The sequence below is a fragment of the Streptomyces liliiviolaceus genome (genome assembly GCF_018070025.1).
Lineage (GTDB): Bacteria > Actinomycetota > Actinomycetes > Streptomycetales > Streptomycetaceae > Streptomyces > Streptomyces liliiviolaceus.
Genome location: NZ_JAGPYQ010000001.1, coordinates 1,942,485 through 2,057,431 on the forward strand (window position 1 = coordinate 1,942,485; position 114,947 = coordinate 2,057,431).

At 70.7% G+C, this 114,947-nt stretch carries 99 protein-coding genes and 3 rRNA genes (2 of these 102 cut by a window edge); 65 read left to right on the forward strand and 37 right to left on the reverse strand.

The annotated features are described in order from the left end of the window. Positions 1-1,442: the 3' portion of a carboxylesterase/lipase family protein gene (locus J8N05_RS08540; protein WP_247706203.1), read on the forward strand. Its footprint begins 142 nt before the window's first position; the window shows 1,442 of its 1,584 coding nt (coding positions 143-1,584); its start codon lies off the left edge, out of view; the stop codon is at positions 1,440-1,442. Between the two features lie 434 nt (positions 1,443-1,876). Beyond that, a complete protein-coding gene (locus J8N05_RS08545) occupies positions 1,877-2,578 on the forward strand; it encodes a M23 family metallopeptidase (RefSeq protein ID WP_210881828.1) in 702 nt (233 codons plus the stop codon). A 39-nt stretch (positions 2,579-2,617) separates the two neighbouring features. Here J8N05_RS08545 and J8N05_RS08550 read toward each other — a convergent pair whose 3' ends face one another. Beyond that, a complete protein-coding gene (locus J8N05_RS08550; protein ID WP_210881829.1) occupies positions 2,618-3,202 on the reverse strand; it encodes a TetR/AcrR family transcriptional regulator in 585 nt (194 codons plus the stop codon). A gap of 306 nt (positions 3,203-3,508) precedes the next feature. Between J8N05_RS08550 and J8N05_RS08555 the strand changes: the two genes are divergently transcribed. Next, complete coding sequence (locus J8N05_RS08555; protein ID WP_210881830.1) at positions 3,509-5,173, forward strand: MDR family MFS transporter; 1,665 nt, start codon at positions 3,509-3,511, stop codon at positions 5,171-5,173. Between the two features lie 818 nt (positions 5,174-5,991). On the opposite strand, the gene cseC is transcribed toward J8N05_RS08555, so the two are convergent. The 5 genes from cseC to J8N05_RS08580 form a co-directional block, all read right to left on the reverse strand. Continuing rightward, on the reverse strand, positions 5,992-7,290 hold the full coding sequence (cseC, locus tag J8N05_RS08560; RefSeq protein ID WP_247706688.1) for a two-component system sensor histidine kinase CseC: 1,299 nt from the start codon (positions 7,288-7,290) through the stop codon (positions 5,992-5,994). A gap of 183 nt (positions 7,291-7,473) precedes the next feature. Beyond that, entirely contained in the window at positions 7,474-8,205 is a 732-nt protein-coding gene (gene cseB, locus J8N05_RS08565) for a two-component system response regulator CseB (RefSeq protein WP_210881832.1), read from the reverse strand. Between the two features lie 164 nt (positions 8,206-8,369). Next, positions 8,370-9,038 (reverse strand): hypothetical protein, encoded by a 669-nt coding sequence (locus J8N05_RS08570; protein WP_210881833.1) that lies wholly within the window; start codon positions 9,036-9,038, stop codon positions 8,370-8,372. Then, positions 9,026-9,625, reverse strand: a complete 600-nt coding sequence (locus J8N05_RS08575) for a SigE family RNA polymerase sigma factor (RefSeq protein WP_247706205.1) — start codon at positions 9,623-9,625, stop codon at positions 9,026-9,028. Before J8N05_RS08575 ends, J8N05_RS08570 begins: the two co-directional genes overlap by 13 nt. 257 nt (positions 9,626-9,882) lie before the next feature. After that, a complete protein-coding gene (locus J8N05_RS08580) occupies positions 9,883-10,827 on the reverse strand; it encodes an A/G-specific adenine glycosylase (RefSeq protein ID WP_210881834.1) in 945 nt (314 codons plus the stop codon). A 237-nt stretch (positions 10,828-11,064) separates the two neighbouring features. On the opposite strand from J8N05_RS08580, the gene J8N05_RS08585 reads away from it, so the two are divergent. Continuing rightward, positions 11,065-11,886, forward strand: coding sequence for a hypothetical protein (locus J8N05_RS08585; RefSeq protein ID WP_210881835.1), 822 nt, complete (start codon positions 11,065-11,067; stop codon positions 11,884-11,886). A gap of 559 nt (positions 11,887-12,445) precedes the next feature. On the opposite strand, the gene disA is transcribed toward J8N05_RS08585, so the two are convergent. Next, positions 12,446-13,570 carry a DNA integrity scanning diadenylate cyclase DisA gene (gene disA, locus J8N05_RS08590; protein WP_107022362.1) on the reverse strand — a complete coding sequence of 375 codons (1,125 nt, stop codon included), beginning with the start codon at positions 13,568-13,570 and terminating at the stop codon, positions 12,446-12,448. Between the two features lie 71 nt (positions 13,571-13,641). Next, the gene (radA, locus tag J8N05_RS08595) at positions 13,642-15,051 is read right to left on the reverse strand and encodes a DNA repair protein RadA (protein WP_210881836.1); all 1,410 of its coding nucleotides are present in this window, start codon (positions 15,049-15,051) and stop codon (positions 13,642-13,644) included. 233 nt (positions 15,052-15,284) lie between these two features. Here radA and J8N05_RS08600 point away from each other — a divergent pair, with 233 nt between their 5' ends. Beyond that, the gene (locus J8N05_RS08600) at positions 15,285-17,207 is read left to right on the forward strand and encodes a BACON domain-containing protein (protein WP_210881837.1); all 1,923 of its coding nucleotides are present in this window, start codon (positions 15,285-15,287) and stop codon (positions 17,205-17,207) included. A 157-nt stretch (positions 17,208-17,364) separates the two neighbouring features. Here J8N05_RS08600 and J8N05_RS08605 read toward each other — a convergent pair whose 3' ends face one another. Continuing rightward, positions 17,365-18,240, reverse strand: coding sequence for a hypothetical protein (locus tag J8N05_RS08605; protein WP_210881838.1), 876 nt, complete (start codon positions 18,238-18,240; stop codon positions 17,365-17,367). A 71-nt stretch (positions 18,241-18,311) separates the two neighbouring features. Between J8N05_RS08605 and J8N05_RS08610 the strand changes: the two genes are divergently transcribed. The 4 genes from J8N05_RS08610 to ilvD all read left to right on the forward strand — a co-directional run bounded on the left by J8N05_RS08610 (position 18,312) and on the right by ilvD (position 23,097). Then, positions 18,312-19,244, forward strand: coding sequence for a Ppx/GppA phosphatase family protein (locus J8N05_RS08610; protein ID WP_210881839.1), 933 nt, complete (start codon positions 18,312-18,314; stop codon positions 19,242-19,244). Positions 19,245-19,593: 349 nt separating this feature from the next. Then, positions 19,594-20,418 carry a sugar phosphate isomerase/epimerase family protein gene (locus tag J8N05_RS08615; protein WP_210881840.1) on the forward strand — a complete coding sequence of 275 codons (825 nt, stop codon included), beginning with the start codon at positions 19,594-19,596 and terminating at the stop codon, positions 20,416-20,418. Further along, positions 20,415-21,029 carry a TetR/AcrR family transcriptional regulator gene (locus J8N05_RS08620; RefSeq protein ID WP_210881841.1) on the forward strand — a complete coding sequence of 205 codons (615 nt, stop codon included), beginning with the start codon at positions 20,415-20,417 and terminating at the stop codon, positions 21,027-21,029. Before J8N05_RS08615 ends, J8N05_RS08620 begins: the two co-directional genes overlap by 4 nt. 214 nt (positions 21,030-21,243) lie before the next feature. Next, positions 21,244-23,097 carry a dihydroxy-acid dehydratase gene (gene ilvD, locus J8N05_RS08625; RefSeq protein ID WP_210881842.1) on the forward strand — a complete coding sequence of 618 codons (1,854 nt, stop codon included), beginning with the start codon at positions 21,244-21,246 and terminating at the stop codon, positions 23,095-23,097. A 103-nt stretch (positions 23,098-23,200) separates the two neighbouring features. Here ilvD and J8N05_RS08630 read toward each other — a convergent pair whose 3' ends face one another. Further along, positions 23,201-25,549, reverse strand: coding sequence for a serine/threonine-protein kinase (locus J8N05_RS08630; protein ID WP_210881843.1), 2,349 nt, complete (start codon positions 25,547-25,549; stop codon positions 23,201-23,203). A gap of 167 nt (positions 25,550-25,716) precedes the next feature. Here J8N05_RS08630 and J8N05_RS08635 point away from each other — a divergent pair, with 167 nt between their 5' ends. The 5 genes from J8N05_RS08635 (at position 25,717) to proC (ending at position 29,409) form a co-directional block, all read left to right on the forward strand. Next, complete coding sequence (locus tag J8N05_RS08635) at positions 25,717-26,043, forward strand: SH3 domain-containing protein (RefSeq protein ID WP_210881844.1); 327 nt, start codon at positions 25,717-25,719, stop codon at positions 26,041-26,043. 64 nt (positions 26,044-26,107) lie between these two features. Beyond that, positions 26,108-26,557 (forward strand): EamA/RhaT family transporter, encoded by a 450-nt coding sequence (locus tag J8N05_RS08640; protein WP_210881845.1) that lies wholly within the window; start codon positions 26,108-26,110, stop codon positions 26,555-26,557. 317 nt (positions 26,558-26,874) lie between these two features. Then, positions 26,875-27,717 carry an ABC transporter ATP-binding protein gene (locus J8N05_RS08645; RefSeq protein ID WP_210881846.1) on the forward strand — a complete coding sequence of 281 codons (843 nt, stop codon included), beginning with the start codon at positions 26,875-26,877 and terminating at the stop codon, positions 27,715-27,717. Further along, positions 27,714-28,508: an ABC transporter permease gene (locus J8N05_RS08650; RefSeq protein WP_210881847.1), complete on the forward strand. Its 795-nt coding sequence runs from the start codon at positions 27,714-27,716 to the stop codon at positions 28,506-28,508. Before J8N05_RS08645 ends, J8N05_RS08650 begins: the two co-directional genes overlap by 4 nt. A gap of 91 nt (positions 28,509-28,599) precedes the next feature. Further along, a complete protein-coding gene (gene proC, locus J8N05_RS08655) occupies positions 28,600-29,409 on the forward strand; it encodes a pyrroline-5-carboxylate reductase (RefSeq protein ID WP_210881848.1) in 810 nt (269 codons plus the stop codon). Positions 29,410-29,474: 65 nt separating this feature from the next. On the opposite strand, the gene trpS is transcribed toward proC, so the two are convergent. Further along, entirely contained in the window at positions 29,475-30,473 is a 999-nt protein-coding gene (trpS, locus tag J8N05_RS08660) for a tryptophan--tRNA ligase (protein ID WP_210881849.1), read from the reverse strand. A gap of 872 nt (positions 30,474-31,345) precedes the next feature. On the opposite strand from trpS, the gene J8N05_RS08665 reads away from it, so the two are divergent. The 11 genes from J8N05_RS08665 to J8N05_RS08715 all read left to right on the forward strand — a co-directional run bounded on the left by J8N05_RS08665 (position 31,346) and on the right by J8N05_RS08715 (position 43,828). Then, positions 31,346-32,871, forward strand: a 16S ribosomal RNA gene (locus J8N05_RS08665). A gap of 313 nt (positions 32,872-33,184) precedes the next feature. Beyond that, a 23S ribosomal RNA gene (locus tag J8N05_RS08670) occupies positions 33,185-36,308 on the forward strand. 88 nt (positions 36,309-36,396) lie between these two features. Then, positions 36,397-36,513 (forward strand): 5S ribosomal RNA (gene rrf / locus J8N05_RS08675). Together the 16S, 23S and 5S rRNA genes form the textbook arrangement of a ribosomal RNA operon. Positions 36,514-36,607: 94 nt before the next feature. Then, positions 36,608-37,255: an HAD family hydrolase gene (locus J8N05_RS08680; RefSeq protein WP_210881850.1), complete on the forward strand. Its 648-nt coding sequence runs from the start codon at positions 36,608-36,610 to the stop codon at positions 37,253-37,255. A gap of 78 nt (positions 37,256-37,333) precedes the next feature. Then, positions 37,334-38,572, forward strand: coding sequence for an MFS transporter (locus J8N05_RS08685; protein ID WP_210881851.1), 1,239 nt, complete (start codon positions 37,334-37,336; stop codon positions 38,570-38,572). Further along, positions 38,523-39,695: an acetoin utilization protein AcuC gene (locus J8N05_RS08690; RefSeq protein WP_210881852.1), complete on the forward strand. Its 1,173-nt coding sequence runs from the start codon at positions 38,523-38,525 to the stop codon at positions 39,693-39,695. Before J8N05_RS08685 ends, J8N05_RS08690 begins: the two co-directional genes overlap by 50 nt. A gap of 202 nt (positions 39,696-39,897) precedes the next feature. Beyond that, positions 39,898-40,713 carry a phosphatase gene (locus tag J8N05_RS08695; RefSeq protein ID WP_210881853.1) on the forward strand — a complete coding sequence of 272 codons (816 nt, stop codon included), beginning with the start codon at positions 39,898-39,900 and terminating at the stop codon, positions 40,711-40,713. Between the two features lie 129 nt (positions 40,714-40,842). Then, positions 40,843-41,052, forward strand: coding sequence for a helix-turn-helix domain-containing protein (locus J8N05_RS08700; protein ID WP_093781815.1), 210 nt, complete (start codon positions 40,843-40,845; stop codon positions 41,050-41,052). 165 nt (positions 41,053-41,217) lie between these two features. Continuing rightward, the gene (locus J8N05_RS08705; RefSeq protein WP_003948845.1) at positions 41,218-41,316 is read left to right on the forward strand and encodes a 30S ribosomal protein bS22; all 99 of its coding nucleotides are present in this window, start codon (positions 41,218-41,220) and stop codon (positions 41,314-41,316) included. Between the two features lie 339 nt (positions 41,317-41,655). After that, positions 41,656-42,717 (forward strand): NAD-dependent epimerase/dehydratase family protein, encoded by a 1,062-nt coding sequence (locus J8N05_RS08710; RefSeq protein WP_210881854.1) that lies wholly within the window; start codon positions 41,656-41,658, stop codon positions 42,715-42,717. A gap of 25 nt (positions 42,718-42,742) precedes the next feature. Then, positions 42,743-43,828, forward strand: a complete 1,086-nt coding sequence (locus tag J8N05_RS08715; RefSeq protein WP_210881855.1) for a lysophospholipid acyltransferase family protein — start codon at positions 42,743-42,745, stop codon at positions 43,826-43,828. Positions 43,829-43,918: 90 nt separating this feature from the next. Here the strand turns inward: J8N05_RS08715 and J8N05_RS08720 are convergent, their stop codons facing one another. The 3 genes from J8N05_RS08720 to J8N05_RS08730 all read right to left on the reverse strand — a co-directional run bounded on the left by J8N05_RS08720 (position 43,919) and on the right by J8N05_RS08730 (position 47,507). Then, positions 43,919-45,154, reverse strand: a complete 1,236-nt coding sequence (locus tag J8N05_RS08720; protein WP_210881856.1) for a DUF5667 domain-containing protein — start codon at positions 45,152-45,154, stop codon at positions 43,919-43,921. Between the two features lie 315 nt (positions 45,155-45,469). Then, entirely contained in the window at positions 45,470-46,246 is a 777-nt protein-coding gene (locus J8N05_RS08725; RefSeq protein ID WP_107020822.1) for an ECF subfamily RNA polymerase sigma factor, BldN family, read from the reverse strand. Positions 46,247-46,574: 328 nt separating this feature from the next. Further along, positions 46,575-47,507, reverse strand: coding sequence for an HAD family hydrolase (locus tag J8N05_RS08730; protein ID WP_210881857.1), 933 nt, complete (start codon positions 47,505-47,507; stop codon positions 46,575-46,577). Between the two features lie 350 nt (positions 47,508-47,857). On the opposite strand from J8N05_RS08730, the gene J8N05_RS08735 reads away from it, so the two are divergent. From J8N05_RS08735 to hemB, 6 genes are all read left to right on the forward strand, one after another. Next, a complete protein-coding gene (locus tag J8N05_RS08735; protein ID WP_210881858.1) occupies positions 47,858-48,124 on the forward strand; it encodes a glutaredoxin family protein in 267 nt (88 codons plus the stop codon). A gap of 331 nt (positions 48,125-48,455) precedes the next feature. Further along, complete coding sequence (locus J8N05_RS08740) at positions 48,456-49,223, forward strand: redox-sensing transcriptional repressor Rex (RefSeq protein WP_210881859.1); 768 nt, start codon at positions 48,456-48,458, stop codon at positions 49,221-49,223. Continuing rightward, on the forward strand, positions 49,220-51,124 hold the full coding sequence (locus tag J8N05_RS08745; RefSeq protein ID WP_210881860.1) for a glutamyl-tRNA reductase: 1,905 nt from the start codon (positions 49,220-49,222) through the stop codon (positions 51,122-51,124). The genes J8N05_RS08740 and J8N05_RS08745 overlap by 4 nt, the downstream gene beginning before the upstream one ends. Further along, positions 51,121-52,080 (forward strand): hydroxymethylbilane synthase, encoded by a 960-nt coding sequence (gene hemC / locus J8N05_RS08750; protein ID WP_210881861.1) that lies wholly within the window; start codon positions 51,121-51,123, stop codon positions 52,078-52,080. Before J8N05_RS08745 ends, hemC begins: the two co-directional genes overlap by 4 nt. Then, positions 52,077-53,765: a bifunctional uroporphyrinogen-III C-methyltransferase/uroporphyrinogen-III synthase gene (locus J8N05_RS08755; RefSeq protein WP_210881862.1), complete on the forward strand. Its 1,689-nt coding sequence runs from the start codon at positions 52,077-52,079 to the stop codon at positions 53,763-53,765. Before hemC ends, J8N05_RS08755 begins: the two co-directional genes overlap by 4 nt. 258 nt (positions 53,766-54,023) lie before the next feature. Next, the gene (gene hemB, locus J8N05_RS08760) at positions 54,024-55,016 is read left to right on the forward strand and encodes a porphobilinogen synthase (RefSeq protein WP_210881863.1); all 993 of its coding nucleotides are present in this window, start codon (positions 54,024-54,026) and stop codon (positions 55,014-55,016) included. Here hemB and J8N05_RS08765 read toward each other — a convergent pair. Then, on the reverse strand, positions 54,976-55,158 hold the full coding sequence (locus J8N05_RS08765) for a hypothetical protein (RefSeq protein WP_210890602.1): 183 nt from the start codon (positions 55,156-55,158) through the stop codon (positions 54,976-54,978). The two genes, hemB and J8N05_RS08765, sit on opposite strands and share 41 nt — an antisense overlap. Before the next feature lie 216 nt (positions 55,159-55,374). On the opposite strand from J8N05_RS08765, the gene J8N05_RS08770 reads away from it, so the two are divergent. Beyond that, positions 55,375-56,670: a helix-turn-helix domain-containing protein gene (locus J8N05_RS08770; protein ID WP_210881864.1), complete on the forward strand. Its 1,296-nt coding sequence runs from the start codon at positions 55,375-55,377 to the stop codon at positions 56,668-56,670. Between the two features lie 71 nt (positions 56,671-56,741). Further along, the gene (locus J8N05_RS08775) at positions 56,742-57,644 is read left to right on the forward strand and encodes an SAM-dependent methyltransferase (protein ID WP_210881865.1); all 903 of its coding nucleotides are present in this window, start codon (positions 56,742-56,744) and stop codon (positions 57,642-57,644) included. A gap of 12 nt (positions 57,645-57,656) precedes the next feature. Here J8N05_RS08775 and J8N05_RS08780 read toward each other — a convergent pair whose 3' ends face one another. The 3 genes from J8N05_RS08780 to argS all read right to left on the reverse strand — a co-directional run bounded on the left by J8N05_RS08780 (position 57,657) and on the right by argS (position 61,585). After that, positions 57,657-58,454 (reverse strand): DUF4253 domain-containing protein, encoded by a 798-nt coding sequence (locus J8N05_RS08780; RefSeq protein WP_210881866.1) that lies wholly within the window; start codon positions 58,452-58,454, stop codon positions 57,657-57,659. A 114-nt stretch (positions 58,455-58,568) separates the two neighbouring features. Next, a complete protein-coding gene (locus tag J8N05_RS08785) occupies positions 58,569-59,495 on the reverse strand; it encodes a phosphotransferase family protein (RefSeq protein ID WP_210881867.1) in 927 nt (308 codons plus the stop codon). Positions 59,496-59,809: 314 nt separating this feature from the next. Then, a complete protein-coding gene (gene argS / locus J8N05_RS08790; RefSeq protein ID WP_210881868.1) occupies positions 59,810-61,585 on the reverse strand; it encodes an arginine--tRNA ligase in 1,776 nt (591 codons plus the stop codon). Between the two features lie 334 nt (positions 61,586-61,919). Here argS and lysS point away from each other — a divergent pair, with 334 nt between their 5' ends. After that, the gene (gene lysS / locus J8N05_RS08795; RefSeq protein WP_210881869.1) at positions 61,920-63,662 is read left to right on the forward strand and encodes a lysine--tRNA ligase; all 1,743 of its coding nucleotides are present in this window, start codon (positions 61,920-61,922) and stop codon (positions 63,660-63,662) included. A gap of 74 nt (positions 63,663-63,736) precedes the next feature. Here the strand turns inward: lysS and J8N05_RS08800 are convergent, their stop codons facing one another. The 3 genes from J8N05_RS08800 to J8N05_RS08810 all read right to left on the reverse strand — a co-directional run bounded on the left by J8N05_RS08800 (position 63,737) and on the right by J8N05_RS08810 (position 67,219). After that, positions 63,737-65,137, reverse strand: coding sequence for a DUF2637 domain-containing protein (locus J8N05_RS08800; protein ID WP_210890084.1), 1,401 nt, complete (start codon positions 65,135-65,137; stop codon positions 63,737-63,739). 196 nt (positions 65,138-65,333) lie between these two features. Continuing rightward, the gene (locus J8N05_RS08805; RefSeq protein ID WP_210881870.1) at positions 65,334-66,221 is read right to left on the reverse strand and encodes a DUF3558 family protein; all 888 of its coding nucleotides are present in this window, start codon (positions 66,219-66,221) and stop codon (positions 65,334-65,336) included. Between the two features lie 149 nt (positions 66,222-66,370). After that, entirely contained in the window at positions 66,371-67,219 is an 849-nt protein-coding gene (locus J8N05_RS08810) for a DUF3558 domain-containing protein (RefSeq protein WP_210890085.1), read from the reverse strand. Positions 67,220-67,425: 206 nt separating this feature from the next. Here J8N05_RS08810 and J8N05_RS08815 point away from each other — a divergent pair, with 206 nt between their 5' ends. Continuing rightward, on the forward strand, positions 67,426-68,619 hold the full coding sequence (locus J8N05_RS08815; protein WP_210881871.1) for an RtcB family protein: 1,194 nt from the start codon (positions 67,426-67,428) through the stop codon (positions 68,617-68,619). Positions 68,620-68,754: 135 nt separating this feature from the next. Here the strand turns inward: J8N05_RS08815 and J8N05_RS08820 are convergent, their stop codons facing one another. Together J8N05_RS08820 and J8N05_RS08825 are read right to left on the reverse strand one after the other, a co-directional pair. Further along, positions 68,755-68,922 (reverse strand): hypothetical protein, encoded by a 168-nt coding sequence (locus J8N05_RS08820; protein WP_210881872.1) that lies wholly within the window; start codon positions 68,920-68,922, stop codon positions 68,755-68,757. Further along, positions 68,922-69,707, reverse strand: coding sequence for an SDR family NAD(P)-dependent oxidoreductase (locus J8N05_RS08825; protein WP_210881873.1), 786 nt, complete (start codon positions 69,705-69,707; stop codon positions 68,922-68,924). Before J8N05_RS08825 ends, J8N05_RS08820 begins: the two co-directional genes overlap by 1 nt. 237 nt (positions 69,708-69,944) lie before the next feature. On the opposite strand from J8N05_RS08825, the gene J8N05_RS08830 reads away from it, so the two are divergent. The 3 genes from J8N05_RS08830 to J8N05_RS08840 all read left to right on the forward strand — a co-directional run bounded on the left by J8N05_RS08830 (position 69,945) and on the right by J8N05_RS08840 (position 72,599). After that, a complete protein-coding gene (locus J8N05_RS08830) occupies positions 69,945-70,427 on the forward strand; it encodes a hypothetical protein (RefSeq protein WP_247706689.1) in 483 nt (160 codons plus the stop codon). 469 nt (positions 70,428-70,896) lie between these two features. Then, positions 70,897-72,003, forward strand: coding sequence for an LLM class flavin-dependent oxidoreductase (locus J8N05_RS08835; RefSeq protein ID WP_210881875.1), 1,107 nt, complete (start codon positions 70,897-70,899; stop codon positions 72,001-72,003). Continuing rightward, positions 72,000-72,599 carry a CE1759 family FMN reductase gene (locus J8N05_RS08840; protein WP_210881876.1) on the forward strand — a complete coding sequence of 200 codons (600 nt, stop codon included), beginning with the start codon at positions 72,000-72,002 and terminating at the stop codon, positions 72,597-72,599. The genes J8N05_RS08835 and J8N05_RS08840 overlap by 4 nt, the downstream gene beginning before the upstream one ends. A gap of 530 nt (positions 72,600-73,129) precedes the next feature. Here the strand turns inward: J8N05_RS08840 and J8N05_RS08845 are convergent. Further along, a complete protein-coding gene (locus J8N05_RS08845) occupies positions 73,130-74,428 on the reverse strand; it encodes a glycosyltransferase family 4 protein (RefSeq protein WP_210881877.1) in 1,299 nt (432 codons plus the stop codon). Between the two features lie 237 nt (positions 74,429-74,665). Between J8N05_RS08845 and J8N05_RS08850 the strand changes: the two genes are divergently transcribed. Together J8N05_RS08850 and J8N05_RS08855 are read left to right on the forward strand one after the other, a co-directional pair. After that, the gene (locus J8N05_RS08850; protein ID WP_210881878.1) at positions 74,666-75,403 is read left to right on the forward strand and encodes a response regulator transcription factor; all 738 of its coding nucleotides are present in this window, start codon (positions 74,666-74,668) and stop codon (positions 75,401-75,403) included. 15 nt (positions 75,404-75,418) lie between these two features. Further along, positions 75,419-76,858, forward strand: coding sequence for a sensor histidine kinase (locus J8N05_RS08855; RefSeq protein ID WP_384272520.1), 1,440 nt, complete (start codon positions 75,419-75,421; stop codon positions 76,856-76,858). Between the two features lie 171 nt (positions 76,859-77,029). On the opposite strand, the gene ppk2 is transcribed toward J8N05_RS08855, so the two are convergent. Continuing rightward, a complete protein-coding gene (gene ppk2 / locus J8N05_RS08860) occupies positions 77,030-77,923 on the reverse strand; it encodes a polyphosphate kinase 2 (RefSeq protein ID WP_210881879.1) in 894 nt (297 codons plus the stop codon). Positions 77,924-78,242: 319 nt separating this feature from the next. On the opposite strand from ppk2, the gene J8N05_RS08865 reads away from it, so the two are divergent. Beyond that, a complete protein-coding gene (locus J8N05_RS08865; RefSeq protein WP_383944710.1) occupies positions 78,243-79,055 on the forward strand; it encodes an ABC transporter ATP-binding protein in 813 nt (270 codons plus the stop codon). A gap of 14 nt (positions 79,056-79,069) precedes the next feature. Beyond that, positions 79,070-80,383 (forward strand): FtsX-like permease family protein, encoded by a 1,314-nt coding sequence (locus tag J8N05_RS08870; RefSeq protein ID WP_210890088.1) that lies wholly within the window; start codon positions 79,070-79,072, stop codon positions 80,381-80,383. A 121-nt stretch (positions 80,384-80,504) separates the two neighbouring features. On the opposite strand, the gene J8N05_RS08875 is transcribed toward J8N05_RS08870, so the two are convergent. The 3 genes from J8N05_RS08875 to J8N05_RS08885 all read right to left on the reverse strand — a co-directional run bounded on the left by J8N05_RS08875 (position 80,505) and on the right by J8N05_RS08885 (position 84,434). Then, a complete protein-coding gene (locus J8N05_RS08875) occupies positions 80,505-82,184 on the reverse strand; it encodes a methyltransferase (RefSeq protein ID WP_210881880.1) in 1,680 nt (559 codons plus the stop codon). Positions 82,185-82,307: 123 nt separating this feature from the next. Next, positions 82,308-83,519, reverse strand: coding sequence for a 4-hydroxybenzoate 3-monooxygenase (locus J8N05_RS08880; RefSeq protein ID WP_210881881.1), 1,212 nt, complete (start codon positions 83,517-83,519; stop codon positions 82,308-82,310). 252 nt (positions 83,520-83,771) lie between these two features. Then, entirely contained in the window at positions 83,772-84,434 is a 663-nt protein-coding gene (locus J8N05_RS08885) for a hypothetical protein (RefSeq protein ID WP_210881882.1), read from the reverse strand. Between the two features lie 139 nt (positions 84,435-84,573). On the opposite strand from J8N05_RS08885, the gene hemL reads away from it, so the two are divergent. From hemL to ccsB, 7 genes are all read left to right on the forward strand, one after another. After that, complete coding sequence (gene hemL / locus J8N05_RS08890) at positions 84,574-85,893, forward strand: glutamate-1-semialdehyde 2,1-aminomutase (RefSeq protein WP_210881883.1); 1,320 nt, start codon at positions 84,574-84,576, stop codon at positions 85,891-85,893. After that, entirely contained in the window at positions 85,890-86,564 is a 675-nt protein-coding gene (locus J8N05_RS08895; protein WP_210881884.1) for a histidine phosphatase family protein, read from the forward strand. Before hemL ends, J8N05_RS08895 begins: the two co-directional genes overlap by 4 nt. 582 nt (positions 86,565-87,146) lie before the next feature. Continuing rightward, on the forward strand, positions 87,147-88,397 hold the full coding sequence (locus J8N05_RS08900) for a hypothetical protein (protein WP_247706206.1): 1,251 nt from the start codon (positions 87,147-87,149) through the stop codon (positions 88,395-88,397). A gap of 54 nt (positions 88,398-88,451) precedes the next feature. After that, positions 88,452-89,075: a TlpA family protein disulfide reductase gene (locus J8N05_RS08905; protein WP_210881885.1), complete on the forward strand. Its 624-nt coding sequence runs from the start codon at positions 88,452-88,454 to the stop codon at positions 89,073-89,075. Between the two features lie 6 nt (positions 89,076-89,081). Continuing rightward, entirely contained in the window at positions 89,082-89,849 is a 768-nt protein-coding gene (locus J8N05_RS08910; protein WP_210881886.1) for a cytochrome c biogenesis CcdA family protein, read from the forward strand. 3 nt (positions 89,850-89,852) lie between these two features. Beyond that, positions 89,853-91,733 carry a cytochrome c biogenesis protein ResB gene (resB, locus tag J8N05_RS08915; protein WP_210881887.1) on the forward strand — a complete coding sequence of 627 codons (1,881 nt, stop codon included), beginning with the start codon at positions 89,853-89,855 and terminating at the stop codon, positions 91,731-91,733. After that, positions 91,730-92,842: a c-type cytochrome biogenesis protein CcsB gene (gene ccsB, locus J8N05_RS08920; protein WP_210881888.1), complete on the forward strand. Its 1,113-nt coding sequence runs from the start codon at positions 91,730-91,732 to the stop codon at positions 92,840-92,842. Before resB ends, ccsB begins: the two co-directional genes overlap by 4 nt. Here ccsB and J8N05_RS08925 read toward each other — a convergent pair. The 5 genes from J8N05_RS08925 to J8N05_RS08945 form a co-directional block, all read right to left on the reverse strand. Further along, positions 92,827-95,031, reverse strand: coding sequence for a hypothetical protein (locus J8N05_RS08925; protein ID WP_210881889.1), 2,205 nt, complete (start codon positions 95,029-95,031; stop codon positions 92,827-92,829). The two genes, ccsB and J8N05_RS08925, sit on opposite strands and share 16 nt — an antisense overlap. Positions 95,032-95,186: 155 nt before the next feature. Next, positions 95,187-96,200 (reverse strand): isopenicillin N synthase family dioxygenase, encoded by a 1,014-nt coding sequence (locus J8N05_RS08930; protein ID WP_247706207.1) that lies wholly within the window; start codon positions 96,198-96,200, stop codon positions 95,187-95,189. Then, a complete protein-coding gene (locus J8N05_RS08935) occupies positions 96,193-96,672 on the reverse strand; it encodes a nucleoside deaminase (protein WP_210881890.1) in 480 nt (159 codons plus the stop codon). Before J8N05_RS08935 ends, J8N05_RS08930 begins: the two co-directional genes overlap by 8 nt. 30 nt (positions 96,673-96,702) lie before the next feature. Then, a complete protein-coding gene (locus J8N05_RS08940) occupies positions 96,703-97,251 on the reverse strand; it encodes a GNAT family N-acetyltransferase (RefSeq protein WP_210881891.1) in 549 nt (182 codons plus the stop codon). A 115-nt stretch (positions 97,252-97,366) separates the two neighbouring features. Beyond that, positions 97,367-98,455, reverse strand: a complete 1,089-nt coding sequence (locus tag J8N05_RS08945) for a sensor histidine kinase (RefSeq protein WP_210890091.1) — start codon at positions 98,453-98,455, stop codon at positions 97,367-97,369. Positions 98,456-98,751: 296 nt separating this feature from the next. Between J8N05_RS08945 and J8N05_RS08950 the strand changes: the two genes are divergently transcribed. From J8N05_RS08950 to J8N05_RS08970, 5 genes are all read left to right on the forward strand, one after another. Beyond that, positions 98,752-99,135: a Tat pathway signal sequence domain protein gene (locus tag J8N05_RS08950; protein WP_210881892.1), complete on the forward strand. Its 384-nt coding sequence runs from the start codon at positions 98,752-98,754 to the stop codon at positions 99,133-99,135. Next, positions 99,132-99,749, forward strand: a complete 618-nt coding sequence (locus tag J8N05_RS08955; protein ID WP_210881893.1) for a class F sortase — start codon at positions 99,132-99,134, stop codon at positions 99,747-99,749. Before J8N05_RS08950 ends, J8N05_RS08955 begins: the two co-directional genes overlap by 4 nt. Positions 99,750-99,923: 174 nt before the next feature. Then, positions 99,924-100,415 carry an RNA polymerase sigma factor gene (locus J8N05_RS08960; RefSeq protein WP_210881894.1) on the forward strand — a complete coding sequence of 164 codons (492 nt, stop codon included), beginning with the start codon at positions 99,924-99,926 and terminating at the stop codon, positions 100,413-100,415. Next, on the forward strand, positions 100,399-100,911 hold the full coding sequence (locus tag J8N05_RS08965; RefSeq protein ID WP_210881895.1) for a hypothetical protein: 513 nt from the start codon (positions 100,399-100,401) through the stop codon (positions 100,909-100,911). Before J8N05_RS08960 ends, J8N05_RS08965 begins: the two co-directional genes overlap by 17 nt. Positions 100,912-101,115: 204 nt before the next feature. After that, a complete protein-coding gene (locus tag J8N05_RS08970) occupies positions 101,116-101,340 on the forward strand; it encodes a hypothetical protein (protein ID WP_247706208.1) in 225 nt (74 codons plus the stop codon). Between the two features lie 34 nt (positions 101,341-101,374). On the opposite strand, the gene J8N05_RS08975 is transcribed toward J8N05_RS08970, so the two are convergent. Next, the gene (locus J8N05_RS08975; RefSeq protein ID WP_210881896.1) at positions 101,375-101,767 is read right to left on the reverse strand and encodes a PLD nuclease N-terminal domain-containing protein; all 393 of its coding nucleotides are present in this window, start codon (positions 101,765-101,767) and stop codon (positions 101,375-101,377) included. Positions 101,768-101,891: 124 nt separating this feature from the next. Between J8N05_RS08975 and J8N05_RS08980 the strand changes: the two genes are divergently transcribed. From J8N05_RS08980 to mqnE, 5 genes are all read left to right on the forward strand, one after another. Beyond that, a complete protein-coding gene (locus J8N05_RS08980) occupies positions 101,892-103,352 on the forward strand; it encodes a menaquinone biosynthesis decarboxylase (RefSeq protein WP_210881897.1) in 1,461 nt (486 codons plus the stop codon). Next, positions 103,349-104,251 (forward strand): menaquinone biosynthesis prenyltransferase MqnP, encoded by a 903-nt coding sequence (gene mqnP / locus J8N05_RS08985; protein WP_210881898.1) that lies wholly within the window; start codon positions 103,349-103,351, stop codon positions 104,249-104,251. Before J8N05_RS08980 ends, mqnP begins: the two co-directional genes overlap by 4 nt. A 154-nt stretch (positions 104,252-104,405) precedes the next feature. Next, positions 104,406-105,080: a UbiX family flavin prenyltransferase gene (locus J8N05_RS08990; protein WP_107020869.1), complete on the forward strand. Its 675-nt coding sequence runs from the start codon at positions 104,406-104,408 to the stop codon at positions 105,078-105,080. An 82-nt stretch (positions 105,081-105,162) separates the two neighbouring features. Continuing rightward, positions 105,163-105,621, forward strand: a complete 459-nt coding sequence (locus J8N05_RS08995) for an Lrp/AsnC family transcriptional regulator (protein ID WP_210881899.1) — start codon at positions 105,163-105,165, stop codon at positions 105,619-105,621. Positions 105,622-105,685: 64 nt separating this feature from the next. Beyond that, positions 105,686-106,849 carry an aminofutalosine synthase MqnE gene (gene mqnE / locus J8N05_RS09000; RefSeq protein ID WP_210881900.1) on the forward strand — a complete coding sequence of 388 codons (1,164 nt, stop codon included), beginning with the start codon at positions 105,686-105,688 and terminating at the stop codon, positions 106,847-106,849. 228 nt (positions 106,850-107,077) lie between these two features. Here the strand turns inward: mqnE and J8N05_RS09005 are convergent, their stop codons facing one another. Further along, the gene (locus tag J8N05_RS09005; RefSeq protein ID WP_210881901.1) at positions 107,078-107,668 is read right to left on the reverse strand and encodes a TetR/AcrR family transcriptional regulator; all 591 of its coding nucleotides are present in this window, start codon (positions 107,666-107,668) and stop codon (positions 107,078-107,080) included. A 128-nt stretch (positions 107,669-107,796) separates the two neighbouring features. On the opposite strand from J8N05_RS09005, the gene J8N05_RS09010 reads away from it, so the two are divergent. The 4 genes from J8N05_RS09010 to J8N05_RS09025 all read left to right on the forward strand — a co-directional run bounded on the left by J8N05_RS09010 (position 107,797) and on the right by J8N05_RS09025 (position 110,245). After that, a complete protein-coding gene (locus J8N05_RS09010; RefSeq protein WP_210881902.1) occupies positions 107,797-108,381 on the forward strand; it encodes a hypothetical protein in 585 nt (194 codons plus the stop codon). A gap of 117 nt (positions 108,382-108,498) precedes the next feature. Beyond that, entirely contained in the window at positions 108,499-109,032 is a 534-nt protein-coding gene (locus J8N05_RS09015) for a GNAT family N-acetyltransferase (RefSeq protein ID WP_210881903.1), read from the forward strand. A 92-nt stretch (positions 109,033-109,124) separates the two neighbouring features. Further along, positions 109,125-109,487 (forward strand): DUF4229 domain-containing protein, encoded by a 363-nt coding sequence (locus J8N05_RS09020; RefSeq protein WP_210881904.1) that lies wholly within the window; start codon positions 109,125-109,127, stop codon positions 109,485-109,487. 83 nt (positions 109,488-109,570) lie between these two features. Further along, on the forward strand, positions 109,571-110,245 hold the full coding sequence (locus J8N05_RS09025; RefSeq protein ID WP_210881905.1) for a TetR/AcrR family transcriptional regulator: 675 nt from the start codon (positions 109,571-109,573) through the stop codon (positions 110,243-110,245). Here the strand turns inward: J8N05_RS09025 and J8N05_RS09030 are convergent, their stop codons facing one another. Both J8N05_RS09030 and J8N05_RS09035 read right to left on the reverse strand, forming a co-directional pair. Continuing rightward, complete coding sequence (locus J8N05_RS09030; RefSeq protein ID WP_210881906.1) at positions 110,246-111,142, reverse strand: MaoC/PaaZ C-terminal domain-containing protein; 897 nt, start codon at positions 111,140-111,142, stop codon at positions 110,246-110,248. It lies immediately after the preceding gene. Between the two features lie 375 nt (positions 111,143-111,517). Beyond that, positions 111,518-112,858, reverse strand: coding sequence for a 3-oxoacyl-ACP reductase (locus J8N05_RS09035; RefSeq protein WP_210881907.1), 1,341 nt, complete (start codon positions 112,856-112,858; stop codon positions 111,518-111,520). A gap of 267 nt (positions 112,859-113,125) precedes the next feature. Between J8N05_RS09035 and J8N05_RS09040 the strand changes: the two genes are divergently transcribed. Beyond that, on the forward strand, positions 113,126-114,397 hold the full coding sequence (locus tag J8N05_RS09040) for an acetyl-CoA C-acetyltransferase (RefSeq protein ID WP_210890093.1): 1,272 nt from the start codon (positions 113,126-113,128) through the stop codon (positions 114,395-114,397). Between the two features lie 223 nt (positions 114,398-114,620). After that, positions 114,621-114,947 carry the beginning of an AMP-dependent synthetase/ligase gene (locus J8N05_RS09045; protein ID WP_210881908.1) on the forward strand. It continues 1,590 nt past the right edge of the window, so 327 of the gene's 1,917 nt are visible here — the first part of the coding sequence; it begins with the start codon at positions 114,621-114,623; its stop codon lies off the right edge, out of view.

Here is a 114,947-nt window from a genome sequence, read left to right on the forward strand (position 1 = left end):
CGCGGGGCTGGGACGGCGTACGGGAGGCGACCGCGTTCGGGACTCCGCCCCCGCAGTCCGCGGTGTTCGGCATGGACGCGTTGGCGCCCCCGGACGTCGACGACGGCGACTGGCTGACCCTGAACGTGTGGACGCCCGATCCCGCGCCCGGCGCCGGACTGCCGGTGATGGTGTGGCTGTTCGGGGGCGCGTACGTCATCGGGATGTCGGGCCAGCCCGAGTACGACGGCGGGCGGCTGGCGGCGGAGGGTGTCGTGCTGGTGACGCTCAACTACCGCCTCGGCATCGAGGGGTTCGCGCACATCGAGGGCGCGCCCGCCAACCGCGGACTGCTCGACCAGGTCGCCGCGCTCGCCTGGGTGCGGGACAACATCCGTGCCTTCGGCGGCGACCCGGACCGCGTCACGGTCTTCGGCGAGTCGGCGGGCGCGGGATCGCTCGCCGCGCTGCTGGCGATGCCGCGCGCGGCCGGGCTCTTCCGGCGGGCCGTCACCCAGAGCGTCCCCGGCCCGTTCCTGTCGGCCCCGCTCGCCGCGGACATCGCCGGGGAGTTCGCGGCGGAGCTGGGACTGCGGCCGACCGCGGCCGAGCTGGCCACGGTCGGGCCGGGGCTGCTGCCCGCGGCGGCCGACGCGGTCGGGGCGCGGATGGAGGAGTACGCGCACCGGTGGGGGGTGCTGGCGCACACGGCGATCCCGCTGGCGCCCGTGGTGGACGGAGACGTGCTGCCCCGCGCGCCCTGGGAGGCGCTCGCGGCCGGGGCCGCGCGGGACGTCGAGCTGGTGGCCGGCCATACGCGGGACGAGTTCCGGCTCTTCATGGCACTCGACGGAACGCTCGGCGAGGAGCTGACGGAGGACCGGGTGACGGCGGCGCTGCGGACGTTCTCACCCGGAACGGGCGGAACGGGTGGCTCAGGCGGCCTGGGCGGCGCGGATGGCTCGGGCGGCTCGCGTGGCGAGGAGGCGTACCGGAAGGCCGTCCCGGGGCTCGATGCCGCGGGGCTGTACGAGCTGGTGCGCTCCGACTGGCTCTTCCGGATGCCGTCCCTGCATCTGGCCGAGGCCCAGATCGCGGGCGGCGGCCGTGCCCACGTCTACGAGCTGGTCTGGGAGGCGCCGGGCATGGGCGGGCTGCTCGGGGCCTGCCACGGGCTCGATGTGCCGCTGGTCTTCGGCAACCTGCGCGGAGGGCTGCCCGCGCTGCTGTTCGGGGAGGCGCCGCCCGCCGAGGTGGAGGAGCTGTCGGCGCTGTTCCGGGCCGCGTGGACGGGCTTCGCGGCGGGGGAGGGGCCCGGATGGCCGCCGTACGACGTCGATCGGCGGCCGGTACGGCTCTTCGACACGCGGCCGACCGTGACGGCGTACCCGGAGGAGGTCTCCCGGGAGCTGTGGCGGGAGCACGTCTTCGGGGCGTTGCCGCTCCTCGGACCGGGGGTCTGACGGGGGCGGGGCTGTAGTCGCCGTCACATCCGGAGGCCGCCGCGCGGGGCCGCCCGGTGACATGACGCACAGGCGTTTCGCGCCCTACTAGGGGCGGTAGTGGCGAACGCGAGGCGGACAAAAAGGACCTTTGGCCCTGGGGGTGGGTCCGAGGTCCTTCGGGCTGGGCGGCGCGGTGGGCGAGGCGGGGTCCGGGCCGCGAGAGGCCGGTCTGAAGTGGGCGTAAACCAGACTTCTGACAGAAAACCGGGAGGTTTTCGTATTCGATGGTGGTTCTGTCAAGGAGTCGGAAGTTTCGGGGTCAAGTACGACTTGAGGTCGTAGAAGAGGGTTTTGGGGGATGGCGGGAGTACGGGTTACCAAGGGATGACCCCCGCCCGGCGCACCGACAGCGCGCCGGGCGTGTCGTTGCCCGTCCCCCGGAGGTAGTCCCCATGTCGCAGCGCACCACGTCCCGCATACCCGGCACGTCCCGGCTCCGTACCCGGGCGGCCGTCCTGGCCCTCGGCCTGGGAGTCTCGACCGCCGTCGGAGCCGGGGTCGCGGTCGCCGCGGACGCCAAGCCGAGCGCGGTCTCCCTGTCGAGCGCGGCCGCCGCCTCCGTGCAGGAGCAGGCCACCGCCCAGGCGAAGGCCGCCCAGGCCAAGAGCAAGGCCGCCGCCAAGAAGGCGCAGGCCAAGAAGGCCGCGGCCAAGCCGGCCGCCGCGAAGACGGCCTCCTCCTGGGTCGACCCCGTCAAGAAGTACAAGCTCTCCGCGAGCTTCGCGCAGGCCGGCAACCTGTGGTCGTCCACCCACTCCGGCCAGGACTTCGCCGTCGCCTCCGGCACCCAGGTCGTCGCCGCCCACGGCGGTACCGTCGTGAAGACCGGCGGCAACGGCGCCGGCGACGGGCCCGCGTACGGCAACGCCGTCGTGATCAAGCACGGCAACGGTACGTACTCGCAGTACGCGCACCTGTCCCGTGTCGACGTGAAGCCCGGCCAGGTCGTCAAGACCGGCCAGCGGATCGCGCTGTCCGGCAACACCGGCAACTCCAGCGGGCCGCACCTGCACTTCGAGATCCGTACGACGGCCAACTACGGCTCGGCGGTCGACCCGGTCGCCTTCCTGCGCTCCAAGGGGCTCAGCCTCTGACGGTCCTCGGGGTCCGTCAGGACTCGTGTCCGACGGGCCTCAGGACTCGTGCGGGCCCGCGTGTGCCCGGGTGACCAGTTCGATGGCGACCTCCAGGACGGCTTTCCGCTTGTCCTCGGGGTCGCCTTCCATGTCCTTGAGGGCGAACATCCCGGCGTGCATGGTGAACAGCGCGCTGACGCAGCGGACCTGGTCGGTCAGCGGGGCCTCGGGCTCCCTGATGATGTCCAGCAACTTGACCATGCGGTCCTTGAACGACTCGCCGATGCTCAGCTCACGGACCGTCGCCTGGTTCTCCTGCATGAAGCGGAAGAGGGGGGCCGCGTCGGTGAGGGCCTGGCTGTACCGGCGCAGGAGCTCCTGCTTGGTGTCGAGCGAGCGCGGCCGGCCCTTGCCCCACTCGATCAGCTCGTCCATCGGCCTCGTCAGATCCTCGAAGAGGCTGATGAGGATGTCTTCCTTGGTCTTGAAGTGGTAGTAGAGCGCGGCCTTGGTGACGTCCAGCCGCTCGGCGATCTCGCGCAGGGACGTCTTCTCGTAGCCCTGCTCGGCGAACAGTTCGACAGCCACGTCCTGGATGCGCTGGCGGGTGTCTCCGCGCCGCCGCTGCCTGCTGCCGCCCATCGTGGCCGCCCCTCGTCCTGGTCGCACGCCGCAGCGTGGGTAAAGAAAAACTTACTTGACGCCCGGCTAGTTACGGGTCTACTTTCCCCAGTGTAGTCAACTTGCCGGTCGGCAAGTAAGTGGCAATGAAGTGCGGTACCCAGGGGAGTGGGCAGAGTGGCGGACACCAGGACGGCCGGAGCGGCCGGAGCAGCGGATGAGGCGGAGCCGGCGGACGCGGTGCCGGGGTCGGCCTCGGCTCCGGCCTCCGCTTCGGCTTCGAACGGGTCGGAGGGGGCGCGGAGGCCGCGCAGGCCGATCAAACCGATGAAGTCGGCGAAGTCGGCGAAGTCGGCGCAGTCGGTCACTTCGGCTAAGCCGGCCCGGCCGGGGGACGCGGCGGCGTCCCAGGCGTCGGCGGCGGCAGTGGCGGCCGACCCCGTGGGTGCCGTGGGCGCCGCGGAGGAGGGCAAGCAGCCCAGGAGCGTACGTGTCGTCCTGATGGCGCTGATGATCGCGATGATGCTCGCGATGCTCGACAACATGATCATCGGCACCGCGATGCCGACCATCGTAGGCGAACTGGGCGGTCTGGAACACCTGTCCTGGGTCGTCACCGCCTACACGCTCGCGACCGCCGCCTCCACCCCCATCTGGGGCAAGCTCGGCGACATGTACGGGCGCAAGGGCGTCTTCATGACGTCGATCGTGCTCTTCCTGATCGGATCGGCGCTCAGCGGAATGGCCCAGGACATGGGCCAGCTCATCGGGTTCCGCGCGATCCAGGGACTCGGCGCGGGCGGACTGATGGTCGGCGTCATGGCGATCATCGGCGACCTGATCCCGCCGTGTGAGCGGGGCAAGTACCAGGGCATGATGGCCGGTGTGATGGCCCTCGCCATGATCGGCGGCCCGCTGATCGGCGGGACCATCACCGACAACTGGGGCTGGCGCTGGTCCTTCTACATCAACCTGCCGCTCGGTGTCATAGCCCTGATCGCCATCAGTGCCGTACTGCACCTGCCCAGGAAGCGGGTGGACGCGCGGATCGACTATCTGGGCGCCGCGCTGCTCACCGTGGGCATCACCTCGATCGTGCTCGTCACCACCTGGGGCGGGACCGAGTACGCCTGGGGCTCCGCCCGGATCATGGAACTGATCGGCATCGGGGTCGCCGCGCTCATCGGCTTCCTGTTCGTGCAGACCAAGGCCGCCGCGCCGATCATGCCGCTGCACATCTTCCGCAGCCGCAACTTCACGCTGATGTCCGTCGTCGGGTTCGTCGCCGGGTTCGTGATGTTCGGTGCCGTGCTGTTCCTGCCGCTGTACCAGCAGTCGGTGCAGGGCGCGTCCGCGACCAACTCCGGGCTGCTGCTCCTGCCGATGCTCGGCGCGATGCTCGTGACGTCGATGGTCGCCGGGCGCGTCACCACCAGCACCGGGCGGTACAAGGCCTTCCCGATCGTCGGCAGTGCGCTGATGGTCGTCGGGCTCTACCTGCTGTCGCTCATGGACACCGACACGTCGCGGCTGACGTCCGGTGTGTACATGGCCGTGGTCGGTGCGGGCATGGGCTGTCTGATGCAGATCACCATGCTCGTCTCGCAGAACAGCGTCGAGATGAAGGACATGGGCGTCGCGTCGTCCAGCACCACGCTGTTCCGTACGCTCGGCTCGTCCTTCGGTGTCGCCATCATGGGCGCGCTGTTCAACCACCGCGTGCAGGACGTCATGGCCGAGCGGGCCGGGGCGCTGGGGGCCAAGGTGACCGAGCAGTCCGCGCAGCTCGACGCGGCGAGCCTGGCGAAGCTGCCGGTGGCTGCGCGGGAGGCGTACCAGCACGCTGTCGCGTCCGGGACGCATTCCGCGTTCCTGCTGGGGGCGGTTGTCGCGGTCGTGGCGCTGGTGGGGGCCGTGTTCGTGAAGGAGGTTCCGCTTCGGGGGGCCGGTGCGGGCGCCTCCGGCGAGGAGAAGTCGCCGGAGACGGTCTGAGCCAGATCCTCCCCTACGGCCCCTGGCCCCGGACGACATCCGGGACCGGGGGCCTTTCCCTCGCCCCCGCCGCCCCTACCCGTTCCCGTCCCTGCCTCAGGGGCTCCGCCCCCGAACCCCCACTCCTCAAACGCCGGAGGGGCTGAGAGGCGGGCATGCACCTCGGGGGCCGGCCCCCGGACCTCGGCTCCTCAGACGCCGGAGGGGCTGGGTGGGGGTGCCGGAGGAGCTGGATGTGCGGGTGCTTCGGGGGCCAGCCCCCGGACCCCCGCTCCTCAAACGCCGGAGGGGCTAGGTGGGGGGCGCCGGATGGGATGGATGTGCGGGGCCGAGAGGCCGGATGGCTTTGCGCCGCAGGGCTGGGTGGGCGGCGGCTGAATGGCAAGGCACGCGACCGACCTGAAAATCGGGGCGCAGCCCCATTTTCAGGGGCGCGGGGAACTGCGCGATCAGCCCCCACCGGCCGGCAGCCGAAGCCGGGCGCCCCTGAGCCCGTCGGGCGTGCGAGGTGGTTTAGGGGCGCGGGGAACTGCGCGATCAGCCCCCACCGGCCGGCAGTCGAAGCCGGGCGCCCCTGTGCCCGTCGGGCGTGCGAGGTGGTTTTAGGGGCGCGGGGAACTGCGCGGCCAGCCCCCACCGGCCGGCAGTCGAAGCTGCACGCCCCTGAGCCCGTGCGAGGCAGGGCGGTTTCAGGGGCGCGGGGAACTGCGCGATCAGCCCCCACCGGCCCGCAGCCGAAGCCCGACCCCGTCCCACTCCATCCCCAGCCCGTCCGGCGATTGAGGACAAGGGGGGCCGGGGCAGCCCCCGGGGGCAGGTCATTCCGGCAGCATCGGGTAACTGCCCGTGTTCGTCGGGGCATGTTCCGGCAGCCACAGGACCGCCACCGCCCCCTCCGAGGGCACCCCCTCAGCCGCCCCCACCGCCCGCACGTTGCGAAACGTGAGCCGCGCCCCCAACACCCGCGCCTGCCCCGCCGCGATCGTGAGCCCCAGCCCGTGCCCGTGCCCGGCCCGGTCACTGCTGCCGGTGCGGAAGCGGCTGGGCCCGTCGGCCAGGAGCGCGTCGGGGAAGCCGGGCCCGTGGTCGCGGACCCGGATGACCCGGCCCTCGACGGTCACCTCGATGGGCGGCTTGCCGTGCTTGGCGGCGTTGACCAGCAGGTTGATCAGAACCCGTTCCAGACGGCGCGGGTCCGTCGTGACCGCCGACTCGTGGACCACCCGGACCACGATCCCCGGGTCCCGCGCGATCACCCGCCGGGTCACGAACTCGCCCAGCAGGATGTCCTGCAACTCGGCCCGCTCGGACGCGCTGTCCAGCCGGGCCACCTCCAGCACGTCCTCGACCAGCTGCCGCATGGCCTGCGCCCGGTCCCGTACGAGCTCCGTGGGGCGCCCCGGCGGCAGCAGCTCCGCCGCGGTGAGCAGCCCGGTCACCGGGGTGCGCAGCTCGTGCGCGATGTCCGCGGTCACCCGCCGCTCCGCCTCGATGCGCTGCTGCAACGCGTCCGCCATCGCGTCCACGGCCCGCGCGAGATCGTCGGTCTCGTCGCGCACGACCCCGCCGATGGAGTCCCGTACGCGCACGTCCGGTTCGCCCTGCGCGACCCGCCGCGCCGCCGTGGCCGCCTTGCGCAGCCGCCGGGAGAGCTGCCCGCCGATGAGCACGCCGAGCGCGCAGCCGCCGAAGACGACCGCGATCGACCCGATGAGCAGCGCCTCGTCGAGGTCCTTCAGAACGGTCGTGCTGCGGTCGGTGAAGTTCGTGTGCAGCGACAGGATGCGGCCGTCCTTGAGCGGTACGGCCGCCCAGATGTCGGGCACGCCGTCGGAGTGCTCGGTCACATAGGTCGCCCGCCGTCCGGCCGTGGCCTTCGCCAGCAGGTCCTTCGGCAGGGCGGGGTCGTCGATCCTGACGCCGGGGAAGTTCGGCCGCCCGGACGCCTCGTAGTTGCGCTGCGCGATCTGGACGCGTTCGTCGGCGAGGTCGCGCGCGTTGTCGAGCATCGAGACCCGGGCGGCGTTGTGCACGACCAGGCTCAGCGCGACGGCGACCAGCGCCCCGACGGCCGCGATGGCGGCGCTCAGCTTCCATCTGATCCCCGTACGCGGCATCAGGCGTCCGAGTCTCTCGCGCCGCCCGGCCGCACCGGCCCGCCCCTGTCCCACGACGGTCACGCCCGGCGCGCTCTGCCCGTTCCTGGGCCCGTTCCCGTTGCCGTGTCCGTTCACGTCGTCGCCGAACTCGCCCTGCCCGCCGGCCGTGTTGCCGTTCGTCCCCCGCATCGTCCGCTCCGCTCAGGCCTTCAACTTGTAGCCGAAGCCGCGGACCGTCTCGATCCGGTCCTGGCCGATCTTCGTACGCAGCCGCTGCACATGGACGTCGACGACCCGGGTGTCACCGCCCCAGCCGTAGTCCCACACCCGCTCCAGCAGCTTGTCGCGCGACAGGACCGTACCGGGTGAGGACGAGAACTCCAGGAGCAGCCGCATCTCCGTGGGCGTCAGGGACACCGGGGCGCCGCCCCTGCGCACCTCCATGCCCTCCGTGTCGATCTCCAGCTCGCCGGAACCGGAGCCCGCGCCGAAGGTCAGCACACCGCCGCCGTGCTCGTCCGACGCACCGTCGCCCCCGTCGGCGGCGCGCGGCCCGCTCGCGTGTCCGAAGCGCCGCAGCACGGCCCGGATACGCGCGACCAGCACGGCCCCGTCGAAGGGCTTGGTCACGTAGTCGTCGGCGCCCGCCTCCAGCCCGAGGACGACGTCGATGGAGTCGGCGCGGGCCGACAGCATGATCACGGGGACGGTCGACTCGTCGCGGATCCGGCGGCACAGCGACACCCCGTCGAGGCCCGGCACCATCACGTCGAGGAGCGCGATGTCGGGCCGGTCGGCCCGGAACGCCTCAAGACCCGACAGCCCGTCGGGCATGGCGGTGACCACGAAGCCGTCGCGTTCCAGCGCGAGTTGCGTGGCCTCGCGGATGACGTCGTCGTCCTCGACGAACAGGACATGGGTGTGCTCTGCCATCCGGGTGCTCTCGTCTTCTCGGTCTGTCGGGCCATTGCGACTTGCTGGTGCGGTGGTGCGGTGGTGCGGTGGTGCGGTGGTGCGGTGGTGCGGTGGTGCTGTGGTGCAGCGGTGTGGTGGTGCGGTTGCACGGTTGTGTGGTTGTGCGATCGCTCGGTGCGGGGCTACTGATCGGCGGGGGCCGCGGACTCGCCGCCCACCACCTTGCTGTAGTCGTTGTGCGTCCTGGCCCGCTCGGTGAAGCGGGTCGCCGTCCAGCGGTACGTGATCACTTCCTCGCCGGACGGATACGTCACCGAGTCGTCCTTCTCGTACACCTGCTGGGTGATCACCAGGTCGCCCCGGTCGATCTCCGCGTACACCGGAGGCTCCTCGGCGCGGAAGACGTTCTTGTACGCGCCGCGTTCCTCGCGGTACACGTACGAACCGACGCCGACCGCGTCCCCGCAGGTCATCACGTTGATCACGACGTCCGCGGCGGAACCGCCGGTGAGGTTGCCGTACGACACGTCGACCGGGTACTCGTCGCCGACGCACGGCTTCAGATCGCGCTTGACCGCCGTACTGACCCCGGGGTCGGCCCTGACCATACGGACCGCGTCCACCCGGTCGGGTGTGGCCGGGGCAGGGGCCGGGACCGAGGAGGAGGGGGCCGCGTCCCGGGCGCTTCCGGCGGCCGAGTCGGAGAGGGCCGGGCCCTCGTCCCGGGCGCCGGTGCCGCCCGTACCGCAGGCGGACACGGAAAGGCCGAGGGCGGCGAGCACGGCCGCTGCCGTGATCACCGCCTTCCGGACCCCACGGGCCCGCGGAGCCTCAGGATCTAGGCCGCGCAACGCTCCCGCTCCTCACGCCCCGGCACGCGTACGCCGAGCTTGCCGTTCCGGTCGTCGTTCCCGTCGCTGTCCACGCCGTCCACGTCGTTCTCGTCACGGGCCCGGCGCTCCAGCTCCTCGCGGAGCCGGGCGAGCGCCCGGTGCAGTGTGCTCTTGACCGTGCCGGCCGACATGCCGAGGGCGGCGGCCGTCTCCTCCGTGGACATCTGCTCCCAGTGTCGCAGCACGACGACGCTGCGCTGCTTGGGAGCCAGCACCTTCATGATGTCCATCAGGAGCGCGCGGTCCGCGTGCTGCTCGGTGGAGTCGTCCACGCTCGCGTCCGGCAGCTGCTCGGTGGGGACCTCCTCCAGCTTGCGGGCCCGCCACCACTCCGTACGTGTGTTGATCATGACGCGGCGCAGATAGGCGTCGGCGAGGCGCTTGTCGGCGATGCCGTCCCAGCGGCCGTACGTCCGCACCAGCGCGGTCTGCAGGAGGTCCTGGGCGTCGACGGGGTCGGGGACCAGACGGCGTGCGCTGCGCAGCAGCGCGTCCTGCCGAGTGCGTACGTACTCCTCGAACCCAAGCACCTCGCCGTGCGCCATTCCAACCGCCTCCGTCCCCGTTCCGGCCTGGGTGCTGCCGGCTGTCCGTTGCCTGCCGTACCGCCGGTCCGCGGTACGGCACTGAAGTTACGGAGCTGTTGTCACGGGGTTGTCCGAGCGAGCATGCGACGAGCGCTCGGCTGTCCATAGGTTGTGTAACGGAAGTAGGGCCTGGGTAAAACGAGGTGCCGACTGGGGCGGGTACGGGGCGTTTTGCCCGCCGCGGCTCTGTCACCTGGCTCGGTGACACCTGTGGGTCAGCTCTGCGGGAGCCGGTACAGACCGCCGGCGAGCGGTTCGACCAGTCCGTCGGAGACCAGGCCGTCCAGGGCGCGGGCCCGTTGCACCGGCTCCTCCCAGACACGGTCCAGGGCCGACTGGGGGACGGGCGTGACCGCCTCGCGCAGTACGGCGAGCAGCCGGCCGCGCACCTGCCGGTCCGTGCCCGCGTAGGTCTGGCCGCGCCGCGGCGGTCCGTCGTGCGCGGGCTTCCCGGCCAGCCGCCAGGTGCACAGGGCGGCGATCGGGCAGCGTACGCACGTCTCGTTCTTCGCCGTGCAGACGAGCGCGCCGAGCTCCATGGACGCGGCGGCCCAGAGCGCGGCCGTGCGCTCGTCGTCGGGCAGCAGCGTGCGGGCGAGCCTGCGCTCGGCGGCGGTCGTGGCGTTCGGCGGGTACTGGACGCCGGTGACGGCCCGCGCGAACACCCGCCGCACGTTCGTGTCGAGGACGGCGTGCCGCTGCCCGTACGCGAACGAGGCCACCGCCGCCGCCGTGTACTCGCCGATGCCGGGCAGCGCGAGCAGCTGCGCGTGCTCCGTGGGTACGTCGCCGTCGTGCCGCTCCGTTATGGCGACCGCGGCGCCGTGCAGGCGCAGGGCGCGGCGGGGGTAGCCGAGGCGGCCCCAGGCGCGGACGGCCTCGCCCGGCGCGTCCTCGGCGAGATCGGCGGGGCGCGGCCAGCGGGCCATCCACTGCTCGTACACCGGGAGCACGCGGCTCACCGGGGTCTGCTGCAGCATGAACTCGCTGACCATCACGCCCCACGGGCCCGCGTCGGGGCGTCGCCACGGGAGGTCGCGTGCGTTCTCCTCGAACCAGTCGATGACGGGGGCGTGGAGGTCGGCGCCGGCGGTTTCGTCGCCGACGGGCCCGCGGCTGTCGGCCTGGGCGGGGGGCGTGGGTTTCGTGGGCGCAGTCATGGCACGGCGATTCTTCCATGCGGGGGATCCTCCGGAGGGTTGGCGCCGGAGTGCGTCGTGTGTCGGCTGCGCGGCGGTGGGGGCTCGTCGCGCGGTTCCCCGCGCCCCTGAAGGCTGCCCCGGGGGGCAGCCCCAGGCGGCCTCGAAGCCGCCCCCGGGCTGATGATCGGAAAAAGTTGGGGGGTTGAGCGGCGGGTGAGGCCGGTGAACTCCCCGATCTCTCGTACAGTTTGCGCCGTGGGATCTCTGCGCAATCCGGTCGGGCCGCTTCCCTCCTCCATCTACTGGCGACGGAGGGCCATTCTGGCGTCCATGTTCGCCGTGATGGCCCTGTTGGTCACCTGGGTGGTGACCTCCGACGGCGGGGGCGGCGGAAAGAACGACGCCGACGGGTCCAACGGCAAGAACCCCACCGCGTCGATCACGCCCGGCCCCTCGGACTCGGAGTCCGCGATCAGCCAGGCGCCGGGCGGGCGCGACGAGTCGAGCGACGGCGGCTCCGAAGGTTCGGGCGGCTCCGGGGGCTCCGGCGGGTCGGGCGATTCCGGTGCGGGCGGGACCGGTTCGGGCTCCGGTTCCGGTTCCGGGGGTGGCGGCGCGGACGACGGTGAGGGCGGCGGTGGCTCGGGCGACACGGTTCCGGCCGGGTCCAGCGTCCCCGACTGCACGCCCGGGTCGGTGAAGTTCACGCTGCGCAGTGTCCACAACTCGTACGCGCCCGACGAGAAGCCCACCTTCGAACTGATCGCCAAGAACTCCTCCGGCAGCGACTGCAAGCTCGATCTCGGGCCGAAGAGCGCGGTACTGACGATCACTCAGGCGAAGGGTGACGACGAGATCTGGTCCTCGGCGGACTGCCCGACGGGTGCGGCGAGCGTGCTGTTCCGCATTCCGGCGAACGATCAGGTCATCCGGACGGTCGAATGGAACCGCAAGGCGAGTGCTCCGCAGTGTGCGACGCCGCCGGCGCTTTCGGCTACGCCGGGGACGTACTTGGTCGAAGCGAAGCCGGCAGGCCTTCCGAAGTCCCAGACATCCTTCGTCCTCAAGAAGGACTAGCTAAGGGCTGGCTGAACTCGACTCCCGGGTGCGGGCCGGTGGGGGCGAGCCGCGCAATTCCCCGCGCCCCTGAAAGCGGGGGGCTGGGCTCGGCCACTGGGTGCGGGCCGGTGGGGGCTGGTCGCGCAGTTCCCCGCGCCCCTTGGGCAGTGGGGGTGAGGGTGCTGGGAGGGTGCGGGTTCGTTGGAGCGAGCCGCGCAGTTCCCCGCGCCCCCAAGAAACGTCCGTGCGCCGACCCCCTGCCTGAGGGGCGCGGGAGCGATGACATCGAAACGCCGGCCCCCACCGTTTTAGGGGCGCGGGGAACTGCGCGAACGGCCCCCACCGGGCCGCCCCCGACGCACTACCGTCTGCTCCGTCCGCGCCGGGCGCGGGTTGGCCGGTGGCGCCTTCGGGGGCGCGGGGAACGGCGCGGCACGCCCCCACCGGCCCGCACCCAGCAGCCGAGCCCAGCCCGGCCCCCGCTTTCAGGGGCGCGGGAAACTGCGCACCCAGCCCCCACCGGCCCGCGCCCGAAAGCCGGACCCAGCCCAGAGGGCCACGCCGAACCGCCGGACGGCTACACGTAGCGTTCGAGGATCGACGACTCCGCCAACCGCGAAAGCCCCTCCCGTACGCTCCGCGCCCGCGCCTCCCCGACCCCGTCCACGGTCTGCAGGTCGTCCACGCTCGCGGCGAGCAGCTTCTGCAGCCCGCCGAAGTGCTCGACCAGCCGGTCGATGATCGCGCCGGGCAGCCGCGGCACCTTCGCCAGCAGCCGGAACCCGCGGGGCGACACCGCGGAGTCGAGCGCCTCGGGCGACCCGGTGTACCCCAACGCCCGCGCCACGGTGGGCATTTCGAGCAGCTCCGCATGGCTGAGCGCGTTCAGCTCGAACAGCGCCTCATCGACCGTGCGGGACCGCTTGGCCGTCGGCTCGGGCACATAGTCCCGTACGACGAGCTCCCGCTCGGGCTCGACCCCGGCGATCAGCTCGTCCAGCTGGAGGGAGAGCAGCCGCCCGTCCGTGCCCAGCTCCACCACGTACTCGGCGATCTCCGTGGCGATCCGGCGCACCATCTCCAGGCGCTGGGCCACCGCCGACACGTCCCGGACGGTGACCAGGTCCTCGATCTCCAGCGCGGACAGCGTGCCCGCGACCTCGTCGAGCCGCAGCTTGTACCGCTCCAGCGTGGCCAGCGCCTGGTTCGCGCGGGAGAGGATCGCGGCCGAGTCCTCCAGGACCCGCCGCTGCCCGTCCACGTACAGCGCGATCAGGCGCATGGACTGGGAGACGGAGACGACGGGGAAGCCGACCTGCTTGCTCACCCGGTCCGCCGTGCGGTGCCGCGTGCCCGTCTCCTCGGTGGGGATGGTCGGGTCGGGGACCAGCTGCACGCCGGCCCGCAGGATTTTGGTGATGTCTTTGTCCAGCACGATGCCGCCGTCGAGCTTGCACAGCTCGCGCAGCCGCGTCGCCGTGAACTCGACGTCCAGCACGAATCCGCCGCTGCACATCGCCTCGACGGTCTTGTCCCAGCCGAGCACGATGAGCCCGCCGGTGTTGCCGCGGAGGATGCGCTCCAGGCCGTCACGCAGTCCTGTGCCGGGTGCCACAGCGCTGAGAGCCGTGCGCATCAGGCCATCGGTGCCGGAACTCCCGCCGGACTTGCCGGGAACCGCTGCCCGGTCGTTGGCTGCCACTGCACTCCTCCGGTCGCAGGCTTTTTGAGGGCGCCCTCGGTTCGTACGGACGGGCGAGACCTGGGCAAAGTCTACCGGCGCTCTTCCTCGTCCCGTGGGGCGTCTCGCCGACGCGACCTAGGGAGGACCCGGAGCGCGTCCCCCATGTCGGCGACTTCCAGGACCTTCATACCGGGCGGGATCTTGCCCGGGTCGCTCGGAACGAGGGCGTGGGTGAAGCCCAGACGGTGCGCTTCGGCGAGTCTGCGCTGGACCCCCGTGACCCGTCTGACCTCGCCCGCGAGCCCCACTTCGCCGATCGCGACGAGGTTCTGCGGGAGCGGGGTGTCGCTCGCCGCGCTGGCCAGCGCGAGCGCGATCGCGAGGTCCGCGGCGGGTTCGGACAGTTTCACGCCACCGACCGTCGCGGTGTAGATGTCCCGCTTCCCGAGGGCGCTGATCCGGCCGCGCTGCTCCAGGACGGCGAGCATCATCTGGACACGGGAGGTCTCCAGACCGGACGTCGTACGCCGCGGAGTGGGGATCTGGGTGTCCACCGTGAGCGCCTGAACCTCGGCCACCAGCGGGCGGCGGCCTTCGAGGGTGACGGTCAGACACGTGCCGGGGACGGGCTCGGCCCGGCGGGTGAGGAAGAGACCGGAGGGGTCGGCGAGCCCGGTGATCCCCTCGTCGTGCAGCTCGAAGCAGCCGACCTCGTCCGTGGTGCCGTACCTGTTCTTGACGCCTCGTACGAGACGCAGGCGTGCGTGCCGGTCGCCCTCGAAGCTCAGGACGACGTCCACCAGGTGCTCCAGGAGACGTGGTCCCGCGATGGCGCCGTCCTTGGTGACATGGCCGACCAGGAGGGTGGCCATGCCGCGCTCCTTGGAGGCGCGGATCAGGGCCCCGGCCACCTCGCGGACCTGGGACATGCCTCCGGGCGCGCCGTCGATCTCCGGAGAGGCCACCGTCTGTACGGAGTCGACGATGAGCAGGGACGGCTTCACCGCGTCCAGATGGCCGAGGACCGCCGACAGATCGGTCTCCGCCGCCAGATAGAGGTGGTCGTCGATCGCCTTGATGCGGTCGGCGCGCAGCCGGACCTGGCTCGCCGACTCCTCACCCGTGATGTAGAGCGTGCGGTGCTCGTCGCTCGCCGCCTTGGCCGCCACGTCCAGCAGCAGCGTGGACTTGCCGACGCCCGGCTCGCCCGCCACGAGCACCACCGCGCCCGGTACGAGTCCGCCGCCGAGCACGCGGTCCAGCTCGGGCACACCGGTCGAGCGGGCGGTCGCCTGCCGGCCGTCGACCTGGCCGATGGGCAGCGCGCTCGTGGTGACGCGGCCGGGAGCCGTCGTACGCACCGCGGGCGCGCCGTACTCCTCGACCGTCCCCCAGGCCTGGCACTCGGAGCAGCGGCCGAGCCACTTGGCCGTCTGCCAGCCGCACTCGGTGCAGCGGTAGGACGGCCGGTCCTTCGCGGTCTTCGTACGGGCAGCCATGACACGAACCGTAACCGCCGCCACTGACAGAGCCGTGACGGCCTGTTCGACAGCCGTTGTCGATAACGGGGCACCCTGCGCAAACCGACCGCTTTTCCGGGCGGATACGACAGGGACACGACATGGAATACCGGTCCCCTGCCCTCATTTGAGGGATCGTTTCACCCGTATGGATTAAATGTGCTCAAGCAGGGAGAAGGGCCCACCACAAGGCACCTACGGTCGCACGGGTGATGAGCAGCAGTCCCGAGACCTCGACCCGCACCACCGGCGCACACCGGGCGCACCGCGAGGCGCGCGACCGGGCCGCGGCGCGCACGGTGGCACACCGCCCGCCGACCCGTTACGAGCCGTACCTGGACGGCCTGTTCACCTACTGTCTGTCCGTCCTGTGCGACCACGACACGGCGACCGCCGCCCTGGGGGACGTCCTCGCCCTCGCCGAGCGCCGCGGCCATCGCGGTCGCGAGACGCCCGACGACCGCAGGGCCTGGCTGTACGCGCTCGCCCGCTGGTCCTGTCTGCGCAAGCTCGCCGAGGCCCGGCAGCGGCGTCATGGCGCGGGCGCCCACGCGTCGGGCCGGTCCGAGGGCGCCGCCGGCGGTCCTCACGCGCAGGCCCGCTCGGAGACCGCCCGTGCCGCCGCCCGCGGCACCTCCTCCGCGGGCCCGGGGCGGACCGGTGAACGCGCCGGTGAACGTATGGGCGAGCGCGCCGGCGAGCGAGGCGGTGCTCATGCCGGTGACCGGGGTGCCGACCGGACCGCCGATCCTCTCGCCGCCGCCGAGAAGGACCGGCGCCGTCGCGAACTCGCCCTGCTGGCCTGGCCGGAGGCCGCCGGTACGACACCCGAGCAGCGCGAGGCGCTCGAACTCGCCGTGCGCCACCAGCTCGCCGCGCACGAGGTCGCCGCCGTCCTCGGCACCGACCCGGTGGCCGCCCGGGAACTCCTCGCGGCGGGCGCCTGCGAGGTCGAGCGCACACGCGCGGCCCTGGCCGTCGTCGAGACCGGTACCTGCCCCGGCGTGACCCGGCTCACCGGCGACAAGCACCTCGTCCTCAGCGCGGCCCTGCGCCGCGAACTGGTCCGGCACGTCGACGACTGCCCGCGCTGCCGCCGTACCGCCGAGCGCGCCGGCCCCGGCTCCTGGCCCGGCACCAGCGTCACGCCCGCCGCGCTGCCCGTGCTCGAAGCCCCGCGCGCGGCCCTCCACAAGGCGATGACGTGCTTCCCGCGCGCGCGGGGCGCCGGTCCGCGCTTCGACCGGCGCGGTTTCCCGATGGACCCCAAGGACCACGCGGCCCGCCGTGACCGGCTGCGCGCGCGTGCCGTCACGACCACGGTCGTCGCCACCGTGGTGGCGGCTCCCGTGCTCGCCCTGTGGGCGGCCTACCGGGGTGCGCCCCTCATCGGCGAGGGCGCCGACGGCCGGCCGGTCACCGCGAACGAGGCGCAGGGCTCCGAGGAACTCGGCGGTGAGGCATCCGGCTACGAGAACGCGGGCAACGCCCGTACGCGGCCCGGCTCCCGCTTCACCCCGCGCAGCGGCTCGTCCGACGTCTCCGTGGAGGTCGTCAGCGTGGCCCCGGGACAGCAGAGCGGGCTCTCCGTGGCGGCCCGCTCCAGCGGGGACACGACACTGATCACCCTCACGGCGACCGGCGATTCGGCGGTCCGCTGGTCGGCGCGGACCGGGGCGTCCTGGCTCTACCTCAGCCAGTCGTCCGGGACGCTGGAACCGGGGGAGTCGCTGACGATCAAGGTGTACGTCGATCATCTGCGGGAGCCGAACGGGGCGTGGAGCGCGCGGGTGGCGGTCGGGCCGGCGGGGGCGGTGGTCACGATCGGCGGGTACGGGACGGCGGGGCCGGGGCCCCGGCCGGATTCGCCTTCGCCTAGTGAGCCCGGGCCATCGGATCCCGGGCCTGGGCCCGGACCTGGCCCCGGGCCCTCGGATCCCGGGCCCGAGCCGACGCCGTCCGGGCCTTCGCCGTCCGATCCGGGGCCGTCCGATCCCGGGCCGGAGCCTTCGCCGTCCGGGCCGGGGCCGTCGGATCCGGAGCCGGAGCCTCCGCCGGGCTCCCCCGGGGAGGGTGAGCCGACGTCCGGCGGGCCCGGTGACGGCAGTGGTGAACCGAGTCCGTCGGGGAGTTGAGCGCTCCCGCGGGTCCGGAGGTCGGCCGCGGGAGCGTCGTGGCCGGTCGCGCAGTTCCCCGCGCCCCTCAGGGGGCCGGCCTCGACTTCCGGGCGCGCCCCGGTGGGGGCCCGGTCGCGCAGTTCCCCGCGCCCCTTAGGGGGCCGGGGGGCGGCCCCTATCCGCGGTGGGGTGGGTCCGCCGGGTGGGGGGCCAGGACGGGGAGCTGGGAGGCCAGGCGTTCCTCGCAGAGGTCCACCAGGCGGTCGTAACCCGACTTGCCCATCAGTTCGATCAGTTCCGGGCGGTACGAGACGTAGACCGGGTCGCCCGCGCCGTGGGCGGACGTCGCCGACGTGCACCACCAGTGCAGGTCGTGCCCGCCAGGACCCCACCCGCGGCGGTCGTACTCGCCGATCGAGACCTGCAGCACCCGCGTGTCGTCGGGCCGGTCGATCCACTCGTACGTCCGCCGGACCGGGAGCTGCCAGCAGACGTCCGGCTTGGTCTCCAGGGGCTCGCGGCCCTCCTTGACGGCCAGGATGTGCAGCGAACAGCCCATGCCACCGGCGAAACCGGGGCGGTTCTGGAAGATGCAGGACCCCTGGTACGGGCGCGTCTGCCGGTCCCCGTCCTCGTCCTGCGAGACCCAGCCGGTCGTGGTCCCCACGTCGTGGTGCTGCCAGATGTCCGGCGTGAGCCTCGCCACGTGCCCGGCCACGCGCTTCTCGTCGTCCTCGTCCGAGAAGTGGGCACCCAGCGTGCAGCATCCGTCGTCCGCCCGGCCCGCCTGGATCCCCTGGCAGCCGCTTCCGAAGATGCAGTTCCAGCGAGAGGTCAGCCATGTCAGATCGCAGCGGAAGACCTGCTCGTCGTCGGCCGGATCCGGGAACTCCACCCACGCACGCGCGAAGTCGAGCCCCTTCTCGTCGCCCTTCGGTGCCTTCGGAAGCTTTCCGGGCTTGGACGGCTTCACCCGAAGCTCGTCCTTCGCGGGCCCTGCGGCGGAATCCTTGGCCGATTTGTCGCTCTTCGCCTTTTTCGTCTTTGGCACCCGTCCAGAGTAAGTCGCTCACGACCACTCTGGGGACGGCCGAGGGGCCCGGGCGCAGTAGCGTGCCGTACATGAGACTCGGTGTCCTGGACGTGGGTTCGAACACGGTGCACCTGCTGGTGGTGGATGCACACCCCGGCGCGCGCCCGCTGCCCGCGCATTCGCACAAGGCGGAGCTACGGCTCGCCCAACTTCTGGACGACAGCGGCGCGATCGACTCCGTGGGCGTCGACAAGCTCATCGCCGTCGTCCAGGAGGCGCTGGAGGCCGCCGAGGACAAGGGTGTCGAGGATCTGCTGCCGTTCGCGACCTCCGCGGTGCGCGAGGCCAGCAACGCCGACGAGGTGCTGGCCCGGGTGCGCGAGGAGACCGGTGTGGAGCTCCAGGTCCTCACCGGCGCGGAGGAGGCCCGGCTCACCTTCCTCGCCGCCCGCCGCTGGTTCGGCTGGTCGGCCGGGAAACTGCTCGTCCTGGACATCGGGGGCGGTTCGCTGGAGATCGCGTACGGGATCGACGAGGAGCCCGACGCGGCCGCCTCGCTGCCGCTGGGCGCGGGCCGGCTGACCGCGGGCTGGCTGCCGACCGACCCGGCGGACCCGGCGGACATAAGGGCCCTGCGACGCCATGTGCGGGCGCAGATCGCGCGTACGGTTGGGGAGTTCAGCCGGTTCGGCGCTCCCGACCATGTGGTCGCCACCTCGAAGACCTTTAAGCAGCTCGCCCGGCTCGCGGGTGCCGCCCGCTCGGTCGACGGCCTGTACGTCCAGCGCGAGCTCAAGCGCCGGTCCCTGGAGGACTGGGTCCCGCGTCTGGCCTCCATGACGACCGCCGAACGCGCGGAACTCCCCGGAGTCTCGGAGGGCCGCGCCGCCCAGCTCCTCGCCGGCGCGGTGGTGGCCGAGGGCGCGATGGACCTCTTCGGAGTGGAGACGCTGGAAATCTGCCCCTGGGCACTCCGAGAGGGAGTAATCCTCCGAACCCTGGACCAGATGACCCCCCAGTAACCCAGCAACCCTCCAAGGCCCCCGCAAGGGCGCCCTTAAGGGGCGCGGGGAACGGCGCGACCAGCCACCGCCGACGGCCAGCGAACAAACAACCCCGCCCCCACCCCCTAAGGGGCGCGAGGAACGGCGCGAGCAACCACAGCCGACGGCCAGCCGACACACAACCCCGCCCCCACCCCCTAAGGGGCGCGGGGAACTGCGCGACAAGCCCCCACCGAACCCGCACCCACCCACCAAGCCCAAGCCCACGCACCGAACCTGCCCACCCCCCCGGTGAGGGAAGGGTCGGCCCCCAGCCAAACAACCCCACCCCGCCACACCCGACGAACCCACCCCGTAACCTGTCCCCGTGGCAGAACCAGTCGTGCGCATCCCGGATGCGAAGGTCGCCCTGTCCACGGCCTCCGTCTATCCGGAGTCGACAGCGACGGCCTTCGAGATCGCCGCACGCCTCGGCTACGACGGCGTAGAGGTCATGGTGTGGACCGACCCGGTCAGCCAGGACATCGAAGCCCTGCGCCGCCTCAGCGACTACCACCGGATCCCGATCCTCGCCGTACACGCCCCCTGCCTGCTCATCACCCAGCGCGTCTGGTCCACCGACCCGTGGATCAAACTCCAGCGCGCCCGCGCGGCGGCCGAGAAGCTCGGCGCGAGCACGGTCGTCGTACACCCCCCGTTCCGCTGGCAGCGCCAGTACTCCCGTGACTTCGTCACCGGAATCTGGCAGATGGCCAACGAGACGGACGTACGATTCGCCGTCGAAAACATGTACCCCTGGCGCTACCGCGATCGCGAGATGCTCGCGTACGCACCCGACTGGGACGTGACGAAGGACGACTACCGGCACTTCACGATCGATCTGAGCCACACCGCGACGGCCCGCACGGACGCGCTCCAGATGATCGACCGCATGAGCGACCGCCTCGGCCATGTCCACCTCGCCGACGGAAGCGGCTCCATCAAGGACGAACACCTGGTCCCGGGCCGCGGCACCCAGCCCTGCGCCGAACTGCTCGAACGGCTCGCCCTGTCCGGCTACGACGGCCATGTCGTCATCGAGGTCAACACCCGCCGCGCCATGTCGAGCGCCGAGCGCGAGGCCGATCTGGCGGAAGCCCTCGCCTTCACCCGCCTCCACCTGGCCTCGGCGGTCCGGGTCCCGCGTACATGACCGCCGCCACCCCGCGCCGGCGGGGACGCCCCTCCCGTACGGACACGCAGGACGCCCCCGCGGCCCGCGACCGCATCCTGGCGGCGGCCCGCGAGGAGTTCGCGGAACGGGGCTTCGAGAAGACCTCCATGCGCGCCATCGCGAAGTCGGCGGACGTGGACTCGGCACTCGTACACCACTACTTCGGTACGAAGGAGCAGGTTTTCGAGGCGTCCATCGAGGTCGCCATCGGCCCCCTGCTGACCGCGCCCGGCTCGATCGGCGAGGGCCCCCTCGACGGCGTGGGCGAACGGCTGGCCCGCTTTTTCTTCGGTGTCTGGGAGAACCCGGCCACCCGCAAGGCACTCCTCGCGATCGTCCGCTCAGCCGTCAACAACGAGACCGCCGCCGGCGTCTTCCGCCGCCTGATCTCCACCCAGCTGCTGCGCCGCGTCGCCCTCCAGCTGGACCTCCCGGACGCCGAACTGCGCGCCGAACTGGCCGCCGCGCAACTCGTGGGCATCGCGATGCTCCGTTACGTGATCAAGGTCGAGCCCCTCGCCTCGGCGGATCCGGAACAGATCATCAACCGCGTCTCCCCGGCGATCCAGTCCCACCTGACGGTCCCCTGAGCAGGGGCGCAGCCCCGCGACAGGGGCGCGGGGAACTGCGCGACCAGCCACACGCGCCCGGCACCGGACAGCCGACGCCCGGCACCCCCGCACACATGCCGCCCGACCTTCAGAACCCGAGACAGCAATCCCGCATACCGGACACCACGTCCAAACCCTGGATGCCGGGCGTACGCTCGACAGCAGTCAACACTCTCCGAAGGAGCGAGCGGCCATGCCCGAGCTGAGGTCCCGCACAGTCACCCACGGACGCAACATGGCGGGCGCCCGCGCCCTTATGCGCGCCTCCGGTGTACCGGGCGCGGACATCGGCCGTAAGCCGATCATCGCGGTCGCCAACTCCTTCACGGAGTTCGTGCCCGGCCACACGCACCTCCAGCCGGTCGGCCGCATCGTGAGCGAGGCCATCACCGCCGCCGGAGGCATCCCGCGCGAGTTCAACACGATCGCCGTCGACGACGGCATCGCGATGGGCCACGGAGGCATGCTCTACAGCCTCCCCTCCCGCGACCTGATCGCGGACAGCGTGGAGTACATGGTCGAGGCCCACTGCGCCGACGCCTTGATCTGCATCTCGAACTGCGACAAGATCACGCCCGGCATGCTCATGGCCGCCCTGCGCCTGAACATCCCGACGGTCTTCGTCTCCGGCGGACCCATGGAGTCCGGCCGCGCCACGCTGGTCGACGGCTCGGTGCGCACACTCGACCTGGTCGACGCGATCTCCGACGCCGTGAACGACAAGATCTCGGACGAGGACATCCTCCGTATCGAGGAGAACGCCTGTCCGACCTGCGGTTCGTGTTCCGGCATGTTCACGGCCAACTCCATGAACTGCCTGACCGAGGCCATCGGCCTCTCCCTCCCCGGCAACGGCTCGGTCCTCGCCACGCACACGGCCCGCAAGGGCCTGTACGAGGACGCGGCGCGCACGGTCATGGACGTCACCCGGCGCTACTACGAGCAGGACGACGAGTCGGTCCTGCCCCGCAACGTCGCCACCATGGCGGCCTTCGAGAACGCCATGGCCCTCGACATCGCCATGGGCGGCTCGACCAACACGATCCTGCACCTGCTGGCCGCCGCCGAGGAGGCGGGCGTCCCCTTCGGCCTGGACGAGATCAACGCGGTCTCGCGCCGCGTGCCGTGCCTCGCCAAGGTCGCCCCGAACGTGGCGAAGGACCGGACGTACTACATGGAGGACGTGCACCGGGCCGGCGGCATCCCCGCCCTGCTCGGCGAACTCCACCGTGCAGGACTCCTGAACGAGGACGTGCACTCGGTGCACAGCCCGTCCCTCGCGGACTGGCTCAAGACCTGGGACGTCCGCGGCGGCTCGCCCTCCCCGGAGGCCCTGGACCTGTGGTACGCGGCGCCCGGCGGCGTCCGCTCATCCACGGCCTTCTCCCAGTCCGAGCGCTGGGCGGCCCTCGACGAGGACGCGGAGGGCGGCTGCATCCGCTCGGCGGAGCACGCGTACTCCAAGGACGGCGGTCTCGCGGTCCTCAAGGGCAACCTCGCCGTCGACGGCTGTGTCGTGAAGACGGCCGGTGTGGACGAGTCGATCTGGACCTTCGAGGGCCCGGCGGTCGTCTGCGAGTCGCAGGAGGAGGCCGTCGACAAGATCCTCAAGAAGGAGATCACGCACGGCGACGTCGTCGTCATCCGCTACGAGGGCCCCAAGGGCGGCCCCGGCATGCAGGAGATGCTCTACCCGACGTCGTTCCTGAAGGGCCGCGGCCTGGGCAAGACCTGCGCCCTGATCACCGACGGCCGCTTCTCCGGCGGCACCTCGGGCCTGTCCATCGGCCACGCCTCGCCCGAGGCGGCGTCCGGCGGCACGATCGCCCTCGTCCGCGACGGCGACCGCATCCGCATCGACATCCCGAACCGCAGCATCGAGCTCCTGGTCTCCGATGAGGACCTGGCCGAGCGCCGCGAGGCACTCAAAGGCGTGTACGCCCCGGTCGCCCGCGAGCGCAAGGTCTCGGCGGCCCTGCGCGCGTACGCCGCGATGGCGACCAGCGCGGACAGGGGCGCCGTCCGGGACGTCTCGATGCTCGGCTAGTCCGAGGCCCGATCCAGCAGTTCTCTCAGCGCACCCGAACCCGCCCGGTCCTCATGACCGGGCGGGTTCGTCGTTCACGGGGTCGGCCCGGCGCCCTCGCGGCTCACCAGTCGGCGGGCCTGCGCGCGTCCACGCCGAAGACGCTGCCGTCGGGCGCGCTCGCGTAGACCCGGTCGCCCACGACCATGGGCGGGAGCACCTCGGCCACCACCCGTTCGCCGTCCTCACCGAGCCGGGTGGGGGTCTGGCCCACGAGCTTCCCGGTGCGGACGTCGGCCGCGAGCAGCCGGCCGTCGGGGGCGCTGACGTACACGTACCGGTCGTCCGCGGTCGGCGCCGAGGCCCTGCTGACCGAGGTCTCACGGCGCCAGCGCTGCTTGCCTGCCTCGATGTCGACGGCCACCAGCGCACCTCCCGCGGCCAGTAAATAGACCGCGTCGCCGTGCAGGGCGGCCGTGGTGGACGGAAGCGGGAGGTCGAGCGGAATCCGCCGCTCCTTCCCACCGCCCGACGCACGGCCGGACGCACGGCTGGATGCACTGTCCGACGCACTGCCCGATGCGCCGCCGGATGCACTGTCCGGCGTGTAGCCGACGATGCTCCGGGTCTCCTGGTACGCGTTCTGGGCGGTGAGCCAGAGCGTGCCCTTCCGGGTGCCGACCGGAGTGAGCAGCCCGTCGAGGTCGTGGCGCCAGCGCACGTCCCCGGTCCGTGGATCCACCGCGATCACCTGTGTGCCCGTACCGTCGGACGTCAGCGTCGTCGCGTACGCGAGTTCGCCGCCGAAGTACGCGAAGGCCGGCTGGGCCCCGCCGGCCGGACGGCCCTGCCAGAGCCGCTTCCCGGTCTTCCCGTCGATGCCGGTGACCGTGCCGTCGCCCGAGGTCAGCAGAACGGTGTCGCCCACGTACTGCGCGCCGCCCCCGTACACCGAGGTGTTCAGCTTCCAGCGGGTCCTGCCGGTGTCGGGGTCGAGTGCGACCAGTTGCCCGCCGGCCGCGGTGAGCGTGTGCACGAGGCCGCCGGACAGGACGGGCGCGGAGACCGAAACGTCCTCCCCGCTCTTCGCCGGGCGCGTCCACCGCACTTTTCCGTCCCGCGGGCCGAGGGCGCCGGCGAGCACACCGGGACCGGCGCAGAGCAGGGCTCCACCGCCGTACGTGCACTTGGCCATGCCCTCGCCCGTGCCCACCTTCGCGACCCACGGCCGGAACGCCTCGCCGGCGGACTCGCGCGCGCCGCCCGAAGCGGAGCCCGGCCGCCGTCCGGAACCGTCGTCGCCCGGCAGACCGGCCAGCAGCGCACCGCCGACCGCGAGCACGGCCACGCCACCGAGCACGACGGTGAGAAGCCCCCGGCGCCGGGAACGTACGGAGACCGCTCCTGCACCCGCATCCGCGCCTGCATCCGCATTCGCACCCGCATCTGCGCCTGATGCAGAGTCGCGGGACCCGGCATCGCCGCCACCGCCGGAGCCCGCGGGCGTACGCAGCTTGCCGCGCACGTGAGTCGTACGGTCGCGCGAGTCGGGCACGGCTTCCGCCGATCCCGCCGGTGCTCCCGCGGATACCTCCGCCGCCTCCGCCGCGCGCTGCGCCGGTATGAACGCCTGCGTGTCGTAGAGGGACGAGACATGCCGCAGCTCGGCCATCAGCTCGTCGGGCGTGGGCCGTTCGTCGGGTTCCTTGGCGAGGCAACGCGCGATCAGCGGAGCCAGGTCGCCGGGGACGTCCGTCAGATCCGGTTCGTCATGCACGACCTGGTAGGCCACGACATAGGGACTGTCGGAGTCGAAGGGCCCGCGCCCGGTCGCCGCGTGCACCAGCACGGACCCGAGCGCGAAGATGTCGGCGGCCGGTCCCACCTCGCGCGGGCGGCGGAACTGCTCGGGGGCCATGAAGGGCGGAGTGCCGATCAGTTTGCCCGTCTCCGTGCGCAGTTCGCTGTCCGACGGCCGCGAGATACCGAAGTCGATGACCTTGGGGCCGTCCTCGGCGAGGAGGACGTTGCTCGGCTTGAGGTCGCGGTGCACCACACCGGCACGGTGGATGTCGCGCAACGCCTCGGCGAGCCCGGCCATCACCTGCCGCAACTGCGCGGACGACAGCGAACCGTTCCGCTTCACATGCTCCGCGAGCGTCGGTCCCGGGATGAACAGGGTGGCCATCCAGGGCCGGTCCGCCTCGGGGTCGGCGTCCACGACCGGTGCGGTGAACGCACCGCTGACCCGCCGTGCGGCCGCCACCTCCTGCTTGAAACGCCCCCTGAACTCGGTGTCCCTGGCGAACTCGGCGTTGATGACCTTCACCGCGAGCCGCAGTCCCGACGCCGAACGGGCCAGATGGACCACGCCCATGCCACCCGAGCCGAGACGTGACTCAAGGCGGTACTGCCCTGCGTACTCGGGAAGTTCCGCTTCGGCATCCGATCCGGCGATGCGTCTTGGCGGCATCGTCCACCCCCGTGAATTGCGTACGCACGCGCGACGCACGGAGCCTAGTCGATGGTTCGTACGAGTCCCACGCGGCTTGCTAGCCTCCGCGTGCACAAAACAAAGACAGCGTTTCGAGACACCACATTCGAGACAACGCGTGCACCACATCCAACGGGGAGACACACATGGCTGTTGAAGAGGCCAGAGAGACTGAAGTCGCCGACTCGTCGGCCGGCGCCGAGGCAGCGGCGGCGGTCGCGGCCCAGACGCTCTACTCGATCGCACCCGGCTACAGCCTGAACGTCCGCAGCGGTCCCGGCACCCAGTACCGCCTGATCCGCACGCTGGCGCCGGGCTCCAGGGTCCCGATCTTCTGCCAGCGCCCGGGGGAGACGATCAGCGGCCCCTACGGGACGACGAAGATCTGGGACAACATCGAGGTCGGGGAGTACGTGTCCGACGCGTACGTGCACACGGGGAGCGACGGGTACGTGGCTTCGCGCTGCGCCTGACGCCTCCGCCGCGCATCGCATCGCCTCGGCCGGCCGGTCGGCGGGCCGAGGCGATAATCGAGCGGTGAGCGACAAACCAGACACCACCTCCGCAGGCCGCACAGGCCCCCGCCCCGAACCGATCCGCTTCTTCGGGGTGACCTGGGTGGACCACGACGGCGGCTACGCGGTCCGCCGCGCGGCCGTGAGCGTCGGCTCGCTCGTCGCGATCGCGGTCAGCTGCCTGGTCCTGCGGTTCGCGTACGAGGGGCTGGAGATCGCGGCCGTGGGCGGCTTCGTCACCGGGCTGGTCGTGGTGATGTTCGCCGTCTGCACCGCGCTGGCGTTCCGCCACACCTGGGCGGGCTATACGAAACGCCCGGCCCCGGACAGCGAGTCCGCACTGCGGGGCCTGCTGACGATCGGCTTCGTAGGCACCCTCACCGCATACTTCCTCCGCTCCCTGACGGAGGCCCCGGGCGAACACCTCCACCGCACGGAGCACGAGGCACCCTCCCACCGCAGCCACCCCTAGCCCGTGACCGCCTGCGGCCCTTCGAGGCGGGGCTGCACCCCTGCGGTTTGTCCGCGGCCCCGGTGGGGGTGCCCCGCGCAGTTCCCCGCGCCCCTCAAAAGCGGGGCTACGCCCCAGCTTTTGCCCCAAAGGCGCACCGGAAACGTCACGGCCACCCCCTAACAACACGGCCACCCCCACCGGGCCCCGAAGGGGCGCGGGGAACTGCGCGAACGGCCCCCACCGGGCCCGCACCCGACTACCGAGAACTACGAGGTCGTCCTGATCGTCGCCCCGGCTGCTTGACGAGGTTCCTGCCCAGGCGCATTATTCATCACATGATGAATAATGCGTCCGACACCCCTGCCCCCACGCCCCCACCCCCCGACCACCCGGCTGTCCACGCCGTCGGTCTCACCGTCGTCCGGGGCCCCCGCCAGGTCCTGCGCGGACTCGACTTCGACGTCCCCCGCGGCCGCATCACCGGTCTGCTCGGCCCGTCGGGGTGCGGAAAGTCCACCCTGATGAGGGCGATCGTCGGCACCCAGGCCAAGGTCACCGGCACCCTGGACGTCCTCGGCCTCCCCGCGGGCCACGCCGCCCTGCGCTCCCGTATCGGTTACGTCACCCAAGCCCCCTCCGTCTACGACGACCTGTCGGTCCGCCAGAACCTGGACTACTTCGCCGCGATCCTCGACCCCGGCCGCTCCGCAGCAGACCGCCGCCGCGAGAACGTCGAGCACGCCATCGCCGACGTGGACCTCGCCTCCCACGCCGACGCCCTCGCGGGCAACCTCTCCGGCGGCCAGCGCAGCCGCGTCTCCCTGGCCGTGGCCCTCCTCGGCACCCCGGAACTCCTCGTCCTCGACGAACCCACGGTCGGCCTCGACCCCGTACTCCGCCGCGACCTGTGGCAGCTCTTCCACACCATCGCCGCCGACCGGGGCGCCACCCTCCTCGTCTCCTCCCACGTCATGGACGAGGCGGAACGCTGCCACCGCCTGCTCCTGATGCGCGAGGGCGAGATCCTCGCCGACGACACCCCGGACGCCCTGCGCACCCAGACCGGCACCGACACCGTCGAGGAGGCCTTCCTCCACCTGGTGGACGAGGCGATCGCGGCCGCCGCAGGCAACCAGCCCCGCCGGCCCGGCCACTCACGCAAGGAGTCCGTCCGATGACCACGACCACCGCCCCGCGCACGAGCCCGACCGCGCTCCCCGAACCGCGCGCGATCAACCTCGCCCGCACCACCGCCACCGCGACCCGGGTCCTGCGCCAGCTCCGCCACGACCCGCGCACGATCGCGCTGATGATCCTCATCCCGTGCCTGATGCTTGTGCTGCTCCGCTATGTCTTCGACGGCAGCCCGCGCACCTTCGACTCCATCGGCGCCTCACTGCTCGGCATCTTCCCCCTCATCACGATGTTCCTCGTGACCTCCATCGCCACCCTCCGCGAACGCACCTCCGGCACCCTCGAACGCCTCCTCGCCATGCCCCTCGGCAAAGGCGACCTCATCGCCGGCTACGCCCTCGCCTTCGGAGCGGTCGCCGTCGTCCAGTCCGTCCTCGCCACCACTCTCGCCGTATGGGCCCTCGGCCTCGACGTCACCGGCTCGGCCTGGCTGCTCCTCCTGGTCGCCCTCCTTGACGCCCTGCTCGGCACCGCCCTCGGTCTCTTCGTCTCGGCGTTCGCGTCCTCCGAGTTCCAGGCCGTCCAGTTCATGCCGGCCGTGATCTTCCCCCAGCTCCTCCTCTGCGGCCTGTTCACCCCGCGCTCCGACATGCACCCCGTACTGGAAGCCATCTCCGACGTCCTCCCCATGTCGTACGCCGTCGACGGCATGAACGAGGTCCTCAAGCACACCGACGTCACCGCCGCCTTCGTCCGCGACGCCCTGATCGTCGCGGCCTGCGCTCTCCTCGTACTGACACTCGGCGCGGCGACCCTCCGCCGCCGCACGGCCTGACCCCGTCCCGCCCAGCGGACGGCGCGGCCAGCCCCCGGGCCCCGGTGCGAGGATGGGCCCCGGACGACGCACCCCCGGAGGGCAACCGAACATGACTCAGAAAGTCGCAGTGCTCGGCACCGGCAAGATCGGCGAGGCCCTGCTCAGCGGAATGATCCGAGCCGGCTGGGCCCCCGCCGACCTCCTGGTCACGGCCCGCCGCCCCGAGCGCGCCCAGGAACTCCAGGAACGCCACGGCGTCACCCCGGTCACCAACCAGGAGGCCGCCAAGACGGCGGACACGCTGATCCTCACGGTCAAGCCCCAGGACATGGGCACCCTCCTCGACGAACTCGCCCCGCACGTCCCCGCCGACCGCCTCGTCATCAGCGGCGCCGCGGGCATCCCCACCTCCTTCTTCGAGGAGCGCCTGGCCCAGCGCACCCCCGTCGTCCGTGTCATGACGAACACCCCCGCCCTCGTCGACGAGGCCATGTCCGTCATCTCCGCCGGCAGCCACGCCACGGCCGCCCACCTCGCGCACGCCGAGGAGATCTTCGGCGCCGTCGGCAAGACGCTGCGCGTCCCCGAGTCCCAACAGGACGCCTGCACCGCTCTCTCCGGCTCCGGCCCGGCGTACTTCTTCTACCTGGTCGAGGCCATGACCGACGCCGGCATCCTGCTCGGCCTGCCCCGCGACAAGGCGCACGACCTCATCGTCCAGTCCGCGATCGGCGCCGCCGTGATGCTCCGCGACAGCGGCGAGCACCCCGTGAAACTCCGCGAGAACGTCACGTCCCCCGCGGGCACCACGATCAACGCCATCCGCGAACTGGAGAACCACGGCGTACGGGCCGCCCTCATCGCCGCCCTCGAAGCAGCCCGCGATCGCAGCCGCGCACTGGCCTCAGGCAACAGCTAGCCACGCCCGCGCAGGAGCCCCGGGGCCGGCCCACCACCGGCCCCCGCTCCTCACCACGCCACTGGTCACCCGGCAGGCAGCAGCCCGATCGCCCGGTACGCCGCGTCCACCCTCGGCCGCGCCATCTCCCTGGCCTTCTCGGCACCCTCTCGCAACACCCCTTCCACGTACGCAGGATCGGCGCACAACTCCTTGTGCTTCTGCTGTACGGGCCTGAGGAGCTCGACCACGGCCTCGGCGGTGTCCTTCTTCAAAGATCCGTACGTCTCATATACACCGGCCAGGTCCTTCGGGTTCCCACCTTCACAGGCCGCGAGGATCTCCAGCAGATTCGAGACCCCGGGCCGGGCCTCCCGGTCGTGGACGACCTCGCTCCCGCTGTCCGTCACGGCCCGCATGATCTTCTTCCGCACGGCCTCGGGCTCGTCGAGCAGATAGACGACTCCCGGCCCCACATCGTCGGACTTCCCCATCTTCGACGTGGGGTCCTGCAGGTTCATGACCCGGGCCGCCACCTCCGGATGCGTGGTCCGCGGCACCACGAACGTCCGCCCGTACCGCTGGTTGAACCGCACCGCGACATCCCGCGTCAGCTCCACGTGCTGGGTCTGGTCGTCCCCCACCGGCACCTCGTCGGTCCCGTACGCCAGGATGTCCGCCGCCATTAGCACCGGATACGTGAGCAGCGACAGCCGCACACTCCCGCCCCGCGCCCGCTCGGCCGCCGCCTTCTCCTTGTACTGGATCATCCGACGCATCTCGCCGTCCGTGGCCACGCACTCCAGCAGATACGACAGCCGCGCGTGCTCATCCACATGACTCTGTACGAAGACGGTGCACAACTGGGGATCGAGCCCCGCGGCCAGGAGCAGGGTGGCCGCCTGCCGACTCAGCCTGCGCACCCGCCCGGGATCGTGGTCCACGGTCAGCGCGTGCAGGTCGACGACACAGAACAAGGCGTCGGCCTCGTGCTGGTCGACCGTGTTCCAGCGCCGCATCGCCCCCAGGTAGTTGCCCAACGTCAGATGCCCGGTCGGCTTGATCCCGCTGAAGACCCGCTTCATCCCGCTACCTCCTGATCGAGGCCGCCACCACCGCCGGCCGGCGCTCCAGGGAGGAGATGCAAAAACGGCCGCCGAGGAGGCGGCCGTTGAGTACACGCGTAGGTACGGCCGCCGTCAGGCGGCCCACCACAGCTGGGTGCACGCGTGCGTAGTCATGACACCGAGGGTACGCCCCAGGGGTGGCGCCCGTACCCGAGTTGACACGCCCCCGCCCGCTCCGTAGTGTTCTCCGAGTTGTCCGACGTGAGCGCCGACTTCGGTTGGTCCCCGGACAGCCATTCCGCAACAAGCACACAGCGATCGACGATCCGTCGTCGGCTCGTTTTCATGCGTGTTTGCGAAATGAGGAATCCGCGTTCGAGAGAGTGCAACCCCGATTAGCTCGGGGGCCGGGATTCCGCTAAAGTCTCACTCGTCGGAACGGCCCAACAGCCGGGAAGACAACCCCCACTTCGACTGGGAATCGGGCCTGAAAGGGTCTGGTAGAGTCGGACTCGCCGGAAAGGGAAACGCGAAAGCGAAAACCTGGAAAGCACCGAGGAAATCGGAACCGGAAACGGTCTGATAGAGTCGGAAACGCAAGACAGCGAGACAAGAACACAGCAAAACCGAAGGGAAGCGCCCGGAGGAAAGCCCGAGAGGGTGAGTACAAAGGAAGCGTCCGTTCCTTGAGAACTCAACAGCGTGCCAAAAATCAACGCCAGATATGTTGATACCCCGTCCATCACCGCATGGTGGTGGGTGGAGGTTCCTTTGAAAAAGTCCTGCCGGGCGCAAGCACGGTAGGCGCATCAGCGAGGATGCAGTGAACTATCCGGATTATTCCTCCGGTGGTTCCGCTCTCATGATGTGGTCCCGATTACGGGAAAACATTCACGGAGAGTTTGATCCTGGCTCAGGACGAACGCTGGCGGCGTGCTTAACACATGCAAGTCGAACGATGAACCACTTCGGTGGGGATTAGTGGCGAACGGGTGAGTAACACGTGGGCAATCTGCCCTTCACTCTGGGACAAGCCCTGGAAACGGGGTCTAATACCGGATGACACTCCTACAGGCATCTGTGGGGGTTGAAAGCTCCGGCGGTGAAGGATGAGCCCGCGGCCTATCAGCTTGTTGGTGAGGTAGTGGCTCACCAAGGCGACGACGGGTAGCCGGCCTGAGAGGGCGACCGGCCACACTGGGACTGAGACACGGCCCAGACTCCTACGGGAGGCAGCAGTGGGGAATATTGCACAATGGGCGAAAGCCTGATGCAGCGACGCCGCGTGAGGGATGACGGCCTTCGGGTTGTAAACCTCTTTCAGCAGGGAAGAAGCGAAAGTGACGGTACCTGCAGAAGAAGCGCCGGCTAACTACGTGCCAGCAGCCGCGGTAATACGTAGGGCGCAAGCGTTGTCCGGAATTATTGGGCGTAAAGAGCTCGTAGGCGGTCTGTCGCGTCGGATGTGAAAGCCCGGGGCTTAACCCCGGGTCTGCATTCGATACGGGCAGACTAGAGTGTGGTAGGGGAGATCGGAATTCCTGGTGTAGCGGTGAAATGCGCAGATATCAGGAGGAACACCGGTGGCGAAGGCGGATCTCTGGGCCATTACTGACGCTGAGGAGCGAAAGCGTGGGGAGCGAACAGGATTAGATACCCTGGTAGTCCACGCCGTAAACGGTGGGAACTAGGTGTTGGCGACATTCCACGTCGTCGGTGCCGCAGCTAACGCATTAAGTTCCCCGCCTGGGGAGTACGGCCGCAAGGCTAAAACTCAAAGGAATTGACGGGGGCCCGCACAAGCAGCGGAGCATGTGGCTTAATTCGACGCAACGCGAAGAACCTTACCAAGGCTTGACATCGCCCGGAAAGCATCAGAGATGGTGCCCCCCTTGTGGTCGGGTGACAGGTGGTGCATGGCTGTCGTCAGCTCGTGTCGTGAGATGTTGGGTTAAGTCCCGCAACGAGCGCAACCCTTGTTCTGTGTTGCCAGCATGCCCTTCGGGGTGATGGGGACTCACAGGAGACTGCCGGGGTCAACTCGGAGGAAGGTGGGGACGACGTCAAGTCATCATGCCCCTTATGTCTTGGGCTGCACACGTGCTACAATGGCAGGTACAATGAGCTGCGATACCGCAAGGTGGAGCGAATCTCAAAAAGCCTGTCTCAGTTCGGATTGGGGTCTGCAACTCGACCCCATGAAGTCGGAGTTGCTAGTAATCGCAGATCAGCATTGCTGCGGTGAATACGTTCCCGGGCCTTGTACACACCGCCCGTCACGTCACGAAAGTCGGTAACACCCGAAGCCGGTGGCCCAACCCCTTGTGGGAGGGAGCTGTCGAAGGTGGGACTGGCGATTGGGACGAAGTCGTAACAAGGTAGCCGTACCGGAAGGTGCGGCTGGATCACCTCCTTTCTAAGGAGCATCTAGGCCGCCAAGCTTGCTTGGTGGTCCAGGGCCATTACGTCGGCACACGTTCGACGGTGGTTGCTCAAGGGTGGAACGTTGATTATTCGGCACACTCGGCCTTCTACAGGCTGCAAGTACTGTCCTTCGGGGCGTGGAAAGCAGACCTTAGGGGCGAGGGTGTCGGGCACGCTGTTGGGTGTCTGAGGGTACGGCCGTCAAGGTCGCCTTCAGTGCCGGCCCCGGTGAAGCATCGCGTGAGTGGTGTGTGACGGGTGGTTGGTCGTTGTTTGAGAACTGCACAGTGGACGCGAGCATCTGTGGCCAAGTTTTTAAGGGCGCACGGTGGATGCCTTGGTACCAGGAACCGATGAAGGACGTGGGAGGCCACGATAGTCCCCGGGGAGCCGTCAACCAGGCTTTGATCCGGGGGTTTCCGAATGGGGAAACCCGGCAGTCGTCATGGGCTGTCACCCACATCTGAACACATAGGGTGTGTGGAGGGAACGCGGGGAAGTGAAACATCTCAGTACCCGCAGGAAGAGAAAACAACCGTGATTCCGGGAGTAGTGGCGAGCGAAACCGGATGAGGCCAAACCGTATGTGTGTGAGACCCGGCAGGGGTTGCGCATGCGGGGTTGTGGGATCTCTCTTTCACAGTCTGCCGGCTGTGAGACGAGTCAGAAACCGTTGGTGTAGGCGAAGGACATGCGAAAGGTCCGGCGTAGAGGGTAAGACCCCCGTAGTCGAAACATCAACGGCTCGTTTGAGAGACACCCAAGTAGCACGGGGCCCGAGAAATCCCGTGTGAATCTGGCGGGACCACCCGCTAAGCCTAAATATTCCCTGGTGACCGATAGCGGATAGTACCGTGAGGGAATGGTGAAAAGTACCGCGGGAGCGGAGTGAAATAGTACCTGAAACCGTGTGCCTACAAGCCGTGGGAGCGTCGCTGTATGTGCTTGCACATACAGTCGTGACTGCGTGCCTTTTGAAGAATGAGCCTGCGAGTTTGCGGTGTGTTGCGAGGTTAACCCGTGTGGGGAAGCCGTAGCGAAAGCGAGTCCGAATAGGGCGGTATAGTAGCGCGCTCAAGACCCGAAGCGGAGTGATCTAGCCATGGGCAGGTTGAAGCGGCTGTAAGAGGTCGTGGAGGACCGAACCCACCAGGGTTGAAAACCTGGGGGATGACCTGTGGTTAGGGGTGAAAGGCCAATCAAACTCCGTGATAGCTGGTTCTCCCCGAAATGCATTTAGGTGCAGCGTCGTGTGTTTCTTGCCGGAGGTAGAGCACTGGATAGGCGATGGGCCCTACCGGGTTACTGACCTTAGCCAAACTCCGAATGCCGGTAAGTGAGAGCGCGGCAGTGAGACTGTGGGGGATAAGCTCCATGGTCGAGAGGGAAACAGCCCAGAGCATCGACTAAGGCCCCTAAGCGTACGCTAAGTGGGAAAGGATGTGGAGTCGCACAGACAACCAGGAGGTTGGCTTAGAAGCAGCCACCCTTGAAAGAGTGCGTAATAGCTCACTGGTCTAGTGATTCCGCGCCGACAATGTAGCGGGGCTCAAGCGTACCGCCGAAGTCGTGTCATTCCAGCATGTACCCCCAACGGGGGCTGGGATGGGTAGGGGAGCGTCGTGTGCCGGGTGAAGCCGCGCCGGAAGGCAGTGGTGGACGGTTCACGAGTGAGAATGCAGGCATGAGTAGCGATACACACGTGAGAAACGTGTGCGCCGATTGACTAAGGGTTCCTGGGTCAAGCTGATCTGCCCAGGGTAAGTCGGGACCTAAGGCGAGGCCGACAGGCGTAGTCGATGGATAACCGGTTGATATTCCGGTACCCGCTGTGAAGCGTCAAACATCGAACCAGGCGATGCTAAGTCCGTGAAGCCGTTCCGGACCCTTCGGGGAATGGAAAGTGGTGGAGCCGACGGACCAGACCTGTAGTAGGTGAGTGATGGGGTGACGCAGGAAGGTAGTCCAGCCCGGGCGGTGGTTGTCCCGGGGTAAGGGTGTAGCCCGTTGTGTAGGTAAATCCGCACAACATTAAGGGTGAGACCTGATGCCGAGCCGATTGTGGTGAAGTGGATGATCCTATGCTGTCGAGAAAAGCCTCTAGCGAGTTTCATGGCGGCCCGTACCCTAAACCGACTCAGGTGGTCAGGTAGAGAATACCGAGGCGTTCGGGTGAACTATGGTTAAGGAACTCGGCAAAATGCCCCCGTAACTTCGGGAGAAGGGGGGCCATCACCGGTGATAGCACTTGCTGCTTGAGCTGGGGGTGGCCGCAGAGACCAGCGAGAAGCGACTGTTTACTAAAAACACAGGTCCGTGCGAAGCCGTAAGGCGATGTATACGGACTGACGCCTGCCCGGTGCTGGAACGTTAAGGGGACCGGTTAGTCAGATTTCGGTCTGGCGAAGCTGAGAACTTAAGCGCCAGTAAACGGCGGTGGTAACTATAACCATCCTAAGGTAGCGAAATTCCTTGTCGGGTAAGTTCCGACCTGCACGAATGGCGTAACGACTTCTCGACTGTCTCAACCATAGGCCCGGTGAAATTGCACTACGAGTAAAGATGCTCGTTTCGCGCAGCAGGACGGAAAGACCCCGGGACCTTTACTATAGTTTGATATTGGTGTTCGGTTCGGCTTGTGTAGGATAGCTGGGAGACTGTGAAGCTTGAGCGCCAGCTCGGGTGGAGTCGTCGTTGAAATACCAGTCTGGTCGTGCTGGATGTCTAACCTGGGTCCGTGATCCGGATCAGGGACAGTGTCTGATGGGTAGTTTAACTGGGGCGGTTGCCTCCTAAAGAGTAACGGAGGCGCCCAAAGGTTCCCTCAGCCTGGTTGGCAATCAGGTGTTGAGTGTAAGTGCACAAGGGAGCTTGACTGTGAGACCGACGGGTCGAGCAGGGACGAAAGTCGGGACTAGTGATCCGGCGGTGGCTTGTGGAAGCGCCGTCGCTCAACGGATAAAAGGTACCCCGGGGATAACAGGCTGATCTTCCCCAAGAGTCCATATCGACGGGATGGTTTGGCACCTCGATGTCGGCTCGTCGCATCCTGGGGCTGGAGTCGGTCCCAAGGGTTGGGCTGTTCGCCCATTAAAGCGGTACGCGAGCTGGGTTTAGAACGTCGTGAGACAGTTCGGTCCCTATCCGCTGTGCGCGTAGGAGTCTTGAGAAGGGCTGTCCCTAGTACGAGAGGACCGGGACGGACGAACCTCTGGTGTGCCAGTTGTCCTGCCAAGGGCATGGCTGGTTGGCTACGTTCGGGAGGGATAACCGCTGAAAGCATCTAAGCGGGAAGCCTGCTTCGAGATGAGGACTCCCACCAACTTGATTGGTTAAGGCTCCCAGTAGACGACTGGGTTGATAGGCCGGATGTGGAAGCCCTGTAAGGGGTGGAGCTGACCGGTACTAATAGGCCGAGGGCTTGTCCTCAGTTGCTCGCGTCCACTGTGTTGGTTCTGAAACCACGAACAACCGTTGTAGCCATGGTCACGGCTCCGGTTTGTCAGTTTCATAGTGTTTCGGTGGTCATAGCGTGAGGGAAACGCCCGGTTACATTCCGAACCCGGAAGCTAAGCCTTACAGCGCCGATGGTACTGCAGGGGGGACCCTGTGGGAGAGTAGGACGCCGCCGAACAAATATTACGGAAAAGCCCCCGCACTTCGGTGCGGGGGCTTTTCTGCGTTCCGGGGAGTTCCGGTGCTTTCAGAGACGCTTAGGGTCTGTAGGTATGCGCTATGACCTGGTGATCTTCGACAACGACGGCGTCCTCGTGGACAGCGAGCCCCTCTCCAACACCCTGCTGGCCGCCTATCTGACCGAACTCGGGCACCCCACCTCGTACGAGGACTCCCTGCGCGACTACATGGGGGCCGCCATGCACCGCGTACACGACCTGGTCGAGGAGCGGACCGGGGAGCGGTTGCCCGAGGACTTCGACGACGTCTTCCACGGGCGGGTGTTCGCCGCCTTCGAGCGGGAGCTGGAGCCGGTGCCGGGGGCCGTGGAAGTCGTGGAGAAGCTGGCCGCGGACGGGGTTCCGTACTGTGTGGCGTCGTCCGGGAGCCATGAGCGGATCAGGGTCGGGCACCGGAAGACCGGGCTCGACCGGTGGTTCGGCGACGAGCGCGTCTTCAGTTCCCAGGACGTCGGGCGAGGCAAGCCCGCGCCGGACCTGTTCCTGTACGCGGCCGAGCGGATGGGAGTGGCCCCTGACAAGTGCCTTGTCGTGGAGGACAGTCCGCTCGGGGTGCAGGCGGCCCGCGCGGCCGGCATGGACGTGTACGGCTTCACGGCGATGACGCCGGCCGAGCGGCTGGCGGACGCCGACCGGCTCTTCGGAGAGATGAGCGAGCTCCTGGGACTCCTCCAGAGCTGACCCACGGTCGAAGGTGAGCAGAATTCATCTTCTGGTTTCTCTACCCACGAGTAAGCCTGAGCCCTACGCTGAGCCGCCATGACAGATGTGCTGCGGCGTGGCCGGGCTTCCTTGGCGTTCAGCTTCTTCGCCCAGGGCGTCGCCTTTGCGCTCCTCGTGACGCGTATCCCGGCGATCCAGGACCGGTACGACGTGTCCGACGGGCTGCTGCCCGCTTTCCTCGCCGCCGTACCGATCCTCGCCGGTGTCGGGAGCGTCTGCACCGAGCACCTGGTGAAGCGGGTGCCGCCGAGTCACGTACTGCGGTGGTCGCAGCCGGTCGTGCTGCTCGCGCTGCTGGGGGTCGGGGCCGGCGACGGGTTGTGGCAGCTGGGGCTGGCGCTCGCCGCGTTCGGGCTCGCCGTCGGAGCCCTCGACGCGTCCATGAACATGCTCGGGGTGAGCCTCCAGCACACCTACGGGCGCAGCATCATGCTCGGATTCCACGCCGCGTACAGCCTCGGCGGGATCGTCGGCGCCTCGCTCGCCTGGGCGGGGGCGCACTGGGACCTGGCGTTGGCCGTGTCGTATCTGCCCGTCGTGCTGGTGCTGCTGCCCGCCGCGCTCGTCGGGAGCCGCTGGTACGTCGACGGGAGCGGGCCCAAGGAGGACGCCCAGGCGTCGGACGTGGCCGGTGGGGCCAGCGGGGCTGGTGGCGCGGGTGTGGGGTTCAAGCTGCTGCTGCCGCTGTGTCTGGTCATGGCCATCGCGTACATCGGCGACTCGACCGTCTCCAACTGGAGTGCCAAGTACCTGCAGGACGTGCTCGGCAGCTCGGAGCAGCTGGCGACCGTTCCGTACAACGTCTATATGGTCACCACACTGCTCGGGCGGGCCGTGGGGGACTTCGGGGTGCGGCGGTTCGGGGCCGTGGCGGTCGTGCGGGTCGGGGCGGTCGTCGCGGCGGCCGGCTTCGGGGTCGTGGCGGTGGCGCCGGGCGCCTGGGTCGGCATGCTCGGCTTCACTCTTGTCGGGTTCGGACTGTGTGTGATCGTGCCGCAGACCTTCGCGGCGGCGGGCAGGCTGTTCCCCGGGGCCGCGGACGTGGCCGTCGCGCGACTGAACATCTTCAACTATGTGGGGTTCCTGATCGGTTCGCCGCTGGTGGGCGCTCTGGGCGATGCGTGGAGCTATCGGGGCGCGATGCTCGTACCGATGGCGTTGGTGCTCGTCACACTGTTCTACGCCCAGTCGTTCGCTTCCGGACCTTCCCGATACGGTGACGGGCATGAGCGGCCGCGCACAGCTGATGTGGGACGAGGCAGTAACGGGCTATGACTTCGGTCCGGATCATCCGATGGATCCGGTCCGGCTGGCGCTGACCCGGCGCCTGGTCGACGCCTTCGGGCTCGACCGGGAGGTGGATGTCGTCGCGGCCAAGCCCGCCGGTGACTCCACCCTGCGGCTGGTGCACCGAGAGGACTACGTGGAGGCGGTCAAGGCCGCCTCCGTGGATCCCCGGTCGGCCGACGCGGCGTACGGGCTCGGGACCACGGACGATCCCGCCTTCGCGGGAATGCACGAGGTGTCCGCCCTGATCGCGGGGCAGTCGGTGGGCGCGGCCGAGGCGGTGTGGCGGGGCGACGCGCTGCACGCGGTGAACTTCGCGGGCGGGCTGCACCACGCGATGCCGGGCGGCGCGTCCGGGTTCTGCATCTACAACGATGCCGCCCTGGCCATCGCCCGGCTGCTGGAGCTGGGGGCCGAGCGGGTCGCGTACGTGGATGTGGACGTGCACCACGGTGATGGTGTGCAGGCCGCGTTCTGGGAGGACCCGCGGGTCCTGACCGTGTCGCTGCACGAGCATCCGCGCACGCTGTTCCCGCAGACCGGGTGGCCCGAGGAGACCGGGGCCGCGGGGGCGGAGGGCTCCGCCGTGAACGTGGCGCTGCCGGCGGGGACCGGGGACGCGGGGTGGCTGCGGGCCTTCCACTCCGTCGTACCGGAGCTGATCGCCGACTTCCGGCCGCAGGTGCTCGTCACTCAGCACGGGGCCGATACGCACTTCGAGGACCCGCTCGCGCATCTGGCCGTGTCGCTGGACGCGCAGCGGGCTGTGCAGGTGGCGTGCCATGAGCTGGCGCACGAGTACGCCGAGGGGCGGTGGGTCGCGCTCGGTGGGGGTGGGTATGCGGTGGTGGATGTGGTGCCGCGGTCCTGGACGCATCTCGTTGGCATCGCTGCGGGGCGGGAGGTGGTGCCGGAGTCCGTCATTCCTGAGAGTTGGCGGGCTGAGGTGTTCGCTCGTACGCGGCAGTTGGGGCCCGTGCGGATGACTGATGGGCGGTGGCCCGTGTCGTTCGTGGGGTGGGAGGCGGGGTACGACCCCGCGGATCGGTTGGATCAGGCCGTGTTGGCCGCTCGGCGGGCGGCGTTTCCCTTGCGGGGGTTGTTGGCCTAGGGCCTTTTTCGCCCCCGCCGCCCCTACCCGTTCCCGTCCACGCATGGGGCTGCGCCCCTCGCCCCCGTATCGCGCTGCGCGCTCGTCCTCAAACGCCGGACGGGCTGAGTGGATAGCCCCTCCGGCCGAACCGTTACTCCAACTGTGCGGCGCTCACGCAGTTTTGGGCGTGGAGCCGTGGAGTGTGCGGGAGCATCGGGGTGTGGTGAGTTCCGGGGCGCTGCGGGCGCATCTGCTGGCCGTGGGGCTGGCCGGGGCCGTGGCGACCTCGCGGGAAGTGAGTCTCCGGAGTTATCGGTTGTTCGCCGCTCGGGATCCGCGGGTGACGATCGGACTCGATCCTGAACGGGACTGGAAGCAGTCCGATCTGATCGCTTTGATGGCGGAGAAGTGTGGTGTATCGGCAGATTCACGGCACACCTCCGGGCCCGATGTGATCGATCCTGATCGCACGCTCGCGGCGCTCGACGCCTTCGCGGAGCGGCTCGCGGAAGCCGCGCGGAACCGTTCCCCGGTGCTGCTCGGCACCGGACACCCGCACCGCCTGCTCGGCTTCTACGCCGCTCTCGCGGACGCCCTGTCGGCGGCCGGGTGTACCGTCCTCACCCCCGCGCATGGCAGCTGTGTCGACATAACGACCCGGTTCGGTCTACGCACGCACAACCTTGACTACGTACGAGGAGTCGCGCTGGTGCGGGAACCCGGGGCGCGGGGCGCCGGTCGCGAGACCGGCGCGCACACCCACTCCCCCCTGCCGGTTCGCACCGCCCTGACGGCCGCCGCGGAGGCCGGCGGGCCGCTTCCCGAACTCGTGGTGGGGGACCACGGGTGGGTCTGCGGGGCAGGTCAGCTGGGGTTCGAGGCCATCGGCCTGGGTGACACCGATGATCCCGCGCTGTTCGTCGGCGAGGCAGAGGGGCGGGTGTCCGTCGTCGTTCCACTTGATGACGCTGTGCGGTCTGATTACTACCGACCGCTTACTCGCTATGTACTCAATCGAGCGTGTCTGTCACAGTAGGCCGCCGATGGGGGCTCCTCTTCCCCACTCGCATCACCCGCCCCTACTCTGGGGAGTGAGCACGCAACGACGAAGTGTCACCGGAAGGGGAAGCCGGCGACCGTCGAGTGCGGAAGGTTCAGGTGTGTCATGGCTGCTGGCGAGAGGCCTCTGAACGAGGTTCAGTTCCTTACCGTGGCGGAAGTCGCCTCGGTGATGCGAGTGTCGAAGATGACCGTGTACCGGTTGGTGCACAGCGGTCATCTGCCCGCGATCCGGGTGGGGAGGTCATTCCGCGTCCCGGAGCAAGCGGTTCACGAGTACCTTCGCGAGTCCTACGTGGGGGTGGAGACAGCCTGACGGCGGTCCGGGGGAGGTCCCGGGGTGCTTGATCGCGTCCCCGGGATTTCGCCCGGAACCCCTCGATTACAACCTCTGGCGCTCAGGCGGGTAGGCTGGCCCCTCATAAGTCGTGTGGGCCCATGCAGCCCAGCAACGAGTAAAGAGAAGTGAGCGAGGGTAGTCGTGGGCTCTGTTATCAAGAAGCGGCGTAAGCGGATGGCCAAGAAGAAGCACCGCAAGCTGCTCAAGCGCACTCGCGTTCAGCGACGCAACAAGAAGTAGTCGCGACCTGCGGCGGTCGCCCACCACGCGCAAGCGGGGAGTGGGCGATGCCGCGACAGTGCGCTCTGTGGCCCCCCACCGGTCGGTGGGGGGCCACAGTCGTGTCCGCCGGACAGGCCGGCAGGGGCCTTGATGTCCGGTGGTACGAACGCCGTGCGTATGTCTGAGCGTACGTTCCGTGCGGCAGATGGCTTGGTCTGATCGTATGTCCGCGGGTGCGGTCACTTCGTGCATCGGGCAGTCATCACAGCGCAACACCGACCCGCTAACGTGACCGTCACGGGGAACACGGCAGAGTACGAGCAGGTGTCGTCGACGGCTGGAAGGAAGGCGCTGATCTTGGGGAAGGTCGTGCTCGTGACCGGAGTGGCCCGTCAGCTGGGGGGCCGGTTCGTACGACGGATCCAGCGTGACCCCGAGGTGGACCGGGTGGTCGCCGTGGACGCGGTCGCACCCGAGCACCACCTGGGCGGAGCGGATTTCGTACGCGCCGACATAAGGCAGCCCACCATCGCCAGGCTGCTGGCCGAGCACTCCGTGGACACGGTGGTGCACATGGACGTGACGGGCACCCCGCTGGGCAGCGGCAGCCGGGCCACGGTCAAGGAGACCAACGTCATCGGCACCATGCAGCTGCTCGGTGCCTGCCAGAAGTCGCCGACGGTCAAGCGGCTGGTCGTGAAGTCGAGTACGAACGTCTATGGATCGGCGCCGCGCGACCCGGCCGTCTTCACCGAGACGACCCCGCCCAAGTCGCTGCCCAGCGGCGGCTTCGCGAAGGACACGGTCGAGGTCGAGGGGTACGTACGAGGGTTCGCGCGGCGGCGGCCCGACGTCGCCGTGTGCGTGCTGCGGTTCGCGAACATCCTCGGACCGGGTGCGGACACCCCGCTCGCCGCGTACTTCTCGCTGCCCGTCCTGCCGACCGTCCTCGGCTACGACCCGCGGCTGCAGTTCGTGCACGAGGACGACGTGATCGACGTACTGCGGATCGCCTCGCACGAGCCGGAGCGGGGCACGCTCAACAGCGGCACGTTCAACGTCACCGGCGACGGCGTCCTGCTGCTCTCGCAGTGCGCGCGCAGGCTGGGCCGGCCCACGGTCCCCGTGTTGATGCCCGCGATCAGCTGGGTGGGCTCGGCACTGCGTACGGTGGGCATGACGGACTTCTCGCCCGAGCAGCTGAGGCTGCTCACCCATGGCCGGGTCGTGGCGACGAACCAGCTGCGCGAGACGCTCGGATACCGGCCGAAGTTCACGACGGCCGAGACGTTCGCGGACTTCGCCCGCAGCCGGGGCCCCGGACTGCTGCCGCCCGAGGCCCTCGCGGGGGCCGTCGACCGGCTCGCCGCACTGCCCGCACTGGGCGGTGGCCACCCCCCGACGCAGAGCGCCAACTGAGCGCCAACCGAGGAGCGCATCAACGATGGCGGACGCCAAGGTCATTCCGTTCGACGACGACCGGTCCCGCGGGAGTGCCGTACAACGGCCCGCGCGGCGCCGGGGCGCGGGGAGCAGGCGCAAGGGCGAGCCCGCGGCGGTTCACGAGGTCCAGCCCCTGCCCGCACGAACGATTCCGCAGGATGATGTTCCTGTGACACGTGAGGAACCGGCTGCCGGATCGCCTGCCGGATCGGCGGCCGAGGCGGCCGCTGTGGACAAGCCGCAGGACGACGGCTGGGAGCGGCGGATCGCCGGCGGCCTGTCGTTCCTGCGACGACGCCTGACCGGTGACTACGAGGTCGACGACTTCGGTTACGACCAGGAGCTCACCGAGCAGGTCCTGATGTCGATGGTGCGGCCCCTCTACGAGAAGTACTTCCGCGTCGAGGTGAAGGGCATCGAGAACATCCCGTCCGAGGGCGGGGCGCTGATCGTCGCCAACCACTCCGGGACGCTGCCGCTGGACGGCCTGATGATGCAGGTCGCCGTCCACGACAACCATCCCGAGAACCGGCACCTGCGGCTGCTCGCGGCCGACCTGGTCTTCATGCTGCCGGTGGTCAACGAGCTGGCCCGCAAGGCCGGCCACACCCTCGCGTGCGCGGAGGACGCCGAACGGCTGCTCCAGCGCGGCGAACTGGTCGGGGTGATGCCGGAGGGCTTCAAGGGCATCGGCAAGCCGTTCAGCGAGCGCTACAAGCTGCAGCGCTTCGGCCGCGGCGGGTTCGTGTCGACGGCGCTGCGCCAGGGCACGCCGATCATTCCGTGCTCCATCGTGGGCGCGGAGGAGATCTACCCGATGATCGGCAACGCGAAGACCCTCGCGCGGCTGCTCGGGTTCCCGTACTTCCCGATCACGCCGACGTTCCCGTGGCTCGGTCCGCTGGGCGCGGTGCCGCTGCCGACCAAGTGGACGATCCAGTTCGGTGAGCCGATCCGCACGGACGGCTATCCGCCGGAGGCGGCCGAGGACCCGATGCTGATGTTCAACCTGACGGACCAGGTCAGGGAACAGATCCAGCACACGCTCTACAAGCTGCTGGTGCAGCGCCGGTCGGTGTTCTTCTGACCGCCGGCTCCCGCGACTGACGGCGAGCGCGTACGCGGACGGGGGCGCCCCTGGTGGAAAGGGGCGCCCCCGTCCGCGTACCGGCGGGATCTAGTCCGCGTCCTCGCTGTCGATGCCCAGGCCCGGGAGCAGGCCCGGGAGGAGGGGCGGCAGGGTCACATCCGGCTCGGGGGCGGGAGTGTCCTTGCCTGACGGGGAGGCGCTGGTGTCGTCCTCCGGCGGGTCGAGGAGGCCGCCGGTGTTGCCGCCGAGCAGGCCGTCGTCCTCCGTCTTGGACGTGGACGGCTTGGGCTTGCCGCTGCCCGTCCCGGAACCCGTGCCGTCGGACGAGTCGCCGCCCGAGGCGCTGGGCGGGACCGAGCGGTCCGAACCCGAGGAGCCGGGGGAGTCGGAACTCGGGCCGCGGTGGCGGCCGGTGCCCTCCGGCGCGGGCGGCTGCGGGAGCAGCCCGCGCAGCGGCTCGACCTCTTCGTCTATGGCGTCGAAGACCGAGCTGACCTGGCGGCTCACGTCGCCGAGCTGGACGGGCAGCCGGTCGCGCAGGGCGCCCCAGGCGTCGCGGTGCGACTGCGAGAAGGCGGAGAGCGCCTGGATGGGGCCCAGGGAGTCCGGATCCCGCTCGTAGGCCTCGTGCAGCAGACGGTGGCCCTCGCCGGCGTCGTGCTGCATACCGAACAGCGCGCGCCTGATCTCGCCCAGGGACTCGTGGTCCAGGGGGCCCGAGCGGCCGCGCTCCATCAGGCGGCGCGCCTCGCTCAGCCGGGTGGAGGCCTGGTCGAGATAGAGCTCGCCGCGGTCGCTGCTGCCGTCGGCCATGCCCAGCTTGAGGTCCTCCATTCCGCGCTTGAGCCCGTAGAGCGAGTCACCGGGCAGGGCGTCGGAGCTGGCAGCGGCGACCCCGCTGAAGGCTCCGGCGGCCACACCCACGGTGAGTCCGCCCGCGGCGAGCCCCTTCGACAGCCGGGAACGGGGCCGCAGTTTCCCCAGACCGGTCGCCCTGTGCGCGCCCCTGCCCCGATGGGACCGCTGCTCGGGGACCGGAAGGCCCGTCGCATCGCCTCCCGCGGCCGTGCCCTCCAGCAGCATGGCCTCCATGGCGGCCACCAGCTGGGCCCTCTGGACGACCTTGACCTCGGGGTCCATCTGGGGTTTGGGCAGCTCGCCGAGGCCGGTCGCCAGGGACAGCATCCGGCTCTGCTCGGACCGGTCCGCGACAGCCGGAGCAGGTCCTTCGGACTGCTCGGCCGCCGTATCCCTGTCGGAGTGCTCCTCCAGGGCCTGGGCGAAGGCGTTCGTCCGCCGGTGCGCCGATACGTTCGCGATCACTGGCGGCACCTCCTCTCGTCATGACGGTCGGCTCCCCAGGGGGTCCTGAGGGTCGCGCCCCCTGACCACGACAACTCGATCGAGTGATCGAAGACGGCCAGGGCGCGACCACAGGGAGCCTGTATCCCGCACAACGAGCGGCTCGGCACTTGGGTTACGGACGACGGATGATCGGACCGCGAAGTCAACAGACTTTCACGGAGGGTGAGTTGGACATCGCTGAGCGTATGGATTCATACGGGGTCGTACCGGGGTCGCGCCGGGGCCGGTCCGGCGGGCCGGCCACGTGGCGTCGAACCTGTGGGGTACGGGGTCTCAGCGGGCGTCTTCCGGGAGGAGCCGTGCCAGCGTGCGCACCGCCCGGTACTGGAGGGTCTTGATCGCGCCCTCGTTCTTGCCCATGACACGGGCGGTCTCGGCGACCGAGAGGCCTTGGAGGAACCGCAGGGTCACGCACTCCTGCTGCTGGGGGTTGAGGCGGCGAACGGCGTCCAGCAGTGCCGCGTTCGAGAGGGACTCCAGGACGGAGTCCTCGGGGGAGCGCTCGACCTCGTTGGCGTCGAGCATCTCGCCGGTGGTCACTTCGAGCCGGAAACGGCTCGACTTGAAGTGGTCCGCGACGAGGTTGCGGGCGATGGTGACCAGCCAGGCGCCGAAGTCACGGCCCTGCCAGGTGAACGTCCCGATGCGGCGCAGTGCGCGCAGGAACGTCTCGCTCGTCAGGTCTTCCGCGGTCGCCTTTCCGCCGACGCGGTAGTAGATGTAGCGATACACAGTGTCGCTGTACTGGTCGTAGAGCCGGCCGAAGGCCTCGGCCTCACCGGCCTGTGCGCGCTCCACGAGATCCATCATCCGGGCGCTGTCACTGTCTGCGGCCGGGCGGCGTGCGGGGGTGGCTGGCGCGCTCGAACGTCCTCGTCTGCCGACCGCCGCGCTTCCCTCGGCCAGTGCGTAGCACGGGCCGACGGGCGCGACGGAGACAGCGAGGGCGGGGACGGCGTACGCGGTGGGGACGAAGCCGCGCAAGCGGTCGAGGACCGTTGCGCGCAGCGTAGCCAGGCCCGAGGCGTCAACCCCGACGTGTGGGTACACGGGACTCCCAGAGGCAGAGCTTCCATCACGTGCAGTGCAGGACCGTTCACCCGTCGTAGCGAAGAGTGGGGTCCGTTATGCGTCTGAGGAGAATAACGCTTCGTACAGGCAGTGCTACACCCAGTTGCTCAAATCATCGATTACGTCGCTTCTGTAACCGAATGACGCCTGAGCAAGTGCCGGATAGTGACCGGTTGTTGATCGATCGGGTTCGCGTTCCGTCTGAGTCCAGGGCGTGTTGTGGCCGGGTGCCGTCAACGTGACAGCCGTGCCCCGGAGGGACACGGCTGCGTGGGAACGGCCGGACAGGACCTGGCGGCGGCGGGCTCTAGCGCCGGCGGCGGTGCAGGGCGATGGCGGCGGCGGTACCGCCGGCGACCGCGCCGACCCCCGCGGCGGCGGGGATGCCGACCTTCGCGGCCTTGCGGCCCGTGCGGTAGTCGCGCAGCCGCCAGTCGAGCGTGCGGGCGTGCTTGCGGAGCTTGGCGTCCGGGTTGATCGCGTAGGGGTGCCCGACCAGCGACAGCATCGGGATGTCGTTGTGGGAGTCGCTGTACGCGGCGCAGCGGCCGAGGTCCAGGCCCTCCGCCGTGGCCAGGGCGCGGACCGCCTCCGCCTTCGCGGGGCCGTGCAGGGGTTCGCCGACGAGCTTGCCGGTGTATACGCCGTCCACCGATTCGGCGACCGTGCCGAGGGCGCCGGTCAGGCCGAGGCGGCGGGCGATCACCGTGGCGATCTCGACGGGGGCCGCCGTGACGAGCCACACCTTCTGGCCCGCGTCCAGGTGGGCCTGGGCCAGTGCCCGGGTGCCGGGCCAGATGCGCTCGGCCATGTACTCGTCGTAGATCTCCTCGCCGATCGACATGAGTTCGGCGACGCGGTGGCCCTTGACGATGGACAGGGCGGAGTCGCGGGCGTCCTGCATGTGCTCGGGGTCCTCGACGCCTGCCAGCCGGAACCAGGCCTGCTGCCAGGCGAACCGGTAGAGGTCGCGGGACTCGAAGAACTTGCGCTTGTACAGGCCGCGGCCGAAGTGGAAGATCGCGGCGCCCTGCATGACGGTGTTGTCCAGGTCGAAGAACGCGGCGGCCTGGTCGTCGCCGTGGACCGGGAAGTCCGGTTCGGCGGTTCCTGGGGCGGCTGCGAGTTCCTCCAACTCCTGGGAGGTCTTGCGCGCTGCCTCAGCCGAGGCCTCGCCTGCCAGCACGCTTCGCGCTGTCGCGGAGCGCCTACGGGGGGTGAGCCATCCGAGAGCGGCCATGGCGTGAGCATAGCCAGTTTGTTCGGTGCGGCTGGAGTCGGGAGGTTTGGATGCGGTGAACTCTTCGCGGCGTTGTTGTTGCGGGGCTTGGCCTTGGGGGCCGCGCTTGTTGCTTCGCCGGGGGGTGTTCGTCGGGTGCGGGTCGGTGGGGGCTTGTCGCGCAGTTCCCCGCGCCCCTGGGAGTCCGCGGTCGCCGTGGGCCTGAAGGTGTGCGGCCCGACTGGTGTGGACGTGCGCAGTTCCCCGCGCCCCTAAAAGACTGCGCAGTTCCCCGCGCCCCTTCCGGGGGCGCGGGCAACCCCCGCTCACCCGCAGCCGACGCACAGTCTTTCGCGCGGGAGAATGAGGGGATGAGGTCTATTTTTGGGCGTGGGCGGGCGGAGCGGGTCGTCACCTTGATCGGGAAGCCCGGCTGTCATTTGTGTGAAGACGCACAGGGTGTTGTGGAGAAGGTCTGCGGTGAGCTCGGCGTGCGCTGGGAGAAGAAGGACATCACCGAGGACGCCGAACTGCACCGGGAGTACTGGGAGCAGATCCCGGTGGTGCTGGTGGACGGGGCGCAGCACACGTTCTGGCGGGTGGACGAGGGACGGCTGCGGCGGGCGCTCAAGGCGTAGCCGTGGCCGGTGGGGCGCAGGAGTAATCGGACCGTGGCCTGACTGAGCAGTCCGGTGGGGCCGGAATGTCACTTAGGATCGAGGGCGATTCGGACTCGGGGGCGGGGATCGTAGAGGAGAGTGTGCGGTTTTGCCCCCAAGATGTGAGGAACGAAGGTGCCTGTGCGCCGGTTCCGTACGGGTGCGCCGGGGGTGCGTGACCCCGGTCACGTTGGCCGGGCAAATCGGACACCATCTTTGTGCACGCGTTCACAAAGACATAGCCTGCATTCGACGGGGCGGTCTAGGTACGTGTGACCGCCTGAAGCCCCGCGCTACCCGCAGGAGCACCGTGGCAACTGGCCGAACTCACCGAACGGCGACCCGCAGCCGAGGGATTCCCGAGGCCACCGTCGCCAGGCTTCCCCTGTATCTCCGAGCCCTCACCGCTCTGTCGGAGCGCTCGGTACCCACGGTCTCCTCCGAGGAACTCGCGGCCGCGGCGGGGGTCAACTCCGCCAAGCTGCGCAAGGATTTCTCGTACCTCGGGTCGTACGGGACGCGCGGTGTCGGCTACGACGTCGAATACCTCGTCTACCAGATCTCCCGCGAGCTGGGCCTGACCCAGGACTGGCCGGTAGTGATCGTCGGGATAGGAAATCTCGGCGCCGCCCTGGCCAACTACGGCGGGTTCGCCTCACGCGGGTTCCGCGTCGCGGCGCTGATCGACGCCGATCCCGCGATGGCCGGGAAGCCCGTCGCCGGGATCCCCGTGCAGCACACCGACGAGCTGGAAAAGATCATCGACGACAACGGTGTGTCGATCGGTGTCATCGCGACCCCCGCCGGGGCCGCACAGCAGGTCTGCGAGCGGCTCGTCGCCGCCGGTGTGACCTCCATCCTGAACTTCGCGCCGACCGTGCTGTCCGTGCCGGACGGCGTCGACGTACGCAAGGTCGACCTCTCCATCGAGCTGCAGATCCTCGCCTTCCACGAGCAGCGCAAGGCCGGCGAGGAGGCCGAGGCCCAGGCCGACGCCGTGCTCGCCGCCGAGGCCGCGGCGGCCAAGGAGGCCGGGAAAGGGCCCGACGGGGACGTCCCCGCCGTGATGCCGGCATGAGTCTCCTCGTCGTCGGGCTGAGTCACCGCAGCGCTCCGGTCAGCGTCCTGGAGCGCGCCGCGCTGTCCGCGGACGCCCAGATCAAGCTGCTCCAGGACACGGTCGCCGCCGAACCGGCCACCGAGGCCGCGGTGCTCGCCACCTGCAACCGGATCGAGCTCTACGCCGACGTGGACAAGTTCCACGCCGGTGTCGCCGAGCTCTCCACGCTGCTCGCGCAGCACAGCGGGGTCGGACTGGAAGAGCTCACCCCTTATCTGTACGTGCACTACGAGGACCGGGCCGTCCACCATCTCTTCTCGGTGGCGTGCGGACTCGACTCGATGGTGGTCGGCGAGGGCCAGATCCTCGGCCAGATCAAGGACGCGCTGGCCACCGCGCAGGAGCTGCACTCGGCCGGCCGGCTGCTGAACGACCTGTTCCAGCAGGCGCTGCGGGTCGGCAAGCGCGCTCACTCCGAGACCGGCATCGACCGGGCCGGGCAGTCCCTGGTGACCTTCGGCCTGGAGCAGTTCGCCGAGGGTACGACGGTCGACGCTTGGGCCCGCGACAAGCGGGTCCTCGTGATCGGCGCCGGCTCGATGTCCTCGCTGGCCGCCGCCACCCTGGCCCGCGCCGGCGTGGCCGAAGTGGTCGTCGCCAACCGGACGTTCGACCGGGCCGAGCGGCTCGCCACCCTGCTCGTGGAGCAGTACGCGCGCGGTGCGGTACGGGAGGGCGGCACCGACGTGGTGGCCCGTGCCGTGCCGATCGACGCCGTCGCGGATGAACTGACACGTGCCGACGTCGTCGTGTCGTGCACCGGCGCGACCGGTCTCGTCCTCACCGCCGAGGTCGTCACGACCGCGATGGCGGGGCGTGCGGTGCGGGTGCCCGCTCCGGCCTCGGCCCCGGCCCCGGGTTCCGGTGCGCGCGGCGCCTCCGCCGTACGGGGTGAACTGCCGCCCACCAGCGTCGGCACCGAGGAGAACTGTCCCCTCGACCCCGCCGCCGCGCAGAGCGCACAGAGCGTGCAGGGCACCGCCGGGTTCTCCGTGCTCGGCGAGGCCGCCGTGGCCGGGATGGGCGCGGCCGAACTGGAACAGCACGCCGCCTGGGTCGACAAGGGCGCGTCGGCGGCGGCCGCCGAGGGCCAGCCCGGCTCCGTCGCACTGCTCGACCCGGCCGCCGAGGCCGAGGCCATCACCGCCCTCGCCGCCGCCGCGGCCCTCCTCGGACGGGTGCCCGAGCGGCGCCGGCCCGAGCCCGTCGCCGAGGTGCCCCGGCCCACCCCCGTGCTCTCGCTGCTCGACCTCGCCATGCCCCGTGACATCGACGCGGCCGCGCACCGGCTGCCCGGGGTGCGACTGGTGGACATCGAGTCCCTCGCCGAGGCGTCCGCCGACGCGCCCATGGCCGCCGACGTGGACCAGGTGCGACGGATCGTCTCCGACGAGGTCGCCGCCTTCGGCGCCGCGCTGCGCGCCGCACACATCACCCCGACCGTCGTGGCGCTGCGCACGATGGCCGCCGACGTCGTCGCGGGCGAGATCGCCCGGCTCGACGGACGGCTGCCCGGCCTCGACGACAAGCAGCGCAGCGAGATCACCCAGACCGTGCGACGCGTCGTGGACAAACTGCTCCACGCGCCGACCGTACGGGTCAAGCAACTGGCCGCCGAGCCCGGCGGTGCCGGGTACGCGGACGCGCTGCGGACCCTGTTCGACCTGGACCAGGAGACGGTCGCGGCCGTTTCGCGGGCCGAGGGGCGGGACGCCGACACCGGGACCGGTACCGATACCGGCAGCGGTGCGGGTGAGGGGCGTCCCGGCGACCGTGGGTTCGGCGACAGCGGGCGCGTCGTCGGCAGGAATTTCGACAGCGACAACTTCGAGAGCGCCGAAAACCGAGGGCGAGCATGACTGAGCAGGCACTGAGGCTCGGGACCAGGCGGAGCAGACTCGCCATGGCCCAGTCCGGGCAGGTGGCGGACGCCGTGAGCCAGGTGACCGGACGGCCCGTCGAGCTCGTGGAGATCACGACCTACGGGGACACGTCCCGTGAGCACCTCGCGCAGATCGGCGGCACGGGCGTCTTCGTGACCGCCCTGCGCGACGCGCTGCTGCGCGGGGAGGTCGACTTCGCCGTGCACTCCCTCAAGGACCTGCCGACCGGGCAGCCCGACGAGCTCGCGCTGGCCGCCGTACCCGTCCGCGCGGACGTCCGTGACGTGCTGATCGCACGCGACGGTCTGACGTTCGCCGAGCTTCCGGCCGGGGCGCGGATCGGCACCGGTTCGCCGCGCCGGATGGCCCAGCTGAACGCGTACGCGCGTGACCTCGGGCTGACGATCGAGACCGTTCCGATCCGCGGGAACATCGACACGCGGATCGGGTTCGTGCGGGACGGCGAGCTGGACGGTGTCGTGCTCGCCGCCGCCGGGCTGGAACGCGTCGGACGGACCGCCGAAGTGACCGACTTCCTGCCGGTCGACATCATTTTGCCCGCCCCCGGCCAGGGGGCCCTCGCGATCGAGTGCGCCGCGGACAACGCGGACCTCGTCGCTGCGCTCGCCGAGCTCGACGACCCGTACACCCGGGCCGCCGTGACCGCCGAGCGGTCCCTGCTCGCCGCCCTGGAGGCCGGTTGCAGCGCACCTGTGGGTGCCTTCGCCGACCTTCTGGCCGACGGGCAGATTGTCAAGGAATTGCGCCTGCGCGGCGTCGTCGGCACGACCGACGGCTCGACGCTGGTGCAGTTGTCCACCACCGGTCCCGTGCCCGAGACACATGACCAAGCAATGGCGCTCGGCCGTGAACTCGCTGCCGAGATGCTTGCCAAGGGCGCGGCCGGTCTGATGGGGGAGCGAGTACATTGAGCCCCACCACCCTTCCCATCGGCCTCGAACACGGGCACGTCACCTTCCTCGGTGCCGGACCCGGTGATCCGGGACTGCTGACTCTGCGCGCCGTCGAGGCGCTGGGGAACGCTGATGTCCTGGTCGCCGAACCCGAAGTGCTCGACGTCGTCCGCACGCACGCCAGACGAAACGTCACCGTGCTCGACACCGATACGGGCGCGAGCCCGGACACGCCTCAGCTGAAGGTAGTTGACGGCACGTCAGCCACCTCTGGCGTCCCCGCGTCGAAGGACGCGGCCAATATTGTCATGGAGGCCGCGAGGGGCGGCAGGCGGGTCGTCCGTGCGGTCTCGGGCGACCCCGGGCTCGACGCGTACGCGGCCGGCGAGATGCTCGCCTGCGCCGCCGCGGGTGTGCCTTTCGAGGTCGTGCCCGGTGTCGCCGCCGCCGTGGGTGTGCCCGCGTACGCGGGTGTGCCGTTGCGGGACGCCGAGGGTGCGGACGTGCGGTTCGTCGACGCCCGTACCGCGTCCGCGCGGTGCTGGGCCGAGGTCGGGGCGTCCGACGGGACCGTCGTCGTCTCTGCCGCGCTCGATTCTGTGGCTGCGGCCGCGGGGGAGCTCGTGGCGGCGGGCCGTAAGCCCGACACCCCCATGACCGTCACCGTCGCCGGTACCACCACGCGGCAGCGGACCTGGTGCGCCACGCTCGGCACCATCGCGCAGACGCTGAAGCAGGCCAAGGTGCTGCCCTCGCCCGAGGGCGGGCGGCCGGTGATAGCCGTGGTCGGTGAGCGTTCCTCCGCCGCTCAGCGTGAGCAGCTCTCGTGGTTCGAGTCCAAGCCGCTGTTCGGCTGGAAGGTGCTCGTGCCGCGTACGAAGGAGCAGGCGGCGTCGCTCTCCGACCAGCTGCGGTCGTACGGGGCCGTGCCGCACGAGGTGCCCACGATCGCCGTGGAGCCGCCGCGGACGCCGCAGCAGATGGAGCGGGCGGTCAAGGGGCTCGTCACCGGGCGGTACGAGTGGATCGCCTTCACGTCGGTGAACGCGGTCAAGGCCGTGCGGGAGAAGTTCGAGGAGTACGGGCTCGACGCGCGTGCTTTCGCCGGGATCAAGGTCGCTGCCGTGGGGGAGCAGACCGCGAAGGCTCTGATCGCTTTCGGGGTCAAGCCTGATCTGGTGCCCAGTGGGGAGCAGTCCGCTGCGGGGTTGCTGGAGGATTGGCCGCCTTACGATCCCGTTTTCGATCCGATCGATCGGGTGTTTCTGCCTCGGGCCGATATCGCGACCGAGACGTTGGTCGCCGGGTTGATCGAGCTCGGGTGGGAGGTTGATGACGTCACGGCTTATCGGACCGTGCGTGCTTCGCCGCCGCCTGCGGATACTCGTGAGGCGATCAAGGGCGGTGGGTTCGATGCCGTTCTCTTCACGTCGTCCAGCACTGTGCGGAACCTGGTCGGTATTGCCGGGAAGCCTCACAACGTGACCGTTATCGCGTGTATTGGGCCCGCTACGGCGAAAACCGCTGAAGAGCATGGGCTGCGTGTCGACGTCATGTCGCCCGAGCCGTCCGTGCACCGGCTTGCCGAGGCGTTGGCGGAGTTCGGGCTTCGGCGGCGGGCTTCCGCTCTTGAGGCCGGGGATCCTGTCACCCGGCCCAGCGAGCGACGGCCCGGGTCTCGGCGGCGGCGTACCACCACGTAGTTCGTTTGCGGGTGGGCTGTTGGGTGATCCTTTGCGGGCGGACCGTTGTGTGGTCCGTGGGTCGGGGCCGTGCCGGTACGTCGAGTCCGTCGCCTTCCGGGTGTACTGCCGTACGCCTGGAAGTGTGGGGTTTTTTGCAGGAGCCCTATGCGACGGACTTCGACGTACCGGCACGGCCCGCTTCCGTTGCGTTGCGGGGTGCCGCGCTCCGACTGGGCGTCGGCAAAGGCAGCTGTGGGGCGGGCGTAGCGTGGTCTCATGACGACGTACGGATCCTTTCCCGGCAGCCGGCCGCGGCGGCTGCGGACCAGTCCTGTGATGCGGCGCATGGTTGCCGAGACCCGGCTGCATCCCGCTGACTTCATCCTTCCCGCGTTTGTGCGTGAAGGTATTTCCGAGCCTGTTCCCATTGCCGCGATGCCCGGCGTCGTGCAGCACACCCGGGACACTCTGAAGAAGGCCGCCGCCGAGGCCGTGGCCGCGGGGATCTCCGGGATCATGCTGTTCGGTGTGCCGGAGGAGTCGAAGAAGGATGCCCTCGGCACCGCTGGGACCGATCCCGACGGGATTCTGCAGGTCGCCCTTCGGGACGTGCGCAGTGAGGTCGGGGACGAGTTGCTGGTGATGTCCGATCTCTGTCTCGACGAGACCACTGATCACGGGCATTGTGGGGTGCTGGACGCCGAAGGGCGCGTCGACAATGACGCGACCCTGGAGCGTTATGCCGAGATGGCTCAGGTGCAGGCCGATGCCGGGGCCCATGTCGTGGGGCCCAGCGGGATGATGGACGGGCAGATCGGGGTCGTCCGTGACGCTCTCGATCAGATCGGGCGCGAGGACGTGGCGGTGCTCGCCTATACCGTCAAGTACGCGTCCGCTTTCTTCGGGCCGTTCCGCGAGGCTGTCGGGTCCTCCTTGAAGGGAGACCGGAAGACCTATCAGCAGGACCCCGCCAATGCGCGGGAGTCGTTGCGGGAATTGGCGCTCGATCTTGAAGAGGGCGCCGACATGGTGATGGTGAAGCCCGCCGGGCCCTATTTGGACATCCTCGCGCGTGTTGCGGACACGGTGGATGTGCCCGTCGTCGCTTACCAGATCTCCGGGGAGTATTCGATGATCGAGGCCGCCGCTGAAAAGGGGTGGATCGATCGGGATGCGGCGATCCTGGAGGCGTTGACCGGGATTCGCCGGGCCGGGGCCCGGAACATTCTCACGTACTGGGCGACCGAGGTGGCGCAGAAGCTGCGTTGAGGCGCCAGGACGGCTGCTGGGTCCCGTCGGCCGCCGAGCCCTCGTCGCGTATGCCCTCCCCGTTGTCGCACGCGGTCAGGGTCAGGGCGGCCACCGCGAGCGCGGCGGCGAGCAGACGTGCGCGGACGGTGCGTGCGGACATCCGGTGAACTCCTCGTTGCGGTACGGGTGATGGCACGGGCCGCCCGGCCGGGTGCCTCGGGCGGCGTGCTTGGATGGCCCCAGCTTGTGCGGAGATACGTCCCGGCCGCGACAGCTGCGAGAACTTTGGGACGCCGGAACGGCCGCAGCAGCTCTGACGTGGGGAAACGACCTGCCCCTGGAATGCGGATCCGGGACGTGGAGAGAGGTGCGGACGGTGGCGGGGGACGAGTTCACGGAGCTGCTGGGGCGGCTGAAGGAGCGGTCCGGGCTCAGTTACGGGGTCCTGGGGAAGCGGCTGCACACGAGCGCGTCCACCCTGCACCGGTACGTCAACGGGGATGCCGTGCCGACGGACTACGCGCCCGTGGAGCGGTTCGCGCGGGTCTGCCGGGCGACCCCCGAGGAACTGGTCGAGCTGCATCGGCGGTGGGTTCTCGCGGATGCGCGGCGGAAGCAGAAGTCGACTGGCGGAGCTGCGGGAGAGGAGGAGGGGGAGGGGGAGGGGAGCGAGGTTCCGGGTGGGGAGGGGGCCGCGGTGGCCGTTGCCTCCGAGGGGGAAGCCGGCGATCTTCTGGTCTCTCCGCAGGTCGCTCCTTCGGGCTCGCGGCGGCGTGCCGTCGTGGTTGTCGGAGCCGCCGTGGTCGCCGCCGTCGTGTCCGTGGTGCTCGTCGCGCAGTTCGTGGGGAGCGGTGGCGGGGAGGGGCGTGAGCGGGGTGTCGGAGCCGCCTCGTCCGCCGACGATCGGCCGGAGGTCTCCGAGTCCGGCGGGGTGAAGGGTGAGTCCGCCTCTCCGTCCGCCTCGCGTTCGGGAAGTCCCTCTGCGTCCGTCGGACCCTCCGTCTCGCCGAGTGGCGGAGCGGCGGGGGGCGCCGGAGGGGCCGGGGGCGCGGAGGGTGCCACCGCGCCCATCGTCGCCGTCAACCCGTACAAGTGGGACAGCCCGTGCAGTCAGCACTACCTCTTCGACCGGGAGCCGGAGAAGGTGCCCCCGCCGCCGAGCGAGCCCGACGCGCGTGGGTGGGTCAACGCGCTCGGTGGGGTCGCCGCCGGGCAGCAGATGATCGCGCTGACCGTGCAGGGCACCGGGAAGGCCACCGTCGTCCTGGACGATCTGCATGTGCGGGTGGTGGACAAGAGCGCGCCGCTCGCCTGGAACGACTTCGCGATGGGTGTCGGGTGCGGTGGCGGTGTGGAGACCACGTCGTTCGGTGTGAACCTCGACGCCGGGCGGCCCGACACCTCGCCGAAGGCCGGGCAGCGCGACTTCCCGTACAAGGTGAGCGAGTCCGACCCCGAGGTGTTCTACGTCTTCGCGGACGCCCGGACGTACAACGTGAGCTGGTACCTGGAGCTGGAGTGGTCCAGCGGGGGGAAGAAGGGGACCGTGCGCGTCGACGACGACGGCAGTCCCTTTCGGACCAGTGGGAACGTGGGGCGGCCCGCCTACGACTATCCGCTCGGTGACTCCGCCTGGGGGCGCAACGAGTACGAGCCCGATGTGCCCGGCTGAGGCACTATCAAGTCACCGCGGGAGTTAGGTTGTTGACCGTTGACTGACGCGACTCCCCAGGGAGAGGCCCTATGCCCGGTGATGCTCTCAGCCAGGACCCCGCCGAGCTGAGAAGGAGGATCGACACCACCAAGGCGCACCCGGCCCGTGTCTACGACGTCTTCCTCGGGGGCAAGGACAACTACCCGGTGGACCGGGCCGCGGCCGCCGCCGCGCTCGCCGCCAATCCGCGCGGCTACCTCGACGTCCGGCACAACCGCGACTTCCTGCGCCGGGCCGTGAACACGCTGACCGGCGAAGAGGGCATCCGGCAGTACCTGGACATCGGCACCGGGCTGCCGACCCAGGAGAACGTGCACCAGATCGCCCAGCGGCTCGCCCCGGACTCGCGTGTCGTGTACGTCGACAACGACCCCGTCGTCCTCGCGCATGCGCGCGCCCTGCTCACCAGCGGGCCCGAGGGGCTCACCGACTACATCGACGCCGATCTGCAGAACCCGGCCCAGATCCTCGACGCCGCCGCCAAGACCCTGGACTTCGACCAGCCGATCGCGCTGGCGCTCGTGGCGATCCTGCACTTCGTCGAGGACGAGCGGGCCTACCCGATCGTCCGCGAACTGATCGAGGCCCTGCCTTCGGGAAGCCGGCTCGTGCTCAGCCATCTCACCGAGGACCTCAACGCCGAGAACGTCCGCGCGGTCCAGCGGACGTACACCGAGCGGGGCTTCACCTTCGTGCTGCGTACGAAGGCGGAGGTCGAGCGGTTCCTCACCGACAACGGGCTGGAGGTCGACGAGCCCGGTGTCGTACCCGCCCACCACTGGCGGCCCGACAACGCGGCGCCCGTGCCCGAGCAGCCCGAGCAGCACTACCTCGACGGCCTCGACGACATCGAGAAGGTCCGCTACCGCGACATCAACGATGTGACGGACGCGGACATCAACGTGTACGCGGTCACCGGTCGCAAGCCCTGAGCGGGCGCCGGGTCAGTCCCACCAGAAGGTCCACGAGCGTGCGCCGAGCACCTCGCGCTCGGCGTACGCCCGCAGCGAGGCATGGCCGCTCTGCGTGATGTTGTCCGGGCAGAACGCGTAGTGCTCGGCGGCTATCGCCTCCGCCTCGGACAGGGTCCCGGGCGGGGCCGCGACGGAGACGATCAGCTGGTCGAAGGTGAGGGCCACGACCCGGACGCCGAAGCGGTCCTCCCAGGACCGCAGGACCGCGCACAGCTCCGCCACGTCGTCGGTGAGATTGACCGGACCGCACCAGCCGATGGCGGCCGGGACGTCCGCGCTGCGGCGGGCCGGGACCAGCGCGAGGCGCGGCTCCTTCAGCAGGCTCGCGCCGCCGACGAGCGCGTCCGTCACCTCGGCGGCCCACACGTCCGGATCGACGTCCGGTACGCCCGCCGGGGCGAGGCCGGGCCAGTCGGCGTCCAGCGCCTCGGCCGCGGTCCCCTCCCAGAGCTCCGCGAGGACCTCCTCGGCGTCGTGGTCGCCCGGATAGGACGCGAGGTCCGGGTCCAGCTCCCACTTGTCCGGGTGCGGTTCGCTGCCCGTCCGCCCGCCGACCAGGACCGGGCACAGGCCCGCCGTGCGGCGCGCGGACGCCAGCCGCAGCCAGTCGCCCGGCGCCGCCGGGGCGTCGGCGCGCCACAGCAGCGGTTCGTCCCAGGGGCCCTCGACCGTCGTGTCGAGCAGGGCGCCGGGCGGGAGGTCGAGACCGAGCGAGCGGCCGGCCGGGTCGGCCGCGAGCGTCGGCAGCTGGTTCGGAAGAGTCGCCATGCCCGTGACTTTAGAGCCCGCCACTGACAACGGCCCCGGGGGGCGCAACAGCCCCAGGGGGTGCGACGGTTCCGGCCGCCATGGCCCCGCGTGCCGACCGCCCGTGGCGGTCCGTCAGTCGGTGCCGAACCAGGTCCGCGCGAGCGAGTCCAGCGTCGGCTCGGGCGGTTTCGGCAGCATGCGCAGATACGAGGCCAGGTTGCTGTAGACGTGCAGCAGCGTGTACGCCATGACCGTGTGCGGGTCGAACGGCGGGCGCCCGTAGGCCTCGTAGAACCGCTTCAGGAGCCGGGGCTGTCCGCAGGTGAGGAACAGGCCGACGCTCACGAGGTCGTAGGCGGGGTGGCCGATCAGCACCGGCTCGAAGTCGAAGAGGCCGGTCAGCCGCCAGCCGTCCGGGTCCACCGTCAGATGCTCACGCATGAACTCGGTGTGCAGCAGCACCCGTCGTGACGGGGCGGGCAGCGGGACCGAGTTCAGGAACCACGGGATCTGTTCGAGCCAGACCTCCGGCAGTCCGGTCTCGCGCTGCTGCTCCACCGCGTTCGCGCGCTGCGCGTCGACGAACAGGCCCCAGTCGGCCGGGCCGACGAGACCCGAGAGCGGCCCCGCGGACAGCGCGTGCAGCGCCGCGAGCGTCTCACCGGCCTCCGTGACGATACGGTCCTGGTCCGCCGCCGGGATCCGCGGCCACACGTTCGCGAGGCCCTCGCCGGGGAGCCGGGACATCAGGACGAAGGACCAGCCGTTCTTGTACGCGCCGGCCGAGTGCAACTGCGGTGTCGGGACCGGCAGTCTGCCGTACACATGGCTGAGCATCCGCTCCTCGCGCCGGGCGTCGAGCTTCTCGAAGGCGGGGAACAGCTTCAGTACGTGCGCGGCGCCGATGGAGTACACCGGGAGCGAGCCCTCGATGTAGCGGACCATCTGCTTGGGGACCAGGCCGAGGCGCTCGCACAGGTCCGCCACGGCCGGCCGCAGCAGGGCCTCGTCGCGGACGACCGCGTCCAGCTCATCGCCGGTCTCAACGAGTGGCAGCATGACTGGCGCACACCCTCCGGCCGACCGGAGGGATGGAGAAGGGCAGTGCAGTGCTCATTGCGCTCCCAGCGTGCGGTTCGGCGAGGCTCACGTACCCCGGAGCCGGGGTCGGCGGCCCGCAGCATCGCATACTCGGGGGTGCGCCCGGACAGCTCAACCTTTGGCCCTTGCTTGCACGGACAGGCAGGGCCTGAGCAGGTCAGAAGCAGGTCGCAGGAGACAGGTCCGAGGAACGCCGGGGAGAGACCGCGGCCGGGAGAGGGGCACGAGTGGGTGCCCCCCAACCGGTCGCTCACCCGAATGGGTGAACGGTGTCAGAGGCGTTCGGGGGTCCTGATACCGAGCAGCGCCATGCCCCGGTGGAGCGTGCGGGCCGTCAGGTCGACGAGGAACAGCCTGTTCTCGACGACCTCCGGCGGGTTCGCGTCGCTCAGCACCTGGCACTGGTCGTAGAACGTCGTCAGATGCGACGCCAGCTGGTACAGGTACGCGGCCAGTTTGTGCGGCTCGTACCCCGCGGCCACGTCCAGGAGCAGCTCGCCGAACTGGTCCAGGTGCAGCCCCAGCGCACGCTCCGCCGGAGCCAGCGCCAGCTCCGGGTGGGCCACCGGACGCGCGTCCCCGGCCTTGCGGAGGATCGACTGGATACGGGCGTACGCGTACTGGAGGTACACGCTCGTGTCGCCGTTCAGCGACACCATCTGGTCCAGGTCGAACTTGTAGTCCCGGACGGCGGACGTGGACAGGTCCGCGTACTTCACGGCGCCGACCCCGACGAACCGGCCGTTCTCGACGATCTCCTCCTCGGAGAGGCCCATCTTCGCGGCCTTCTCGCGGACCACCGCCGTGGCACGGTCGATCGCCTCGTCGAGGAGGTCCACCAGCCGGACCGTCTCGCCCTCACGCGTCTTGAACGGCTTGCCGTCCTTGCCGAGGACCGTGCCGAAGGCCAGCTGCTGCGCCTTGGTGTCCTCGTTCAGCCAGCCCGCCCTGCGAGCCGTCTCGAAGACCATCTTGAAGTGCAGCGACTGGCGCGCGTCGACCACGTACAGGAGCGTGTCCGCCTTCAGGTCGAAGACGCGGTTCCTGATCGCGGAGAGGTCGGTCGCCGCGTAGCCGTAGCCGCCGTCCGACTTCTTCACGATCAGCGGGACCGGGTTGCCGTCCGGGCCCTTCACGTCGTCGAAGAACACGCACAGGGCGCCTTCGGAGCGGACCGCGACGCCTGATTCTTCGAGGAGGCGACAGGTCTCGTCCAGCATGTCGTTGTAGCCCGACTCGCCGACGATGTCCGCGTCCCGGATCTCCATGTCCAGCTTCTCGAAGACCGAGAAGAAGTAGACCTTCGACTCGTCGACGAACCGCTGCCAGGTGGCGAGCGTGTGCGGGTCGCCCGCCTGGAGGTCGACCACCCTGCGGCGGGCCCGCGTCTTGAACTCCTCGTCGGAGTCGAAGTGCGTGCGCGCGGCCTTGTAGAGGCGGTTCAGGTTCGACATCGCCTCCTCGCCCGTCTCCGCGGAGTCCGCCGAGCGGTCCAGCTCGTGCGGGTGCTCGTCCAGGTACTGGATGAGCATGCCGAACTGGGTGCCCCAGTCGCCGATGTGGTGCCGCCTGACGACGCTCTCGCCGACGAACTCCAGGATCCGCACGACCGCGTCGCCGATCACCGCGGAGCGGAGGTGGCCTACGTGCATCTCCTTCGCCACGTTCGGCTGGGCGTAGTCGATGACCGTCGTGCCCGGGTGCGCGGCGAGCGGCACGCCGAGGCGGTCCGCCGGGTCCGCGGCGCGGGCCGCGAGGGTTTCCGTGATCGCGCGGTCCGTGAGGGTGATGTTCAGGAAGCCGGGGCCCGAGACCTCGATGTCCTTGATCAGGTCGTCCGTGACGACCTGGGCGACGACCTGGGTCGCGAGGTCCCTGGGGTTGGCCTTCGCCTTCTTCGCCAGGGCGAGGATTCCGTTGGCCTGGAAGTCCGCCCTGTCGCTGCGTCGCAGCAGCGGGTCCGCGGCCGCGGGCTCCGGCAGGGTTGCCGTGAGGGCGGTTGCGAGGCGCTGGTGGACGTGGGCGGTGAGGGACGTGACCGGGGGCATGGGGTGGGTGCCGTTCTCCTCGTGGGCATGGATCAGGCCAGTATCCCACGGGGGGCAAAGGGGTTTTTCGCCCCCGCCGCCCCTACCCGTTCCCGTCCACGCATGGGGCTGCGCCCCTCGCCCCCTTGTCGCGCTTGCGCGCTCGTCCTCAAACGCCGGACGGGCTGAGTGGGTAGCCCCTCCGGCGTTTGAGGAGCGGGGGTTCGGGGGCTGGCCCCCGAGTCAGTGACGGGAAGGGTAGGGGCGGCGGGGGCGAGGAAAAGGCGTTTTCGTGGTTGAGGGCCTAGCTGGGACAATGGCGCGGTCAGCCGTGTCAACCGTAGGAAAGAAGGACGTGCCGATCGTGGCTCAGAGCACCGAGACCACCGACTGGGTCTCCCGTTTCGCGGATGAGGTCATCGAGGAGTCGGAGCGCCGAGCCCCGGGCAAACCCGTCGTCGTCGCGTCCGGACTGTCGCCCTCCGGCCCCATCCACCTGGGCAACCTGCGCGAGGTCATGACCCCGCACCTCGTCGCGGACGAGATCAGGCGGCGCGGGCACGAGGTCAGGCATCTGATCTCCTGGGACGACTACGACCGGTACCGCAAGGTGCCGAACGGCGTCCCGGGGGTCGACGCGTCCTGGGCCGAGCACATCGGCCGGCCGCTGACCGCGGTCCCCGCCCCGGAAGGCTCCGCGTACGCGAACTGGGCCGAGCACTTCAAGGCCGCCATGGTCGAGGCGCTCGCCGAGATGGGCGTCGAGTTCGACGGGATCAGCCAGACCGAGCAGTACACCTCGGGTGTCTATCGCGAGCAGGTCCTGCACGCGATGAAGCACCGGGGTGACATCGACGCGATCCTCGATCAGTACCGGACCAAGAAGACGCCCCCGAAGAAGCAGGGGCAGAAGCCTGTCGACGAGGCCGAGCTCGAAGCCGCCGAGGGGTCGGGTGCCGCGGCCGAGGACGACGGCACCGGGTCCGCCGGGTACTTCCCGTACAAGCCGTACTGCGGCGGTTGCGGCAAGGACCTCACCACCGTCACGGCCTACGACGACGACACCACCGAGCTGACGTACAGCTGCACCGAGTGCGGCTACGAGGAGACCGTCCGGCTCAGCGAGTTCAATCGCGGCAAGCTCGTCTGGAAGGTCGACTGGCCGATGCGCTGGGCCTACGAGGGCGTCGTCTTCGAGCCGAGCGGTGTCGACCACTCGTCCCCCGGGTCGAGCTTCCAGGTCGGCGGGCAGATCGTCGGCAGCATCTTCGGCGGCAAGCAGCCCATCGGGCCCATGTACGCCTTCGTGGGGATCTCCGGGATGGCGAAGATGTCGTCCAGCAAGGGGGGCGTGCCGACGCCGGGTGACGCGCTGAAGATCATGGAGCCTCAGCTGCTGCGCTGGCTCTACGCCCGCCGCCGGCCCAACCAGTCGTTCAAGATCGCCTTCGACCAGGAGATCCAGCGGCTCTACGACGAGTGGGACAAACTGGAGGTGAAGGTCGCCGACGGGTCCGCCCTGCCGGGGGACGTCGCCGCCCACGCGCGCGCCGTCGGCACCGCGGCCGGGGAACTCGCCAAGACGCCCCGGCCGATGGCCTACCGCACGCTCGCCTCCGTCGCCGACATCACCGCCGGCGCCGAGGACCAGACCCTGCGCATCCTCGGCGAGCTCGACCCCGCGCACCCGATCACCTCGCTCGACGAGGTCCGGCCGCGGCTCGACAAGGCGGAGGCCTGGATCAACACCCAGGTCCCCGCCGACCAGCGGACCGTCGTGCGCAAGGACGCGGACGCCGAACTCCTCACGTCCCTCGACGACCAGGGCCGCGCCTCGCTGCGGCTGCTGCTCGACGGTCTCGACACGCACTGGTCGCTGGACGGGCTCACCCACCTCGTCTACGGCGTTCCGAAGGTCCAGGCCGGTTTCTCCGCCGACGCCACGCCCAAGGAGCTCCCGGCGGAGATCAAGGTCGCCCAGCGCACGTTCTTCGCGCTGCTCTACCACCTGCTGGTGGGCCGCGACACCGGCCCGCGCCTGCCCACCCTGCTGCTCGCGGTGGGCCAGGAGCGGGTGAGGAAGCTGCTCGGCGCGTAGTTCTTGTTCCTGTCCGTACGCGGAAGGGGGCGCCCGGTGAACTCCGGGCGCCCCCTTCCGCGTACGGACAGGACCTAGGCGATGTGGTCCTCCTGGAGCTCCGCCGTGTGGCGGTTGGTGAAGCGGTTGACCATCCGGTCGGCCTCGCGCTGCGGGAGCGTGGTGCCGTACGTGTCCTCCACGTTGCCCCGGAACTGGCCCGAGGTCGGATAGCTGCCGTCTATCGACTTCTTGAAGACCAGGTAGTAGTCCTCCTCGGTCGGCTCCGTGCCGCCGCCCGCGCCCAGCTCACGCGTACGGCCGGGACCGGCCGGGATCGGGAACGTACCGGTGTCCTCCGGGGACGGCTCGGGGGCCGGGTCCTGCGGCTCCTGCTCCGCGTACTGCTGCTGAGGGAAGGCCTCCTCCTGCTGCTGCGGGAACGCCTCCTGCTCGAACCGCCGACGGTCCTGGAACCGCCGCTCGTCCCGGAGCCGTTGCTGCTCCTCGAACTCCTCGGCCTGCTGCTGCTCCGCGTACCACTGGGTGTACGCGGCCTCCGGGTCGTACGTCGGGTCGTAGCCGCCCTGGTACTCGACGGACTGGGGGTCCCGAGACTGGAGCCACTGGTTCTGCGGCTCGGCCCGGTCCGGCTGCTCAGCCGGCTCGGTGAACTCGTCGCTCTCGGGAGCGGGGCGCCGCGCCCGGTCGGGAGCCGCGTCCTCCCGTGCGGCCGGTGCCGCCGCGGGGGTGCGGGCGCCCGCGGACGCCTCGGCCGGTTCCAGCGCGGGCTGCGGCGCCGGGGGCAGCAGCGCCGGCTCGATGCCCGCCGCCGCGAGGCCGGAGGGCGCGGTCTCGGCCAGGGGGACGCCGTAGCGGGCGAGCCGCAGGGGCATCAGGGACTCCACCGGGGCCTTGCGGCGCCAGGAGCGGCCGAAGCGGGAGCGCAGCCGCGCCTGGTAGACGAGTCGTTCCTGCTCCAGCTTGATGACCTGCTCGTAGGAGCGCAGCTCCCACAGCTTCATCCTGCGCCACAGCAGGAACGTGGGCAGCGGGGAGAGCAGCCAGCGGGTGAGGCGCACGCCCTCCATGTGCTTGTCGGCGGTGATGTCCGCGATCCGGCCGATCGCGTGCCGGGCCGCCTCCACGGAGACCACGAACAGGATCGGGATGACCGCGTGCATGCCCACGCCGAGCGGGTCCGGCCAGGCGGCGGCGCCGTTGAAGGCGATCGTCGCGGCCGTCAGCAGCCAGGCCGTCTGCCGCAGCAGCGGGAACGGGATCCTGATCCAGGTGAGGAGCAGGTCGAGCGAGAGCAGGACGCATATGCCCGCGTCGATGCCGATCGGGAACACGTAGCTGAAGTTCCCGAAGCCCTTCTCCAGGGCCAGTTCACGCACCGCGGCGTAGGAACCGGCGAAGCCGATCGCCGCGATGACGACCGCTCCGAAGACCACCACACCGATGAGGATCTTGTGCGTCTTGGTGAGCTGCATAGGCGCGGCCACCCGTACTCCCCTCCCCTTACGACCTGTTGCGCGCAACAGAGTGGCACATGTGTACGGGGTGCGGATGCCCGGTACGGGTGGAGCCCGGCCTCCGTGGGGGCCGGGCTCCACCAAATGTCCTGGTAGGGCTGCGAGTGGGAGGGCGGTCGAACTGGACGCCGAAGTTCCCGACTCGGGCCCCGCGTCAGTCCTTCTTGGTGGCGGACTTGCTGGGGCTCGCGTCGTCGTCGGCGCCGCCGAGGTCCGAACCCTTGCCGGAACTCCCGCTCGCGGACTTGCTCGGCGACGCGCTCGCGTCGGACCCGGACCCGGACCCGGACGTGGCCCCGCTGTTGCCGCCGTTCGCGGTCACGACCGCCTGGACGGCCTCCTTCGCGGCCTTCTCCGCCGCCTTCGTCAGATCGGCGGCCTTCGGGGAGTCGTTGCCCGCGAGGCCCGCGCCGTTGTAGTCGACCGTCACGACGACGTTCTCCACGCGCGTCACGAGCGTCTGCTGCCGGAAGGTGCCTTCCTTCTTCTTCAGGTCGTACGTCACCAGCGTCGCCTCGTTGCCCGTGCCGGACACCGGCTGCGACTTGGTGTTCTTCGCGTCCTCGACCGCACGCGCGTCCTCGGCGTGCTTCGTGTAGTACTCCGAGGCCAGCTTCTCGCCCGTGCCCCGGCTCTGGTCCGACTCGAAACGCAGCAGCGACACGTTCAGCCAGCGGAACTGCGAGCCGTCCACGCCCTTGTTGTCCAGGCTGTCCCAGGAGCAGTTGCCACGGGTGCTGATGTCTTCGGACTTGCCTTCCTTGCCGGACTTGGTGCCCTCCGGGACGAGCTCCTTCAGAGTCTTCGACGAGAACACCTTGCACGGCTCGGGAAGCTTCGCGTACGTCGCCTCCTTCACCACCGCGGCCGCCTCCGTGGCGGAGGACGACGCCGAGGAGCCGGAGTCCTTCTTCGCGTCGTCGCCTGAGCCGTCGCCGGAGTCCGAGGAGCAGCCGGAGGCGACGAGCATCACCGGGAGGGCGGCCGCCCCGACGAGGACGCGGGTGAGTCGCTGACGGTGTCGCTGTACGGATCGGTGCATGGTTCCTTCACTCAAGACGCTCGGGTGTACGTGCGGACGGCCGCGTTCTCCGCCTGACCGCACTCGGTCGGGTCCGAGGAGCCACGGTAGCCCGAACGGGACATGTGCGGCTCAGGTTCCGCCGAGGCCGAAACCTCCGCCGAACGTCTCTAATCGCTGAACGACTCGGCGAGCTGACCCGCCAGTTTCCGCGCCCTGTCCTGCATGTCCTTGCTGCTCGGGACGTCCGTCGTGGTCGCCGGCTGCTCGTCGTACTGGATCGTCACGACCACGTTGGACGTGCGGAACACCACAGTCACCGTGCGCTGCTTGGAGTCGTTCAGCGCGTCGTCGAGGAACGCCGTGTTGCCCAGGCCGTCGAGCGTGCGGGGCTGGAGGGCGCTCGGCGTGGAGCCCGGGACGCCACTGGCGGAGGGGTCCGCGGAGCCGGTCCCGTCCGCGGAGGAGCTGCTGTCACCTCCGGCGCCGGCGCCCGGGGTCGATCCGGAGCCGGACCCGGGCGACTCGGAGGCATCGGGGGCCTCGGTCGTGGCGGAGGGCGACGCGGCCGGTGCCGGAAGGTCCGCCGCCACCTCCTTCTTCGCGTAGATCTCCTCCGCGCGGTCGTCGTCGCTCACCGTGTTGTCGTACGAGACCACCCGCTCGAAATCCACCAGGAGATGGTCGGTCGCGGTCGCCGACTCCGCCTTCCAGCGGCAGCCGACCTTCCGGTCCGTGTCGTACGTGACCGTCGCCGTGCCCTCGTAGGCCTTCTCGCGCTGCTCCTCGTCCGTGAGCTGCTTGATGCCCGGCAGCAGGGAGTCCAGGGTGCTGTGCGACACCGCGTCGCAAGGCTCCGGGAGGGTGCGGTACTTGCCGGGCTGTGCCGCGGCGGCCGTCGACGTCGTGCCGCCCGGCTTCGGGTCGTCCTGACCGCCGTCCGGCGATCCGCCGGTGCAGCCGGCCAGCAGCGCCGCGAGGAGCGCGGTGACGCCGGGTACGTACGCCTTCCGCTGCACGGTGGGGCTCCTCTCGACGGGTCGATCGACTGTGCTCACGACCAGGGTGTCCTGTGGTTATTCGGTTGCCGCACGGGGGTGGCCCCTGGAGACAATGTGTATCGCACGCACTGCCGTGGACGCCGGTCCGTTGTCCCAAACGTTGGCCTTGGCGCCGGTTTTGCGATGTAAGACTTCTGTTGGTTTTTCGGGGGAATGAGGGCGATATGTCGTACGTGGAGATGCCGGGGGCGAAGGTTCCGATCCGTATGTGGGCGGACCCGGCGTCGGTGGAGGAAGGGGCGATGCAGCAGCTCCGCAACGTCTCCACGCTCCCCTGGATCAAGGGCCTGGCCGTCATGCCGGACGTGCACTACGGAAAGGGCGCGACGGTCGGATCGGTCATCGCGATGCGGGGTGCGGTGTGTCCGGCGGCGGTCGGCGTGGACATCGGCTGCGGCATGTCCGCGGTCAGGACGTCCCTGACGGCCAACGACCTGCCGGGCGACCTGTCCCGGCTGCGGTCGAAGGTGGAGCAGGCGATTCCGGTCGGGCGGGGCATGCACGACAGCCCGGTCGACCCCGGCGGCTTCCACGGTCTCGCCACCGCGGGGTGGGACGACTTCTGGGGACGGTTCGACGGGGTCGCGGAGGCGGTGAAGTTCCGTCAGGGGCGGGCCACCAAGCAGATGGGCACCCTGGGCGGCGGAAACCACTTCTGGGAGTTCTGCCTCGACTCGGACGACTCGGTCTGGATCATGCTGCATTCCGGTTCCCGGAACATCGGCAAGGAACTCGCCGAGCATCACATCGGTATCGCGCAGAAGCTCTCGCACAATCAGGGGCTGATCGACCGGGACCTCGCCGTATTCATCGCGGACACACCGCAGATGGCGGCGTACCGGCACGATCTCTTCTGGGCGCAGGAGTACGCGAAGCACAATCGCGCGATCATGATGGCGATCTCGAAGGACGTCGTCCGGCGGGAGTTCAAGAAGGCGAAGGTGACCTTCGAGCCGGAGATCTCGTGCCACCACAACTACGTGAGCGAGGAGCGGTACGAGGGCGTGGACCTGTTGGTCACCCGCAAGGGCGCGATCCGCGCGGGCTCCGGCGAGTACGGCATCATCCCCGGCTCGATGGGCGCCGGTTCGTACATCGTGAAGGGTCTCGGCAACGAGAAGGCGTTCAACTCCGCCTCGCACGGCGCGGGCCGGCGCATGAGCCGTAACGCGGCCAAGCGCCGCTTCACGACCAAGGACCTGGAGGAGCAGACGCGGGGCGTGGAGTGCCGTAAGGACTCCGGTGTCGTGGACGAGATCCCGGCGGCGTACAAGCCGATCGAGCAGGTCATCGACCAGCAGCGGGACCTGGTCGAGGTGGTGGCGAAGCTGAAGCAGGTCGTGTGTGTGAAGGGGTGACGGAGCGATGACGGGGGGCTGACGAGTCCATGCCGCGTGGATTCATGTGGATTCACGTGGCGCGAAATCCATGCCGTATGAATTCATGCGGCATGGATTTCGTTCTGTTCCACGGTCGGTCGTCGGGTTTCGTCGTCACTTCGCGTGCATGACCGCGTAGATCATGACGAACGCCACTATGTGGATGCCGAAGAGGAAGTACGCGAGGTACCACCAGACATAGCGTTCGTCCTTCTTCTCCTGGGCCAGGCGGCGCTGCTCCCGGTCCCGGGCGGGCTCGGGGGCGGGCTCGGCGTCCGGCACTACAGCTCCCTGTGGACCTTCGTGTTGGAGGCCTGGGCCCGGGGACGTACGACCAGCAGGTCGATGTTGACGTGCGAAGGGCGCGTGACCGTCCACGTGATCGTCTCGGCGACGTCCTCCGCGGTGAGCGGCTCGGCCACCCCGGCGTAGACCTTCGCCGCCTTCTCGGTGTCGCCGCCGAAGCGGGTCAGGGCGAACTCGTCGGTGCGCACCATGCCCGGCGCGATCTCGATGACCCGGACCGGCGTCCCGACGATCTCCAGACGGAGGGTCTCGGCGAGGACGTGCTCGGCGTGCTTGGCGGCCACATAGCCGGCGCCGCCCTCGTAGGTGCCGTGGCCCGCGGTCGAGGAGACGACGACCACCGTGCCGTCGCCGGACGCGGTCAGCGCCGGCAGGAGGGCCTGGGTGACGTTCAGCGTGCCGATGACGTTCGTCTCGTACATCTGACGCCACTCCGCGGGGTCGCCGGACGCGACCGGGTCGGCGCCGAGCGCGCCGCCCGCGTTGTTGATCAGGACGCCGATCTTCTTGAAGGCCGTCGCGAACTCGTCGACCGCCGCGCGGTCGGTGACGTCCAGCGCGTACGCCATCGCCTCGCCGCCCGCCGCGCCGATCTCCTCCGCGAGCGCCTCGATACGGTCCTTGCGGCGGGCCGTGAGAACCACCCGGTAGCCCGCGGCCGCCAGCTGCCGGGCCGTCGCGGCACCGATTCCGCTGCTCGCGCCGGTGACGACGGCGATACGGGACGCGGCGGCGGGCGCGGCGGATGCGGCGGCGGTCATGGGTGCTCCTCGGCGGAGGGGGGCGGGCGGGGCGAACTGCGGCCGCCGCTCGCTCGTACGGTCGATTGCTCTCCCGGCCAGGATAGGCGGGCCCGCCGGGCGGACGGACGTCTCACCTGATGGGCGGCGCCTGGGGGGCGGCCGGGGTGGCATACATGCGTTGACCCGGGTACGGGATCCGGCGGGCCGACGTGGAGGACATGGGACATGCGGAATTTTTCTGCGCGGGATCTTTGTGTGCGGGGGGTGGCGGTCGTCGTGGCGGCGACCGCGGTGGTGGTGGCTGCGGGGGGTGTGGCCGGTGCGCGCGCGGGCGGTGCGGGTGCGGGTGGTGCGCCCGAGGCCGATCTCGCGTTTCACGGGCGGCTTTGGATGGACGACGGGCGGGTCGAGCTGCGGATGACCCCGCAGAACCATGGCCCCGTCGGGGTCGACGACGCGACGGTACGGCTGCGGTGGTCGGCGCCGCTCGCGGACGAGCAGCGGTTGCCGGCCGGCTGCGCGCGGTCGGGGGCGCGGGCCGTGCTGTGCCGGACGGGGGCGTTGCCGGCGGACGGGTGGGGGCGGACGCTCACCCTGGCGGTGCGGCTTCGGGGGGAGCCGGGGGAAGTGACGATGGGGATCGATGCGGTGTGGGGTGGTGGGGCGGTGGATCGCAATCATCGGAATGATCGGCGGGAGGTGTTGGTGCTGGATACGGGGGACAGCTACGCCTTTTAGGGCTTGCTGTCCTGGCTTGCCTGCTTGGCTTGGTGGGGGTGTTCGCGCCGTTCCCCGCGCCCCTGGGTGGGTGGGGCCTGGGGTGTGAGTTTGGGTGCGAGGGCGGTGGGGCGCCCCGTTAGGGGCGCGGGGAACTGCGCGGCTCGCCCCCACCGGGCCCGCACCGGAACATCTGGGCTCAGCCCCCGGTCTTTCAGGGGCGCGAGGAACTGCGCGGCCAACCCCCACCGGCCCGCAGCCGGACTCTTGCCTCAAGCCCTCACCCCCTAGGGGCGCGGGGAACTGCGCGGCCAACCCCCACCGGCCCGCAGCCGGACTCTTGCCTCAAGCCCTCACCCCCTAGGGGCGCGGGGAACTGCGCGAAAGGGCCCCCGCCGGGGCGCGGGGGATCGGTGGTGGGAATAGGGCGGGTGGGGGAGTCGTTCAGGGGTATAGTTGAATCGTCAACAACCTGGAGGATGAGGTAGCCATGCAGTTCGGGATCTTCACCGTCGGCGATGTCACGCCGGACCCCACCACGGGCCGGACCCCGACCGAGCATGAGCGGATCAAGGCCATGGTCGCCATCGCGCAGAAGGCCGAGGAAGTCGGACTCGACGTCTTCGCGACCGGCGAGCACCACAACCCGCCGTTCGTGCCGTCGTCGCCGACCACCATGCTCGGCTGGGTCGCCGCCCGCACCGAGAACCTCATCCTCTCCACCTCCACCACCCTCATCACCACCAACGACCCGGTGAAGATCGCCGAGGACTTCGCGATGCTCCAGCACCTCGCGGAGGGGCGCGTGGACCTGATGATGGGGCGCGGCAACACCGGCCCGGTCTACCCCTGGTTCGGCAAGGACATCCGCCAGGGCATCAACCTCGCCGTTGAGAACTACGCCCTGCTCCACCGGCTGTGGCGCGAGGAGACGGTGACCTGGGAGGGCAAGTTCCGTACGCCGCTGCAGTCGTTCACCTCGACGCCGCGGCCGCTGGACGGCGTACCGCCGTTCGTCTGGCACGGCTCGATCCGCTCGCCCGAGATCGCCGAGCAGGCCGCGTACTACGGGGACGGGTTCTTCCACAACAACATCTTCTGGCCGGCCGACCACACCAAGCAGATGGTCGAGCTGTACCGGTCGAGGTACGCGCACTACGGGCACGGCACGCCCGAGCAGGCGATCGTCGGGCTCGGCGGGCAGATCTTCATGCGGCGCAACTCGCAGGACGCGGTGCGGGAGTTCCGGCCGTACTTCGACAACGCGCCGGTGTACGGACACGGGCCGTCGCTGGAGGACTTCACCGAGCAGACGCCGCTCACGGTCGGCTCGCCCGAGCAGGTCATCGAGAAGACGCTGTCCTTCCGGGACTACGCCGGTGACTACCAGCGGCAGCTGTTCCTCGTGGACCACGCCGGGCTGCCGCTGAAGACCGTGCTGGAGCAGATCGACATGCTGGGCGAGGAGGTCGTGCCCGTGCTGCGGGAGGAGTTCGCCAAGAGGCGGGCCGCCGGGGTGCCGGACGCGCCCACGCACGCGGCGCGGGTCGCTGCCGCCGCGGCGGCCGAGGCGGGCCAGGAGGCGACCGCGTCATGAAGCTGGTCGTCGTCTCGGCGGGGCTGAGTGTTCCGTCGTCCACGCGGTTGCTGGGGGACCGGCTTGCCGCGGCGGTTTCGGCCGAAGCCGGGGCCGGGGGTGGGGTCGAGGTCGAGGTGGTCGAGTTGCGGGATCTCGCGGTCGAGATCGCGCACAACCTGACCACCGGGTTTCCCGGGCCGGCGCTCGGAGCGGCGTTGTCCGCGGTGACGGAGGCGGACGGGCTGATCGTGGTGACGCCGGTCTTCTCCGCCTCGTACAGCGGGCTGTTCAAGTCGTTCTTCGACGTCCTGGACCGTGACGCGCTGACGGGGAAGCCGGTGCTGGTCGCCGCGACCGGGGGGTCTGCCCGGCACTCGCTGGTGCTGGAGCATGCGATGCGGCCGCTGTTCGCGTATCTGCGGGCGGTGGTGGTGCCTACCGGGGTCTATGCGGCTTCGGAGGACTGGGGGGCGGAAGGGCTGGCCGAGCGGATCGGGCGGGCTGCGGGGGAGTTGGTCGGGCTGATGTCGGGTGGGGGGTTCGCCGCGACTCGGCCTTCGGCTCCGGAGGTGGTGCCGTTCGCGGAGCAACTCGCGGCGTTGCGGGTCCCGTAGGGGCGCGCGCCCGATGCCCGGCTGCGGGCTGGTGGGGGCTGGTCGCGCAGTTCCCCGCGCCCCTGAAGGGCCGGGGGCTGGGCCTGAATGGTCAGCTGCGGGTCCGGTGGGGGTTGGCCGCGCCGTTCCCCGCGCCCCTGAGGGGGTGGGGGCTGGGGGTGAGAGTTCGACTGCGGGCCGGTGGGGGTTGCTCGCGCAGTTCCTCGCGCCCCTGGAAGGCCGGGGGCTGGGCCCGGATGGTTGGGTGCGGGTTCGGTGGGTTGGTCGCGCCGTTCTCCGCGCCCCTGAGATATGGGTGCGGGTTCGGTGGGGGTTGCTCGCGTCGTTTCTCGCGCACCTTGCGGGGGCTGGGGGCGCAGTCGGAATCCGTACCCCCGCCCCCACCCTCCCAGGGGCGCGGGGAACTGCGCGGCCGACCCCCACCGGACCCGCAGCCGAACACCGGGGCCCAGCCCCCACCCCCTAGGGGCGCGGGGAACTGCGCGAACGGCCCCCGCCGGGCCCGCAGCCGGACACTCGAACCCGGGCCCTCAGGGGCCCGTCGTTCGGGGGCCCGGGACGTGGGGGCCGCCTGGTAGCGCGCGGCGGAGTTTGCGGGTTCGGCGGCGGGTCCAGGCCGACGCGCGGGCGCGGTGGCGGGCCCACGCCCGGCGCCCCCGCGTGGACGCAAGCTCCGCGAACAGATCCTCGTAGCGCCCCACGATCGGCTCCGCGTCGTAGCGGTGCGAGCCCGCCAGCGCCGCCTCGCCCATGGCCAGCCGCAGCCGCTCGTCCGTGATCAGGTCGAGCATCGCCTCGGCCAGCGCGCGCGAGTCGCCCATCGGCACCAGCCGCCCGTCGACCCCCTCGGTGATGATCTCCGCAGGTCCCAGCGGACAGTCCGTGCTGATCACCGGCACCCCGCAGCGCATCGCCTCGACCAGCGTCATCCCGAACGACTCCGCGTCCGAGGCCGACACCACCATCGCCGCCTTCGCGAACTCCGCCTCGATGGGCGTGTACGGGCCCATGAGGCGTACATGCCCCGAGAGCCCGAGGCCGTCGACCAGGTCCTGGAGGTGGTCGCGCTGCGCGCCGCCGCCGTAGATCCGCAGCCGCCAGTCCGGTTCCTTCGAGGCGACCGCGGAGAAGGCCTCTATCAGCAGGTCGAAGCGTTTGCCGGGGACCAGCCGGCCCGCCGCGGCCACCACCTTCGTCGTCTCGTCGCGGATGATGCCCTCGGGTGCCGGCACGATGTTCGGCACGGCCGCGACCCGCACCCCCGGCAGGGTCATCCGCTGCCGGTACACCTCCGCGTCCGCCTCCGTGGTCGTCACCACCGCGTCCAGCAGGCGGTAGTGCCGCGCCAGCACGCCCCGCAGCCGCTTGGTGTGCTGGTCGTGCCGCAGGTGTTCCTGGGCGATGCGCAGGGCCCGGCGCGGCGCGAAGAGGGAGACGTAGACGTTGATTCCGGGGCGGGTGCCGATGATCACGTCGGCGTCGCTGTCCGAGAGATACGCGGCGGCCCGCCGGTCGGTCAGGCGCGTGTACTGCGCGTACCGCTTGTCGGAGTCCGGGAAGTCCGTCGCCGGGAGCGCGTAGTCGGGGTCGGTGAGGTCCGCGCTGTCGTCCCGTTCGTCGACCAGCGGTACGACCGTGATCCGCGGGTCGATGGTGAACCGCGGCTCGGCCCGGTGCCGCCGCATGGACACGATCTCCACGTCATGGCGGTCGGCGAGCGCCGCCGCGAGATTGAGTGTCGTACGCACGGTCCCCCCGATGGCGTACGCGTTGTGCAGCAGGAACACGATCTTCGTGCGGCCCGTACGGCTGCGCCCCATACGGTTCATTCGCTTCGCGGCCTCCTCGTCTGCCGTACGCTCCGTGCGTTCCGTACGCTCCGTGCGTCCAGTGCGCTTCATCGGTGCGTGGCCCTCCCCGTCGCAGCGCTCGCCCCCGGCACAGGGGACACAGTGGCGGGGCGAGGTAAGCCACCGGTCCCGGCGGGGTGAGAGCCGGGTAAGAGGCCCGGCCCCAACCCCCCTTCATCAGGTAGTACGTACAGAAGTGCTTGGCAGACTGGTCCCGTGCCCCACAATCTGCTGCTCGCCGAGGACGACCGCGCGATCCGCCACGCCCTGGAACGGGCCCTGAGCCTGGAGGGATACGAGGTCACCGCCGTCGCCGACGGTGTCCAGGCGCTCGCGCAGGCCCACCGCACCCCTCCTGACGTGCTCGTTCTCGATGTGATGATGCCCGGCATCGACGGCCTCCAGGTCTGTCGCGTCCTGCGTGCCGAGGGCAACCGCACCCCCATCCTGATGCTCACCGCGCTCGTCGAGACCGCGGACCGCATCGCGGGCCTGGACGCCGGCGCCGACGACTACGTGGTCAAGCCCTTCGACGTCGAGGAGGTCTTCGCCCGGCTCCGCGCCCTGCTCCGGCGCACGGGCGCCCCCGACGACGTACCCAGCGAACCGCAGCGGGCGCCCGGCGGCCAGGTCGCCGCCGCGGGCCTGCGTCTCGATCCGCAGGCCCGGAGGGTCTGGCGGGGCGCGCGGGAGATCGAGCTGACGCGCACCGAGTTCGACCTGCTGGAGCTGCTCGTCCGCAACGCGGGCATCGTCCTGGACCACACCACCATCTACGACCGCATCTGGGGATACGACTTCGGGCCAGGTTCCAAGAACCTCGCCGTGTACGTCGGCTATCTGCGGCGCAAGCTCGACGAGCCCGGTGCGGCGGCCGGTGCGCCCGGTGCGTCTACCGTGCCCTCGGTGATCCACACCGTGCGGGGCGTGGGGTACGTGCTGAGGGAGGACTGAGTGCGGCCCACGGGTGTGCGGACCGGGCGTCCCGGCCGGTTCGGGCGGTGGGTGGCGCGGGCCCGGCTGTCGTCGCTGCGGACCACCTTCACGGTGTCGTTCGCGGCCGTCGCGGCGGCCGTCACCGTCCTCGTCGGGTTCCTGTCGTACGACGCCGCCGCCCGGCTGGTGCGCGTGGACCAGCAGACCGTGTTCGAGGGCGTCGTACAGGATCTGCTGGACGAGGTGCGCCGCAACCCGCTGGAGCCCGCGGACTTCGCCACGGCCGGTGCCGGCGACGGCCCGCGCGGCGAGCTCGTCCGGCCCAGCGGCACGGTCGTCCAGGTCCTGGGGCCCGACGGATCGGTCGTCGACCGGGGCCGCACCCCGCTGCCCGTGGACGCCGCCGACCGTCCGATCGCCGCCGCGCGGGCCGCCGGGCGGCTGGTGGAGCACCGGGACGTCGACGTCGGCGACGACGTCTACCGCGTCGCGACCGTCTCCCTCGGCGGCGGGCGGGGCGCCGTACAGGTGGCGCAGGAGTTCAGCGGTACGGAGGATCTGCTGCGCGACCTCCAGCAGCGGACCGTGCTGCTCGTGGGCGCCGTGGTGATCGCCGCGGGCCTCTTCGGCTGGTGGCTGGCCCGGCGCATCACCTCGCGTCTTGTGCGGCTCGCGGGGGCCGCCGAGGACGTGGCGCGCACCGGGCGGCTCGGCATCCAGGTGCCGGTCGCCGGGTACGACGAGGTGGCCCGGCTCGGCCGTTCCTTCGACCGCATGCTGGGCCGTCTCGCCCAGTCCGAGGACGACCAGCGGCGCCTCGTCCAGGACGCGGGCCATGAGCTGCGTACGCCCCTGACCTCGTTGCGCACGAACATCTCGATCCTGCGCCGGATCGACGAACTGCCGCCCGCCGTACGCCAGGAGCTGGTCGACGACCTCGCCCAGGAGTCCCGTGAGCTGACCGACCTGGTCAACGAGCTGGTCGCGCTGGCGGCCGGCCAGTCCGACACCGAGCCGCCGCGGCGGGTGGCCCTCGGCGACCTCGCGGACGACGTGGCGGTGGCGGCGCGCCGGCGCACGGGGCGGGCCGTGACGGTACGGGTGTCCGGGGACACGGCGGTCGACGGGCGGCCCGCGGCGCTGCAGCGGGCGATGTCCAACCTGGTGGACAACGCGGCGAAGTTCGACCGGGGCGGGAGCGGGCCGATCGAGCTCGTCGTGACGCGCGCCGACCGTGACACCGTCCGGGTCGAGGTCCTGGACCGCGGGCCCGGTATCGCCCAGGCGGATCTCGACCGGGTCTTCGACCGCTTCTACCGCGCGCCGGACGCGCGCAGCCTGCCCGGTTCCGGGCTCGGCCTCTCGATCGTCCGCGAGGTGGCGGCGGCGCACGGGGGAGAGCCGTTCGCCGGGCGCCGGGAGGGCGGCGGCTCGGTGACGGGCTTCACCGTCGCGGGCGGAACGGTCCCGTAGCCGCCGGTCTAAGGGTTTCGTAACCGCCGGTCGAACGGTTTCGTAGCCGCCGGCCGACCGGATCGTTCGGCCGGCGCGGCTGTCGTGACGGGCGTGACGGGTGTGACGGGCGCGGCTGTCATGACGGTCATGACGGGCGTGGCTGTCGGCCCGCCGGCTGCGGGGCCGCCGTCACCAGCCCTCCCGCAGGTCGTCGTCCTCGCCTTCCTCCAGGAGCGTCGCCGCCTCGCCCACGATCCTCGGGTCCGGTTCCCCGACCACCTCGTGGTCCTTGCCCGTGTAGTCGAAGCGGGCCAGCACACTGCGCATGGCCTCGACGCGGGCCCGCTTCTTGTCGTTGCTCTTCACCACGGTCCACGGGGCCTGCTCGGTGTCCGTCTCGCGGAACATGGCGACCTTCGCGGCGGTGTAGTCATCCCACAGGTCCAGCGAGGCGAGGTCCATCGGGCTGAGCTTCCACTGCCGTACGGGATCGACCTGGCGGATCGTGAAACGGGTGCGCTGCTCGCCCTGCGACACCGAGAACCAGAACTTCACCAGGTCCACGCCGTCGTCGACGAGCATCCGCTCGAACCCGGGCGCCTGCCGCATGAAACGGCGGTACTCGTCGTCCGAGCAGAAGTCCATGACCCGCTCGACGCCCGCGCGGTTGTACCAGGAACGGTCGAAGAGCACGATCTCCCCGGCGGTCGGCAGATGCTCCACATAGCGCTGGAAGTACCACTGCCCGCGCTCGCGTTCGGTCGGCTTCTCCAGGGCCACCACCCGGGCGCCGCGCGGGTTCAGATGCTCGGTGAAGCGTTTGATCGTGCCGCCCTTGCCGGCCGCGTCCCGCCCCTCGAAGACGACGACGAGCCGGCGCCCCGTCTCCTTGATCCAGCTCTGCAGCTTCAGCAGCTCGATCTGCTGCAGCCGCTTGTGCAGGTCGTACTCCGCGCGCTCCATGCGCTCGGCGTACGGGTAGTTCTCGCGCCAGGTGTCCACCGGGGTGCCGTCGGGGCGGATCAGCACCGGGTCGTCGTGGTCGCTGTAGTCGACGCTCATGCCACTCAGCAGTTCGGTCATGTCTCTCCCCAGGAGGGCCGGCAAGGAGTGGGCATGTGTGCGATGGAAGCAAGCGGAGGAGTACGGGCGGCGAAGTCCAGGTAAACGACCCGCGAGATTGTGGCGAGGGCGGTGGGGGAGCGACGGTCGGCGCGAGGAGGCCGGGCGCATCGCGGGGGTGTTCAGGGGTGTTGCTGAGTACACCCCCCGATACGGGTTCTGCGCCCAATGTGCCCGCGTCCCGTCGTCCGTAGCGTCTTTGGCGGGGCACAGGAAGTGCCCGGCAGCGGGGGCACCGGCGGTGCCCGACAGGGGCGCGGACCGTGCCCGACGGAGGCTGATGACGATGTTTCGCCGAACCGGCACCGACCGACGTACGCAGGGCAAGGGCGACCAGGGCACGGGCGCCGCCGACCTGGCCCTGCGGCTGGTCAAGGTCAGCAAGACGTACGGGAGCGACGACAGCGCCGTGACCGCGCTGGACGAGGTGACGCTCAGCCTGGCGAGCGGCACCTTCACCGCGGTGATGGGTCCCTCGGGCTCCGGCAAGTCCACGCTGCTGCAGTGCGCGGCGGGCCTCGACCGGCCCGACAGCGGCATCGTGATGGTCGACGGGGCGGAGATGACCGGCGGCACCGAGGCCGAGCTGACGAAGTTCCGCCGCAACCGGATCGGCTTCGTCTTCCAGCAGTACAACCTGCTCGACACGCTCACCGTGGCCCAGAACACGGTCCTGCCGCTGAAGCTCGCCCGGCGCAGGGTGAACCGGGACCGGGTGCGGGAGACCCTGACCGCCGTCGGCCTCGGCGACCGCCTGGGCCACCGGCCCGACCAGCTCTCCGGCGGTCAGCGCCAGCGCGTCGCCATCGCCCGCGCCCTGGTGACCGAGCCGAGCGTGATCTTCGCGGACGAGCCGACCGGCGCCCTCGACACCCGCAGCGCGCGGGACGTCCTGCGGCTCCTCCAGGACGCGGTACGCCGCCACGGCCGTACGGTCGTCATGGTGACCCACGACCCGGTCGCGGCCTCGTACGCCGACTCGGTGCTGTTCCTCGCGGACGGCCGGCTCGCGGGCGAGATGCGCCGGCCGACCGTGGACGCGGTGGCCGAGCGCCTCGCGCACCTCGGCGACGACGTGATGGCGGGGGCGTGAGCGCGATGTTCACCATGTTCACCCTTGCCATGCGCTCCGTACGGCAGCGCCCCGGGCGCTTCGCCGCCACCCTGCTGTCCGCCTTCCTGGGCGCGGCGATCATCATGACGTTCAACTCGATGCACGACACGGCCGGTGCGCCGGGTGTCGACTCCGTCAGCTCGGAGACCCTGTCCACCGCGGCGGGCGTCGTCGGCGGCTACGGCACCCTCCTGGTGTTCTTCGCCGTCGCCTCCACCCTCACGGTGAACGTGCGCCAGCGCTCCGCCGAGATCGACCTGCTGCGCTGCTCGGGGGCCACGCCCGCGCAGCTCAAGCGGATGGTCGTCGGGGAGGCGGTGGCCGTCGCCCTGCTGGGGGCGCTGCTCGCCATCGGTCCCGCGATGCTCGGCGGGCGGGTGCTGCTCGACGTCTTCCAGGACAGCGGGCAGGTCGCCGAGTCCGTCGACTACACCTTCGGGCCCATCGCCCTGTACTCCGGCCTCGACATCACGGTGCTCGCGGCGGCGGGGGCGGCGTTCCTCGCGGTGCGCCGGGCGACCGGCGGCGGGCGCCGGTCCCGGGGCAGGGGGCGCAAGCTCCTCGTCCGCGGGTCCCTGGCCCTCGGCGGCCTGTCGATCGGCACCACCTTCGCCCTGTCGTCGACGGACGCCGCGCTGATGGCACCGCCCGCGTACGGCGCGATCCTCCTCTCGGTCGGCCTCGCGCTCCTGTCGCCGGGGCTGCTGAGGGCGCTGCTCGGCCGGCTGCCGCTGAGGGGACCGAGCGGCTATCCCGCCGTACACGGCCTGCGGGCGCGCGCGGCGCAACTGTCCGGTGTCATGGTGCCGTTGATCGTCTTCATCGGCATGGCCACGGCGACCCTCTACATGCAGAGTGCCGAGAACGACGCGATCGACGCGGCGGGTGTGCCCAAGTCGGTCGACGCGAAGAACCTCGAAACGCTCAACCTGACGGTCGTCGGCATCATCGTGGTCTTCTCCTGCATCATGCTGGTCAACTCCCTGTACGCGGCCACGACCTACCGGCGCAAGGAGTTCGGGCAGCAGCGGCTCGCGGGGGCGACTCCGGGGCAGGTCCTCGGCATGGTGGGCATCGAGTCCCTGGTCCTCACGGTGACGGGCGTCGTCCTCGGTACGGGGGGCGCGCTGGCCGGGATCGTCGCGTTCACCACGGTCCGCACGGACTCGGTCCTGCCGGACCAGGGGCTGGGGATCTGGCTCGGGGTCGTGGCGGTGGCCGTCGCGGTGACGATGGGAACGAGCCTGGTCACGGCGTGGCGGGTGCTGCGGGTGCCGGCGATCGATGCGGTGGCGCTGGCCGCTTAGGGCGCGTTTCAGGAGTGCGGGTCCGTGGCGGCTGGTCGCGCCGTTCCCCGCGCCCCTCAAAGACTGCGCAGTTCCCCGCGCCCCTGAATGGGGGCGCGGGGAACTGCGCAGTCTTTTGGCGTCAGCGGGAGCGGCGGGCGTGGAGGACCGTGCCGTCCAGGGGGAGCGGGGTGCGGTCCACCAGCGTGAGGCCCGCCTCGGTGAACAGGCGGGCGTAGTGGGCGGCACTCCGTTCCCGCCCGCCGACGTTGCACATCATGTGCAGATCCCAGGCCGTGGCCAGCGAGGCCGACCCGTCGGCGGGCAGGACGCGTTCGACGACGAGCAGATCCGCGGCGGAGGGCATCGCGCGGGCGCAGTGGCGCAGGATCTCCCGGCAGCGGTCGTCGTCCCAGTCGTGCAGGACCCGGGACAGGACGTAGACGTCGCAGCCCGCGGGCACGTCAGCGAAGTCGCCGGGCAGAAAGGTGCACCGCTGCGCGTGGCCGGCCGGGCCGAGGAGGCGGCGGGCGGTCTCGACGGTCCGCGGGCGCTCCAGCAGGAGGCCGTGCAGCCGGGGGTGCGCGGACAGGATCCGGCCGAGCAGTTCCCCGTTGCCCCCGGCGATGTCGACCACAGTGGCGCCCGCGGGCGCCGAGGCGAGGACCGGGTGTGCGGGCAGCGGGTCGAACATCCGGGCACCGGCGGCCATCGACTGGTCGAAGAGTTCGGCGAGTTCGGGGTCGCGGGCGAAGTGGTCGAAGTGGTTCTCGCCGAAGCGCCGCTCGAAGGCGACCTCTCCGGTGCGCACGGTGTGCCCGAGCCCCGCGAAGGACTCGTAGAACGGTCCCCCGTACATCAGCGCGAGCGGCCGCATCGACCCTTCGGCGTCCGCGCGCAGCAGCGCCCCGGTGTCCGTGAGGCGGAACCCGTCGCGGTCCTCGCTCACCACGCCGAGCATCGTGAGATAGCGCAGCAGGGTGGCCAGGTTCGGCGCGAGGGCGCCGACCTCCCGCGCCAGGTCCGCCAGGCCGACGACGCGCTCCCGGTCCATCGCGTCGGCCACCTTCAGACGGGCGAACGCGGCGAGGGCCTGGGTCGTCCACGCCCCGGTCAGTAGCCGCAGCAGGGTCTCGGCGTGCTGCTGCCCGCGGTGCGCGTCGGCGAGGTGGGCGGCGAGGACGTCACGGTGGTCGCCGGGGACGTACAGCTCCACGCGCCGGTAGCCGGCCTTGGCCTCGGCGGGCGCGGTGAAGTAGAAGACCGTGCCGTCCTCGTGCGGGTTGTAGCCGCCGCCGTCTGGGGTGGCGCCGTACTGCCCGAAGGCCGTGCACAGGCCGCGCAGCACCAGCGGGTCCGGCGCCTCGACCTCGAAGGCGACATGCGCCTCGCGCTGCCGCCCCCGCTCGTGCGCGGCGACCGTTTCGAGGTCCGAGCCCGGCGGCACGGTCAGCGCGAACACCTCGACCGTGCGCCGCGCCCCGTCCGCGCACTCCACGGTGGGGCGCAGGATGCCGACGTCGAGGTCCGCGGGGGACCGCCCGTGCCGTACGGCGAGCCGCTCGCGCACCACGACGCTCGGCCGTGGCGGCGCGTCCACGGCGAGTCCGCAGTCGGCGAGTGCGGAGTGCAGCGCGGCCCCGTCGGGCGGGAAGACGAGCAGAGCCGCGTGCGAGAAGGCGCAGCGCTCCGCCAGGGCGCGCAGTTCCGGGCCGTCGAGCCCGGGGAGCAGCAGGGGGAGGAGGGTGGCGGTGTCCTGTTCCTTGACGAATTCGACCGTCTCGCGCAGACGGGACGTATCGCCCGACAATGCCGTGATCACTACGGGTGGACCCTCATTCCGGGGTTCGGATGACAGCGTACGGATGGTTGCGTGGGGACGACTGCGTACGGATGGCTGTGTACGGGAGACCGCGTACGGGCGACTGCGTACGGGCGTGAGTGGCTAGATGCCGACGTAGTGCTCGGCGAACCAGTCCTGCTGGCTGCGGGAGGTGCGCAGCGAGGTGAGACGGGAGCGGCGCAGGGAGTTGTGGAACAGGGACTCGCCGTCCGCGCCGGACGGGCCGTGCAGCAGCCCGATCATCCAGTGCGAGAACTCCTGCGCACGCCAGATGTGCGTCAGACAGCGCGCGGAGTACGCGTCGAGGCCCGACGGGTCGCCGCGGACGAGGTCGTCGGTCAGGGCGTCGGCGAGGGTCGCGGCTCCGAGGACCGCGAGGTTGGCGCCCTTCGCGGCGGACGGGCTGATCAGTCCGGCGGCATCACCGACGAGGAACAGCGCGCCGTGGCGCAGCGGTTCGAGCACGTCGGACTCCAGGTCGACCACGGCCTGCTGCACCACGCGCCCGCGGCGCAGCGGGCCGTACTCCCGCGCCCGCATCCGCAGCTCCAGCTCGTCCCAGATCCGCTCCTCGGACCAGGATTCGGCCCGGGTGCCCCGCTCGCACTGCAGGTAGTAGCGGGTGATCTCGCTGGTACGGGCCATGTGACCGGCGAAGCCGCGCTCGTGGACCGCGTAGCCGACGGCGTCCAGGCTGGGCGGCGCCTCGGCGAGCAGGCCGAGCCAGGTCACGCCGTGATCGCGGTGGTGGCGGACCGTGCCGGCCGGCAGGGAACGCCGGGCCGCGCCGTGCCGGCCGTCGCAGCCGGCCACGTACCTGGCCCGCCACCGCAGGGGCCGTCCGTCGGCCTCGCGTGCGGCGACCTCGGGCCGCCCGCTGTCGGCGTCGTGCACGGCCTCGGCCTCGGTGCCGAACCGGACCTGCCCGCCGCGTTCGAGGAACCGGGTCAACAGGTCGGACACCAGGTCCTGTTGGGGGTAGACGGTGTGCCGTTCCCGCTGCCCGAGCCCGCCGTAGTCCAGCCGGAACCGGCCGTCCCCGGTACGGAACTCGCAGACGCCGTGAGGCTGCCCGCGCCGGTGCAGCCCGTCGGCGAGACCGTGCCGCTCCAGGGTCCGTACGGTGCCGGGGGCCAGGAATCCGGCACGCGCGCGTGTCCGCACCTGCGCGGGCTCGGCTCTCTCCAGGACCACGCAGTCGATGCCTCGGTCCACAAGGATGTTGCCGAGCACGAGCCCGGCCGGTCCGGCCCCGAGGACGGCGACGTCGGTGGTGTGGCCGACTGCTTCTGGGCGGCGCTTACCGTCTGTCACGAAACCAGATAGTAGGCAGCCCAAAACCGGTCAGTGCACCTGATTCACCCGTATGCGTCGTTCGAACGACAAAGCGGGCGAGGGTGTTGGTTTTGGGGTGGCTTCGGTGCGTTGAGGGGTGCGGGTCCGGTGGGGGCGGGTCGCGCAGTTCCCCGCGCCCCTAAAGGCAAAAGATTGCGCCGTTCCCCGCGCCCCTTCAGGGGGCTCGCCCCCCTGAAGGCGGTCCGGGTAGCTGGTGGGTGGTCGCCCCGGTCAGGGCCAGACCAGGCAGTACGGCTGGTGGCCTGCCTCGTGTAGGCGGTGGCTGAAGTCCTGCCATTCGTGGAGGAGTTGGTAGACGTTGTACGCGTCGCGGGGGCCGCCGCGGTCCGGGACCGTCGACCAGATGAAGGCTGCCGCGCCCACGGCCTCCTCGCCTATGCCGCGGAGCGGGTCGACGACGGTCATGGGGAGCCGGACGACGGCGTAGTCCGGGTGCAGGACGACCAGTTCGAGCGGGGGCACCTTGTGCAGGGGTATGCCCTCGATGCCGGTCAGCACCATCGCGGCCATGGTCTCCGGCTTGATCTTCGTGAACATGCCGTTCATACCGAGCTCGTCGCCGCCGAGCTCCTCCGGGCGCATGGAGATGGGGACGCGGGCGGCGGTCGCGCCGTCCGGTGCCCCGAAGTATTTGTAGGTCACCCCCACCCGGCCACCATTCCCGCTGCTTCCTGGCCTGAGCTGGTCTGCCCCGCGGTCCGTGTAGTCCATACCGTCCATACGCGCGGACGGGTCGATCCGCTCAGGTTCGCTCTGCGATCCCTGTGACTGCCGAGCCTCGGCCGCTTCCGCCTCGCGCCGGTGCTTCCCCCGCCGGGCACGCCGAGGACCGAGGTCATCGGTCCCCTCGCCCAGTCCGCCACCGCGATGCATATCTCCACCCGACTGCTTTTCTAGGGTGCGCGACCCCCGCCACGCAACCCGATCATCGTGACAGTGACCTCCCCCACGGCCGCACGCCGAAACGTGCGTTGAAACACCTGTCCGCAGGATCTTCGCAGCCTCTGACACCATGGTCCGTGTGAGCTATCCGTACGAAGCCCCAGTTTCGCAGACTCTTTTCGACCGTGCGGCGGCCGTGACGCCCGGCGGCGTGAACTCTCCCGTCCGCGCGTTCCGCGCCGTGGGCGGTACGCCCCGGTTCATGGTGTCCGGTGACGGTCCATACCTGACGGATGTCGACGGGAGGGAGTATGTCGACCTCGTTTGTTCCTGGGGGCCGATGATCCTCGGCCACTCCCACCCCGAGGTCATCGAGGCGGTCCAGGCCGCCGTCTCCCGCGGCACCTCCTTCGGTACGCCCGGGGAGGGCGAGGTCGCGCTCGCCGAGGAGATCGTCGCCCGCGTCGCCCCCGTCGAGCAGGTCCGGCTGGTGTCCAGCGGCACCGAGGCGACCATGTCCGCCATCCGTCTCGCGCGCGGGTTCACCGGGCGCGCCAAGGTCGTGAAGTTCGCCGGCTGCTACCACGGGCACGTCGACGCCCTGCTGGCCGCCGCGGGCAGTGGCCTGGCCACGTTCGCGCTGCCCGACACCCCGGGCGTCACCGGCGCCCAGGCCGGGGACACCATCGTCCTGCCGTACAACGACCTCGACGCCGTACGGGAGGCCTTCCGGGCGCACCCCGGCGAGATCGCCTGTGTGATCACCGAGGCCTCGCCCGGCAACATGGGCGTCGTGCCGCCGCTGTCCGGCTTCAACCAGGGACTCAAGGACGCCTGCGCGGCGGACGGCGCCCTGTACATCTCCGACGAGGTCATGACCGGCTTCCGCACGAGCCGGGCCGGCTGGTACGGGGTCGACGGCGTCGCGCCCGACCTCATGACCTTCGGCAAGGTCATGGGCGGCGGCTTCCCGGCCGCGGCGTTCGGCGGGCGGGCGGACGTGATGGGGCACCTCGCGCCCGTCGGTCCCGTCTACCAGGCCGGCACGCTGTCCGGGAACCCGGTCGCGACCGCCGCGGGCCTCGCGCAGCTGCGGCTGCTCGACGACGCCGCGTACACCCGGCTCGACGCGGTCTCCGCGCAGATCCGTACGCTCGTCACGGACGCCCTCACCAAGGAAGGTGTGGTGCACACTCTGCAGAACGCGTCCACCATGTTCTCCGTCTTCTTCACGGGGGAGGACGTACGCAATTACGAGGACGCGAAGACGCAGGAGTCGTACCGCTTCAACGCCTTCTTCCACTCGATGCTGGCGCAGGGCGTCTACCTGCCGCCGTCCTCGTTCGAGTCCTGGTTCGTGTCGACGGCGCACGACGACCGGGCGGTACAGCGGATCGCCGACGCCCTTCCGGCGGCGGCACGGGCAGCAGCGGAGGCCACGGCAGTATGAGTGACATCACCGTCGTACACGTGATGCGGCACGGCGAGGTCGAGAACCCGGACGGGCTGCTCTACGGGCGGCTGCCCGGCTATCACCTGTCCGAGCTGGGGCAGCGGATGGCCGAGCGGGTCGCCGAGCACCTCGCGCCGCGTGACATCACGCACGTCGTCTCCTCCCCGCTGGAGCGGGCCCGCGAGACGGCCACGCCGGTCGCCGAGGCGCACGGGCTCGATCTCGCGACCGACGCGCGGCTGATCGAGGCGGAGAACGTCTTCCAGGGCAAGACCTTCGGGGTCGGGGACGGGGCGCTGCGCAATCCCGAGAACTGGAAGCACCTGGTCAACCCGTTCAAGCCGTCGTGGGGCGAGCCGTATCTGGAGCAGGTCGTCCGGATGATGGGGGCGCTGGACGCGGCGCGGGACGCGGCTCGGGGGCATGAGGCCGTGTGCGTCAGCCATCAGTTGCCGATCTGGATCGTGCGGTCCTTCGTGGAGCGGCGGCGGTTGTGGCACGACCCGCGTAAGCGGCAGTGCACGCTGGCGTCCTTGACGACGTTCACGTATCGGGGGGACAAGATCGTGTCCGTGGGCTATACGGAGCCTGCGCGTGATCTTGTGCCTGCGCATCTGTTGGCCGGGGCGAAGCCGGTGAAGGGCAAGTCCAAGGCGTTCGGAGCGTAGCTTTCCGGCTCCGCCGGCCTTGTCCGCTCGCACGCACGGTGCGGCCCGGTGGGGGCCGGCCCAAAGGATTGCGCAGTTCCCCGCGCCCCTGAAGGTGCGGGCCGGTGGGGGTTGCCCGCGCAGTTCCCCGCGCCCCTGAAAGCCGGGGCTGCGCCCCGCCCTGCCACCGGCCCGCCCTCAAGGGGCGCGGGGAACTGCGCGCCCGACCCCCACCGGCCCGCAGCCGAACTTCCGGCCTCGCGACCTCCCCCTCACAAGGGCGCGGGGGAACCGCACGACAAGCCCCCACCGACCCGCCCTTAAGGGGCGCGGGGAACGGCGCGGGCAACCCCCACCGACCCGCAGCCGAATTTCCAGCCCCGCCACCCTCCCCCCCCCAGGGGCGCGGGGAACTGCGCGACCAGCCCCCGCCGGGGCGCAGGCGAACAACACCCCCCGGCCGGTTCCCGTGCGTTCGTCACAAGTTCGCCATCGGACAGTCACCGAAATATCTGAGTGGGCGGGGGAACCCCCCTCTTCGTCGTGCCCTCTAACCACGTGTCCAGATTGCTTGGGCGCCGAGCACGACGAATGGGGACGGAAATGCGCGACATCAGCCGAAGGGGAATGCTGGGCCTCGGAGCCGGGGCCACAGCCGCGGCCGCCATGGGGATCACGGGCTGCGGCACAGCCCTGGGCGGCGGCTCCGACCACGTCGGCGGCTCCGGAAAGCCTGGTGACAGCGGCGGCGGCCGCCCCGCCCGCCCCCTCGGCGACGGCTCCACCTCCTTCACCGGCAAGCAGCCCAAGCAGCCCGAGAAGCCCGTGCCCCTCCAACCCGGGGAAACCCCGCCGCAGTTCGTCGTCTTTTCCTGGGACGGCGCGGGAGACGTGGGCAACGGCCTCTTCGAGCGCTTTTTGAAGCTCTCCGAAGAGCACGACGCGCGAATGACGTTCTTTCTCTCCGGGCTCTATCTCCTGCCCGAGTCGAAAAAGCGCAAGTACCTTCCGCCGAACAACGCGCCGGGCGCTTCCGACATCGGTTATCTGACGGACGACCACATCAAGTCGACGCTGAAGAACCTCCGGCGGGCCTGGCTCGACGGCCACGAGATCGGCACCCACTTCAACGGCCACTTCTGCGGCGGCACCGGCACGGTGGAGAACTGGACGCCGGCCCAGTGGCGCAGCGAGATCGACCAGGCGAAGACCTTCGTCAAGGAGTGGCGTACGAACACCGGCTGGAGCGAGAAGGAGGTGCCCTCGCTGCCCTTCGACTACGAGAAGGAACTCGTCGGCGGCCGCACCCCCTGTCTGAAGGGCCAGGACAACCTCCTGCCCACCGCCCGCGAACTCGGCTGGCGCTACGACGCCTCCTCGCCCGGCGGCACCCAGGTCTGGCCGAGCAAGAAGGAGGGCGTCTGGGACCTGCCGCTGCAGGCGATGCCCTTCCCCGGGCACACCTTCGAGGTCCTCTCCATGGACTACAACATCCTCGCGAACCAGTCCGTGAACTCGACCCAGGCCCCGCCCGCCAACTACCCGGCCTGGCGCAAGCAGGCGACCGAATCGTACATAGCGGGCTTCACGCGTACATACGAGACGAACCGTGCGCCCTTCTTCATAGGCAACCACTTCGAGGACTGGAACGGCGGCATCTACATGGACGCCGTCGAGAACGCGCTGAAGCACATCGCGGGCAAGAAGGACGTACGCCTGGTGTCGTTCCGCCAGTTCGTGGACTGGCTCGACGCGCAGGACGCGGCCGTTCTGGAGAAGCTGCGGACCCTTGGTGTGGGGGAGGAACCGACCGGCGGCTGGAAGGCGTTCCTCGGTCAGGATCAGGCCGCCTGAACCCCGCGAGGGGGGTGCGCAAGATCCCCGGAACGGACATGCGAAACTTTTCACATGAGTGCCGCCAGCCGTGCCGTCCAGCGCACCGACCGGACCCGTAGCCGTGCCGCCGTAGTCACCGGAGCGGCCGTCGCCGCGGCGCTGCTCCTGTCCGCGTGCGGATCCGGGGGCAAGTCCGGAGGGTCGGGCGACACCGGTTTCGTCACCGGCTCCGACGGCATCGCGACGGTCGACAAGGGCAGCCGCGCACAGGCGCCCGAGCTGTCCGGCAAGACCATCGACGGCAAGCAGCTCGACGTCGCCGACTACAAGGGCAAGATCGTCGTCCTGAACGTCTGGGGCTCCTGGTGCGGCCCCTGCCGCCTGGAGGCCAAGAACTTCGTCAAGGTCTCCGAGGACCTCAAGGACCAGGGCGTGCAGTTCGTCGGCATCAACACCCGGGACACCAGCACCACCCCGGCCCTCGCCTTCGAGAAGGCGCACGGCGTCGAGTACCCGAGCCTGTACGACCCGACGGGCAAGCTGATGCTCCGCTTCAAGAAGGGCACGCTCAACCCGCAGACGATCCCCTCCACGCTCGTCCTCGACCGGGACGGGAAGGTCGCCTCCCGGTCGCTGTCCGCGCTCAGCGAGGACAATCTGCGCAAGATGCTCAAGCCGATCCTCGCGGAGAAGTGACCGCTCGTGTCTCTTCTCGTGGCCGCGGGCACCGACCTCAACCGGACCGTCCTCGACGGGGCGCTGGTGCTCGCCATTCCGATCGCCCTGCTCGGCGGGCTCGTCTCCTTCTTCTCCCCGTGCGTACTGCCGCTCGTACCCGGCTACCTCTCGTACGTCACCGGCGTCAGCGGCACCGACCTGGCCGAGGCGCGACGCGGCCGGATGGTCGCCGGGGCCTCGCTGTTCGTCCTCGGCTTCACCCTCGTGTTCGTCTCCGGCGGGGCGCTCTTCGGCTACTTCGGCTCGACCCTCCAGGAGCACAAGGACACGATGTCCAAGGTGCTCGGCGTCCTCATGGTCCTCATGGGTGTGTTCTTCCTGGGGATGATGCCCTGGCTGACCCAGCGCGAGTTCCGCTTCCACAAGCGGCCGGTCGCCGGTCTGGTCGGGGCCCCGCTGCTGGGCGCGCTCTTCGGGATCGGCTGGACGCCGTGCATCGGACCGACGCTCGCCTCCGTGCTGGCGCTCTCCTCCGACCAGGCGAGCGCCGGTCGCGGGGCCATACTGACGGTCGCGTACTGCGTCGGTCTGGGTGTGCCCTTCGTCGTCGCCGCCGTCGCCTTCCGCAAGGCGCTCGGCGCCTTCGGCTGGGTCAAGCGCCACTACGTGTGGGTCATGCGGATCGGCGGCGGAATGATGATCGCGACCGGTCTGCTCCTGCTGACCGGCGCGTGGGACGGCATCGTGCAGCAGATGCAGGGCTGGTCCAACGGCTTCACGGTAGGGATCTGACTCATGAGCGCGACACGGGACACCGGCGCGAGGACCGACGACCGGACCGACGAGACCGGCCGGACCGACGAGAACGGTACGGGTGACACCGCGACGGGTGACACCGCGACGCGCGACGCCGGCGATCTCGGTGCCGCCGGCGCCCAGCTGTCCACCGCACCGCGGGAGACGGTCGTGCCCGGCTCCTTCGGTGGCGCGCGCGCACCGGGCGCCCTGGGATGGCTGGCGTGGACCGGCCGCGAGGTCACCGGCTGGGCCCGCTGGATCTGGCGCCAGCTGACCTCGATGCGGGTCGCGCTGATCCTGCTCTTCCTGCTCTCCCTCGGCGCGATCCCCGGCTCACTGATCCCGCAGTCCGGGACCGACGAGACGAAGGTCGCCGACTTCCTGGCCCGGCACACCACGATCGGGCCGATCTACGAGAAGCTCGGGCTGTTCCACGTCTACAGCTCCGCCTGGTTCTCGGCGATCTACCTCCTGCTGTTCATCTCGCTCATCGGCTGCATCGTGCCCCGCACCTGGCAGTTCGTCGGCCAGTTGCGCGGCCGGCCGCCGCGCGCCCCGCGCCTGCTGACCCGGCTGCCCGCGTACACGACCTGGCGGACCGCGGCCGCGCCCGAGGAGGTCAGGGACGAGGCGCTGAAGCTCCTGAAGAAGCGGCGCTTCCGCGCGCACCTCGACGGGGACGCGGTCGCCGCCGAGAAGGGCTATCTGCGCGAGGTCGGCAACCTCGCCTTCCACATCGCGCTGATCGTGATGCTGGTCGCCTTCGCCTGGGGCCAGCTCTTCAAGTCCGAGGGCAACAAACTGATCGTCGAGGGCGACGGTTTCGCCAACACCCTCACGCAGTACGACGACTTCAAGTCCGGCAGCCTCTTCGACACGAACGACCTGGAGCCCTTCAGCTTCGTACTGGAGGACTTCGAGGGCACGTACGAGGAGACGGGACCCAACAAGGGCACCCCGCGCACGTACCAGGCGAAGGTCGACTACAGCGTCGGCGCGGACGGCAAGGAGCAGAAGAAGACCGTCAAGGTCAACCAGCCGCTCGACATCGACGACTCGAAGGTCTACCTCACCGCCCACGGCTACGCGCCCGTCGTCACCGTCCGGGACGGCAAGGGCGAGATCGTCTACCAGCAGGCCGTGCCGCTGCTGCCGCTCGACTCGAACGTCACCTCGACCGGCGCGATCAAGGTCATGGACGGCTACAAGGACGCCAAGGGCAAGCAGGAGCAGCTCGGCTTCCAGGCGTTCTTCCTCCCGGCGTACGGAGGCGAGGGCACCGCGGTGGTCTCGCAGTTCCCGGCGCTGCTGAACCCGGTGCTCAACCTGACGGCGTACCACGGCGACCTCGGCGTCGACGCGGGCCTGCCGCAGAGCGTGTACCAGCTCGAAAAGAAGAACATGAAGGAGTTCAAGGACTCCAAGGGCAAGCAGCTGCGGGAGAACCTGAAGCCGGGCGAGACCATGCAGCTCCCGAACGGCGCCGGCTCGATCACCTTCGAGAAGGGGGTCAAGGAGTGGGCGAACTTCCAGGTCACCCGGCAGCCCGGGGCCGGCTGGGCCCTCGCCGGTGCCTTCGGCGCCATCTTCGGCCTCGCCGCCTCCCTCTTCATCCAGCGCCGCCGGGTGTGGGTGCGGGCCGTGACCGGCCCCGACGGGGTCACGGTCGTCGAGATGGCGGGCCTCGGCCGCAGCGAGTCCGCCAAGGTCCCCGAGGAACTGGGCGCCCTGGCGGGCCATCTGTACGACCTGGCGCCGGGCACACCCGACACCCCGGACCCCGACCCGGACACCACAGCCCCAGCCGCCGCCTCCGAGAACGAGCACCCTACCCCCGAACCTCCCGCCGTACCTGCCGAAGGGGCTGAGACGAAGTGACTCTCGCCGCCGCAACCGACCTGGCCGCCGCGACCAACGAGCACCTCGCGAACGTCAGCAACACGCTGATCTACTCCGCGATGGCCGTCTACACGCTGGCCTTCTTCGCGTACATCGCCGAATGGCTGCTCGGCAGCCGCAGCAAGGTCGGCCGGACGGCCGCCGCGCTGACCGCCGACAAGGCCGACAAGGCCGGCAAGAAGGCGGCCGCCCCGGCGGTCACCGTGCAGAACGCGGGCGGCACCGCCGTGCTGGAGCGGCCCCAGGTCGTCACGCGTGCCGCGGCCGGTGCGCGGGACGTGCCGGACGGGCCCGGCGCGCACGGCGGTGACGAGCAGGGCGACCTGTACGGCCGGATCGCCATCTCCCTCACCGTGCTCGCGTTCCTCATCGCGTTCGGCGGTGTGCTCGCCCGTGCCCTGTCGGTGCAGCGGGCGCCGTGGGGCAACATGTACGAGTTCAACGTCACCTTCTCCACCGTCGCCGTCGGTGTGTACCTCGCGCTGCTGGCGATGAAGAAGAACGTCCGCTGGATGGGCCTCTTCCTGGTGACCACGGTCCTGCTGGACCTCGGCCTCGCCGTCACCGTCCTGTACACCGCGAGCGACCAGCTGGTGCCCGCGCTCCACTCGTACTGGCTGTACATCCACGTCTCCACGGCGATCTTCTGCGGCGCGGTCTTCTACGTGGGCGCGGTCGGCACGATCCTGTACCTCTTCAAGGACAGCTACGAGAACAAGCTCGCGACCGGCGGCAAGCCCGGCCGTTTCGCGACCTCCGTGCTGGAGCGGCTGCCCGCCTCGGCCTCGCTCGACAAGTTCTCGTACCGCGTGAACGCCGCCGTCTTCCCGCTGTGGACGTTCACGATCATCGCCGGCGCGATCTGGGCGGGCGACGCGTGGGGCCGCTACTGGGGCTGGGACCCCAAGGAGACCTGGTCGTTCATCACCTGGGTCGCCTACGCCTGCTATCTGCACGCCCGTGCCACGGCCGGCTGGAAGGGCCGCAAGGCCGCGTACATCGCGCTCGCCGCCTTCGCCTGCTGGCTGTTCAACTACTACGGAGTGAACATCTTCGTCACCGGCAAGCACTCCTACGCCGGCGTCTGACCGAGGCGGAGAGGGCGGCCGGACAGGGCGTCCTCCGGCCAGTGCACGGAGGCCCGCAGCAGCGGCTCCACGTCCACCGGCCGGAGCCTCGACAGATGCTCCAGCTCGGACCGCAGCCGCTCGGCGACGACCGGGTCCGGCAGCGCCAGCGGATCGGTCACCTGCCAGACCCCGTGCAGCAGTCGGCGTATCCGCAGATGCAGGGCGGTGTCCGCGCCCTGGGGCGGGGGCGGGCCGGTGCCGACGCGGCCGAGCGCGACCCGGGCGCGGGCGTCGGACGCGACGCCGCCGTATCCGTCAGGGACGGGCGCCGGCACGGGCGCGGGGTGGTACGGCGCCGACGCGAGGAGGACCAGCGCCCGCAGCCACGCCTTCGTGTCCTGGCGGGGGAAGGCGTCGCGCAGATGGGTGACGGCCGGTTCGGTGGCGCCGAGGGCCATTTCGTGGAGGAGCCGGTAGAGGATCCGCTGCTCCTTCGAACCCGGACCGTCGCCGGGACCGTCCCGCGGGCCGTCCGGCGCGGCCGGGATGTCCGTGTAGTGGGCGACGAGCGTGCGGTGGGCGGCCTTCCAGGTGCCGTGGTCCGGCTCCCTGCGGTGCAGGCCGAGCAGCAGCAGCGCCCGCAGGAACGGATCGCCGACGAACTGACCGGGGACCGTGGGCAGGCCCTCCTCGGCGAGCCGCGCCTCCAGGGCCAGGACCCCCACCGCGCCGAAGTCGCCGGGGAGCCGGGCCGCGGCCAGCGCGCACGCCGACTCGCGGTCGTGGGCCACGGCCAGCAGCGCCAGCTCGTCCCGGCCACCGTCCGGCGTGAGCCGGTCGAGAAGCTCACGGTAGGCGGGCCGTCCCTCACGCACCCCGCGCTTCTCCTCCGCCTCGTCCACCTCGTCCGTCTCGTGAGCCCCGTCCGCCTCCTGCGGTACGAGGTCCGCGGTGAGCAGTTCGCCGGGGGTGCCGGCGCCCCGGGACAGGTTCTGCCGGGCGGACTCGGCGAACAGCGTCGTACCGAGCGGGCTGCCGCGGGTCAGCCGGTGGGCGGCGCCCGGCAGCCGGGACGGTACGGCGAGCCCTCGGCAGGCCGCCTCGACGACGCGCGGGGTGTCGTCGGGGGACAGCGGTGACAGCGGGACGAGCAGCGCCCGCGACGAGGCCGTGCCGCCGGGCTCCCAACCACTCGTGCGGGCCAGCGCGGACAGGGTGCTGCGGGTCGCGTTGCGCAGGGCCGGATGACCGTGCCCGCGTAGACCGGCGAAGAACGCCACCCGGTCGGCGATACCGCCGGCCCGGTCCCGCAGCACCGCTCCGATCAGCCCGATGCCGGGCGCGCTCTGCGCGTTGTCGATGAGGACCACCGGACGCCCGGGCCGGTTCGCGCGCGGCAGCGGACCGCCGTACGCGTCGTCGAGATCGGCCAGCAGGGCCCGTACGAGATGGCCCTCGGCGTGGGTGCGCGGGTCGCCGCCCGCCCTGAAGTGGCCGGAGAGCAGCAGGAGTCCGAGCTTGGGGTTGCCGTCGGCGTTCGGGTGGTCGCGGTACCAGGCGGCGGCCTTCCGCAGCCGGCGGTGCGTGGGCGAGACCCCCTCGGAGAACGTCTCCAGGGCGGCCTCGACGACCGGCTCGACCACCGGACCCGTACCCGGCAGGGGGCCGGTGAGCGGGTCGGTGAGACGGGCCGAGACCCGGCCGACCCAGCGGCTCGTGTGTCCGCCGGCCCAGGAGCCCGTGTCGTTCAGCAGCAGGATCCGTTCGGCCTCCCGGCGGGCGCGGGGCATGTCCCGGTCGTTCCAGCCGCCCGCCGCCACGGCCAGCAGGCCCGTCGCGAGCCGCGGGAACGGGATCCGTCCCGCGTCGGCGACCGGCTCCGCGAGCTGCTCCGCGATCGTGACCAGCGCCTGTGCCACGGGCGACCAGACCTCGTGCGGCCGTCCCGCGGGGGGCCCCGCGAACCGGTCCGCCTCGCAGTCGATCAGGGCGAGCGGCGTACGGCCCTCGTACGCGGCCCGCAGTTCCGCCAGCACCGCGCTCTTGCCGAGGCCGCGGGCCCCGGCGAACACCACGAAGGGGAGTTCCCTCGGGTGTTCGCAGGGACTGGGCCCGTGCTGGAACGGGCGCAGGCCGACCAGCCGTGGAGCGAGGCCGGGCGGCTCCGTGTCGAACAACGCCCCTCGCCCGTACAGCCTTCTGCGCACCGCATCTCCCCCTGGGACCCCTCGGGTCCGGTTCTCGTAGAGGTGAGGTGTATCAACCGTGGGGCGAACAGGGGGCGTTGCTTCGGAGTGGTACGGATGATGTCCGCGGGCTTACGCAAATGTCGGCGCCGTCGGCGCAGTCCGACCGGGCCGGTTCAGTTCACGGTGATCGAGTCGAGTTTCGAGCGCAGGTACACATGGGAGTCGACGGGTTCGTACGCCACCCGGCCGACCGGGGCGGGCACCGACTCGACGCGGGTCCCCGGGGTGCACTCGCCGAAGTAGACGAGGGACATCAGCTCCTCGGTGGGCTCGTCGGCGGGCGGCGGCAGGACGCGATGGCGGCCGGAGCGCCAGCGGTCGCCGGTCCAGCGGGCCATCAGGTCACCGATGTTGACGGTGAACGCCGCCGGGTCGAAGGGCGCGTCCTCCCAGCCGCCGTCGTCCGTCCAGACCTGCAGCCCGCCCTTGCCGGCCTGCCGGTCGAGGATGGTGACCGTGCCGAAGTCGGTGTGCGGGCCGATGCGGAACTGCCCCTCCTCGGGCTCGCCGACGACCTCCCTGCCCGGGTACCAGTTGATGTTGAAGCCGTAGGTCGGGTGGTCCATGTGCCGGGTGAAGAAGTCCGGTTCCAGGCCGAGCGCCTCGCCGAGCAGCGCGAGCAGGTGGTTCTCCAACTCGGCCATCCGCGCCAGGTACTCCTCGCACACGGCCCGCAGCCCGGGGGCCTCGGCCGGCCAGACGTTCGGGGCGCACCACTCCGCGTCGATCCTCGGGTCGTCGAAGGGTTCGTGCGTCGCGAAGCTCAGGGACTCCTTCAGGTCGGGCGGGGTCGGTGTGCCCTCCGCGTAGCCGTTGGCCTCGGCGCCCGGTCCGAGCCAGCCCCGGCCGCCTACCTTCACCGCGTACGGCTCCTTGGCCTCGGTGGGCAGCACGAAGAAGGCGCGGGCCGCCTCGCGGACGCGTACCCGCAGGCCGGGGTCGACGCCGTGACCGGTCACCAGCAGGAATCCGGCGCTCTGGAGCGCGCGGTCGACCGTCCGGGCGATCCGGGTACGGGCCTCGGGGTCGCCGGAGAGCCACGGACCGAGATCGACGGTCGGCACCCGGGGCCCGGTGCTGGGCCCGGTGCGGGGGGCGGTGTCACTCACCGAGGTCGCGTCACTCACCGATGTCCTCGTTCCACAGTGCGGGGTTGTCCCTGACGAAGTCGCGCATCAGGGCGACGCACCCGGCGTCGTCGAGGAGCACGATCTCCACGCCGTGCTCCGCCAGCCAGTCGTGTCCGCCGTGGAAGGTCTCGGCCTCCCCGACGACCACCCGGGAGATCCCGAACTGCCGGACCAGACCGCTGCAGTACCAGCACGGCGAGAGCGTGGTCACCATCGTCGTACCGCGGTAGGAGCCCTGCCGTCCCGCGTCGCGGAAGGCGGCCGTCTCGGCGTGCGTGGACGGGTCGCCGTCCTGGACGCGGCGGTTGTGGCCCCGGCCGAGCAGGGTGCCGTCCGCGGCGTACAGCGCGGCGCCGATCGGGATGCCGCCCTCCGCGAGGCCGGTCCTGGCCTCCTCGACGGCGGTCGCGAGCCAGGTGCGGGCCCGCGCCGTGTCGAGGCGCTCCACGTGTTCCAAGCCGTCGCTCATGGCATCCACTCTCCCCGATCGGCCCCCGGATCACTCCTCGGGCCGGTCCCCGTTCGTCCGCGGGCCGGTGGGGGCGGGCCGCGCAGTTCCCCGCGCCCCCGAAGGCGGGGCTGCGCCCCTGCCTTCAGCCCCACGCAGCCGCAGATCGATCCACGGGTCGCCGCCGCTCGGCAGGGTGTAGCGGTCGGACTCCACGTACCCGTGGGCCAGCGCGAACCGCAGCCCCTCGGCGTTGGCGGCCAGCACGACGGTCTCGATCGTCGTGGCGCCGAGTGCCCGGGCGAGCGCCAGCCCCCGTTCGTGGAGCCGCTCGCCGAACCCCCGGCGGCGGTGGCCGGGGAGCACGCGGGCGATCACGGTGGCCGTGGCCTCCTCGCCCTCGGGCGGCCGGACCGTCGTGCAGCCGACCAGTACGCCGTCGAGGTACGCCACCTCCAGGTGGTACCGCCCGGCCCGGTCGCGGACCTCGGCCGGGGACAGCGCGGCCGGCGGGACGATCACGTTGTGGACGTGCCGCCAGTCCTCCAGAGAGGCCTCGGAGGCGGCGGCGTCGACCCGCTCGATACGGAGTTCGGTCATCGCAGCAGGCAAGCGTGTGGGCGGGCGGGCGTCAACCGGATAACGCCGTCGCCCCTCTTTCGGCTACTTGCATCAGCCGCCTTGCCTTGCCCTGCCCTCCGTCGATGCCGGTGGATCAGTCGGTCGTCGTGGGCAGGCGCAGCCGAACTCCGTAGCCGCCGTCGGCCGTGGGGCCGGCCTCGAAGGAGCCCGCGAGGTTCTCCGCCCTTTCGCCGAGCCCTATCAACCCGACCCGGGAGCCCGGCAGTTCGAGCAGCGGACGGGTCGGCGGGGTGTTCACGACCGTCACCCCCAGCCCGTCGTCCTCGTGCCACAGACACACCGTCGTGGTGGCGCCGGGCGCGTGTTTGCGTACGTTCGTCAGGGCCTCCTGCACGGTCCGGTAGACCGCGCGCTCGGCCGGCGCCCCGATGCCGGACGGCAGCGCGCCCTTCAGCGTCACCTCGATACCGCTGGTGTCGACCAGTTGCCGCAGGTCGGCCAGGGTCGGCTGCGGCGCCGACTCGGCCGTACGGCCGCCGGAGGCACGCAACAGCGCGACCATGTGCCGCAGTTCGTCGAGGGTGGTCACGCTGAGCCCGCGGATCGCCCGCGCGGCCTCGCGCGTCTCGGTGTCCTTCGCACCGACCTGGAGGGCCCCGGCCCGTACGGCGATGAGGCTCACCTGGTGGGAGACGACATCGTGCATCTCCCGTGCCAGCTGGGCCCGTTCGCGGGCCACGACGCCCTGGGCGTGCAGCCGGCGCTCGTGCTCCCGTGCCTCCTCCACCTCGGCCAGCCGGTCGGCGGCATCGCGGCTGGCCTGCACCAGCTGGCCCAGGAAGACGGGCGCGGCAGCCGTCGCCAGCAGATAGACGAAGTCCACGAACGTCCAGAAGCGGTCGTCCTGCGTGTACTCCGACAGCGGCCACGGCAGCGCGGAGGCCAGCGCCGACGCGATCGCGCAGGCGACGAGCAGCCGCCGGTCCCGGCTGCGTTCGGCCAGGGTGTAGAGGGCGGCCAGGGGCACCACGACGACCGACGAGAAGAGCGCGGCGGGCAGCGACAGCAGGAACACGGCCAGGGGGAAGCGCCGCCGCACGACGAGCGCCGCGCAGGCGGCGGCCGAGAGGGCCAGTTCCAGCGGGGTGTAGTCGTCGAGCTGGAGCCCGACGTCCACGGCCGCGAGGGCGGCGAGCAGTGCGTCGGCCGGTACGGCTCTCACGAACGCGGCTCTGACGGATACGGCCTTCACGGAGCTGCGGACCGGTGCCTCGTCGTCCCCTGCTGCCTGAACCCGGATCACGCGCGTTCCGTCTCCCCCCGGCCCTGCCGATCGTCGGCCAAGCCTAGGACGAGGCGGTACCCGGTGGGGCCGGTGTCCGGCGGTGCCTTACCCGTTCGAGGACTTTGCCTTTTCTTTACAACCCGGTCGGCCGCTGTCTCGTCTCTCCGCTCGCCATCCGCAACGCAGCCGTCCGCCGTACCACCGTGCGGACGGACCGATGAGAGAGAGCACACATGCGCCGAACTGTCCTCAGCGCCCTGGCACTCGCGTGCACCGCCGTGCTGGCGAGCACGGTGCCCGCGTTCGCCGACGGGTCGACCCCGAGCCCCGTCCCGGCCACGGCGAAGCCGAGCGCCGAACCCACCAAGGCCCCGGCTCCGGCCGAGAGCGAGCCGGCCACCCAGCCGAGCGCCGCGCCGACCGAGGCGCCGTCCAAGGCTCCCGCGGACGCCGAGGTCTCCGTCGTACCGAGCGGAGCGCCCGACACCGGTGAGGTGTCCACCGGTTCGACGTCCGGCGGCGAGAGCGGCCTGATCGGCGGGGGCGCCGCCGCGGCGGTCGCGCTGGGCGGCGCGGCGGTCTACGTCGTACGCCGCCGACGGGCGACCGGGGCGTGACCCTGCCGTCCAGGCGCGCCTTCGTCACCGCGGCGATGGCCACCCTGCTCGTGGGCTGCGGCGGGGGAGGGGGCGGCGTGCGTGACGGGGCCGTCACCGAACGCGGCCACGAGAGCTCGTCACCGCCCCCGAGATCCGCCGGGAAGAACGTGCGCGCCCTCGCGCGCTCGGTGCCCGTCGCGCTGCGCATCCCGGCCATCGAGGTCGACACGCCCGTCATGAAGCTGGGGCTGGCCCCGGACGGCAGCGTGGAGGTGCCGCCGGTCGAGGCCGACGACCGGGCGGGCTGGTACCGGCACTCGCCGACGCCCGGCCAGGTCGGCCCGTCGGTGATCCTCGGCCATGTCACGGTCGGCAGGTACGGGGACGGCGTCTTCCTCGATCTCAAGCGACTGCGGCGGGGCGACCGGATCGAGGCGCGGCTGGAGAACGGCACGGCGGCGGAGTTCACCGTCAGCGCCGTACGGACGGTCGCGCAGGCGGAGTTCCCGACGCAGGACGTGTACGGGGACGTGGGCCGGCCGGAGCTGCGGCTCATCACCTGCGGCGGCCCCCGCAGCGGTGACGGCTACCGCGACAGCGTGATCGTCTTCGCCGAGCTGAGCCCGAGCTGAGCCCGAGCTGAGCGCGAGCTGAGTCCGAGCTGAGTCTTAGCGGCGCCGGGTGCTCCTGACCCGGCGCGCCGCACGCCCTGGATCCCGGGCCGCCGGAACCGTACGCCGACGGTCCGGGATCCTTCCGGGTGAGCCCCACGAGCCCCCACCACGAGCGTCACGACCTGGAGAGCGTTGAAACGGTCCCGCGAGGAGGCAGCGTCCGAGCTGTTCGCCGCCCTCTACCCGCGTCTGGCCGGCTGGTGCCGGCGGCTGGTCGACGACGACGAGACGGCCCACGAGATCGCCTCGGAGGCGTTCACCCGGCTGTGGGCCCGCTGGACCTCCGTGGCGGAGCCCCGCGGTTTCCTCTATGTGACCGCGGCCAACATAGTCCGGGACCACTGGCGCAAACTGGAGCGCGAACGCAGGGCCGTGCGCCGGGCGACGGCCGAGGCCGCCGTCCGCCCGGAGAGCGAACAGACCGATCCGTCGGTGCGTCTGCTCGTGCAGTCGCTGCCGGAACGGCTGCGCGTCCCGATCCTGCTGCACTACTACGCCGACATGCCGATCCGGGAGGTGGCCCTGCTGACCGGGCGCAAGGAAGGAACCGTCAAGGCCGATCTCCACGCGGCCCGCGAACTGCTCCGCGCCCATCTGAGGAGAAGCGTTGATCACACACTCTGACGACGGCCCGGACTTCGACCCCGACGACCCCCTCGCCGTCATCCTGCGGCCCGCGTCCGACTACCTCGGTCCGCCCCCCGGCCGGTACGAGGCGATCCGCCGCGGCGCGGCCCGCCGCCGGCTGCTCCGCGCGGCGGCCGGGGCCGGCCTGCTGTGCGCCGTCACCGCTCTCGTCGCGCTGCCGGTCCGGCTGGCGGCGCCCGACCGGCCCGCGTCCCCGACGGTCCCCCTCGCTCCGCCGTCCACGAGCGGTCCTCCGGCCTCGCCCGCTCCGTCGCCGTCGACCGGGCCCACCGAGTCCGACACCGGCTGGCCCACCGCGGCGCCCGAGGCCACCAAGGTGCCCCCGGCCACGAACCCCGACGCGTCGACCGGTCCGTCCGCGGCGGCCCCCACCAAGCCGCCCGCGGACTCGGTGGCACCCAGCGCGGTGCCGACCGAGAAGCCGTCGACGACACCGACTCCGACCGCGAAGTCCCCGTCCGAGGCCCCCTGATGACGAGATGTCGGGCGGTGGGCCGTATCCCCGGGGTGGGGCTGACCCCACCCCGGGGCCGGTAGGTCACTTCATGGCGGCGGCGGGCGGACGGCGGCAGAGTTGAACTCGGAAAGTCCAAGGGGAAGTTCGGTCCGAACTTCAACCACGAGCTTCGACCGGAACGTCGACCATCAGCCACCCCGCCGCCCGGAAGGAACCGCCATGAACATCTCCACGACCTCCGGCCCGATCACCGACCGGACCACGGGCCGGACCGCCGTCCTCGCGACCCCCGAGAGCGAGCTCGCCCCGCTGCTCGCCGCCTGGGACGACGCGCACTCCGGTGCCTGCGACGATCACGATCTCGAATGGCGGCACCTGCTGGACGAGATGGCCCACCCGCGTACCACGCAGGCGTTCTACCGGCTGGCCGCGTCCGCCGGGTGATCCGGTCCCGGCGCCGCCCGTCGTCCGCCCTCGGTCAGGACTTCGGCGGAGCGGCGTCCTCGGGACCCTCGCCACCGGTGTCGTCCTTGCCACCGCCCGTGCCGTCGCGCTCGCCCTTGTCCTTGCCGTCGTCCTTGTTCTCGTTCCTGCTCTCGTTCTTGCTCTCGTCCCTGAGGGACTTGAGGAAGTCGGGGTTGTCGTCGGGGGCGACCCAGCCGCCCCGGCGGGACGAGGCGGCGTCGCGCGGGGTGCGGACCCGGCCGACGATCAGCCAGGAGATCGAGCCGACGAGCGGGAACAGCAGCACGAGGATCGCCCAGAGTGGCTTCGGGATGTAACGGACGTCCTTCTCATCGGTCGTGATGCAGTCGATGAAGGCGTAGATGCTGAGTGCCAGCGGCACCAGGATCATCAGCACCCGAAGCATGCGGTGGTTCCCCCTGCTGTGGAGACGCGTACGGAGACGGGTCCGGACGGACCCATGACCGTCGAGGCCGGTCGAGCGGCCCCCCTTACAGGGCCAGCGTAGCGAGTAGCCGATACTGGGACGCATGGCTTACGACGATCTTCGCTCCCTGCTCCGGGCGCTGGAGCGCGAGGGCGACCTCCAGCGCATCAAGGCCGAGGTGGACCCGTACCTGGAGGTCGGGGAGATCGTCGACCGCGTCCAGAAGGCGGGCGGCCCCGCGCTGCTCTTCGAGAACGTGCGCGGCTCGGCGATGCCGCTCGCGATGAACGTCTTCGGGACGGACCGCCGCCTGCTCAAGGCGCTCGGCCTGAAGTCGTACGCCGAGATCAGCGAGAAGATCGGCGGGCTGCTGAAACCCGAGCTGCCGCAGGGCTTCATCGGGGTGCGCGAGGCCTTCGGGAAGCTCGGCGCCATGACGCACGTACCGCCGAAGAAGGTGAAGTCGGACAACGCCCCTGTCCAGGAGGTCGTGCTCACCGGCGACGACGTCGACCTGGACCAGCTGCCGGCGCTCTTCACCTGGCCGCAGGACGGCGGGTCCTTCTTCAATCTCGGGCTCACCCACACCAAGGACCCCGAGTCCGGCATCCGCAACCTCGGGCTCTACCGCCTGCAGCGCCACGACAAGCGCACCATCGGCATGCACTGGCAGATCCACAAGGACAGCCGCAACCACTACCAGGTGGCCGCGCGCCGCGGCGAGCGGCTGCCGGTCGCGATCGCCTTCGGCTGCCCGCCCGCCGTGACGTACGCCTCCACCGCGCCGCTGCCCGGCGACATCGACGAGTACCTCTTCGCCGGGTTCCTCCAGGGCAAGCGGATCGAGATGGTCGACTGCAAGACGGTGCCGCTCCAGGTGCCCGCGCAGGCCGAGGTCGTCATCGAGGGCTGGCTGGAGCCGGGCGAGATGCTCCCCGAGGGCCCCTTCGGCGACCACACCGGCTTCTACACGCCGCAGGAGCCGTTCCCGGCGCTGACCATCGACTGCGTGACGATGCGCAAGCGCCCGCTGATCCAGTCGATCGTGGTCGGCCGGCCGCCGACCGAGGACGGTCCGCTGGGCCGCGCGACGGAACGCTTCTTCCTGCCCCTCCTCAAGATCATCGTGCCGGACATCGTGGACTACCACCTCCCCGAGGCGGGCGGCTTCCACAACTGCGCGATCGTCGCGATCGACAAGAAGTACCCGAAGCACGCCCAGAAGGTGATGCACGCCGTCTGGGGCGCCCACATGATGTCCCTGACCAAGCTGATCGTGATCGTCGACGCCGACTGCGACGTCCACGACCTGCACGAGGTGGCGTGGCGGGCGCTGGGCAACACGGACTACTCCCGTGACCTCACCGTGGTCGAGGGCCCGGTCGACCACCTCGACCATGCCTCGTACCAGCAGTTCTGGGGTGGCAAGGCGGGCATCGACGCCACGCGGAAGTGGCCCGAGGAGGGCTACACGCGCGACGGCGGCTGGCCCGAGATGGTCCTCTCGGACCCGGATACGGCGGCGAAGGTCGACCGCCGCTGGAAGGAGTACGGACTCTCGTGAGCAGCGCATCAGCGGCGATCCCGCAGCCCGGGCGCACGAAGGCGTTCCTGCGGCTCGTCATGATCGAGCACTCCGTCTTCGCGCTGCCGTTCGCGTACATCGCGGCGCTGACGGCGATGTTCCTGACGGACGGCAACATCCAGTGGGGCCGGCTGCTCCTCGTCACGGTCGCGATGGTCGGGCTGCGGACCTTCGCGATGGCCGTGAACCGGATCATCGACCGGGAGATCGACGCCCGCAATCCCCGTACGGCCCACCGGGAGCTGGTCACCGGCGCGATGTCGGTGAAGCACGCCTGGACGGGCGCGCTGGTGGCCCTGGTGTTCTTCCTCGGCGCGGCGGCCCTGCTCAACCCGCTCTGCCTGGCGCTGGCGCCCATCGCGGTGATCCCGATGGTGGTCTACCCGTACGGCAAGCGGTTCACGAACTTCCCGCAGGCCATCCTGGGTCTCGCCCAGGCGATGGGCCCGATCGGCGGCTGGCTGGCGATCACCGGCGAGTGGTCGTGGGACGCCGTCATCCTGGGCCTCGCGGTCGGCGTCTGGATCGGCGGCTTCGACCTGATCTACGCCTGCCAGGACGTGCGGACGGACCGCGAGGTCGGCGTGAAGTCGGTACCGGCGCGCTTCGGCGTCCCGGCCGCGATCTGGGGCGCGCGCGGCTGCCACGCCGTGACGACCGGCCTCCTGGTCTGGTACGCGCTGGCCACCGACGCGGAGATCTTCTTCTGGCTGGGCCTGCTGATCGTGGCGGGCGCGTTCCTGTACGAGCACACGATCGTCCGCCCGACGGACCTGTCCCGGCTGAACCGGGCGTTCTTCCAGGTCAACGGATTCATCGGCATCGCGCTGTTCGTGTGCGCGCTGCTCGACCTGCTGGTGCGGGGGCTCACGGTCTGACCGGTTCGAGGGGCCCGACCGCCTCGACCGGTCCGGCGGCGGTCGCCACGCCCGGCCGGCGGCCGGCCCCGACCGCCCCCGCTTCACGGGCGGGGTCCGCCGACCGGCCCGTGCTGCCGCTCGGCCGATGTCGTCGCGCCGGTAGGCTCAAGGTGTGAACGCAGGAGAAACAGAGCGTCGGCCTTGGATCGTGGGGGTCTCGGGCGCGTCCGGAACGCCGTATGCCGCTGCCGTGCTGCGTGCGCTCCTCGCGGCCGGTGAGAGCGTCGACCTCGTCGTCTCACGGGCCTCGCGGCTCACCCTGCTCGACGAGACCGGGATCAGTTTCCGGGACGCCCACTGGCAGGACGACCTGCGGGAGTGGCTCGGCCGGGGGGCCGACGGCAAGCCCGGCACGTTCGCGGTGGACGTCGACGCCGTACGGCACTGGAGCGCGGGGGACCTGGCGGCGGGGCCGTCCTCCGGCTCGTACCCTTCCAAGGGCATGCTCATCGTGCCCGCCTCCACCGCCTGTGTCGCCGGAGTCGCGCTCGGCCTCTCCAAGGATCTGCTCCAGCGCGCCGCGAGCGTCGTCCTCAAGGAGCGGCGGAAGCTGGTGGTCGCCGTCAGGGAGACCCCGCTGAACGGGCAGACCCTGCGTCACCTGGTGACCCTCGACGACGCGGGCGCGACCGTACTGCCGGCCTCCCCGGCGTTCTACGCGGGGGCCACGCACATCCAGGACCTGGTGGACTTCGTCGCCGGGCGCGTGCTGGACGCGGCGGGCGTCGGGCACACGCTCTACCGCCGCTGGGAGGGCGAACTCGGCGGCGGCTCCCGCACCACCTGAGCACGGCACCACCCGAGCACAGAGCAACGCTGCAGTACTCACCCATCACTTCAGGAACTTTCAGCGGAAGGCTATCGATCGCATGGACGCGGTGGACAGGCAGCTCATCCAGGCTCTCAGGGAGAACGGCCGGGCCTCCTACGCGGAGCTGGGACGCCTCGTCGGACTGTCGGGGCCCAGCGTCACCGACCGCATCAACCGCCTGGAGGCGGCCGGTGTGATCACCGGCTACCGCGCGACGGTCGACTCGGCCTCGCTCGGACTCGGCGTCATCGCCCTCATCGGCATCTCCCTCTCCGACGCCGCCGACCACGAGGACGTGGCGCGCCGGATGAAGGACCTCGGCGAGATCGAGGACTGCTGGTTCATCGCCGGCGACGACTCCTACATGCTCAAGGTGCGGGCGTCGGACGTGGACGGCCTGGAGCGGACCATCCGCCGGCTGTCCGGGACCAAGGGCGTCTCCAGGACCCGTACCACCATCGTGCTCTCCACGAAGTGGGAGAACCGGGTGGGCGAGCTGCCCGAGGAGGAGCAGTAGGGGCGCCGGAGTACGGTTGAGCGGTTGACACGAATAGGCGCAGGTCACAGGGAGAGGTACACGCATGGACGTCGGGCTCAAGCGCGAGCTGGAGGACAAGGTCCGGGCCGGTGAGCGGCTGACCCGCGAGGACGGCATCGCGCTCTACGAGTCGGACGACCTGGCCTGGCTGGGCGGGCTCGCCCACGAGGTGCGCACCCGCAAGAACGGTGACGTCGTCCACTTCAACGTCAACCGCCACCTCAACATGACGAACGTGTGCACCGCGTCGTGCGCCTACTGCTCGTTCCAGCGCAAGCCGGGCGAGAAGGACGCGTACACGATGCGCATCGAGGAGGCGGTGAAGCTCGCCAAGGCGATGGAGGGCGAGAACCTCACCGAGCTGCACATCGTCAACGGGCTGCACCCGAACCTGCCGTGGCGCTACTACCCGCGCTCGCTCAGCGAGCTGAAGAAGGCCCTCCCGAACGTCTCCCTGAAGGCCTTCACCGCCACGGAGATCCACCACTTCGAGACGATCTCCGGGCTCAGCGCCTCCGAGATCCTCGACGAGCTGATCGACGCGGGCCTCGAATCCCTCACCGGCGGCGGCGCGGAGATCTTCGACTGGGAGGTCCGCCAGCACATCGTCGACCACCGCACCCACTGGGAGGACTGGTCGCGCATCCACCGCCTCGCGCACGAGAAGGGTCTGAAGACCCCGTGCACGATGCTGTACGGGCACATCGAGGAGCCCCGCCACCGCGTCGACCACGTCCTGCGGCTGCGTGAGCTCCAGGACGAGACCGGCGGTTTCCAGGTTTTCATCCCGCTGCGCTACCAGCACGACTTCGTCGACATGAAGGACGGGAAGGTACGCAACCGGCTCCAGGCCCGTACGCAGATGGCGACCGGCGCGGAGGCCCTGAAGACCTTCGCGGTCTCGCGGCTGCTCTTCGACAACGTGCCGCACGTCAAGGTCTTCTGGGTCATGCACGGCGTCCAGACCGCGCAGCTCGCGCTGCAGCACGGCGCGGACGACATGGACGGGTCGGTCGTCGAGTACAAGATCACGCACGACGCCGACAACTACGGCACGCCGAACAAGCTGACCCGGGAGGATCTGCTCGATCTGATCCGGGACGCGGGGTTCCGGCCGGTGGAGCGGAACACGCGGTACGAGATCATTCGCGAGTACGAAGGCGCGGACGCGGGGCGGCGGGAGACTCCGCAGCCCATGCGGCTTTGAGCTGTTGTTGACCTTGGGGGCTGCCGCCCCCAGGCCCCTGCCCTGCCCAGCCCTTCGCTTTCGCGGTCTTCTGCGGGTGCGTGGGGGCTGGGCGCGCCGTTCCCCGCGCCCCTCTGGGGCGCCGTTGCCGTGCGCCTCAAGGCAAAAGATTGCGCCGTTCCCCGCGCCCCTGAAAGCGAAAGACTGCGCCGTTCCCCGCGCCCCTTTGGGGCTTGGGCCCTGGGTGGGTCAGGTGGTGCGGACTCTGATGATTCCCTCCACGCCCTGCATGAAGGTTTCCGAGATCAGGTTCGGGTCGAAGAGGCAGCCCGCCGCCATCGCGCCGTCCCGGAGCATGACGAGGTGCCGGGCGCCCGCCTCCGCGGGTTCGTCGCCGGTGTCGGCCAGCAGCTCCGTCACCGTGTTCAGGAACCACTGCCGGTGAGCCAGTACGGCCTGGTGGATGGGCTGGGTCGCGTCGGGATACTCGGCCGCCGCGTTGAGGAAGGCGCAGCCGCGGAACCCGGGGGACCGGATGCCGTCCGTGATGGACCTGCCCACGGCCCGGACCCGCTCGACCGGTGACTCGCTGCTCGCCCGGGCCGCGTCGATCTGGGCCCGGATGCCCCGGTCCGCCAGGTCGAGATACGCGAGGACGAGTTCCTCCTTGCCCGCGAAGTGCCGGTACAGCGTGGCCCGGGTCACCTTGGCCTCCGAGGTGATCCGGTCGATGCCTACCGAGTGGATGCCTTCCGCGTAGAAGATCCTCGTCGCCGTGTTCAGCAGCCGCGTACGCGCTTCGGATGTGCCTGCGCCGCCGCCCTCTGGGTTCCTGCTCATGCCTTCAGCGTATCAAGGTGAAGGGGTAGAACGTTCGGTCTTGACAGTAGACCCCGGTTGCCTCTTAGCTGTGATGGGACCGAACGTTCTCCCTCACTCTCGTACCGCCCTCGCTGAAAGGCACTTCCATGGACACCTCCGTGAACTCCCACGCGGCACCCTTCGCCGCAACCGCCCCCACCACCGTCCCCGCGGCCCTGCGCAAGCTGTACTTCGTGCGCTTCGCCTTCGCCGCGGTGTGGGCCGCCCTGCTCTTCGCGACCGCCGACACGCTGGGGCCGGTGAGCGTGACGCTGCTCGTGCTGTACCCGCTGTTCGACGTGGCGGCGGCGGTCGTCGACCTCCGGGCCGCCCGGGCCGACGGCGGCACGGCTCCGGTGCTGCTCGTGAACATCGCGATCAGCTCGCTCACGGTCATCGGGATCGCCGTCGCCGCCACGTCCGGCATCCCGGCCGTGCTGCGGGTCTGGGGAGCCTGGGCGGTCCTGTCCGGAATCGTCCAGCTCGTCGCGGGCGCCCTCCGCCGGAAGCTGGGCGGTCAGTGGCCGATGATCGTCAGCGGCGCCATCTCGACCCTCGCCGGCTCGTCCTTCTTCGCCTCGGCCGCCGGCGACGACGCCTCGCTGTCGAACCTCGCCGGTTACGCCTTCCTCGGCGGCGTCTTCTTCCTCGCCTCCGCGCTGCGTCTGGGCCGCGCCCGCGACGGGGTGTGATCCCGTCCGCCTCCGCCGTGAGGGTCGTGAGGGGGCGGGACGGGTTCGGGAGGGCCGCGAGGCTTGTGTCACGGCAGCCACTTGAGTCACAGGCCGAGTAATAGGTAATCTGCTCGCATGGCCCTTACGTTCGAGCTCGACCCCTCCGTCGGTCCCGCCCTGCGGGACGGCATCACCGACCTGTGGGCCGACGTGTCCAACGCGGGCGGCTCCGTCGGCTTCGTACCGCCCGTCTCGCGCGAGACCGTACGGCCGGAGCTCGTGAAGCACTTCGTCGCGATGGCCGAGGGCCGCACCCGGCTCCTGGTCGGCCGCGACGAGGACGGAACCGTCGCCGCGACCGCCTTCCTCACCCACAACACCCACCGCCTGATGAAGCACTGGCTGTGGCTGTACACGGTGATGGTGCACCCGAGGCACCAGGGCAAGGGCTACGGCCGCGACCTGCTCACGGCCGCCGCCGACGCCGCCCGCGGACTCGACGGCATAGAGGCGATACGGCTGACCTGCCGGGGCGGCGAGGGCCTGGAGCGGTTCTACGAGTCGTGCGGCTACAAGGAGGTCGGCCGCGTGCCGGACGCGATCAGGGTGTCCCCGGGCGACGGCCGGGACGACATCACGATGCTGCTGTCCCTGGGCCGCGTCGACTGAGGCCCGCGCACCCCCCTACAAGATCGCGGCGCGCCCGTGCTTCACTGGACGGTGCCCTTTGGGAACGTTCGGAACGGGAAGAGTGGATTGAGATGCTCCGCTACACACTGATGCGCCTGGGGATCTTCGTGGGCTGCCTCGTGGTCGTCTGGGGCCTCGTCTACTCCGGCGTCGCCCCGCGCGGCCTCGGCGACTCGAACGGCATGTGGGTCGTCATGCTGGCCCTGGTCGTCTCGGCGCCCATCAGCTTCGTGGTCCTGCGCAAGGAGCGCGACCGCGCCTCGATCCAGGTCGTCCAGCGCGTCGACCGCATGAAGTCCAACCTGGAGGCGAACCGCAACCAGGAGGACGAGGCGGCGGACGCGGCATCGGGCACGACGTCCGGAGAGGTGCCGAGCGAGGCGGCGGGCAAGGTGGCGGGCGACGTGTCCGGCGCCCGGAGCCGGACGGCCTGAAGGCGACGGCGGGCCGTACCCCGGCCCCGGTGCGGGCGCACCTCGCCCCGGCGTGAGCGTCGGCAGAACATACTCTTTCCTGTATGGGTGCAGTGAAGAGCAAGCGGATGCCCCGTGCCGTGCGCGAACAGCAGATGCTGGACGCCGCCGTACGGACCTTCGGGCAGCGGGGCTACCGGGCCGCCTCGATGGACGAGATCGCCGATCTGGCGGGCGTGTCCAAGCCGTTGGTCTACCTGTACCTGAACAGCAAGGAAGACCTCTTCACCGCGTGCATCCGGCGTGAGGCCGCCGCCCTGACCGCGGCGGTACGCGCCGGAGTCCGGCCGGACCTGCCCGCCGACCGCCAACTCTGGGAAGGGCTGCGGGCGTTCTTCACCCACACCGCGCAGAACCCGGACGGCTGGGCGGTGCTGCACCGTCAGGCGCGTACGCACGGGGAGCCCTTCGCCGCCGAGATCACCTCGATGCGCGAGGAGATCGTGGCGTTCGTCACCCAGCTGATCGTGGTCGCGGCGCGGGAGGCCCACCGTGACCCCTCCCTGCCCGAGCGGGAGGTCGCGGGCCTCGCGGAAGCCCTCGTCGGCGCCGCCGAGTCCCTCGCCGCCTGGGCCAACGCCACCCCGGGAGTCTCCGCCCGGCAGGCCGCCGCGACCCTGATGAACTTCGCGTGGGCGGGCCTGGGCGACCTGATGGAGGGGCAGCCGTGGGTGGAGGCCCCGGAGACCGCCCCCGCCCCGGAGGGCGCGGCGCCCTGATCAGGTGAGCGGCAGCACTTCCCCCGTCAGGTGCAGCCGGCCGCCGTCGGCTCCGCGCAGCTCGAAACGGCTGCTCCCCGCCCCGTAGGACACCGTTCCCGGCAGCAGCACCGGCGCCTTGAACTCCGCCCGGACCCGGGCCGCCTGGGGTGTCCCGCGCTCGGCGAGGCAGCGCGCCACGGTCCACATGCCGTGCGCGACGGTCCGGGGGAAGCCGAACATGCGGGCGGTGAGGGGGTGCAGATGGATCGGATTGCGGTCTCCGGACGCGGCTCCGTACCGCCGCCCGACGTCCTGCGCGAGATGCCACTCGGCGAGCACGGGCAGCGGCTCGGGCTCCGCCGCCGTGGCCTGCCCGGCAGCGCCTCCGTCTTCCGGGGGCCGCCCGACGGCGTGCCGTGCCAGATACGTGCTGCGTGACTCCCACACGAGTTCGCCGGCCGCTCGCATCTCGGTCACGACGACGGCCTCGGTCCCGCGCCTGTGGGGCACCAGGGCGTCGACGCACACGGTGAGTTCGTACTCCCCGGTGGCCGTGAGCGCCCTGTGCCGGGTGATCCCGATGGAGGTGTGCACCAGGCCGAGCAGCGGCAGGGGGAACGTGCGCGCGCTCATCAGCCGCATGGCCGCGGGGAAGCCGAGCACGTGCGGGTAGGTCGGGGGCAGTTCGTCCGCCCCCACGCCGAACCCGCAGGCGCGCTCGTACGCGGCGAGCCTGCCCAGGTCGACCCGGACCCCGGGGAGGGTCAGCCGGGTGCGGGGCGCGGTGACCCCGGCCCGGGGCCGCTTGAACGGGGAGAACACCGCTCCCCGGGCCAGCAGCGGCCACAACGCCGGCGACCGCCCGAGGGTCCGCGTCCGGGTCCCACTGTCCCCGACATCCACCAGGTCACCCATCTCCAACTCTCCTCCTCCACAACGGGGTTGTGCTCAGCGATCGACGCCGGGTGCGGTCCGGTGGGGGCTGGCCGCGCAGTTCCCCGCGCCCCTAAAAGACAAGGGCCGCGCCCTTGAGGGGGCGCGCCGCCAAGGGGCGCGGGGAACGGCGCGCCCAGCCACGACGCACCCGCACCCGACAACGGCGCATTCAAGGGGCGCGGGGAACTGCGCAACCAGCCACAGCGGACCCGCACCCGACAACGGCCTGCTTTTCAGGGGCGCGAGGAACTGCGCGATCAGCCCCCACCGGCCCGCACCTGACAACGGCGGCTTTCAAGGGGCGCGGGGAACTGCGCGACCAGCCACAGCGCACCCGCACCACAAAACGCACCGTTACGCCCCCAACAGGCTCTGCCCACAGACCCGCACCACCTGTCCATTGACCGCCCCGGACCCCGGACTCGCGAACCACGCCGTCGTCTCCGCGACATCCACCGGCAGCCCACCCTGGGAGAGGGAGTTCATCCGCCGCCCCGCCTCACGGATGAACAACGGCACCGCGGCCGTCATCCGCGTCTCGATGAAGCCGGGCGCGACGGCGTTCACGGTCACGCCGTACTCCGACAGCGCCCGCGGCCCGAGGGCTCGTACGAGCCCCACGATCCCCGCCTTGGACGCCGCGTAGTTCGTCTGGCCGGCGTTCCCCGCGATCCCGGCGATGGACGCGGTCGCCACGACCCGCCCGCCCGGCCGCAGCGTGCCGCCGGCCAGCAGCGCGTCGGTCGTGCGCAGCACACTGGCGAGGTTGACGTCGAGCACCGAACTCCACCGCTCGGCAGGCATGTTGACCAGCCGCCGGTCCCGCGTGATGCCCGCGTTGTGGACGAGGACGTCCAGCCCTTCGGGCAGCGCGTCGGCGATCCGCGCCCCCGCGTCGTCCGCGGTGATGTCCAGCGCGAGGGCGACCCCGCCGAGCCGTCCGGCGACCGCGGCCAGGTCGGCCTCCGCGGCGGGCACGTCCAGGCACACCACCCGCGCCCCGTCCCGCGCGAGCGTCGCGGCGACGGCCTCGCCGATCCCGCGCGCGGCCCCGGTGACCAGCGCGGTCCGCCCGGCGAGCGGCTTGCTCCAGTCCGCGGGCGCCCCCTTCTCGGCCTCACCGTCGCCGACCTCGATCACCTGCCCGCCGACGTACGCCGACCGGGGCGAGAGCAGGAACCGGAACGTCGACTCCGCGGCGCGCGCGTCCGTGAGCCGTACGAGGTTCACGGTCCTGCCCCGCCCGATCTCCTTGCCGAGGGACCGTACGAACCCTTCGAGGCCCTGCTGCACGGCGGCCTGGTGGTGGTCGGTGGGGTCCGGGGGCGAGCCGAGCACGACGATCCGCCCGCTGTCGGCGACCGACCGGACGACGGGGTGGAGCGCCGCGTGGACCTCGGAGAGGGTGTCGACGTCACGGACACCGGTGGCGTCGAGGACGACGGCGACCGGGTTCTCCGTGCTCAGGTCCAGCGCCGAGCCGGCCGGTACGAGGTCCAGGTCCAGCCCCGCGAGGGCGAGGACGGGTGCTAGGTCGAGGTCGGACTTGCCCGCCGTGAGATGCAGCAACCGGCCCTGCAGGGAGGGTTGTTCGGCGCTCCATCGCCTCAGCCGCGCCGGCTGGGGCAGGCCGAGCCGCCGGGTCAGGAAGCGGCCGGGCGAGGTGCCGGTGAGGCTCAGATAGCGGTCGGCCATGGTTCAGCTCCCAGCTCGGTCGGATGCGCTCGGGCGCAGGCTCGCGCGGGCGCCCACCCCATGCTTACTCTGGAGTAAGGTTACCCGAGGTAATGCTACGTCACCGTGAGGGAGCAGGTCGAGATGAGCCCCGTCGAACCCCGTCGCGAGCCCCGGCCGCTCCGCGCCGTCGGCCCCGCACCCGCATCCGGATCCGTCCCCGCAGCCGGATCCGGACCTGTCCCCGCACCTGGCCCCGCCCCCGCCTCCGCCGTCGGCCCCCTCCGTATGCCGGAGCCGCGCCGCGTCGCGGTCGTCGGCGGTACGCGCATCCCCTTCGCCCGCTCCGACGGCCCGTACGCCACCGCCTCGAACCAGGAGATGCTGGCTGCGGCCCTCGACGGTCTCGTGGACCGTTTCGGGCTCGAAGAGCCGGGCGCGGTGGGGGAGTTGGTGGCCGGCGCCGTTCTCAAGCACAGCCGCGACTTCAACCTCGCGCGCGAGACCGTGCTCGGTTCACGGCTCGACGCCCGCACCCCCGCGTACGACATCCAGCAGGCCTGCGGCACCGGCCTCCAGGCCGTCGTCGCGGCGGCCAACAAGATCATGCTCGGGCAGACCGAGTCCGCCGTCGCGGGCGGCGCGGACACGGCCAGCGACGCCCCGCTCGGCGTCAACGACCAGCTGCGGCGCATCCTCCTGGAGGTCCGGCGCGCGAAGTCGGCGGGCGCCCGGCTGAAGGCGCTCGCCCGCGTCCGCCCCGGCCACCTGGTCCCGGAGATCCCGCGCAACGCGGAGCCGCGTACCGGACTGTCGATGGGGGAGCACGCGGCGGTCACCGCCCGGACGTTGGCCGTCACGCGCGAGGCGCAGGACGAACTGGCGGCGGCCAGCCACCAGCGGCTCGCCGCCGCCTACGAACGCGGCTTCTTCGACGACCTGGTCGTGCCCTTCCGCGGGCTGGCGCGCGACCAGAACCTCCGGCCCGGCTCGACGGTCGCCAAACTGGCCACCCTGAAGCCCGTGTTCGGTGTCCAGGGCCCCGACCCCACCATGACGGCCGGTAATTCGACGCCCCTGACCGACGGCGCCGCCACCGTGCTCCTCGCGAGCGACGCGTGGGCTGCGGGGCGCGGCCTGACTCCTCTCGCGTACCTGACGGCGTACGAGACGGCGGCCGTCGACTTCGTGGCGGGGGACGTGGCCGGCGGCGCGGACGGGCTGCTCATGGCGCCTGCCCACGCGGTGCCGCGCATGCTGGAACGGGTCGGACTCGGCCTCGACGACTTCGACTTCGTCGAGGTGCACGAGGCGTTCGCGTCGCAGGTGCTCGCCACCCTGGCGGCCTGGGAGAAGCAGGGTCTCGGCCAGGTCGACCGGGCCCGGCTCAACGTGGCGGGCTCGTCACTGGCGACCGGCCACCCCTTCGCGGCCACCGGGGCGAGGATCGTGGCGACCCTGGCGAAGCTGCTCGCGGAGCGGCAGGGCCCCGGCCGCGGCCTGATCTCGATCTGCGCGGCGGGCGGCCAGGGCGTGACGGCGATCCTCGAACGCCCGTGACCAGGCGGGGCGCGCGACCCTCCGCGCGATTCGCGCGCCCCGCCCCCGTGCGCCCAGCCCCCGTGCGACGCCCCTCCATGCCCACACCTTCGGCAAAAGATGAACAGCCGTCCGAACGCGCACCAACCTCTCACTCTTGTGCACACAAGCCCCCCAGTTTCCAGGGTGAACCTGCCCCTTCACGGGTCCGTAATGGGAGCAGTACGAGAGTAAGGAGCCGCCCGTGTCCCGCGATCCCTCATCCCGCCCCCAGCCCGCACTACCGGAACCCGAGGTCAGGCGGCTGGACGGGGTCGTACGAGAGGTCTCGGTCCCGCCGCTGATCCTGCCCGTGACACACGGCTCGCTCGCGGACATCCCGTTCGACAACGCGGACCAGGTGCCGAACGACCCGGTGCTCAGCCGCAAGGGCCCCGACGGCCGCTGGCAGGACGTCACGGCGGCCGAGTTCGCCGACCAGGTGCTCGCCGTCGCCAAGGGGCTGATCGCCGAGGGCCTGATGCCCGGCGACCGGCTCGCGATCATGGCGCGTACGACGTACGAGTGGACG

What these genes read in the sequence shown, in the direction of transcription:
- J8N05_RS08545 (WP_210881828.1), top strand. Translation starts at nt 1,877, where the DNA reads ATGTCGCAGCGCACCACGTCCCGCATACCCGGCACGTCCCGGCTCCGT.
- J8N05_RS08550 (WP_210881829.1), bottom strand. Translation starts at nt 3,202, where the DNA reads ATGGGCGGCAGCAGGCAGCGGCGGCGCGGAGACACCCGCCAGCGCATC.
- J8N05_RS08555 (WP_210881830.1), top strand. Translation starts at nt 3,509, where the DNA reads ATGAAGTCGGCGAAGTCGGCGAAGTCGGCGCAGTCGGTCACTTCGGCT.
- cseC (WP_247706688.1), bottom strand. Translation starts at nt 7,290, where the DNA reads ATGCCGCGTACGGGGATCAGATGGAAGCTGAGCGCCGCCATCGCGGCC.
- cseB (WP_210881832.1), bottom strand. Translation starts at nt 8,205, where the DNA reads ATGGCAGAGCACACCCATGTCCTGTTCGTCGAGGACGACGACGTCATC.
- J8N05_RS08575 (WP_247706205.1), bottom strand. Translation starts at nt 9,625, where the DNA reads ATGGCGCACGGCGAGGTGCTTGGGTTCGAGGAGTACGTACGCACTCGG.
- J8N05_RS08580 (WP_210881834.1), bottom strand. Translation starts at nt 10,827, where the DNA reads ATGACTGCGCCCACGAAACCCACGCCCCCCGCCCAGGCCGACAGCCGC.
- radA (WP_210881836.1), bottom strand. Translation starts at nt 15,051, where the DNA reads ATGGCTGCCCGTACGAAGACCGCGAAGGACCGGCCGTCCTACCGCTGC.
- J8N05_RS08600 (WP_210881837.1), top strand. Translation starts at nt 15,285, where the DNA reads ATGAGCAGCAGTCCCGAGACCTCGACCCGCACCACCGGCGCACACCGG.
- J8N05_RS08610 (WP_210881839.1), top strand. Translation starts at nt 18,312, where the DNA reads ATGAGACTCGGTGTCCTGGACGTGGGTTCGAACACGGTGCACCTGCTG.
- J8N05_RS08620 (WP_210881841.1), top strand. Translation starts at nt 20,415, where the DNA reads ATGACCGCCGCCACCCCGCGCCGGCGGGGACGCCCCTCCCGTACGGAC.
- ilvD (WP_210881842.1), top strand. Translation starts at nt 21,244, where the DNA reads ATGCCCGAGCTGAGGTCCCGCACAGTCACCCACGGACGCAACATGGCG.
- J8N05_RS08630 (WP_210881843.1), bottom strand. Translation starts at nt 25,549, where the DNA reads ATGCCGCCAAGACGCATCGCCGGATCGGATGCCGAAGCGGAACTTCCC.
- J8N05_RS08635 (WP_210881844.1), top strand. Translation starts at nt 25,717, where the DNA reads ATGGCTGTTGAAGAGGCCAGAGAGACTGAAGTCGCCGACTCGTCGGCC.
- J8N05_RS08645 (WP_210881846.1), top strand. Translation starts at nt 26,875, where the DNA reads ATGATGAATAATGCGTCCGACACCCCTGCCCCCACGCCCCCACCCCCC.
- J8N05_RS08650 (WP_210881847.1), top strand. Translation starts at nt 27,714, where the DNA reads ATGACCACGACCACCGCCCCGCGCACGAGCCCGACCGCGCTCCCCGAA.
- proC (WP_210881848.1), top strand. Translation starts at nt 28,600, where the DNA reads ATGACTCAGAAAGTCGCAGTGCTCGGCACCGGCAAGATCGGCGAGGCC.
- trpS (WP_210881849.1), bottom strand. Translation starts at nt 30,473, where the DNA reads ATGAAGCGGGTCTTCAGCGGGATCAAGCCGACCGGGCATCTGACGTTG.
- J8N05_RS08680 (WP_210881850.1), top strand. Translation starts at nt 36,608, where the DNA reads ATGCGCTATGACCTGGTGATCTTCGACAACGACGGCGTCCTCGTGGAC.
- J8N05_RS08685 (WP_210881851.1), top strand. Translation starts at nt 37,334, where the DNA reads ATGACAGATGTGCTGCGGCGTGGCCGGGCTTCCTTGGCGTTCAGCTTC.
- J8N05_RS08690 (WP_210881852.1), top strand. Translation starts at nt 38,523, where the DNA reads ATGAGCGGCCGCGCACAGCTGATGTGGGACGAGGCAGTAACGGGCTAT.
- J8N05_RS08700 (WP_093781815.1), top strand. Translation starts at nt 40,843, where the DNA reads ATGGCTGCTGGCGAGAGGCCTCTGAACGAGGTTCAGTTCCTTACCGTG.
- J8N05_RS08715 (WP_210881855.1), top strand. Translation starts at nt 42,743, where the DNA reads ATGGCGGACGCCAAGGTCATTCCGTTCGACGACGACCGGTCCCGCGGG.
- J8N05_RS08730 (WP_210881857.1), bottom strand. Translation starts at nt 47,507, where the DNA reads ATGGCCGCTCTCGGATGGCTCACCCCCCGTAGGCGCTCCGCGACAGCG.
- J8N05_RS08735 (WP_210881858.1), top strand. Translation starts at nt 47,858, where the DNA reads ATGAGGTCTATTTTTGGGCGTGGGCGGGCGGAGCGGGTCGTCACCTTG.
- J8N05_RS08745 (WP_210881860.1), top strand. Translation starts at nt 49,220, where the DNA reads ATGAGTCTCCTCGTCGTCGGGCTGAGTCACCGCAGCGCTCCGGTCAGC.
- hemC (WP_210881861.1), top strand. Translation starts at nt 51,121, where the DNA reads ATGACTGAGCAGGCACTGAGGCTCGGGACCAGGCGGAGCAGACTCGCC.
- hemB (WP_210881863.1), top strand. Translation starts at nt 54,024, where the DNA reads ATGACGACGTACGGATCCTTTCCCGGCAGCCGGCCGCGGCGGCTGCGG.
- J8N05_RS08765 (WP_210890602.1), bottom strand. Translation starts at nt 55,158, where the DNA reads ATGTCCGCACGCACCGTCCGCGCACGTCTGCTCGCCGCCGCGCTCGCG.
- J8N05_RS08775 (WP_210881865.1), top strand. Translation starts at nt 56,742, where the DNA reads ATGCCCGGTGATGCTCTCAGCCAGGACCCCGCCGAGCTGAGAAGGAGG.
- J8N05_RS08780 (WP_210881866.1), bottom strand. Translation starts at nt 58,454, where the DNA reads ATGGCGACTCTTCCGAACCAGCTGCCGACGCTCGCGGCCGACCCGGCC.
- J8N05_RS08785 (WP_210881867.1), bottom strand. Translation starts at nt 59,495, where the DNA reads ATGCTGCCACTCGTTGAGACCGGCGATGAGCTGGACGCGGTCGTCCGC.
- argS (WP_210881868.1), bottom strand. Translation starts at nt 61,585, where the DNA reads ATGCCCCCGGTCACGTCCCTCACCGCCCACGTCCACCAGCGCCTCGCA.
- J8N05_RS08800 (WP_210890084.1), bottom strand. Translation starts at nt 65,137, where the DNA reads ATGCAGCTCACCAAGACGCACAAGATCCTCATCGGTGTGGTGGTCTTC.
- J8N05_RS08805 (WP_210881870.1), bottom strand. Translation starts at nt 66,221, where the DNA reads ATGCACCGATCCGTACAGCGACACCGTCAGCGACTCACCCGCGTCCTC.
- J8N05_RS08815 (WP_210881871.1), top strand. Translation starts at nt 67,426, where the DNA reads ATGTCGTACGTGGAGATGCCGGGGGCGAAGGTTCCGATCCGTATGTGG.
- J8N05_RS08825 (WP_210881873.1), bottom strand. Translation starts at nt 69,707, where the DNA reads ATGACCGCCGCCGCATCCGCCGCGCCCGCCGCCGCGTCCCGTATCGCC.
- J8N05_RS08835 (WP_210881875.1), top strand. Translation starts at nt 70,897, where the DNA reads ATGCAGTTCGGGATCTTCACCGTCGGCGATGTCACGCCGGACCCCACC.
- J8N05_RS08840 (WP_210881876.1), top strand. Translation starts at nt 72,000, where the DNA reads ATGAAGCTGGTCGTCGTCTCGGCGGGGCTGAGTGTTCCGTCGTCCACG.
- J8N05_RS08845 (WP_210881877.1), bottom strand. Translation starts at nt 74,428, where the DNA reads ATGAACCGTATGGGGCGCAGCCGTACGGGCCGCACGAAGATCGTGTTC.
- ppk2 (WP_210881879.1), bottom strand. Translation starts at nt 77,923, where the DNA reads ATGACCGAACTGCTGAGTGGCATGAGCGTCGACTACAGCGACCACGAC.
- J8N05_RS08865 (WP_383944710.1), top strand. Translation starts at nt 78,243, where the DNA reads ATGACGATGTTTCGCCGAACCGGCACCGACCGACGTACGCAGGGCAAG.
- J8N05_RS08870 (WP_210890088.1), top strand. Translation starts at nt 79,070, where the DNA reads ATGTTCACCCTTGCCATGCGCTCCGTACGGCAGCGCCCCGGGCGCTTC.
- J8N05_RS08885 (WP_210881882.1), bottom strand. Translation starts at nt 84,434, where the DNA reads ATGCATCGCGGTGGCGGACTGGGCGAGGGGACCGATGACCTCGGTCCT.
- hemL (WP_210881883.1), top strand. Translation starts at nt 84,574, where the DNA reads ATGGTCCGTGTGAGCTATCCGTACGAAGCCCCAGTTTCGCAGACTCTT.
- J8N05_RS08895 (WP_210881884.1), top strand. Translation starts at nt 85,890, where the DNA reads ATGAGTGACATCACCGTCGTACACGTGATGCGGCACGGCGAGGTCGAG.
- J8N05_RS08900 (WP_247706206.1), top strand. Translation starts at nt 87,147, where the DNA reads ATGCGCGACATCAGCCGAAGGGGAATGCTGGGCCTCGGAGCCGGGGCC.
- J8N05_RS08905 (WP_210881885.1), top strand. Translation starts at nt 88,452, where the DNA reads ATGAGTGCCGCCAGCCGTGCCGTCCAGCGCACCGACCGGACCCGTAGC.
- resB (WP_210881887.1), top strand. Translation starts at nt 89,853, where the DNA reads ATGAGCGCGACACGGGACACCGGCGCGAGGACCGACGACCGGACCGAC.
- J8N05_RS08935 (WP_210881890.1), bottom strand. Translation starts at nt 96,672, where the DNA reads ATGAGCGACGGCTTGGAACACGTGGAGCGCCTCGACACGGCGCGGGCC.
- J8N05_RS08940 (WP_210881891.1), bottom strand. Translation starts at nt 97,251, where the DNA reads ATGACCGAACTCCGTATCGAGCGGGTCGACGCCGCCGCCTCCGAGGCC.
- J8N05_RS08950 (WP_210881892.1), top strand. Translation starts at nt 98,752, where the DNA reads ATGCGCCGAACTGTCCTCAGCGCCCTGGCACTCGCGTGCACCGCCGTG.
- J8N05_RS08970 (WP_247706208.1), top strand. Translation starts at nt 101,116, where the DNA reads ATGAACATCTCCACGACCTCCGGCCCGATCACCGACCGGACCACGGGC.
- J8N05_RS08975 (WP_210881896.1), bottom strand. Translation starts at nt 101,767, where the DNA reads ATGCTTCGGGTGCTGATGATCCTGGTGCCGCTGGCACTCAGCATCTAC.
- J8N05_RS08980 (WP_210881897.1), top strand. Translation starts at nt 101,892, where the DNA reads ATGGCTTACGACGATCTTCGCTCCCTGCTCCGGGCGCTGGAGCGCGAG.
- J8N05_RS08995 (WP_210881899.1), top strand. Translation starts at nt 105,163, where the DNA reads ATGGACGCGGTGGACAGGCAGCTCATCCAGGCTCTCAGGGAGAACGGC.
- mqnE (WP_210881900.1), top strand. Translation starts at nt 105,686, where the DNA reads ATGGACGTCGGGCTCAAGCGCGAGCTGGAGGACAAGGTCCGGGCCGGT.
- J8N05_RS09005 (WP_210881901.1), bottom strand. Translation starts at nt 107,668, where the DNA reads ATGAGCAGGAACCCAGAGGGCGGCGGCGCAGGCACATCCGAAGCGCGT.
- J8N05_RS09010 (WP_210881902.1), top strand. Translation starts at nt 107,797, where the DNA reads ATGGACACCTCCGTGAACTCCCACGCGGCACCCTTCGCCGCAACCGCC.
- J8N05_RS09015 (WP_210881903.1), top strand. Translation starts at nt 108,499, where the DNA reads ATGGCCCTTACGTTCGAGCTCGACCCCTCCGTCGGTCCCGCCCTGCGG.
- J8N05_RS09020 (WP_210881904.1), top strand. Translation starts at nt 109,125, where the DNA reads ATGCTCCGCTACACACTGATGCGCCTGGGGATCTTCGTGGGCTGCCTC.
- J8N05_RS09025 (WP_210881905.1), top strand. Translation starts at nt 109,571, where the DNA reads ATGGGTGCAGTGAAGAGCAAGCGGATGCCCCGTGCCGTGCGCGAACAG.
- J8N05_RS09030 (WP_210881906.1), bottom strand. Translation starts at nt 111,142, where the DNA reads ATGGGTGACCTGGTGGATGTCGGGGACAGTGGGACCCGGACGCGGACC.
- J8N05_RS09035 (WP_210881907.1), bottom strand. Translation starts at nt 112,858, where the DNA reads ATGGCCGACCGCTATCTGAGCCTCACCGGCACCTCGCCCGGCCGCTTC.
- J8N05_RS09040 (WP_210890093.1), top strand. Translation starts at nt 113,126, where the DNA reads ATGCCGGAGCCGCGCCGCGTCGCGGTCGTCGGCGGTACGCGCATCCCC.